Here is a 114,628-nt window from a genome sequence, read left to right as displayed (position 1 = left end):
CCCGGCCGGGGGCGACTGCCCCGGCCGGGCCGGCGGGCGGCGGATCAGGCCAGGTCGACACCCGGGTAGAGCGGGAAGCCCGCGAGCAGGTCGGCGGCGCGCTTCGCGACGCCCTCGGCGACCGCCGGGTCCAGCACGTACTGGGCCCTGGAGGGCGCGCCTGCGGCCGTGGTGGCCGGGGTGGTGGCGCGCAGCACGGTGTCGATCAGCCCGGCGATCTCGTCCATCTCGGCGGTGCCGAGGCCCCGGGTGGTGAGCGCCGGGGTGCCGATCCGCACCCCCGAGGTGTACCAGGCTCCGTTCGGGTCGCCCGGCACGGAGTTGCGGTTGGTGACGATGCCGGCGTCCAGCAGCGCGGCCTCGGCCTGGCGGCCGGTCAGGCCGTGGCCGGAGACGTCGACGAGCACGAGGTGGTTGTCGGTGCCGCCGGTGACCAGGGTGCCGCCGCGGCGCAGCAGCCCCTCGGCGAGGGCCCGCGCGTTGTCGACGACCCGCTGGGCGTAGTCCTGGAACTCGGGGCGACGGGCCTCGGCGAAGGCGACCGCCTTGGCGGCCATGACGTGCGAGAGCGGGCCGCCGAGCACCAACGGGCAGCCCCGGTCGACGTGCTCGGCGAGCTCCTCGACGCAGAGCACCATGCCGCCGCGCGGGCCGCGCAGCGACTTGTGGGTGGTGGTGGTGACGATGTGGGCGTGGGCCACCGGGTCCTCGTCGCCGGTGAACACCTTGCCGGCGACCAGGCCGGCGAAGTGGGCCATGTCGACCATCAGGGTGGCGCCGACCTCGTCGGCGATCTCGCGCATCCGGCGGAAGTCGACCCGGCGCGGGTAGGCGGAGTAGCCGGCCACCAGGATCAGCGGGCGGAACTCCCGGGCGGTGGCGCGCAGCGCGTCGTAGTCGATCAGGCCGGTGGCCGGGTCGGTGCCGTAGCTGCGCTGGTCGAACATCTTGCCGGAGATGTTGGGGCGGAAGCCGTGGGTGAGGTGGCCGCCGGTGTCCAGGGACATGCCGAGCATGCGCTGGTTGCCGAGCTCCCGGCGCAGTTCGGCCCAGTCCTCCTCGGTGAGGTCGTTGACGTTGCGGACCTGGGCACGTTCCAGGGCGGGGCTCTCGACCCGCTGGGAGAGGACGGCCCAGAACGCGGTCAGGTTGGCGTCGATGCCGGAGTGCGGCTGGACGTAGGCGTGGTCGGCGCCGAACAGGGCGCGGGCGTGCTCGGCGGCGACGGTCTCAACGGTGTCGACGTTGCGGCAGCCGGCGTAGAAGCGGCGGCCGGCGGTGCCCTCGGCGTACTTGTCGCTGAGCCAGTTGCCCATGGTGAGCAGGACGGCCGGGGAGGCGTAGTTCTCGCTGGCGATGAGCTTGAGCGAGGCGCGCTGGTCGTCGATCTCCTGACCGATGGCGGCGGCGATCCGGGGTTCGACCTCGCGGACCACGTCGAGGGCGGAGCGGAAGGCGGTGTTGGCGGCGGGGGTGGCGGCCGTGTGCGGCTGCGGGGCCATGGCGGTCTCCTGAGGGGGAGGTCGGGGGCCCAGGCGCTCGGCAACTGCTCGTGATTCGGCACGGGGCCGCTTCCCGATGGTCGATTCCATCCGTGCGCGCCAGTCGCGGCCCGCCGGAATCGTACCAACGCCGGACGGCCTGTGGCGGAGATCTCAGAATGCGGGACAGCGGCGGACATGACATACCTTTTGTCCGCTTGTGCCCGTTCTTCTGCTACGGCCGTATTGCGGCGGAATGAAGCCGTCACAATTCCCGAAACAAAGGCCGGGAAGCACTTTCCGGATGCCTTCGGAATGATTTGCGAAAGATCCTGGGTGTCCGATCTGATGGCGTTCGGCGACGCCCCCGGGAAACCCCCGGGAAGGCGTCCGTAAATGTACGCCGGTGCACCTCCACCCATGGGGCGGCACGGAATTCGGGGAGTACGCCTGTCATGGCAGTGGTCGAACACGTCGCCGTACCGGACGCGCCGCCCGCGCGGCCCGCCCCGCCGGGGCTGCTGCGGCGGATCTGCCGCGACCGCACCGGGGCCGTCGCGCTCGGCGTGGTGGTGCTCTTCCTGCTGCTCGCCCTGGCGGCCCCGCTGATCGCCGCGCTGTACGGCAGGAACCCCACCGAGCACTACGGCCAGAACGTCCCCGGCCTGCTCAGCGACGGCGGCCTGCCGATCGCGCCGAACGGCGGCATCTCCGGGGAGTTCTGGTTCGGCCTGGAGCCCGGCCTGGGCCGTGACGTGTTCACCCAGCTGCTCTACGGCATCCGCACCTCGCTGCTGATCGCCTTCGCCTCGGCCGCCGTCACCACCGCTCTCGGGGTGCTGGCCGGGGTCGCGGTGGGCTGCCTGGGCGGGATCACCGACCGGGTGTTCGGCTTCCTCTCCAACGTCCTGCTCGCGTTCCCGACCCTGCTGCTGCTGCTCGCGCTCAGCCCGGTGATCCAGTCCCGGCTGGTCGACCCGGGCGCCGCGGAGCCGGAGTGGATGCAGTTCCTGGTGCTGGTGCTGGTGTTCTCCGCGTTCGGCTGGATTCCGCTCGCCCTTTCCCTGCGGGCCAGCGTCCGGTCGCTCCGGGAAAGGGATTTCGTGCAGTCCGCGCGGGCAATGGGCGCCGGTGGATTCCACATCGTCGTCCGGGAACTCCTGCCGAACGTCCGGGCGCAGCTGCTGGTGCACGCCACCATGGCGGTGCCGGCGTTCGTCGCCTCGGAGGCGGTGCTGTCCTTCCTCGGCGTGGGCATCAACGAGCCGGTCCCGGACTGGGGCCGGATGATCTCCCGCGGCTCCGAGGTGTTCCGGGCCGACCCGACGTACATGTTCTTCCCCGGCGTCGCGCTGCTGCTCTTCGTGCTCGCCTTCAACCTGCTCGGCGACGCCGTCCGGGACGCCCTGGACCCGCGGGCCGCCCGCTGAGGCCGTCGCCGGCCGCGGTCCGACCGACCGCCTTCCTTCCGCTGTTCACCCGACAGTTCACCCGACCGCCCCGGAGACCCCGGGGCAAGGAGAGATTCGCCATGCGCTGGATCAGACCGTCCCTCGCCGTCGTCGCGACCGCCCTGCTGGCGACGTCCTGCTCGGCCGGCGCGGGCAGCACCACCTCGGCCGGCCCCGGTGCCGCGGCCGGGGACGCCTCGCCGCTGACCGCCGCGCTCGGCACCGAGAAGGAGAGCGCCGGACCGGCCCCCGCCGTCCCCGGTGCCCGCGCGGGCGGCACGGTGAACGTCTACAACACCACCGACTTCCGCCACCTCGACCCGCAGAAGGTGTACGCGGGCGCCGCCTACAACACCTCGCTGCTGTGGGGCCGCCAGCTGACCCAGTACCAGGTGGTCGACGGCAGGGCCAGGCTGGTCGGCGACCTCGCCACCGACACCGGCACCGCCAGCGACGACGGCCGCACCTGGACCTACCGGCTGAAGGAGGGCGTGACCTGGGAGGACGGCCAGCCGATCACCTCCCAGCAGGTCAAGTACGGCATCGAGCGCTCGTTCGGCAAGGGCTACGAGGTCGGCCCGCCGTACTGGCCGCAGTGGCTGACCGGCGAGGCCAGCTACGAGGACGCCCGCAAGAAGTACGCCGGCCCGCAGGACGGCGAGCTCGACGCGATCGCGACGCCGGACGACCGCACCCTGGTGTTCCACTTCCCGCAGCCGCAGGCCGACGTGCCGTACATGGCCGCGCAGTCCTCCTCCTCGCCGGTGCGCAAGGACAAGGACACCGGCACCGACTACGACCGGCTGCCGTTCGCCACCGGCCCGTACCGGATCGTCGAGCACGTCCAGAACACCCGGCTGGTGCTGGAGCGCAACCCGCACTGGAAGGCGGAGACCGACCCGGTCCGCAGCCAGTACCCGGAGAAGTTCGTCTTCACCTTCGGGAAGGAGGCGCTCAACATCAACCAGGAGATCCTCTCCGGGCGGGACGGCGGCGCGGACGCCACCACGGTGGCCACCCAGCTCTCCCCCGAGCTGTACCAGACCGTCGACACCGACCCGAAGGCCAAGGACCTCGTCGTCTCCGGACGGCAGGGTGCCTTCGTCACCTACCTCATGGTCAACAACGAGCGGGTGACCGACCCCGAGGTCCGCAAGGCCCTCAACCTCGCCTACCCGCGCCAGCAGGCCCGCCAGGTCCTCGGCGGCAGCCGGGCCGGCGAGCTCGCCAGCACCCTCAGCTCGCCCGCCCTGGTCGACTGGCAGAAGTACGACCTGAACCCGGCCAGGCCGGAGGGCGACCCGGACGCCGCGAAGGCCGTACTGGCCAAGGCCGCGCAGCCGCCCGCCCCGCTCACCTACGCGTACGCCAGTACCCCGAACGGCCAGCGGGTCGCGCAGGTGCTGGTCGACGGCTTCGCCAAGGCCGGCATCACCCTGGTGCCGAAGCCGGTCGACCCCAAGGCCCTGCTGGACGAGGCGCACCGCGCCGACTCCCCCTACGACCTGTGGGAGGAGACCAGCTCGGTCGACTGGCCGACGCCCTCCACCCTGATCCCGTTCTCCTTCGACGGACGCGCCAACAGCGACCTCAACTCCGCCCGCTACCGCAACGGCGCGGTGGACAAGGAGATCGACCGGATCAACGGGATCGGCGAGCCCCGGGCCAAGGCCAAGGAGCTGTACGCGCTGGAGCAGACGGTGATGAAGGACCAGCCGGTGCTGCCGTTCGCCTACCCGAACGTCAACCAGCTGCGCGGCTCCAACGTCGGCGGCGCGTTCGTCCACCCGATCTACGGGTCCGTCGGCCTCGCCTGGCTCTACCTGAAGGCCTGACACCCCGCACTCCCCGGTGGTCCCGCCGCCCGCCCCGCGCGGCGCGCGGCGGGACCGCCGCCCCGACGCCCACCGACCCCGGACCGGCCACCATGCTCTCCTTCGCCCTGCGGCGGATCCTCCAGGCGCTCGCCGTCCTGGCCGCGGTCTCCGCCGCCGCCTTCGCCCTCTTCTACGCCGCCCCCGCCGACCCCGCCCGCGCCGCCTGCGGCCCGCGCTGCGACACCGGTCAGGTCGCGGCGGTCCGCGCGAGCATGGGCCTGGACCAGCCGCTGCTCACCCAGTACACCGACTACCTGACCGGGATCGTGGCCGGCCGCGACGTCCAGGACGTCGACGGCTCCACCCTGCACTGCGACGCGCCCTGCCTCGGCTACTCCTACCGGCTGCACCAGCCGGTCACCGAGGCCCTGGTCGACCACCTGCCGGTGACCCTCTCGCTGGCCGCGGGCGCGCTGGCCGTCCTGGTGGTGTTCGGGCTCGGCAGCGGCTTCGTCGCCGCGCTGCGGCACGGCACCCGGACGGACCGGCTGCTCTCCGGCTTCACCCTGGTCGGCGCCAGCGTGCAGATCTACTTCCTCGGCTATGTCGCCCAGTGGGGCCTGGTCTACACCACCGGACTGCTGCCGCTGCCCTCCTACACCCCGCCGGCCACCGACCCCGCCGCCTGGGCGGGCGGCATGCTGCTCCCGTGGATCGTCCTCGGCTTCGTCAACTCGGCCGTGTTCGCCCGGCTCTCGCGCTCGCAGCTGCTGGAGACGATGGACGAGGAGTACGTGCGCACCGCCCGCGGCAAGGGCCTCGGCCGCCTCCGGGCGCACCTCAAGTACACCGCGCGCGGCGCCGCCGGACCGCTGGTGCAGCTGCTCGGCCTGGAGGCCGGCGCGCTGCTCGGCGGCGCGGTGATCACCGAGACGGTGTTCGGGCTGAACGGCGTCGGCCGGTTCGCCACCGAGGCCGTCGAGGGGCAGGACCTGCCGGCCGTGGTCGGCGCGGTGCTGCTCGCCGCCTGCTTCGTCGTGCTGTTCGTCGCGCTGGCCGATCTGGTGATCGCCTGGCTCGATCCGCGCATCCGCCTCGGCTGAACCACCCGCCGCCTCCCGCCTGGAGCCCTCCCGATGACCTCCTCCGCGACCGCGCCCACCGCCGCGCCCACCGCCGCGCCGACTGCCCCGCCGGTGCCCGCCGCCGGGCCGCCGGTGCTCAGCGTCCGCGACCTCTCCGTCAGCTTCGCCGACCCGCGCGGCGGCGCACCCGTGCACGCCGTGCGGGGCCTGTCCTTCGACCTCGCCCGGGGCGAGGTCCTCGGCCTGGTCGGCGAGTCCGGCTCCGGCAAGTCCGCCACCGGGCTCGCCGTGCTGGGCCTGCACGACCCGCGCACCACCACGGTCACCGGCTCGGTCCGGCTGGACGGGCAGGAGCTGGTCGGCGCCGGGGAGCGGGTGCTGCGACAGGTGCGCGGCGGGCGGGTGGCCCTGGTCTTCCAGGACGCGCTGACCTCGCTCAGCCCCTTCCACACCGTCGGCGCGCAGCTCGCCGAGATGTACCGGCTGCACCACCCCCGCGCGGGCCGGGCGGAGGCCGGCCGGGCCGCCGCCGCCATGCTCGACCGGGTGGGCATCCCGGCCGCCCGGACGGCCGACCACCCGCACCGCTTCTCCGGCGGCATGCGGCAGCGGGTGATGATCGCGATGGCCCTGCTGAACAATCCCGACGTGCTGATCGCCGACGAGCCCACCACCGCGCTCGACGCCCGCGTCCAGGGCCAGGTGCTCGACCTGCTGGGCGAGTTGCAGCGCGAGCACGGCACCGCCGTGCTGCTGGTCAGCCACGACCTCGGGGTGGTCGCGGGCAGCACCGACCGCACCCTCGTGCTGCGCGGCGGCCGGGAGGTGGAGACCGCGCCCACCGCGGAGCTGCTGGCTGCACCCCGGGAGCCGTACACCAGGGCCCTGGTCGGCGCCGCGCTGACGCTGGAATCGGTGCCGGGGACACCGCTGCCGACCGTCGACGACCCCTCGCCGGCGCCCCGGCCGACCGACCGCCCCGGTCCGGCGGCGTCCGGGTCCGCCTCGGCCACCGGCGGGCGGTGGCTGGTCGAGATCGAGGACCTCTCGGTGCACTTCCCCGGCCGCCGCCGCTTCCCCGGGACGCGGTCCGAGCCGGTGCGGGCCGTCGAGGGGCTCGGCCTGCGCATCGCGCCCGGCGAGACGCTCGGCCTGGTCGGCGAGTCCGGATCCGGGAAGTCCACCACCGCGCGGGTGCTGGCCGGTCTCCAGCCCGCCACCGCCGGCACCGTCCGGTACGACGGCCAGGACGCCGGCCGGCCGGACCGGGCGCTGCGGCGGCGGCTCGCCAAGGAGGTCCAGCTGGTCTTCCAGGACCCGTACGCCTCGCTCAACCCGCGCCGCACCGTCGCGCAGACCCTGGAGACCCCGCTGCGGCTGCACACCGCGCTCGGCCCCGACGAACGGCGACGGCGGTCCGCCGAACTGCTGGAGCGGGTCGGGCTGCCGGCCGACCGGCTGGACCGCTATCCGCACGAGTTCTCCGGCGGCCAGCGCCAGCGGATCGGGATCGCCCGCGCGCTCGCGGCCGAACCCCGGCTGATCATCGCCGACGAGCCGGTGTCCGCACTGGACGTGTCGGTCCAGGCGCAGGTCCTCAATCTGCTCATGGAACTGCGCGAACAGCTCGGCGTCGCCTTCCTGTTCGTCTCGCACGACCTCGCGGTGGTCCGCCACTTCTGCGACCGGGTGGCGGTGATGCACCGCGGCCGGCTGGTCGAATCCGCGGACCGCGACCGCCTGTTCGCCGCGCCGCACACCGAGTACACCCGGGAGCTGCTGGCCGCCGCGCGCTGAGCGGACCACGCTCCCGGGGCCCGCCGCCCGCGGCGGCGCGCACGACCGGCCGACAGTTCGGGTCTTCGCCTGCGCGGCCGGTACCGGGCGCGTTAGCGTGCAGCGAACGACCGCTGCGGCGGTCCGACGGGACATCTGCTCGATCCGGGAGAAACGTGTCCGAGGAAAAGCTGCTCGCCAGGATCAACCACGGCTTCGACCACCTCGACGCCGACGGGGACGGCCTGCTGACCGAGCACGACCACGTGCTGATGGGCCGGGCGGTGGCCCGTTCGCTGGGGCACGCGGAGGGTTCGTGCACCGAGGAGCGCATCGTCGACGCCTACCTGGCGATCTGGCGCGACCTGCACGTCTCCCACCTGCCGGTCGGCACCACCTCGATCGGCCGCGCGCAGTTCGTCGCCTCGACCCGCTCGCTGGCCGACGACCCGGTGGCCGCGCGGACCGTGCTCGGCGCGCTGGCCGAGGCCTTCCTCGCGATCGCCGACGTGGACGGCAGCGGAACGGTGGACGCGGGCGAGTTCTTCGTCTTCCAGCGCGGGCACTTCTCCGCCCTCTCCCGCGACGACGCCGACGAGGCGTTCCGCCGGCTGGACGTGGACGGCGACGGCGTGCTCTCGGCCGAGGAGTTCGTCGGCGGCATCATCGAGTTCTGGACCAGCCGCGAGGCCGAGGCCCCCGGACACTGGTGGGCCGGGCGTCCTCCGTACGCGGTCTGACGGGGACCCGTCCGAACCGGACCGCGGGACGCCGTCCGGCCCGCCCGGCGGGAGCCCCGCGCGCCGCCCCGCGGGAGCCCGTCGGCTCCTGCGGTCCGGGGATCCGCGCAGGTGACCGGCGGTCTCCCGGCCGACAGCGGGAGCAGGGGCGGGCACGGCGGCGGGGCGGTCCGGCGGGTAGCGTGGCGGTGCCGGCGCCCGGACGGGGCCGGACGCTGTCACGACGGGTCGGTGCGTCCCGGCCGCCCCCGGCCGGCCGGACGCCGCACCGTCGGGCCGCGCGCCAGGACCGCCCGGACCGGCCGTCGCGTCCGGCCGGACGCGGCGCGCACAGCCGCAAGGAACCATCCGCATGCCCAGCACGGCCCCCACCCCCGCTCCCCCCACCACCCGGTCCGTCCCCGCCTTCGTCGCCCGCCCGGCCCTCGCCCTCGGGACCCACACCGTGACGGCCGAGCGGATCCGGGAGGACATCCTCGACCGCAACCCCGACTACCCGGCCCGGCAGGCCCAGACCGTCCGGCTGGCGCTCGGCAACCTGCCCGGCACCCGCCGCTACTTCCGGCCGTACGAGCTGGTCTCCTCCCCCGGGCGGACCGCCGCCGAACGCAAGACCACGACCTTCGGCGACCTGCTGGCCGCCGCCGAACAGGCCGCCACCGAGGCGATGCTGACGGCGGGCGTCCGGCCCGAGCAGGTGGACTGCGTGATCGTGTCCAGCGCGACCGGCGACGCCGTGCCCGGTCTGGACGTCCACCTCCAGCAGAACCTGGGCCTGCGCCCCGACATCAGCCGGCTGCCGATGAGCCAGCTGGCCTGCGCGGGCGGCGCCCACGTCCTGCTCACGGCCCGTCGCTTCCTGGCCTGGAACCCGGCCGCCGTGGTGCTGGTGGTCGCCGCCGAGTCGCTCTCCTCGCTCTACCAGAACAGCCGCACCTCGGTGGAGGACCAGATCTACAAGGGCCTCTGGGGCGACGCGGCGGCGGCCGCCGTGGTCACGGCCGAGCAGCGCACGCCCGGGCTCGGGCTGGACCACTGCTTCGAGTACACCATCCCGCACACCACCGACCGCTACCGCAAGCTGACGGACCACCGGGGCGACCACTTCGCCTCCACCCGGGCCTCGCTCCGCTCGGTCACCGACCTGGGCCCGGCGCTGCTCGACTGGCTGGACCGGCACGGCGGACGGGAGCTGGACTTCGGCGTGCTGCACCCGGGCGGCCCGGCCATCCTGGACCGGCTCGGGACACTGCTCGACCAGGACGCCGCGTTCCTGCGGCACTCGCGGGACGTCCTCACCGAGGAGGGCAACCTGGGCGGGGCCACCGTGTTCTCCGTCCTCGCCCGCACCCATCGCACGCCTCCGCCGGCCGGCGCCCGCGGCCTGCTGCTGGGCCTCGGCCCGGGGGTGACCCTGAGCACCCTGCTGGCCACCTGGTGCGGCTGAGCCGGTGCCGGGCCGGTGCCGGGCCGGACTACCGGACCACGTCCCGGGCGGCCTTCCGGGTGGACCGCCGGGCCGAGGGCCGTCCCGACCCCCGGCTGCCGCTCACCACCAGACACACGCCGGCGACCACGACGGCCCCGCCCACCAGGGTGGGGCCGGTCAGCGGCTCGGCCAGCACCAGCCACCCCAGGAGCACGGCCACCACCGGATTCACGTACGCGTAGGTGGCCACCAGCGTCAGCGGGGCCGAACGCAGCAGCCAGGCGTACGCGGTGAAGGCGACCAGCGAACCGAACACCACCAGGAAGGCCAGCGCCAGCCAGGACCGGGTGGACACGTCGCCGGGGCGCAGACCGCGTTCCTCCCCCCGGGCCAGGCCGATCAGCAGATTGCCGAGCCCCCCGGCGAGCATCTGGTAGGCGCTGGACGCGAGGACGTTCCCAGGCATCCGGATCCGCTTGCCGGCGAAGGAGCCGAACGCCCAGGTGAGGGTGGCGCAGATGATCGCCACCACCCCGGCGGGGGCTACCGACCCGCCGATCGCGGGGGCGGAGAGCACGGCCAGGCCCACCAGTCCGAGCAGCACTCCGGCCAGTTCGGCGCGCTTGGGCCGCTCGCCCCCGGCGGCCATCAGCAGCACCATCCAGAGCGGCACGGCGGCGACCAGCAGCGCGGCCAGGCCGGACGGGACGGAGGTCTCGCCGAGCACCACGAGTCCGTTGCCGCCGGTCAGCAGCAGCAGTCCGACCAGGACCGCGGAGCCCAGCTGCCGCAGGTCCACCCGGAGTCCGTCCCGGCCGTGGCGGACGGCGACGAAGCCGGCGAGCAGCAGACCGGCGGTCAGGAAGCGGGCGGCGGCGGAGAGGAAGGACGGCATGGTCTCCACCGCGATCCGGATCGCCAGATACGTCGAGCCCCACACCACGTAGACCACCACCAGCGCCGTCCACACCCCGGCGCCGAGCCGCCCGGCCGGAGCCCCGTCGGTCTCGGCGGTGCCACCGGTGCCGCCGGTGCCGCCGGGGCCTTTCGCGAGGGCGTCGACGGGGGCGTCGGCGAGGGCCGGGCGGGCGGCCGCGGACCCGGCCGACCGGCGTTCGGCGGGAACTGTCATGGGTGTCCCCCTGGGACGGTGCTGGCAGATGTACCCGACATGACACCGCATCGGCCACCCCGCGCGCCAGTGGGTATCACCAGGCGGTCACCATCGAACACCGGTCCGCGTCCCGACCCCGGCCGTGCGGTCCCCGTCCCGCCCCGTCCGGTCCCGCCCCGCCCCGTCCTCGAGGAGTCCCCGTGCCGCCCGCCCTCCCCTTCTTCGTCTACGGCACCCTGCTCACCGGGGAGCGCAACCACGCGGTGTTCCTGGCCGGCCGCTGCGCCTCGGTACGGCCGGCGGTCCTGCCCGGCGCGGCGCTGCACGCCGGCCCCGGGTTCCCGTACGCCGTGCCGGACGCCGAGCCCGGCCGGCGGATCCTCGGCGAGCTGGTGACGATCCGCCCCGCCGCGTACCCGGAGGCGCTCGCGGCGCTGGACCGGCTGGAGGACTGCCGTCCGGACGGCGGCGGCGAGTACGTCCGCGAGCGGCTGACCGTCCGCACCGAGGACGGCGGCACCGCCCCGGCCTGGGTGTACCTGGCCGGGGCGGCCGTCGGCGCCCGGCTGCGCGCGCACCCGGCGCTGATCGCCTCCGGCGACTGGCGGCGGCGCGGCTGAGCGCCGACGGCCGGGGACGGCACCGGCCCGGACCCTCAGTCCCCGGCGAGCCCCCGGGCGACCCGGTCGCCGAGCGCCCGGTCGACGTTGCGCCAGTACTCCAGTGCCCGCCGGAGCACCGGGTCGCTCACCCCGGCTCCGAGGTGCCCGACGATGTTGGCGACCAGCCGGTCCCGCTGCCCGTCGTCCAGCACCTGCCGCACCAGGGTGCCCGCCTGGCCCCAGTCGTCGTCCTCGGCGTGCGGCGAGTACGCCTCCCGCACCATCCCGCCGGAGCTCTGCCACCCCGCCGCCGGGTCGTCGTAGGCCCTCGGGTCCGCCGCCGGCCCGCCGTAGGAGTTGGGCGCGTAGGGCGCCGCCGCCCGCGACGGGTCGAAGCGCATCGGCCCGTCCTTGGCGTAGGAGTGCACCGGGACGTGCGGCCGGTTCGGCGGCAGCTGGGCGTAGTTGGGCCCGATCCGGTACCGGTGGGTGTCGGGGTACGAGAAGATCCGGCCGAGCAGCATCTTGTCCGGCGAGACGCTGATGCCCGGCACCAGGTTGGCGGGCTCGAAGGCGGCCTGTTCGATGTGGACGAAGTAGTCCTCGGGGTTGCGGTCCAGCGTCAGCTTCCCGACCGGGATCAGCGGGTAGTCGCCGTGCGGCCAGACCTTGGTCAGGTCGAAGGGGTTGAACCGGTAGCCCGGCGCCTCGTCGAAGGGCATGACCTGCACGTACAGCGTCCACGACGGCGGGGTGCCGCCGTCGACGGCCTGCCAGAGGTCCTGGCGGTGCAGGTCGGGGTCGGTGCCCGCCAGCCGGTCGGCCTCGTCCTGGGTCAGGAAGTCGACGCCCTGGTCCGTCCTGAAGTGGTACTTCACCCAGAACCGCGCACCGTCCGCGTTGATCCACAGGTAGGTGTGCGAGCCGTAGCCGTTCATGTGCCGGTAGGACTTCGGGATGCCCCGGTCCCCCATCAGCCAGGTCACCATGTGGGCGGACTCCGGCGACAGCGTCCAGAAGTCCCACTGCATGTCGTGGTCGCGCAGGCCGTTGTCGGTACGGCGCTTCTGCGAGCGGATGAAGTCCTGGAACTTGATCGTGTCGCGGACGAAGAAGACCGGCGTGTTGTTGCCGACCAGGTCGTAGTTGCCGTCCTCGGTGTAGAACTTCAGCGCGAACCCGCGCGGGTCCCGCCAGGTGTCCGGACTGCCCTGCTCGCCCGCGACCGTCGAGAACCGCGCCAGCACCTCGGTCCGCTTCCCCGGCTGGAACAGCAGCGCCTTGGTCCAGCGGCTCACGTCCTCCGTCGTCTCGAAGGAGCCGTAGGCCCCGGCGCCCTTGGCGTGCACCACCCGTTCGGGCACCCGCTCCCGGTTGAACTGCGCCATCTTCTCGATCAGGTAGTGGTCGTGGAGCAGGATCGGGCCGTCCCGTCCCACGGTGAGCGAGTGCTCGTCGCTCGGAACCGGGATCCCGGCGTTGGAGGTCGTGCGCGGGACCGCTGAGTCGGACATGGTGTCCTCCCTTGCGTACTGGAGCCTTGCGTGCTGGAGTGCCCCCCGGCGTACTCGACTGCCCCCGGGCGGGCGGCGCATGCCACGGCCCCCGGACGACGCTATGCCCGGGCGTCCGGGGCCGCACCCTGGCCGCACCCGGGGCGAATACCGCCAGGTAGGCTGCCCACACCCCGCGTCGACGACCCCGCCCCGAGGAGCCCCCCGGTGTCCCAGCAGCCACCCCCGATCACCGTCGTCGGGATCGGGGCCGACGGCTGGCCCGGACTGGCCGCCACCGCGCGCGCCGCCCTGCGGGCCGCCGGGGCCGTGATCGGCGGCCCCCGGCAGCTGGACCTGCTGCCCGCCGACGAGGTCGGAGCCGAACGGGTGCCCTGGCCGTCCCCGCTGCGCCCGGCCGTCCCCGGCCTGCTCGCCCGGTACGCGGACCGCAGGCCGGTCGTGCTGGCCAGCGGCGACCCGATGTTCTTCGGCATCGGCCGCACCCTCGCCGAGACCGTCGGCCCCGAACGGCTGCGGATCCTGCCGCACCCCTCCTCGGTCGCCCACGCCTGCGCCCGGCTCGGCTGGCCGCTGGAGGCCACCGAGGTGGTCAGCCTGGTCGGCCGGCCCCTCGACACGCTGCGGCTCGCCCTCAACCCCGGCCGTCGGCTGCTGGTGCTCAGCGCCGGTTCCGCCACCCCCGCCGCCGTCGCCGCGCTGCTCGCCGCGCACGGCTACGGCTCGGCCCGGCTGCGGGTCCTCGAACAGCTCGGCGGGCCCGGCGAACGGCAGCTGGACGGCCCCGCCGACGGCTGGCCGCACCCGCCCGGCGACCCGCTCAACCTGGTCGCCGTCGAACTCGGCGCCGACGGCCCCCGCACCCCGGTCGTCCCCGGCCTGCCCGACGACGCGTACGAGAGCGACGGCCAGCTGACCAAGCGGCACGTGCGCGCCGCCACGCTCGCCACCCTGGCCCCCGTCCCCGGCGAACTGCTCTGGGACGTCGGCGGCGGCTCGGGCTCGATCGCGATCGAGTGGCTGCGCGCCCACCGCGACAACCGGGCCGTCACGGTCGAACGCGACCCGGTGCGGGCCGAGCGGATCGTCCGCAACGCCGCCGCCCTGGGCGTGCCCCGGCTGCGCGTGGTCACCGGCCCCGCCCCGGACGCGCTCGCCGGACTGCCCGCCCCGGACGCGGTGTTCGTCGGCGGCGGCCTCACCGCGCCCGGTCTGCTCGACACCTGCTGGGCCGCGCTGCCGCCCGGCGGCCGACTGGTCGCCAACACGGTGACCCTGGAGTCGGAGGCGCTGCTCACCACCTGGTACCGGCGGCACGGCGGCGAGCTGCTGCGGCTCGCCGTGGCGCACGCCGTCCCGGTCGGCGGCTTCACCGGCTGGCGCCAGGCGATGCCGGTCACCCAGTGGTCCGCCGTCAAGCCCGCCGCCGACACCCTCACCTCCCGGGAGAACGCCTCGTGACCGTCCACTTCGTCGGGGCCGGCCCCGGCGCCGCCGACCTGATCACCCTGCGCGGCCAGCGGATCCTGGCCCGCGCCGAGGTCTGCCTCTACGCCGGCAGCCTGGTGCCGCGCGAACTGCTCGCCGAGTGCCCGCCCGGCGCCCGGCTGGTCGACACCGCCGACCTCACCCTGGACGTGATCGTCGAGGAGATGGTCCGCGCCCACGCCGCCGGGCAGGACGTCGCCCGGCTGCACTCCGGCGACCCGTCGGTGTTCAGCGCCGTCGCCGAGCAGATGCGCCGCCTCGACGCGGCCGGCGTGCCCTACGAGGTGGTCCCGGGCGTACCGGCCTTCGCCGCCGCGGCGGCCGCTCTGAAGCGCGAGCTGACCGTGCCGACCGTCGGCCAGACCGTGATCCTCACCCGGATCGCCAAGCGCGCCACCCCGATGCCGCCGGGAGAGGACCTCGCCACCCTCGGCCGCAGCGGCGCCCTGCTCGTACTGCACCTGGCCGCCGGGTACGTGGACGACGTGGTCGAGCAGCTGCTCCCGCACTACGGGGCGGACTGCCCGGCCGCCGTGGTCGCGATGGCCAGCCGGCCGGACGAGCTGGTGCTGCGCGGCACCGTCGGGGACATCGCCGGACAGCTGAAGGCCGCCGGTGTGGTCCGCACCGCCGTGATCATCGTCGGCCGCACCCTGGCCGCCGAGCAGTTCCGCGACAGCCACCTCTACTCCGCGGACCGCGAGCGCCCGCACAAGTCCTGCGGCGCCTGATGGCACCCCCCGCCCCACCGCTCCTGGCGGCCCCGTCCGACCGCCGCCACCTGCTGATCCTCGGCGGCACCACCGAGGCCCGCGCCCTCGCCGCCGCGCTCGACGGCCGGACCGGGCTCCGGGTCACCAGCTCGCTCGCCGGGCGGGTGGCCCGGCCCAGGCTGCCCGCCGGCGAGGTGCGGATCGGGGGCTTCGGCGGCGCCGACGGCCTCGCCGCCTGGCTTCGGGCCGAGCGGGTGGACGCGGTGGTGGACGCCACCCACCCGTTCGCCGCGGTGATGTCCGGCAACGCCGCGGCGGCCGCCGCGGCGACCGGTGTCCCGCTGCTGGCGCTGCGCCGTCCCGGCTGGGCGGCGGTGCCGGGGGACGACTGGCACCGCGTCCCGTCCCTGGACGCCGCCGCCGCGCTGCTGCCCGCCCTCGGCCGGCGGGTCCTGCTCACCAGCGGCCGCCAGGGCATCGCCGCCTTCGCCCACCTCAACGGTCTGCACTTCGTGGCCCGCTCGGTCGATCCGCCCGAGCCTCCGCTGCCCGCCGCACTCGACGTGCTGCTCGACCGGGGCCCGTTCACCCTGGACGGCGAGCGGGCGGTGCTGCGCGAACACCGGATCGACGTCGTGGTCACCAAGGACAGCGGCGGCGCGGCCACCGCCCCCAAGCTCACCGCGGCCCGCGAACTCGGCCTGCCCGTCGTCGTGGTGGACCGCCCGCCGCTGCCGGCCGGGGTGCCGGTCGCGGCGAACGTCCCCGAGGCACTGGAGCGCCTGGCCGAACAGGGCCTGACCGACGGGTAATTCCCGCGCGGGACCCGCCCCCCGCTGCCAGGATGGCCGGATGACCGACGCCTACGAACTCGCCGACGCCGCCCGCACCGAACCGCCGCTGGCCGCCGGGGAACTCGCCACCCTGACCGGCTTCCTGGACTACCAGCGCGCCACCTTCGCCTGGAAGTGCGCCGGGCTGAGCACCGAACAGCTCCGCGCCCGCCCGCTGCTCCCCTCCCCGCTCTCCCTGCTCGGCCTGACCCGCCACCTGGCCGAGGTGGAGCGCGGGTGGTTCCGCAACGTCCTCGACAGCGAGGGCCACCCCGGCTTCTGGGGCGGCCGGGAGGCCGAGTTCGAGGTCGACGGGGCCGACCCGGAGGAGGCCCTCACCCGCTGGCGCGCCGAGTGCGAGCACGCCCGCGGACTCGTCTCCGCCGCCGCGTCCCTGGACGTGCTCGGCCACTACCGCGCGCCCGACGGCGAGGAGACCTCGTACTCCCTGCGCTGGATCCTCACCCACATGATCGAGGAGTACGCCCGCCACAACGGCCACGCCGACCTCCTCCGCGAGCACCTCGACGGCCGCACCGGCGAGTAGCCGGGCCCGGGAACGCCGCCGCCCGGCACCGGGGTTCCGGGGCCGGGCGGCGGCGTTGCGCGGTGGGTCCGCAGCGGGGGCGCGGTGGGTCCGCGGCCGGGGCGCGGATCAGATGTCGCGGAAGGTCTCGATCTGGGCCCCGATGGAGTTGAGGCGCTCGGCGAGGTCCTCGTAACCCCGGTTGATGACGTAGACGTTGCGGAGCACCGAGGTGCCCTTGGCGGCCAGCATCGCCAGCAGGATCACCACGGCGGGGCGCAGCGCGGGCGGGCAGACCATCTCGGCGGCGCGCCAGCGGGTGGGGCCCTGGACCAGCACCCGGTGCGGGTCCAGGAGCTTGATGTCCGCGCCGAGGCGGGTGAGTTCGGTGAGGTAGATGGCGCGGTTGTCGTACACCCAGTCGTGGATCATCGTGGTGCCGTGGGCGGCCGCGGCGATGGCGGCGAAGAACGGCACGTTGTCGATGTTGATGCCGGGGAAGGGCATCGGGTGGATGGTGTCGATCGGCGCGGTGAGCTTGGAGGGGCGCACGGTGAGGTCGACCAGCCGGGTGCGGCCGTTGTGGGCGCGGTACTCCGGGGTGCGGTCGTAGTCGAGGCCCATGCCCTCCAGCACGGCGAGCTCGATCTCCAGGAACTCGATCGGCACCCGGCGGACGGTCAGCTCGGAGGAGGTGACCACGGCGGCGGCGAGCAGGCTCATCGCCTCCACCGGGTCCTCGGCCGGGGTGTAGTCGACGTCGCAGGTGATCTCGGGGACGCCGTGCACGGTGAGGGTGGTGGTGCCGACGCCGTCGATCCGCACGCCCAGCTTCTCCAGGAAGAAGCAGAGGTCCTGGACCATGTAGTTGGGCGAGGCGTTGCGGATGACGCTGACGCCGTCGTGGCGGGCGGCGGCGAGCAGGGCGTTCTCGGTGACGGTGTCCCCGCGCTCGGTCAGCACGATCGGCCGGTCCATCGGCGTGCCGGGCTGGACCGAGGCGTGGTAGGCGCCGCCGGTGGTGGCGACCTCCAGGCCGAACCGGCGCAGCGCGGTGAGGTGCGGCTGCACGGTGCGGGTGCCGAGGTCGCAGCCGCCGGCGTAGGGGATGGCGAAGGTGTCGGCGCGGTGCATCAGCGGGCCGAGGAACATCAGCACGCTGCGGGTGCGGCGGGCGGCCTCGACGTCCATGCCGGCCAGGTCGAGCTCGGCGGGCGGGGTGAGTTCGAGGTCGCGGCCGTCGTTGGTCCAGCGGCTCCTGACGCCGATGCTGTTGAGCACCTCGAGGATCCGGTAGACCTCCTCGATCCGGGCGACGCTGCGCAGGGTGGTGCGGCCGGTGGTCAGCAGCGAGGCGCAGAGGATCGCGACGCAGGCGTTCTTGCTGCTGCGGACGTCGATCGCGCCGGAGAGGGTGGTGCCGCCGGCGACCCGCAGGTGCATCGGGCCGGAGTAGCCGAGGGAGACGATCTCGCTGTCGAGCGCTTCGCCGATGCGGGCGATCATCTCAAGGCTGACGTTCTGCTTGCCCTGCTCGATGCGGTTGACCGCGCTCTGGCTGGTGCCGAGGGCCTCGCCGAGCTGGGCCTGGGACCAGCCGCGGTGCTGACGCGCGGTACGGATGAGGGTGCCGATACGGGTGAGGTAGTCGCCTGTCACTCGCCAGACGATATCTCATGGCTGAGATAGCAACAGAACCCACCCCGGGCGTGGCGCTACTTTTGTCCGTTTCTCACCCCGTATGAGCGTCAGATCTTCACATCACGGCGAAGGTTCCGGGACGGTCCTGGGACAGAACTCTCCGGTGGAGGACGGCCCTCACGGCCCCGGCGGTTGCACGCGACCGCCGACACCCCTCCCCGCCCGGCCACCGCGGACGCCGCCGCCCGCTTCGTCCGCTCCACCCGGCGCCCCGGCTGCGGCCGGTACGAATGCCCCCACACCGGTGCGACGTACTCGACGTACTTGACGTACTCACCGCACGGGGGCACGCTGGACCGGAACACCGAGGAGGCAGCCATGTCCGCAGTCCACTTCGACAGCTACACCGAGGCGCGCGCACACCTGAAGGACCTCCTCGACGCCGCGGAGGAGGGTCGGGTGGCGACCGTCCGGCGCGACTCCGGACGTGCCGCCGTGGTGGATGTCGAACGACTGCGCCGCTACCTGGCACTGGTCTGCCCGTCGAAGACCGAAGTGGTTCCCGAGGCCGGCGGGTGGTCGGTCTTCATCCCCGGTCTGCCGGTGGCAGCCGACGGCGCGAGCTTCGACGAAGCCATAGCCGAGATGGTGCAGGCGTTGCGCGAGTACGCGGACGACTGGCAGGACCGGTTGCGCACCGCACCCAACCACCAGGAGCACTGGGGGTTGGTCCAACTGGTGTCCCTCAGCGACGACGACCAGCTCGCCGCCTGGCTGGTGGGAGCGGAGCGATGACGCGACCGCAACCCGACCGTGAGCGCCACGACCGCTTCTGCCGCACCGAGAGCTGGGACCGGGTCCGGGACGCACGCGGGCGGACCGGCACCCATCACGTCACCTATGAACTGACCCTGCGCGACGGGCGCGTCCTGCGCACCCGGATCTCGCACCCCGTGGACCGCACGGTCTACGGCCCCTCCCTGTGGAGCCACATCCTCCGCGATCAACTGGAGGTCGTCGAGGACGAGTTCTGGGACTGCGTACTACTGGGCCGGCTCCCCGACCGGGGCGAGCCCGAGCCGCCCAAGGAGTCGCTCCCCGCCGATCTGGTCTACCTGCTGATCCACCGGGTCGGTCTCGCCGAGGACGCCGTGGCCGCCCTGTCGCGCGAGGACGCGGTGGCCAGACTGCAGCAGTACTGGACCGACGGGACATGACGGCCGCAACCCCGCCGCCCCGGGCCCGTCGACGGGCCCGGGGCGGCGCTCAGGCCTCCGGGTAGCGGCGGGGGGTCCAGGTGACGTCCGGGTGCGGGGCGCGGGGGACGTGCCGGGTCTGGGAGGAGCCGATCAGCAGGATGGTGCGCATGTCGACCTCGGCCGGGTCCAGTTCGCCGAGGGGGACGGTGCGGACCCGCTCGGTGGGGCCGCCGACGTCGCGGGCCATCACCACCGGGGTCTCCGGGGCGCGGTACTCCAGCAGCAGTTCCTTGGCCCGGCCGACCTGGGTGGTGCGGGACTGCGAGCCGGGGTTGTAGAGGGCGAGCACGAGGTCCGCCCCGGCGGCGGCGCGCAGCCGGGCCGCGACCACGTCCCACGGCTTGAGGCGGTCGGAGAGCGACACCACCGCGTAGTCGTGGCCGAGCGGGGCACCGGCCCGGGAGGCGGCCGCGTGCGCGGCGGTCATCCCGGGGACGATCCGCACCGGCACCTCGCGGTAGGACTCCTCGCAGGCGACCTCCAGCACCGCGGTGGCCATCGCGAAGACGCCCGGGTCGCCGGAGGAGACCACCACGACCCGGTGGCCCCGGCGGGCCAGGTCGAGGGCGAACTCGGCGCGCTCGGACTCCACCTTGTTGTCGGAGCCGTGCCGGGTCTGCCCCGGCCGCTCCGGCACCCGGTCGAGGTAGGTGGTGTAGCCGACCAGGTCGGTCGCGGCGGCGAGGGCGCCGCGGGCCTCGGGGGTCAGCCAGAGCGGGCCGGCCGGGCCGGTGCCGACGACGGTGACACTGCCCGGGCCGCTCAGGTCGGGGGCCGCGGCCTCCAGCGGGGCGACCTTGCTGGGCAGTACGGCCACCGAGAAGTAGGGGACGGTGTCCGGGTCGACGGAGGCCAGCGGGGCGGTCCGCTCGCCGTCCATGAACGCCCGCTCGACGTACTGGGCGTCGGCCAGCCGGCCGGCCCGCTCCAGGGCGCGGCGCACGGTCGGGAAGGTGCGGCCGAGCTTCATGACGACGGCGGAGTCGGCGGCGGCCAGGCGCGCGGTCAGCTCCTCCTCGGGCAGCGTGCCGGGGATGACGGTGAGCGTCTCCTCGGCCTCGGTGAGCGGCTGGCCCAGCCGGGCCGCGGCGGCGCTGACCGAGGTCACGCCGGGCACCACCTCGGTCGGGTAGCGGTGCGCGAGGCGCTTGTGCATGTGCTGGTAGGAGCCGTAGAAGAACGGGTCCCCCTCGGCGAGCACCACCACGTCGCGGCCGGCGTCCAGGTGGGCGGCCAGGCGCTCGGCGGCCTCCTGGTAGAAGTCGTCCAGCGCGCCCCGGTAGCCGCCGGGGTGGTCGGTGGTCTCGACCGTGATCGGGTAGACCAGCTTCTCCTCGATCTGACCGCCCGTCAGGTACCGCTCGGCGATCGAGCGGGCGATCGACCGGCCGTGGCGCGCGCTGTGGTACGCCACCACGTCCGCCTTGCCGATGAGTTCGGCGGCGCGGACGGTCACCAGCGACGGGTCGCCGGGGCCGAGGCCGACACCGTAGAGCCGGCCGACGTCCCGCCGGTCGACGTGCCGCTCGGGAACTTCCTGATGGTCCGTCACTCTTCTTCGCTCGCAATCGCGTTGATCGCCGCGGCGGCCATCGCGCTGCCGCCGCGCCGCCCGCGCACCACCAGGTGCTCCAGACCGGCCGGGTGCGCCGCCAGGGCCTCCTTGGACTCGGCCGCGCCGATGAAGCCGACCGGTACGCCGATCACGGCGGCCGGGCGCGGGGCGCCGGCCTCGATCAGCTCCAGCAGGCGGAACAGCGAGGTCGGCGCGTTGCCGACGGCGACCACCGCACCCTCCAGCCGGGGCAGCCACAGCTCCATCGCGGCGGCGCTGCGGGTGTTGCCCATCGCCCGGGCCAGCTCCGGCACCGACGGGTCGGTGAGGGTGCAGATCACCTCGTTGTCGGCCGGCAGCCGCTTGCGCGTGACACCGCTGGCGACCATGTTCACGTCGCACAGGATCGGTGCCCCGGCCAGCAGGGCGGCACGAGCGGAGGCGACCGCGCCGGGCGAGTACACCAGGTCCTCGACCAGGTCGACCATGCCGCAGGCGTGGATCATCCGCACCGCGACCCGGGCGACGTCCGCGGGCAGTCCGGCCAGGTCGGCCTCGGCCCGGATGGTGGCAAAGGACTGGCGGTAGATGGACGCGCCGTCCTTCTCGTACTCGATCACGTGGTCCTCCGGGCCGCGGCGACCGCCGCGGCCATCTGCTCGTTCGTCACTTCCACGGCGGTGTCCCGCCCCTGGACGGCGTCCCGCCCCTGCGGACCGCCGGTCACCGCCACCCGGTAGCCCTCCCCGGTCGCCAGCACGTCCACCCGCCGTCCGGCGGGGTGGCCGCAGCGGCGTTCGCAGCCAGACCAGTGCACCGGCAGCAGGGCGGCGCCCGGCTGCGGGCCGGCGCCCAGGTCCGTGCTCCCGTCGAGCGCCCGCGCCGCGTCGGCCCGGACGTCGGACCGCGACTTCGCGCAGCCCGGCAGCCCGGTGCAGGCGCTCGCGCCGTCCCAGGCCGTCCCGGCCGCCGTCCGGAAGCCCGCCGCCGCGAGCGCGGGGAGCCGGTCGGCCGGGGCGCCGGGCAGCACCGCGCCGCGCCACGGGGTCAGCCGCAGCTCACCCTCGGCGGCGTCCACCAGCGCCCGCCACTGCCCGGCCGTGGCCGCGCCGAAGCGCGGACCCACGTGCAGCCCGCCCCCCGGCAGGGCTCCGAGCGGCAGGCGGGGCCCGGCCGACGGCGGCAGCGGCACCGGGCCGGGCGGCAGCAGATCGGGCAGTTCGCGCAGGTGCCAGGCCCGCAGTCCGGCGGCGCGCTGCGCGTCCAGGAACTCCCGGGCCGCGTCCAGTGCCGCCTCGACCGCCCGCCCGGCCGGCACCGGCCGCGCGGTGGCGGCCCGGCCGAGGCGCAGCAGGGCGGTGCCGGCCGGACCTGCGATCAATGTCACATCGGCGTCCAGCGCGGCGACGTCCCCTCGGCCGTCGTCCAGGGCGAACAGGAACTTTCCGGACAGGCCGGTCGCCCAGGGGCTCGCGCACAGGGCCGCGTCGAGGGCGCGCGCCCAGGCCCGTACGTCGGCGGAGCCCTCGGCGGGACCGGGGCCGGGGCCGGGCGAGGCGACGATGTTGCGGACCCGTTCATGGGTGTCGGAGGGCAGCAGGCCGGCGGCCCGCAGCCGCTCGGCGAGTTCGCCGCCGCAGTCCGAAGCCAGGCCGCGCAGCTGGACGTTGCCGCGCGAGGTGATCTCCGGCCGGCCGTCGCCGAGCGCCTCCGCCGCCTCGGCCAGCGCCAGTGCCTGACGGGCCGTCAGCACCCCCCCGGGCAGCCGGACCCGCGCCAGGGCCCCGTCGTCGGCGGTATGCAGACGAAGGGCCCCGGGGCAGGCGTCCGAACGCGCCCGGTCGGGCACGGCGGCGCCCGCCACGACGGCGTCGGGTTCGGGAGGCATGGCGGCGAGCATACCGAGGATCCGACGGGTTGCCGCCGTACCGTCGATCACACCTCCGAGCCCGTGCGCACCGGCCGGAACCTGCACTCCCCCAGGTCAGCCTCACCCCGTACGATGCTCGCGGACGGTCCCCGCGGACCGTCCGCACGCCAGCGACGGCGCAGGGGAGGAAACCGGTGCGAACCCGGTGCGGTCCCGCCACTGTGACCGCGCTTCACCGGGCCTCCGGGGAAGCGCGGGAGCCAGGAACTCCTGCCGTCCTCCACCGGCCCGGGGCGCGGACCCCGAGGAAGGCTTGAAGCCATGCGCCGCCGCATGTCCGCGCCCTCGTGGTGCTCCATGGCGATGCCCATGCTGTTGACCTTGCCCGCCGAGGCTCGCCCACTCGCCTCCGGGCGCTCGGACCCGCCGTTGACGCTCTTCGCTCCGGCGCTCCTTCCTTCGTCATTCGCTTGTCACTCATCGCTTTCAACGCCGGCGCGCCCTTCGGCTCGGGGCGGTTCCGAGGCCGGGAGGGCCTTCGCATGATTCTGCTGCTGTCGACGTCCGACACCGACCTGCTCAGCGCCCGCGCGTCCGAGGGTCCGGTCCGCTACCGGCTCGGCAACCCGGCCCGGCTCACCGCCGAGGAGCTGCCCGACCTGCTGGAGGGCACCGAACTCGTCGTGGTCCGCCTGCTCGGCGGCCGCCGCGCCTGGCAGGAGGGCCTGGACGCGCTGCTGGCCGGCCCCCGTCCGGTGATCGTGCTGACCGGCGAACAGGCCCCCGACGCCCAGCTGATGGAGCTGTCCACCGTCCCGGCCGGCATCGCCGCCGAGGCGCACGCCTACCTGGCCCACGGCGGCGCGACCAACCTGGCCGAGCTCGGCGCCTTCCTCTCCGACACCGTGCTGCTCACCGGCCACGGCTTCGCCCCGCCCGCCTCCGCCCCGGCCTGGGGCCCGCTGGAGCGCACCGCCCGCACCACCGAGGGCCCGACCGTCGCGGTGCTCTACTACCGCGCCCACCACATGAGCGGCAACACCGCCTTCGTCGAGACCCTCTGCCGCGCGATCGAGGACCAGGGCGCCCGGGCCCGCGCCTACTACTGCGCCTCGCTGCGCGGCGCCGAGCCGGAGCTGCTGGCGGCCCTCGGCGAGGCGGACGCCCTCGTCACCACCGTGCTCGCCGCCGGCGGCACCCGCCCGGCCGACGCGCAGGCCGGCGGCGACGAGGAGGCCTGGGACGCGGGCGCGCTCGCCGCCCTGGACCGGCCGATCCTCCAGGCGCTCTGCCTGACCTGGTCGCGCGCCCGCTGGGAGGAGAGCGACGACGGCCTGTCCCCGCTGGACACCGCCACCCAGATCGCCGTGCCGGAGTTCGACGGCCGGCTGATCACCGTCCCGTTCTCCTTCAAGGAGCTGGACGAGGACGGCCTCACCGTCTACGCCGCCGACGAGGAGCGCTCGGCCCGGGTCGCCGGCATCGCCGTCGCCCACGCCCGGCTGCGGCACGTCCCGGCCGCCGAGCGACGGCTCGCGCTGGTGCTGTCCGCCTACCCGACCAAGCACGCCCGGGTCGGCAACGCCGTCGGCCTGGACACCCCGGCCAGCGCGATGCGCCTGCTGGAGCGGCTGCGCGCGGAGGGCATGGACATCGGCACCGACGTACCGGGTCTGGACACCGACGACACCGACGACGGCCACGAGGGCGACGCCCTCATCCACGCGCTGATCGCGGCCGGCGGCTACGACCAGGACTGGCTCACCGAGGACCAGCTCGCCCGCAACCCGGTGCGCATCCCGGCCGCCGACTACCGCCGCTGGTACGCGACCCTGCCCGAGGGCCTGCGCGAGCAGGTCGAGGAGCACTGGGGCCCGGCCCCCGGCGAGCTGTACGTCGACCGCTCGCAGAACCCCGACGGCGACATCGTGCTGGCCGGGATCCGCTCCGGGAACCTGCTGGTGCTCATCCAGCCGCCGCGCGGCTTCGGCGAGAACCCGGTCGCGATCTACCACGACCCGGACCTCCCGCCGTCCCACCACTACCTGGCCGCCTACCGCTGGATCGCCGCGGCGCAGTCCGACGGGGGCTTCGGCGCCCACGCCGTCGTCCACCTCGGCAAGCACGGCAACCTGGAGTGGCTGCCCGGCAAGACCGCCGCGCTGTCCGCCGAGTGCGGCCCGGACGCCGTCCTCGGGGACCTGCCGCTGGTCTACCCGTTCCTGGTCAACGACCCGGGCGAGGGCACCCAGGCCAAGCGCCGCGCCCACGCCACCCTGGTCGACCATCTGGTCCCGCCGATGGCCCGCGCCGACTCCTACGGCGACATCGCCCGCCTGGAGCAGCTGCTCGACGAGCACTCCAACATCGCCGCGATGGACCCGGCCAAGCTGCCCGCGATCCGCGCCCAGATCTGGACCCTGATCCAGGCCGCGAAGCTGGACCACGACCTCGGCCTGGACGAGCGCCCGGAGGACGACGGCTTCGACGACTTCCTGCTGCACGTCGACGGCTGGCTGTGCGAGATCAAGGACGCCCAGATCCGCGACGGCCTGCACGTGCTCGGCCAGGCCCCGGCCGGCACCGACCGGGTCAACATCGTGCTCGCCATCCTGCGCGCCCGGCAGATCTGGGGCGGCGTCAGCGCCCTGCCCGGCCTGCGCGAGGCGCTCGGCCTGGACGAGGCCGCGCCCACCCTCGGCGCCACCGACGCGGCCGAGGCGCAGGCCCGGGCCCTGGTCGAGGCCATGGAGGCGGCCGACTGGGCGCCCGAGGCGGTGGAGAAGGTCGCCGCCGGGCTGCCGGAGGCCGTGCACGAGGTGCTCGCCTTCGCCGCCACCCAGGTGGTGCCCCGGCTCGCCGCGACCACCGACGAGCTGGACGCCGTGCTGCACGCGCTCCGGGGCGGCTTCGTCCCGGCCGGCCCGTCCGGCTCGCCGCTGCGCGGACTGGTCAACGTGCTGCCGACCGGCCGCAACTTCTACTCCGTCGACCCCAAGGCCGTGCCCAGCAAGCTCGCCTGGGAGACCGGCCAGGCGCTCGCCGCCTCGCTGATCGACCGCTACCGGGCCGACAACGAGGGCACCCACCCGTCCTCGGTGGGCCTGTCGCTGTGGGGCACCAGCGCGATGCGCACCGCCGGCGACGACATCGCCGAGGCCTTCGCCCTGCTCGGCGTCCGCCCGGTCTGGGACGACGCCTCGCGCCGGGTCACCGGCCTGGAGGCGATCCCGCTGGCGGAGCTGGGCCGCCCGCGCATCGACGTCACGCTGCGGATCTCGGGCTTCTTCCGGGACGCCTTCCCGCACGTGGTGGCGCTGCTGGACGACGCGGTCCGGCTGGCCGCCGCCCAGGAGGAGGCGGAGGCGGACAACTTCGTCCGCGCCCACGTCCAGGCGGACCTGGCGGTGCACGGCGACGAGCGCAAGGCCACCACCCGGGTCTTCGGCTCCCGCCCCGGCACCTACGGCGCCGGACTGCTCCAGCTGATCGACAGCCGGGACTGGCGCACCGACGCCGACCTCGCCGAGGTGTACACCGTCTGGGGCGGCTACGCGTACGGTCGCGGGTTGGACGGGCGTCCGGCCCGCGAGGAGATGGAGACCGCCTACAAGCGGATCACCGTCGCCGCGAAGAACACCGACACCCGCGAGCACGACATCGCCGACTCGGACGACTACTTCCAGTACCACGGCGGCATGGTGGCCACCGTGCGCGCGCTCACCGGCAAGGCGCCGACCGCCTACATCGGCGACTCGACCCGCCCGGAGACCGTCCGCACCCGCACCCTGACCGAGGAGGCGGCCCGGGTCTTCCGTGCCCGGGTGGTCAACCCGCGCTGGATCGAGGCGATGCGGCGGCACGGCTACAAGGGCGCCTTCGAGATGGCCGCCACGGTCGACTACCTCTTCGGGTACGACGCCACCACCGGCGTGGTGGCGGACTGGATGTACGAGAAGCTCACCCAGGAGTACGTGCTGGACCCGGTCAACCGGGAGTTCCTGGCCGGCGCCAACCCGTGGGCGCTGCACGGGATCAGCGAGCGGCTGCTGGAGGCGGCGAGCCGCGGGCTGTGGGAGCAGCCGGACCCGGCGCTGATCGAGCAGCTCCGGGCCGCGTTCCTGGAGACCGAGGGGGACCTGGAGGGCGAGGACGGCTGACCCGCGCTCGCGGGAAGGCCGCCGCGCCTTCCCGCGACGGCCGCAGCACGCACCCGCGAAGGCCGCCCCACCCTCGACCGGTACTCCGTTCGAGTGATCACGGGGCTGGTGACGGGGCCGCGCCAAGCGGACAATACGGGGCATGCCGCGCCCTCCCCTGCTCACCGGCCCCGCCGGTCCCCCCGGCCCCGCCGCCCCTGCGGCCGCCGTCGCCCGCCCCGGCCGGTCGCTCGCCCGGTACCGGCCCCGGCTGGCGGCACTGGCCGCCGGGGCGCTGCCCGTGCTCGCCTTCCCGGCCCCCGGGGTGGCGGCGCTGGCCTGGGTCGCGCTGGTCCCCGGCCTGCTGCTGATGCGGGCGGCCCCGGGCGCCCGTGAGGCGGCGGTGCGCGGCTGGTGGTTCGGCGCCGGGTTCATCCTGACCGGGATGTCCTGGCTGACCCGGTCCATCGGCCCCGGACTGCCGCTGCTCGCGGTGGTGTTCGGGGCGCTCCAGGCCGGGGTGGGCGTCGCGGTGTGGCGGCTGCTGCGGCCGACGCTGACGGTCGGGCGGGCACTGCTCGCGCCGGTGGTGGTCGCGGCGGTCTGGCTGACCACCGAGTACGCGCGCTCCTGGCACGCGCTGGGCGGTCCGTGGGCGCTGCTCGGTGCCACCCAGTGGCAGCACCCCGCCGTCCTGGCACTGGCCTCGGCGGGTGGGATCTGGCTGGTCAGCGCTGCGGTGGTGGCGGTCAACACCGCCGTGGCGGTGGCGCTCACCGCCGTCGACCCGCGGCCCAGGGCGGCGGCGGCGGTGTTCGCGGCGGCGGTGCTGGCGGCCGGGCCGCTGCTGTTCGCGCTCCGCCCGGCGCCGCCGGCCGCGCCCGCGGCGGGCGGTGCCGGGCCGGCCGAGGTGCGGATCGCCCTGGTGCAGCCGGGGATCGTGGACGAGCCGGGCGCCCGCTTCGAGGCGAGTGCCCGGGCCACCGCCGCGCTGGTCGGGCGGCCCCCGGTGGACCTGGTGGTGTGGGGCGAGTCCAGCACCACCGCCGACCTCGACCGCGATCCGGCGACGCTGGCCCGGCTGCGCGCGCTGTCCGCCGCCACCGGGGCCGAGCTGCTGGCCGGCGAGGACGCCCGGAAGTCGGACGGGCGGATCTCCAAGGACGCCGTCCTGGTGTCCCCGGACGGCGTGGTCGACCGCTACCGGAAGATCCGGCTGGTGCCGTTCGGCGAGTACATCCCGCTGCGGCCGGTGCTCGGCTGGGTGGCCGGGGTCAGCCGGGCGGCGGGCGAGAACCGGGCCCCCGGCACCGGCCAGCACCTGTTGCCGGCCGTGGACCGGTCCGGCCGCCCGCTGCCGGTGGGCACCCTGATCTGCTTCGAGTCGGCGTTCCCCGACATGGCGCGGACGGCCGCCCGGGCGGGGGCCAGGGTCCTCGTCTACCAGTCGTCGACCTCGACCTTCCAGCGCAGTTGGGCGCCCGAACAACACGTCTCGCTGGCCGCGATCCGGGCCGCCGAGACCGGTCGGCCGGTCGTCCAGGCCTCGCTCACCGGGGTGTCGGCGGCCTTCGACGCGCAGGGCCGCGAGCTGGCGCGGCTGGGCACCGACGGCACGGGCGCGCTGGTGGTGCGGCTGCCGCTGACGGCGCCGGACGCGGCCACCTGGTACGACCGGGTGGGCGACGTCGTCCCGCTGACGGCCGTGCTGGTCACGGCGGGGGCGGCCGCGGTCGCGGCGGCCGGGCGGCGCCGGGAGCGGCGCGGGGCCGGTCCGGCCCAGGGGTGATCGCCGGACACCGCGCCCCGGCCGTCAGCCCACGTCGAGGACCAGCTTGCCGCGCGCGTGCCCCGATTCGACGAGTGCCAGGGCCTCGGCGGCGTGCGCCAGCGGGTAGCGGGCGGAGATGTGCGGGTCCAGTTCCCCGGCGGCCACGAGTTCGGCCAGGGCGACCAGGGTTCCGGGGGTGGTGGACCGGGTGATGTAGCGGCCGCCCAGCTCCTGGGCGGTGGCCGGGTCGGTGGTGGTCACCAGCCGGGACCGGTCGGCCAGGGTCACCGCGGCGGCCCGGGCGTCCGCCCCGCCGACCAGGTCGAGGATGCCGTCGACGCCGTCCGGCGCGACCGCGCGGATCCGGTCCGCGACGCCCTCGCCGTACCGGACCTGCACCGCGCCCAGTGACTCGACATGGGCACGGTTGGAGTCACCGGCCGTGCCGACGACGCGGATCCCCCGGCTGCGGGCGATCTGCGCGGCGGCGCTGCCGACGCCGCCGGAGACACCGAGGATCAGCAGGGTCCGCCCGGCGCCCAGACCGATGTCGCGGACGGCGTCGTCGGCGGTCGCGGCCGCGACCGGCAGGGTGGCGGCCGCGTCGAAGCCGACCTTCGCCGGCTTCAGCGCGCTCGACCCGGCCAGCAGCAGCGTCTGTTCGGCGTAGGCGCCCGCCGCGACCAGTCCGAACACCTCGTCGCCGGGGGTGAACCCGGTGACGCCGGGACCGATCCGCTCCACCACCCCGGACGCCTCCGACCCCATCACGAAGGGCAGTGGGCGTTCCCGGCCGAGCAGGCCCCGGCGGACCTTCCAGTCCACCGGGTTCACCCCGGCCGCCCGGACGGCGACCGCCAGCTGCCCCGGTCCGGGCTCCAGTACGGGCCGGTCCAGGAACTCCTGCTTCTCCGGGCCGCCGTAGTCGACGAATCCGAACGCCTTGGCCATGCCCGCTCCACCTTCCGCTCCACGGCCCCCGCCCCAGCATGCGGGTGGGGGCCGGGGCCGGTCCGGTCCTGGTGGGCCGAACGGGGCGGACCGGCGGGACGACCCGACCGGCCGCGGGCCGCCCCGTCAGCCACCGGACCGCACCACCGGGATCCAGAGCTCGGCCTCCGCCTCCGCCGCCTCCACGAGGGCGGCGACCCGCAGGATCTCCGGGCCCGGCCGGAACTCGTACGGGTTGGACGGGAACCACTGGGTGAAGACGTCCCGCCACATCTCCTGGAGCGCCCGCGGGAACGGCCCGACCGCACGGAACACCGCCCAGGTGCCGGTCGGGACCTCCCGCACGTCGAGGCCGTCCGGCACCTCGGCGTCCGGCCCGGCCGCCACCGCGTGGTAGTAGTCGAGCGGCACGCCCTGCTCCCGGCTGTCCGAGAAGAACTCGGTGACCGCGAGGATCCCGCGCGGCTCCTGCCCCGAGAGGGCCGTGATCCGCTCCACCTCGCCCGGCCCGAGCCCCCGGACGAACTCGGCGATGGCCGGGTTGACCCCCTCGTGCACCAACGGCACCCTGGCCCGGCGCCCGACGATCCTGAACGCCGGCTTCTCGACGATCCGGTACTCCATGCTGCTGCTCCCTTCGACGACGAGCCGGAAGGACATCCGGGGCTGGGAGACGAGCACCGCGCCGCTCCGCCGGGCCTCGCCCGGGCCGACGCCGTGCATCGCCCGGAACGCCCGGGCGAACGCCTCGCCCGAGCCGTAGCCGTAGCGGACCGCGACATCGAGCAGGGTCCGCTCCCCGGCCAGCACTTCGGCCCCCGCGAGGGTCAGCCGCCGGCGCCGGAGGTACTCCGACAGCGGCATGCCGGCCAGGGCCGAGAACAGCCGCCGGAAGTGGTACTCCGAGGTGGTCGCGATCCGCGCGAGCTCGCCCGCGTCGACCGTCCCGTCGAGGTGCTCCTCGATGTACTCCATGGCCTGGTTCAGCCGGTCCAGCATCCCGTTCCGCCCCGTCCTTCCGTTCCTGTGCTCCTCACCGTAGGCAGCGGCCACCCGGCCGGACCCGACATCCCGTGCCCGCTCCGGTCGGGTGGCCCGCGACGGTGCGGTCCGTCAGATCAGGCCCTGCGCCAGCATCGCGTCCGCCACCAGCTCGAAGCCGGCGATGTTGGCGCCCAGGACGTAGTCCCCGGGACGGCCGTACTTCTCCGCCGTGGTGTGGCAGGAGTCGTGGATGCCGCGCATGATCGCGGCCAGCCGCTCCTCCGTCCGCTCGAAGGACCACGCGTCGCGGGAGGCGTTCTGCTGCATCTCCAGCGCACTGGTCGCGACGCCGCCGGCGTTGGCGGCCTTGCCCGGCCCGAAGGCCACCCCGGCCTCCTGGAACACCCGCACCGCCTCCGGCGTGGTCGGCATGTTGGCGCCCTCGGCGACCGCCCGCACCCCGCCCCGGACCAGGGCCAGCGCGTCCGGCCCGGCCAGCTCGTTCTGGGTCGCGCAGGGCAGCGCCACGTCCACCGGGACGCTCCAGACGCCGGTGCCCTCCTGGTACTTGACGTGGCTGCCGCGCCGCTCGGCGTACTCGGTGAGCCGGCCGCGGCGGACCTCCTTGACCTCCTTCAGCAGGTCGAGGTCGATGCCCTTCTCGTCCACCACGAAGCCGGTGGAGTCGGAGGCGGTGACCACGGTCGCGCCGAGCTGCCGGGCCTTCTCGATCGCGTACAGCGCGACGTTGCCGGAGCCGGAGACGGCGACCCGCAGGCCGTCCAGCTCCTCGCCCCGGGCGCGCAGCATCTCGGCGGTGAACAGCACGCAGCCGTAGCCGGTGGCCTCGGTCCTGGCCTGGGAGCCGCCCCAGCCGATCCCCTTGCCGGTCAGCACGCCCGCCTCGTAGCGGTTGGTGATCCGCTTGTACTGGCCGAACAGGTAGCCGATCTCCCGGCCGCCGACGCCGATGTCCCCGGCCGGGACGTCGGTGTGCTCGCCGAGGTGGCGGTACAGCTCGGTCATGAAGGACTGGCAGAAGCGCATGATCTCGGCGTCCGAACGGCCCTTGGGGTCGAAGTCCGAGCCGCCCTTGCCGCCGCCGATGCCCAGGCCGGTCAGCGCGTTCTTGAAGATCTGCTCGAAGCCGAGGAACTTCACGATCCCGAGGTTCACCGAGGGGTGGAACCGCAGCCCGCCCTTGTACGGGCCGAGCGCGCTGTTGAACTCCACCCGGAAACCCCGGTTGACGTGCACCCGGCCCCGGTCGTCGGTCCACGGCACCCGGAACATCACCTGCCGCTCGGGCTCCACGATCCGCTCGACGATCCGCGCCTCGACCAGCTCCGGCCGTGCCGCCAGCACCGGACCGAGCGTCTCCAGCACCTCCCGCACGGCCTGGTGGAACTCGGGCTCGCCGGCGTTGCGGCGCAGCACCTCGGCGAGCAGCGACTCGAGGGCGGGGTCCTCGGCGTGGTGGGACGCGACGGGCACAGGGGTAGCCGGCATCTTGTGAGCACCTTCCATGGGGGTGGTCGAAAGACAGGCGCTCCCCCGCCCGGGGGGAGACGCCGGCGGTCCCCTCGCCATTGAGGGCGTCACGGCGCGCAACAACACCAGCGCGGCGACTCAGGACCGCTCGCAGGCGCCAGTCTCGCACTGCTCCCCCGCGTTTGTCCGCCCCTGTCGGATCGCGGCCGACCTCGGCTTTCGGTTCGTACGCGGCGCCGACCCTCCGTACACCTCCGGCCGAGATGTTGTTCAAATTGGAACTACCTAGTACCGTCGGGAGCCGAGTCCCAGGAGAACCGGCCGTCACGGAGGTCCAGCCATGCCGCAGGTGCAGCTGCCCCAGCAGCAGAACAATTCCCCGCAGGGCGCGCGCCCCGTCGACGGTGCCCGGGTCCGGTCCCGGGTGCGGATTCCGCTGACCTTCGCGGACGAGTACCGGGCCGAGGCCGAGGTGTTCACCTTCCACGGACTGACGGACGGGGCCGAGCACCTCGCGCTGGCCCTCGGCACCGTGCCGGAGGGCGGCACACCGCTCGTCCGGCTGCACTCGGAGTGCCTGACCGGGGACGTGTTCGGCTCCGACCGCTGCGACTGCGGGCCGCAGCTGCGCGAGGCGGTCGAGCGGATCTCCGACGCGGGCGGCTACCTGCTGTACCTGCGGCAGGAGGGGCGCGGTATCGGGCTCTACAACAAGCTCGACGCCTACGCGCTCCAGGACTCCGGACTCGACACGTACGACGCCAACACGGCGCTCGGACTGCCGGAGGACGGCCGCGACTACACGGCGGCCGCGCAGATGCTCGACGCGCTCGGGGTGGACGGGATCGAGCTGCTGAGCAACAACCCCGACAAGGACGCCCAGTTGGCCGCCCTGGGTGTCACGGTCGAGCGCCGGGTGCCGACGGGTGTGCACCTGTCCGAGAGCAACGTCCGGTACCTGCGGGCGAAGGTGGAGCGGACGGGGCACTCGATCGAGCTGTCCCGGCTGGTGGGCTGAGCCGGGCGGGCCGGGGCCCGGGCCGGGCGGGCCGAGCCGGACGGGCCGCCCCGACCGGGCCGCGCGGACCGGGCCTCAGGCCGGACGGCGGGCGACGGTGCGCACGGCGCGACGGCCGGCGAAGCGGACGGCACGGGTGCCGAAACGGGCCGCCTCGGCGACGGCGGGGAGCGGGTCGTCCGCGCACAGCCAGGCGCGTTCGGTGCCCCGGCGCGGTCGCAGGCCGGCCGGCGGGCGGCCCTCGTGACGGACGGCGGAGGCCACCGCCAGCAGGTCGAGCTGGCCGACCGCGTAGCCCCGGCCCCGCTGCTCACCGGCCGGTACGGGCCGTCCGGTGAGCGACAGGTGCAGCGCCCGGACCACGTCCACCCCGTCCGCCGTCTCGAACAGCCGGAACTGCGCGCCGGTCCGGGGGTTGAAGTCCACCAGCTTGTGGCGGCCGTCCCTCGGGTCGAGCCGCCAGTCGAGGTCGGCGACACCGCAGTACCCGATCCGCCGGCAGAAACCGGCCGCGAGTTCGGCCAGCGCCGGATCGGCCACCGCCCGGGCCCTGGTGGTCACGCCGCCGCCCGGCGGCCAGGAGCGCAGCTTGACGCCGGTGAAGACCGCCAGCGGCTCCCCACCGGGGCCGCAGGTCAGATGGGTGAACCAGTCCTCGGCGCCCTCCGCCGGCAGGTACTCCTGCGCCACCACGTCGAGCGGCCCGGTGTGCTGCCCGCACCGGGCCAGCAGCTCCGCGCGGTCCCGGACCACGGTGGTGTGGCCGACCGCCGGGTGGAGCAGCCGGCTGAACGGCGCGCGGTTCTTCAGGACCAGCGGGAAGCCCAGCCGGTCGGCGGCGGCGAGCAGTCCGTCCCGGTCGGCCGGGGCGCAGGTGTCCGGGGTGGGGGTGCCGGTGGCCCGGCAGAGCGCGTGCAGCGCCGCCTTGTCGGCGAGCCGCCGGGGCAGGCCCGTCGGTACCGGCGGCAACCGGAGGTCGGCCGCGTAGTCGGCGGCGTGCTCCGCCAGCAGGACGGCGGCCTCGTCGTCGGTGGCCACCGCCACCGCCCGCCGGCCGGTGCGCCGCCGGACCTCGCGGGCGGCCTCCCCCAGGCGGGCGGCGAGTTCGGCGGCGGGTTCGCGCCCGGTGCTGGGCGCGACCAGGGCGCCGGCCAGGTAGCGGGAGAGCGCGGTAGGCGTGAACCGGTCCTCGACCATCGCGTACACCGGGACGCCGAGCCGGCCGAGCGAGCGGACGGCGCCGACCGCGCTGTGCGACTGCGGGTACCGCCCCACCTTCACCAGCAGGGCCGGGACGGTCCGGTCGAGGGCGGGGCCGGGGCCCGGGCGGCGGGTACCGATCAGTGCTGCCATACCTGCACCCACTCCACCTGGAGAGCCGCCGAGTCGGTCCCGGCGGGAGGCGATTCCAGGTAGCCGACGGCCAGGTTGACGACGAGTTCCATCGCCACGTCCGGGATCCGCGCGGGATCGCTGACCTTGAACCAGGGCGTGCCGTCCACGTACCAGGTCACCGCGTCGGGCTGCCAGTCGACGGCGAAGACGTGGAAGCCGGCGGAGAAGTCGGCCGGGCCCGCGCTCTGACCGACGTGCTGGTCGGAGCCGTCCTCCGCCCGCCAGTGCAGGTACATCTGGGCGTACTGGTCGGTGTTCGGGAACTCCGCGATGTCGAGCTCCGGCGGAGTGCCGCGGCTCTCCGCCGGGATCAGCCAGAACGCGGGGAAGAAGCCGTGCGGGTCCTTCGGGACCTTGATCGCGGCGGAGAAGTAGCCGTAGGTGAAGGTGTGGCGGGGCGGCGCGTTCCAGGAGTCGCGGCCGGTGCTGACCATGCCCGAGACCCACGGGTGGGACCGGCCGTCGGTGCCCGCCGCGGTGCGGCGCTGCGCGGTCAGGGTCAGCAGGCCGCCGCCCGCCCTGACCTGGCCCGGCTGGTACCACTGGTCCTCGCCGTTGCCGGCGTTGGTGCAGCCGTGGTCGTTCCAGTCGTAGCAGGTGGTCCACTTCGAACGGTCGAGGCCCGTGCCGGTGAAGCGGTCGTCGAAGGCCAGGTGCCACGGGGTGGCCGAGGCCGGGAGCGGCGGGGCGCCCTCGGGCAGGGCGGCCCCGGCGGCGGCCGGGCCGGACCCACCGCCGCCCGCTCGCGACGCACCGGACGCACCGGACGTGGTCGACCGTCCGCCGCCGGAGCCCGAGCAGGCGGCGACCAGCACCAGCAGGGCGACGGCGGCCGTCGTCCCGACCGCCCGCCCGGACCGGGAGCCGCGCGGGCGGGACGTACGGAGGCGGGACGTACGGAGGCGGGACGTACGCGGGCGGGACGTACGCGGGCGGGACGAACGCGGGCGGGACGCGAGGGAGCGCGAGGAGCGCGAGGAGCTCGAGGATCTCAAGGAGCGCGACCGGGGCGGCAGGACGACGAGCAGCGTGCTCACCGCCGCCAGGACCACCAGCGCCGTCCGGGCCGAGAACACCCCGCCGAGCATCAGTCCGACCGTCGTCAGTGAGGCCAGGGCGAGACTCAGCGCGAGCACCAGCACGGCCGCGGCCCAGCGGTCGGGCCCGGCGGCCCGGGCGATCGTCGGACGCCCCGACAGGGCGGCCGCACCGGGGCCGGCCAGGACGAAGGCGGCCGTGAGCGCGACCCTCGGCGGGGAGCCGGCAGGCAGCGCGGTGGCGGCGACGGCCGCCCAGCCCAGCAGGGCGGGCGCCGCCCGGCGCACCGTCGGCGACCAGGATCCCGTCACGCGCCGCCTCCCTCGGTCGGGCCCGGGCCGGCGGTCCGGGCGGAGTACTGGTAGACCACGGCGTCGCCGTCGGCGAAGACCACCCGCAGCGACGGCGAGGACGCCGCCACGGCCCGCACCCGGTCCACGGTGTCGGCGGGCAGCACGCCGGTCAGCCGGCACTCGGCGGCCTGCGCCTGGGTCAGCACCAGGTAGGACGGTCCGGTGACGGTCGGGTCGGCCAGCGCGGCGCCGACCGCGGCGGCCGGGTCGCGCACGAGCAGCAGGCGGTCCTGCGGCGTGCCCGAGGCCAGGGCCGTGCGCCCGAGTTCGTCGTAGCGCACCTCGCCGCCCGGGAGGTCGGCGGTGACCGAGACGATCCGCGAGCCGGCCGGGGCCGTGTCCGCGACGAACCGCACGGCGGCGGCCTCGCCGGGGGTGAAGCGGTTCATGGCCTCCTTGCCGTAGTAACCGAAGACCAGGCCGAAGAGCAGGGCCAGCAGCGAGAACAGGGTCAGGCCCCAGCGGGCCGGACCGGGCCCCCGGGCCGGGGCGGGCGCGGCCGCGCCGGGAGCGGTCCCGACGGCAGCGGGGGCGGCCGGCGGGGTCCCGGCCGGGATGAGCACCGTGGCGGCGAGCATCGCCGCGGCCGGAAGGGCGAACAGATAGGCCCGGAAGACCATTTCACCGCCGTAGCTGTTCGCCAGCAACAGCGGGACCGGCGCGGCCAGCAGCAGCGGCAGGCTGGTCCGCCGCACCCAGCGGTGGCGCACCAGGGCGGCCACCGCCAGCAGCAGCACGGCGGCGGTCAGTCCCCGGTCCACCCAGGAGGCGAACACCTGTGCCTCGGCCGGGCGGGCGAGCCGTTGCAGGCCGGGCAGCGCGTTGTTGTCCGGCGAGGCCAGGGCGGCCACCAGGTCGCCGAGGTTCTTCGAGAGGTAGGGGCGGGCGACGGTGGAGTCCCAGGCGAAGGTCAGGGCGACGGCGGCGGCCAGGACGGGGAGCACCACGCGCCGGTTGCGCCGCGGGAGCGCGAGCATCACCAGCGCGCTGATCAGCATCAGCGGGGTGAGCTGGTGGGAGCAGACGATGGCGGCGGTCAGCACCAGGACCAGCGCGAAGGGCAGCGGGCGCCAGCCGCCGCGCCGGGGCAGATCGGTGCTCCAGGTCACCGCGCGGGCGCCGCCGACCGCCGGCAGCCCCTCCCCCGACGCCCCCGCCCGTCCCCGCTCCCCCGTCGCGCCCGCCGCCCCCGGTGGTCCTTGCGGCCCGGAGCCGTCCGCCCCGGGGCCGTCCGCCGGCGGCCGTCCGGCCGCCAGCCGTCGCAGGACCAGCGCGAGCACGGCGAGGAAGAGCAGGTAGGAGAACGCCTGCGGGGAGAAGTAGTCCTGGCCCACCCAGGAGGCGCTGTAGTAGATCCACACCCCGCCCCAGACCAGCCGACCGTTCGTGGTGACGGTGCGCAGGACCAGCAGCAGCGGCCCGAGCAGCAGCACGTTGGCCAGCACCGGGTACCAGGCCGCGTAGCCGAGGGCCGAGTGCAGGCCGGTGGCGCGCAGGAACAGCACGTTGAGCTGGAAGAAGCCCGGCCACTGGTTGTAGGCGTCGAGCGCGCCCGCGTCGGGGACGGCGCCGTCGTGGCGGAGCATCGCGTCGACGACCACGACGTGCTTCCACGCCCAGGCGTAGCGCAGTTCCGGGTAGAGCAGGGTGGGGGTGGCGTGCAGGAAGGCGATCAGGGCGAGCACGTAGCCGGGCGCCCAGCGCCGCCGGGCGCCGCGCTCGGCGAGCACGGCGGTGAAGCCGGCGGTCAGCAGCGCGAGGCCGGCCCAGTAGAGCACCGGCAGGGCCCCGACCAGTCCGAGCGCGCCCATGTGGTCGGTCCTGGTCCGGGGCAGGGCCAGCAGCCAGAGCAGGACGGCGGCCGGCAGGGCGCACCGGGCGAAGAGCGCGAGCGGGCCGAGGCCGGCGAGGAACCCGGCGGGACGGCGGACTCGCCGGGCCGGGTGTCCGCGGGCACGGCCCGGTCCGGCGGAGTCCGGGGGGCGTGCCCCGGCCAGTTGGTCAACCATCGGAAGGACCGCCCACCGGGCTGCCGACGGCCGCGCGCAGCCGCCGGTAGCCCCGCCAGTACCGGGTGTAGAGGCTCTCCGGGACGGGGCCGGTGCGGGCGCTCCGCCCGGCCACCCAGTCGGCGAAGACACGCTCGGGGGTGTCGCGCCGGACCATCAGCCGGCCGAGCCGCAGCACGTGGTCGGTGGCGGAGCTGAACCTGTTCTCGACGGCGGTGGCCGAGGTCCACCCGGCCTCGGCGACCCGGCGGCGGACGGCGGCGCTGGAGTAGCCGTGCGGGTAGGCGAAGGCCGTGACCTCGTGGCCGAGCGCGTCCTCCAGCCGGTGCTTGCAGCCGGCGACCTCCTCGGTGCACCGCCGGGGGCGGAGGGTGTCCAGCTGGGCGTGGGTGACGGAGTGGCCGCCGATCTCGACGCCCGTCGCGTCCAGGGCGGCGACCTGGCGCCAGTTCAGCATGTCGGCGGGCGGGAACAGGCTGCCGGTGGGGCGGCCGCCGGGCGGGTGGACGGCGCCGACGGTGAGGTAGAGGGTGGCGGGCAGTCCGCGTTCCTCCAGCAGCGGGGCGACCGTCCAGTAGAAGTCGGCGAAGCCGTCGTCGAAGGTGAGGACGGCCGCCCGGGGCGGGAGCGGGGGGCCGCCGCGCACGGCGGCGACCAGCCTCCGCAGCGGGACGACCGAGCGGCCCTCGGCGATCCGGTCCAGCTGGCGGCGGAAGACCTCCGGGGTCACCGTCCACGGGGCGATCCAGTTCGGGGGGTGGTCGGACACCGAGTGGTAGAGGAAGACCGGTACCGGGGTCATGGCCGGGTCCCCGCTCCGGTGTCGGGCGCCACGGTCGCGGTCGCCGTGCCGGGCGCGTCCGTGCCGGTGGCGTCCGTCCCGGTGGTGTCCGTCCCGGTGGCGCCCGGGCCGGGCGGCCGGCCGATCCTGCCGGTGGCGTACCCGGCGGCGGCCAGGCAGGCCCCGGCCCCGAGCGCCCCGGCCGCCCGCAGCCGTCCGTGCCGCACCGCGCGGAGCACGGCGACCGGCAGGGTGCGGCGCAGGTAGCGCCGCTCGCTGGAGAGCGCGGACCGGGTGCCGACGTGCCGGGCGACCACGGCCTTGGAGCGGCCCTCGGCGTAGCAGCGGGAGCTGAAGTAGCGCCAGCCGGTGCGGGCCGGCGGCACGTGCTGGCGGACCACCGCGGTGGGCTGGTGGCGCAGGACGCCCCCGGGGTTCAGCGCGGTGAGCCGGACGCAGAGTTCGGTCTCCTCGCAGCCGAACGGGCTGGTGCCGATCCGGCCGAGGTCGCCCCGGAAGCCTCCGGCGGCGACCACCGCGGCCCGCCGGAACGACATGTTGGCGCCGATGAAGTTGCGCACGGCGCCCGCGTCCTCGGGCGCGCCGGGGTAGGAGCAGCCGACCACCCAGTCGTACTCGGGCGGGAACCAGCCGGGTCGGCCGGTCTCCCACCAGGAGTCGACCCGGCCGCCGACGCCCAGCACCGCCGGGTCGCGGTAGCCGTCGAGCAGGGCCTCGGTCCAGTCGGGGGCGGCCACCGCGTCGTCGTCGAGGAAGGCCAGCAGTTCGCCCCGGGCCACCCGCACTCCGGTGTTGCGGGCGCCGGAGACGCCCGGCGGCTCGGTGCTCTCGACCACCCGCAGCTCCGGGCGGGCGGCCAGCCGGGCGGTCAGCGCCGGGCAGTGGTCGACCACGACCACCGTCTCGTCGGGCCGGCGCCGCTGTGCGGCCAGGGAGTCGAGGGCGGCGGTGAGGTCGTCCCACCGGTCGAGGGTGTAGCTGCAGACCACGACCGAGAGGGTGGTGGCCGGTGCCTCCGCCCGCCGGGTGCTGCTCGCGGTCTCGGTCTCGGGTCGCCGGGTGTTCATCGCGGTCTCCGGTGGGTGGACGGCAGCCAGCGCGGAAGCGCTGCCAGCAGGGGAAGGGCGAGGGCGGTGGGGGCGATCAGCCAGGCGGCGCCGACGCCCGCCAGGCCGTACGCGGGGAGCAGGACGGCGGCGAGCGCGACGACCAGCGCCGCGTACACGACCTGGAGGCCGATCATCCAGCGCAGGGCGCGGCGGGCCCGGGCGACGTCGGTGGCCAGGCTCAGCACGACGGTGGGCAGCGCGGAGAGCGCCATCAGCCGCAGCGCGGTGGTGCCGTGCTCGGCGTAGCCGGGGCCGAAGAGCCGCAGCAGCCACGGCGCGCCGGCCACGATCACGACCACGGCGGAGAGCACGATCAGCCCGGTGTGCCGCAGCATCCGGCGGGCGTGCTCGGCGAGCCGTTCCGGCTCCCTGGCGGCCTCGACGACCAGGGAACTGCCCATGCTGTAGGCGGCCATGTAGAGGCTGTCGGCGATCACCCAGGCGAGCGCGTAGTAGGCGGCCCGCTCGGCGCCGAGGGCGGCCAGGACCATCAGCGGGACGACGCTGCACGCGGTGATCCCGGCCAGGTTGCCGAGGTAGTCGGCGACGGCGTAGCGGCCGATCCGCGGGTGCGGCGGCGGGGTGGTGACGGACAGCCGCTCGTGCGCCGGAACGGCCCGGCGGAACAGCACCACGTTGGTCACCAGCACCGTCAGCAGCAGGGCCGCGGCCCAGGAGAGCAGGATCCCGGTGCCGACGGCGAGCGCGGCACAGACCGCCAGGGCCCCGGCCTTGACGAGCGCGAAGCAGGCGTTCTCGCCGACCACCAGGCCGGCCCGGCGCAGTCCGGTGAGGGCGCCGTCCTGGAGCACGAAGATCGAGTAGCCGGCCGTCACGACGACGAAGGAGACCGCCAGCAGCGGTTCCCGCAGGTAGCCGAGGCTCGGGGAGATCCGGGGGATCAGCAGCAGGAAGCCGACCGCGGCGAGGGCGCCGGTGACCGCGCTCACCGCGTAGCAGCGCAGCACCAGCCGCCGGGTGCCCCGGCCGGCGACCGGGACGAAGCGCACCAGGACGCCGTTGAGGTTGAACCGGCCGACCGCGGAGAGCAGCCCGGCGGCGGACACCGCGGCGGTGCTCAGGCCGACCGCCTCGGCGCTGTACCAACGGGTGGCGAACAGCCAGAACACCGCGCCGAGGGCGGCCGCGAGCACGGAGCTGAGCAGCAGCAGGTGTCCGTTGCGGACCAGGGCGTCGGCGGGCCGGACGGCGCGCAGCGCCCGGGCGGCGCGGTCGGTTCCGGCGGCCCGGGCGGCGCGGGCGCGGGCGGCCAGCAGGGTCCGGTAGGAGCACTGGCAGGGCAGCGGCCGCGGGCAGGAGCAGGCGCGGTCGGCGACCGTGCGGGGTGCGGGGAGCAGCATCACGACCGGCTCCCCGCCCGGAACCGGCGGTCCTGTGCCCGGCCGACCAGGTATCCGGCCGGGCCGAGGAGGAGGCCGCGCAGTTCGATCCGGCCGAGCCGGGCCAGCGCCGGGTCGGTCCGGGGGTCCGCCGCGCCGTCGCTGTGGGCCGGCGCGACGGAGGCGGTGGGGGTCACGGTGGGGGCGGCGGGGGTCACGGTGGGGGCGGTGGCGCGCCGCAGGGCGTACCGGGTCCCGGCCGGGACCCGGCGCAGCAGGTCGGCGAGCAGCGCGGGACGGTGGACCACGGCCGCGGTGAGGTAGCCGCCGAGGCCGATGCCGAAACCCCGGATCTGGGCCTCGAGTTCGGTCCGGGTGCGGCGGTGGCGGTGCCAGACGACGGCCTCCGGCCGGTAGGCCAGGGTGTGTCCGGCGGCCAGGACGCCGAGGAAGGCGAGCAGGTCCTCGCCGCCGCGGGTCGGCGTGCCGGCACCGGTGGCCGGGTCGAAGCCGCCGAGCCGGCGCAGCGTCGCGGTCCGGAAGGCCATGTTGGCGCCGGTGCCGAAGCGGCCGGCGGCGAACGGGAAGAGCGGGTCGGCGGCGTCGGCCCGCCGGGACCAGTCGCGCGGGGCGAAGCCCTTGCCGAAGCCGCAGTAGCGTTCGAAGAGCGCCTGGGCCTCGGTGTCGAGTTCGGCGGGCACCACCAGGCCGGTGACGCAGGCGATCCGGGGGTCCGCGCGGAAGGCGGCGGCGAGCGCGCCCGCCCAGCCGGGGTCGGCCAGGGTGTCGTCGTCGGTGAAGGCGACGATCTCGCCGTGGGCGGCCGCGAGGCCCCGGTTGCGGGCCCGGGCCAGACCGGGCACGGGCTCCCGCAGGTAGCGCAGCCGGCCGGGGGCGAGGCCGCGGACCAGTCGTTCGGTGCTGTCGTCCTCGGGGGCGTTGTCGACGACCAGGATCTCGGTGGCGGGGTGGTCGGTGCGCAGCAGGGCGCGGAGGCTGTCGCCGAGCAGGGTGGTCCGGCCGCGGGTGCAGACCACGACGGTGACCGTCGGCGGGGTGCGGTCGACGGGGGCGGGGGCGGAAGCGGGGGCAGAGGCGGAGGCGGGGGCGGGGGCCGGGTCCGCACCGGGGCCGAACCGCCGTTCGGCGGCGGCGACGAGACGTTCGCGAAGGGCGTCCGGACCACCGTCCGCCGCCCCGTCCGCCGCCCCGTCCGGGCCGAGGGCGACCAGGCCCAGCGGCCGACCGGCCCGGCGGACCAGGGCCACCGCGGACGGCACCGACCGGTCCGGCCCCCGGGCGGGCCCCGACCGGCCGGGGGCCCAGGGCCCGCCGGGCCGGTCGAGGTCGAGGTCCATCACCCGGGCGGGCACCGGCAGGGCCGGCGTCGGCGCGGGGACCGGCGGGGCGGCCGCCGGCCGGACGGCGGTCACGACGCGCCTCCGTCGTTCCACCCGCGCTGGCGCCAGACGCTGACCGCGTAGCCGAACGGCCCGACCAGCATGCCGCCGAGTTCGCGGCGCCCGAGCCGCAGTTGGGCGAGCTCCCGGTCGGCCGGGGCGCCGCGGGCCCGGTCGCGGCGGACCCGCTGCCACCGCCGCAGCCCGCCGGGGAGGTGGCGGGCCAGGTCGAGCAGCACGCCGGGGCGCCGGGTGACCGCGGCCGTGAGGTAGGCACCGAAGCCGACGCCGAAGTTGAACACCTGCCGCCCGAGCGCGCCGGTGGTCCGCGGGTGGCGGTGCCAGACGATGGCATCGGGCTGGTAGGCGACGGTGTGGCCGGTGTCGAGGGTCTGGAAGAAGGCGAGCAGTTCCTCCCCGCCGCGGGCGGGGGTGCCGGCACCGGTCGCCGGGTCGAAGCCGCCGAAGCCGCGGACGACCGCCGTCCGGAAGGCCATGTTGGCGCCGGAGCCGAAGCGGCCGACGGAGAAGCGGACGAGCGGGTCGTCCGGCCGTTGGCGCAGCGACCAGTCCCGGGCGGCGAAGCCCCGCGAGTAACCGCCGTACTGCTCCAGCGCGGCCTGCGCGGGGGTGTCGAGTTCGGCCGGCAGGACCAGCCCGGTGACGCAGGCTATCCGGTCGTCGGCGCGGAAGGTCCGGGCGATCGCCTCGACCCAGCCGGTGTCGATGATCAGGTCGTCGTCGGCGAACGCCACCACCTCGCCGCGGGCCGCGGCCAGGCCGCGGTTGCGGGCCCGGGCCAGCCCGGGCACGGGTTCGCGCAGGTACCGGACGCGGTCGCGGTAGTGCGCGGCGACGAGGCGTTCGGTGGCGTCGTCGCGCGGAGCGTTGTCGACGACCAGGACCTCGGTGTGCGGATAGCCGGTCCGCAGCAGGGAGTCCAGGCAGCTCCGCAGTGACTCGGTCCGGTCGCGGGTGCAGATGACCACGCTGACCGTGACCGGGCCCGCGGGCACCCGGGCGCGCCCGACCCGACTCGGGCGCGCCGCGGGTGTCGCGGTGGACAGGGCGGGAACGGGGAGTTCCCGGTGGGCGGCGTCGACCAGCGCCCGGCGCAGCGCGACGGTGTCGCCGGCTGTTCCGGTGGCCGTGACCAGGCCGAGCGGGTGCCCGTGCAGCCGGACCAACGCCAACACGCGGCCGACCGGGTCGTCGGCCCCGGACCCGCCGGGCGAGCGCAGCCCGCTCGGCTCGTCCAGGTCCAGGTCGACCACCCGGACGGGGGTGTAGAGCGAGTCGCGGGCGGCGGGACGCGGGCAGGCTGCATCGGTGCGCCGGTCGGAGCCTTTCATCGTTGCTCCTCCGCGGGGACGGTCGCCGAGGGCCGGGCGCCGGGACGCTCGGTGATCAGGGTCCTCAGCACCCGGCGGCCGTCGGCGACGGCGTGGAGGTGGGAGCGACCGCTGCGGCGGGGGAGTTCCAGGCTCGGCACCTCGGCGATCCGCAGTCCGGAGCGCAGCGCGTGCGCGATCATCTCGGCCTCGATCTCGAAGCCGGTGGACCGCAGGTCGAGCGCGTCCAGGAAGGAGCGGCGGAAGGCGCAGTAGCCGTAGCACAGGTCGGTGAGGCGCGCGTCGTACAGGCGGTTGGCGACGGCGAGCAGGGCGCGGTTGCCCATCGAGCGGACCCGGGTGAGGTCCAGCGATCCGCCGCCGCCGATGCAGCGCGATCCTTTGACGAAGTCGTAGCCGTGGTCGAGGAAGTGCAGGAAGTGCGGGATCTCGCCGGGCCACATGGAGCCGTCGGCGTCGATCATGACGATGTACTCGCCGGTGGCGGCGGCGAAGCCGGTGCGCAGGGCGTTGCCCTTGCCGGGTCCCCGCTGGGCGACGCTGCGCACGGTCGGCAGGCAGTGCCGGGCCATCGGGACGGTCGCGTCGCTGGAGGAGCCGTCCACCAGGATGACCTCGTCGACGCAGCGCGGGATCTGTTCGAAGACCCAGGGGATGTTGCGGGCCTCGTTGCGGGCGGGGACGACCAGACTGACGGTCCGGCGGGTGACGACGACGTCCCCGGCCCGGCGCATCGGCCGGGGGTGGGCGGGGTCGTGCTCGGTGCCGCGGTCGGTGGCCCGGCGCAGCGGGTGGCCGTCGTGACCGTCGGGGCGGGCGGGGCCGTCGGGACGGGCGGGGCGGGCGGAGCCGTCGTGGCGGTCGGGGCGGGCGCTCGGGGGCGCGGTGGTGCTCATCGAAAGCCGGCCTCTCGGCGAAGAGGTGGTGGGCCTGGCGCCGGACGGACCGATGGACGGCGGGGGCGGCGCGGCCCCTGGCTGTGACGGGCGCGCCCGGCGCGGAGGCGCGGCGCGGCCCGGTGGAACGGGGCGGGCCCGTACGTGCGGAGCACGCGGGGCTCGGAGCCCGGGAAAGCCCCGAGGGGGCTGGTCGACGGACCGTGGGACGTCGGGGGACCGCCGGGAACCGGGCGGCCGAAGGGGGTGCGCACCGCTGGTCCCGGGCGCCGGGGAAGCGCCGGTCCGTCGTACTGGCGGGGATCCCGCACGGGCGGTGCGGGGACTGCCAGGACCTCATCGTGCGCTCGGTCGCCTCACCGCGTCAAGGGTGATTTGTCCGTTTTTGGGACTAATCTCCGTGCGTCACCGCGTGCCCCCGGACCGCGACCGGGCGGCCCTGCGGCTCCTCGGCGATCCGCCGGGCGATCTCGGCCGGCCGCACCGGCCGCCCGAAGTGCCAGCCCTGCGCCCAGTCGCAGCCGATGACGCGCAGTCGCTCGGCGTCCCGGCGGGTCTCCACGCCCTCGGCGGTGACGGTCAGCCCGAGGGCGTGCGCCATCGACACCAGACCGCTGACGATCCGCCAGCCGGTCTCCTCGTCCTTGGCCGGGTCGTGCAGGTCGCCGACGAAGGACCCGGCGATCTTCAGTCCGGAGACCGGGAGGTCGCGCAGGTAGGCGAGGTTGGACCAGCCGGTGCCGAAGTCGTCGACGGCGAGCGAGACGCCCTGCTCGACCAGGCCGTGCAGGGTGCGCAGCGCCTCGTCCTCCGGACCGACCACGGTGGACTCGGTGATCTCCAGCTGAAGCCGGGCCGGGTCCAGCCCGGTGCTGTCGAGGATCCGGTTGAGGTCGCCGACCAGGGCGGCGCTGCGGGCCTGGCGGACCGCCAGGTTGACGTTGAGCTGCGGCGCGGCGTCGCCGAACCGCCGGATCCAGTCGGCGGCCTGACCGCAGGCCTGCTCCAGCACCCAGCGGCCGAGCGGCATGATCAGCCCGGTCTCCTCCGCGGTGGTGACGAACTCGTCCGGCCCGAGCACCCCGAGCTGAGGGTGGCGCCAGCGCACCAGCGCCTCGACGGCGGCGAGCCGGCCGTCGGCCAGCGCGTACAGCGGCTGGTAGTCGATGAAGAACTCGCCCCGGTCCAGCGCGGCGGGCATCCGCACCGACACCGCGTAGCGGGACACGGCGCGGGCGTTCTCCTTGGGGTCGAAGAGCGTCCAGCGGCCCCGGCCTGCCTCCTTGGCCCGGTAGAGCGTCAGGTCCGCGGCCCGGACGGCGGCGCCGGGGGTGGTGGTGGAGACCCGGCGCTCCAGCACGCCGACGCTGGCGCCGACGGCGAGCTTGTGGTCACCGATCAGCACCGGCCCGGCCAGCGCCTTGAGCACGGTCTTCGCGGCGGCGACGGCCTCCTGCTCGCCGCGGCTGTTCTCCAGCAGGACCACGAACTCGTCGCCACCGAGTCGGGCCACCAGGTGGCCGAGCGGGCTGAGCGCGGCCTTCAGCCGGGCCGCGACGGCGGACAGCAGCTGGTCCCCGGTGTCGTGGCCGAGGCTGTCGTTGACCACCTTGAAGCCGTCGAGGTCGACGTAGCAGAGTCCGAACCGGGCGCCCGGGTCCGGGTCCTCGAAGAGCTTCTCCAGCCGTTCGAAGAACGCGGCCCGGTTGGGCAGCCCGGTGAGCGGGTCGTGGGTGGCCTGGTGGCGCAGCCGCTCCTGGAGCCGGTAGCGGTCGGTGACGTCCTCCAGCATCGCGACCTGGTACTGCGGGACGCCGTCGTCGTCGCGGATCAGCGAGACCGTCAGGTGGGTCCAGACCACCTCGCCGTCCTGCCGGTAGTACGGCTTGTCGAACTGGAAGTACTCGCGCTTGCCGCTGACCAGTTCCTCGTAGACGTCCCAGACGTTGTCGCCGTCCTCGGGGTGGACGAGGTCGCCGACCCGGCGGCCGATCATGTCCTCCGGGCCGGCCCCGAACAGCTCCTGGAGAGCCTTGTTGACGGCCAGGATGTTGCCGTCGGTGTCGCCGATGCCGATGCCGATCGCGGCGCTCTCGAACAGCGCCCGGAACCGCGCCTCGGACGCCCGCAGCGCCCGCTCGGCCTCCTTCTGGGCGACGTCGGCGGCGGTGCGGATGGCCTCCTGCTCGCGCAGGGTGCGCTCGCGCAGGGCGGCCGCCCAGCCGGCCGCGAACGCGCCGCACAGGGCCGGCCCCCGGCCGTCGGCGGACGGCTGCCGCTGGAGCAGCTCCAGCGCGCGGGCCAGCACGATCGGGTCGGTGAACTGGGCCTCGACGAGCTGCGCGCCGGCCTCGGCGGCCAGGTGCGGCTCGAAGGGCTCGTCCAGCTGGGCGCGGCGGAGCAGCCCGGCGGTCCCGGACACCAGCCGGTCGAGCAGGCCGGGGTGGACCGCCGTGCCGTGGTCACCGGAGAGCAGCCGCGCCCAGTCCTCGGGGAACCGTTCGGCGCCGCTGCCCGGTTCCGGTGCACCGGTCACGGGCGGAACCCCACACCCGCCACCCCGGTCATCCGCTCCGGGTGTTCCCCGACGGCCTCCGGCTGGTCCGGGCGCCACTGCGGCAGGTAGACGACGCCGGGCTCGACGATGTCGAAGCCGGCGAACATCCCGGTGATCTGCTCGACGGTGCGCATCGTCAGCGGCGTGGGCGTCATCCGGTAGAGCCGCTGGTGGTCCTCGGCCTGGTCGGGACGGCCCTCCAGGGAGGCGTGCGAGAGCACCAGGGCGCTGCCCGGCGGGAGGGCGTCGCGGATGACCGCGATCAGCTTCCACGGGTCGTCCGCGTCCTGGACGAAGTGCATGACGGCGACCAGCAGGACGGCCACCGGCTCACCGGCCGCGAGCAGGGCGGTCACCTCGGGGCGGGACATCAGGTCGTCGACGTCGCGGACGTCGGCCTGGACGACGACGCTGCCCGGGTCGTCCTCGAGCAGCAGCCGGCTGTGGGCGACGGCGACCGGGTCGCGGTCGATGTAGACGACCCGGGACTCCGGACGGACCGCGCGGGCGATCTCGTGCACGGCGCCGAAGGTGGGGATGCCGGAGCCGATGTCCAGGAAGCGGCTGATGCCGCGTTCGGCGGTGAACTGGACGGCGCGGCGCAGGAAGGCCCGGTTGGAGCGCATGATCTGCGGCAGCTCCGGCCACAGGGCGATCGCCTTGCGGGCCATCTCCCGGTCCACCTCGAAGTTGTGCGAGCCTCCGAGGTAGTAGTCGTAGACCCGGGCGGCGTTCGGTTTGTCCAGGTCCGTGCCCTCCGGTACCCAGTTCGGTCGCCGCATCCTCGGGACTCCTTCGTTCCGGTTCCGATGAATCAGTCGTCTGCCGTGATGGCTGAGACTGATGAGACTACAAGCACACAAGATCCTCCCTTGCACGTCGAACGCGTGCAAGCGGAGTGACGCGGTCCTTTCCAGGACCCCGGGCGCACCCGCGGGCGGCGCCCGACGACCTGCGGGCGGCGCCCGGAGCGCCGAGAATGGACCCGATGGCCGGACGCATCGAGGACTACGCCCTGATCGGCGACCTGCAGACCGCCGCCCTGGTCGGCCGGGACGGCGCCGTCGACTGGCTCTGCCTGCCCCGGTTCGACTCCCCCAGCTGCTTCGCCGCCCTGCTCGGCGACGGGCGGCACGGCGCCTGGCGGCTCGCACCCGCCGGCGCCGGCGGGTGCACCACCCGCCGCTACCGGCCGGACAGCCTCGTCCTCGACAGCGAGTGGCACACCCCCGAGGGCCGGGTCCGGATCACCGACTTCATGCCGCAGCGCGGCACGGACCGACGGCACCCGCCGCGGCTGGTCCGGATCGTCGAGGGACTCGAGGGCGCCGTCCCGGTCCGCGGCGAACTGCGGCTGCGGTTCAACTACGGGCGGATCGACCCGTGGGTGCGCCGCACCGCCCACCACCGGGTCGCCGTCGCCGGCCCCGACTCCGCCTGGCTGCGCGTCCCGCCCGGGGTGCACACCTACGGCACCGACGGCACCACCGTCTCCGAGGTCACCGTCACCCCGGGCCTGCGCGTCCCGTTCGTGCTCACCTGGCAGCCCTCGCACCTGCGCGCCGCCCCCGGCACCGACCCGGACGCCGAGCTGCTCACGACCGTCGACGCCTGGCGGCGCTGGGCGGCGGGCTGCCGCTACGACGGCGAGTGGCGGGCCGCCGTGCTCCGCTCGCTGATCACCCTCAAGGCGCTCGCCTACGCGCCCACCGGCGGCATCGTCGCCGCCGCCACCGCCTCGCTGCCCGAGCACATCGGCGGCCCGCGCAACTGGGACTACCGGTTCTGCTGGCTGCGGGACTCCTCGATGACGCTCTCCGCGCTGCTGCGCGGCGGCTTCCGCGAGGAGGCCGCCGCCTGGCGCCACTGGCTGCTGCGCGCCATCGCCGGCGACCCCCGCGACCTCCAGGCCCTCTACGGGGTGGCCGGCGAGCGCGTCGTCACCGAGACCGTCGCCGACTGGCTGCCCGGCTACCTCGGCTCGCGCCCGGTCCGGTTCGGCAACGCCGCCGTCGGGCAGCTCCAGCTCGACGTCCACGGCGAGGTGGTCGACACCCTGCATCTGGCGCTGCTGGCCGGCATCCCGATGGAGCGGCACGTCTGGACGCTGCTGCGGGCGCTGATGGGCCACCTCGAACAGCACTGGCGCGAGCCCGACGAGGGCCTGTGGGAAGTGCGCGGCGCGCGACGCCACTTCGTCCACTCCAAGGTGATGTGCTGGGTCGCCGCCGACCGGGCGGTGCGGCTCGCCGAGGCCACCGGACTGCCCGCGCCGACCGACCGCTGGCGGGCCATGCGGGACGCGGTGCACGCCGACGTCTGCGCCCACGGCTACGACCGGCGCCGGGGCGTGTTCGTCCAGCACTACGGCGGGCACGGGCTGGACGCGGCCACGCTGTTCGTGGTCAAGAGCGGTTTCCTGCCGCCCGACGACCCGCGAGTGGTGCGCACCGTCGACGCCGTGCGGGACGGCCTGGACCACGGCGGGCTGGTCCGCCGCTACCGTCCGGCGCCCGGCACCGACGGACTGCCCGGCGGCGAGGGCGCGTTCCTCGCCTGCTCGTTCTGGCTCGCGGACGCGCTCGCCGCGACCGGGCGGCGCGACGAGGCGCGCGAACTGTTCGCCCGGGTGGTCGGCCTGGCCAACGACCTGGGCCTGCTCTCGGAGCAGTGGGACCCTCGCGCCCGGCGCCAACTCGGCAACACCCCGCAGGCGTTCAGTCACGTGGCACTGGTGAACACCGCCTTCGCGCTGGCCGAACCCGGAGGGTGGCCGGCGCGGGCGGTCGGCACGGTGCCCGGCGGAGGCGCGGGACCGGGCGGAGACCCGGCACCGTGACGGGCCGGGCCGGGCACCCTGCCGGAGCGGGCCCGGCCGGGACTACAGTGCCCCCGTGGACCCCAACCACTACCGCTTCCGCGGCGTGTGGCGGCTGGCCGCCCCGCCGACGGCGGTCTTCGCGGCGCTCGCCGACGTCCCCGGCTACCCGCGCTGGTGGCCGGAGATCCGCTCCGTCCGGGAGACCGGGCCGGACCGGGGCGAGGTCCTGGTCCGGGCGCTGCTCCCCTACCGGCTGGTGATCGGGCTGACCCCGGTGCGCCGGGACCGCGCCGCCGGGGTCCTGGAGGCGGCCATGGACGGCGACCTCACCGGCTGGTCCCGCTGGACGGTCGCGGCGGACGGCACGGGCGGCAGCCTGGTCCTGTTCGAGGAGGACACCCGCCCGGCCAAGCCGCTGCTGCGTCTGCTGGCGCTGCCCGCCCGGCCGCTGTTCCGGGCCAACCACGCGGTGATGATGCGGCGCGGGAGGCGCGGCCTGGCGGCCCACCTCGGCGCCCGTCCGCCCGGCGGGCCCGCCGGCCGTCCCACCGGCCCCACGGGCTGAACCCGACGCGTCGAAATACCCCGATTCACCCGTTCGCACCGGCCCTGACCTGCGAGGACAGTCCTTCACCAGATGTTTGCGCGGCGCCCCCGCATGGTCCGTAGCAGACTGGGCAGGGTAGTCCGGGCCGCACCCGTGCCCCGAGGATGGTGAGTCCGGTGATACCCCTCCGACCGTCCGCTCCGCCCGACCGGCAGAGCGCTGGACCTCCCGCCGACTCGGTGACCCCGCTCACCGAGTCGGCCGCCCGCAGCCACATGACGGGCGTCTGCTTCAAGATCGGCCCGCCCAGGCTGGTCGGCGTCGAGCTCGAGTGGTTCGTCCACGACGACCGATGTCCCGACGAACCGGTCCCCCCGGAACGACTGCACAGCGCACTGGACGCACTGCCGCTCGGCGGCCCCGACGGGACGTGGCTCCCCTCAGGCGCCCGCCTCACCCTCGAACCCGGCGGTCAGGTAGAGCTCAGCTCCCCGCCCGCCGACAGCCTCACCGGCTGCGTCGCCGACACCCGGCGCGACCTCGCCGCCCTGCGGAACGCCTTCGCCGCCCAGGGCCTGCGCCTCACCGGCACCGGCACCGACCCGCTGGCCCGCCCCCGCCGGATGGTGCTGGACCACCCGCGCTACCTCGCGATGGAGCACCACTTCGACTCGGCCGGGCCCTGGGGCCGGATCATGATGACCGGCACCGCCTCGCTCCAGGTCTGCCTGGACGCCGGGGCGGAGAGCGGCCCGCAGGCGCTGGACCGCCGCTGGCACCTCGCCCACCGGCTCGGCCCGGTGCTGGTCGCCGCCTTCGCCAACTCGCCGCTGCTGGACGGCCGCCCCACCGGGCACCGGTCCACCCGGCAGACCGTCTGGTCCCGGATGGACCCCTCCCGCACCCTGGCCCCCGCGCCCGACCACGGCGACCCGCGCGAGGCCTGGACCCGGTACGTGCTGGACGCCCAGGTGCTCTGCGTGCGCCGCCGCGACGGCCTGCCGTGGACCGCGCCCAGCGGACTGACCTTCCTCGACTGGCTGCGCGGCGGCGGCGAACGGCCGCCCACCCTGGCCGACCTCGACTACCACCGCACCACGCTGTTCCCACCGGTCCGCCCGCGCGGCCACCTGGAACTGCGGATGATCGACGCCCAGCCCGGGGACGGGTGGATCGTCCCCGCCGCCCTGGTCACCGCACTGCTGGACGACCCGGTCGCCGCGGACACCGCGCTCGCCGCCCTGGAGCCACTGGAGCCGCCACCGGGCGCCGCCGGTCCGCGCGCGCCGCGCAGCGACGTCTGGCGCCGCGCCGCCGCCCTGGCGACGGCCGACCCCGAGCTGCGCCGCGCCGCCCTCACCTGCTTCGCCGCCGCCGACGCCGCGCTGGGCCGCCTGCCCGGCGCCGAACGGCTGCGCGCCACCGTCGCCGCGTTCGCCGAGCGCTACCCCGCGCGCGGCCGCTGCCCGGCCGACGACCAGTTGGACGCCCTGCGCTCCGGCACCCGACGCACTCCGCCCGAGGAGGCCACACCATGATCGACGACACCCGCGCCGACCGCGGTGCCCGGGAGACCCGCCCGCCCGGGGCACGCCCGCCGGGGACCCCTGCGCCGGAAGCCCTGTCGCCCGAGGCGCTGTCACCCGAGGCGCTGCGCGAGACCATCGCCGCCGAACTGCTGGCCGCCCGCGCCCGCACCGCCGCGCTCACCGACTGCGTCGAGGACCACGACCTCACCGCCCAGCACTCCCCGCTGATGTCGCCGCTGGTCTGGGACCTCGCCCACATCGGCAACCAGGAGGAGCTCTGGCTGCTGCGCAACATCGGCGGCCGCGACCCGATGCACCCCGAGATCGACCCGCTCTACGACGCCTTCGAGCACCCCCGCTCGGAGCGCCCAACGCTGCCGCTGCTGCCGCCCGGGGAGGCCCGCGCCTACGCCGGCGAGGTGCGCGGCCGGGTGCTCGACCTGCTCGCCGCCAGCCCCCTGGAGGGCGCGCCGCTGCTCGACGCCGGGTTCGCCTTCGGCATGATCGCCCAGCACGAGCAGCAGCACGACGAAACGATGCTGATCACCCATCAGCTGCGCAAGGGCGAACCCGCGCTGGCCGCTCCCCCGCCCCCGCCCGCCCCCGCCGACGCGGCCGCGCTGCCCGCCGAGGTGCTCGTCCCGGCCGGCCCGTTCACCATGGGCACCGACACCGAGCCCTGGGCACTGGACAACGAACGCCCGGCCCACCGCGTCGACCTGCCCGCCTACCGGCTGGACACCACCCCGGTCACCAACGGCGCCTACCTGCGGTTCGTCGAGGACGGCGGCTACGACGAGCCGCACTGGTGGACCCCCGAGGGCTGGGCGCACCGGCGGAGCGCCGACCTGACCGCGCCGCTGTTCTGGCGCCGCGAGGACGGCCAGTGGCAACGCCGACGGTTCGGGGTGCTGGAACCCGTCCCGCTGGACGAACCGGTGCTGCACGTCAGCTGGTACGAGGCGGACGCCTACGCCCGGTGGGCCGGACGCCGGCTGCCGACCGAGGCGGAGTGGGAGAAGGCCGCCCGGCACGACCCGGCCACCGGCCGCTCGCGCCGCTACCCGTGGGGCGACGGCACCCCCGGCCCCGAGCACGCCAACCTGGGCCAGCGGCATCTGCGCCCGGCCCCGGCCGGCAGCTACCCCGAGGGCCAGTCTCCTTACGGGGCAAGGCAGTTGATGGGCGACGTGTGGGAGTGGACGGCCAGCGACTTCCGGCCGTACCCGGGCTTCCGGGCCTGGCCGTACCGGGAGTACTCGGAGGTGTTCTTCGGTCCCGAGTACAAGGTGCTGCGCGGCGGCTGCTTCGCGGTGGCGCCGGTCGCCTGCCGGGGCACCTTCCGCAACTGGGACTACCCGGTCCGGCGGCAGATCTTCGCCGGGTTCCGCACCGCCGCCGACGTCACGGACACGGCGGACGGCCCCGCCCCCTCCCCCGCCCGGGAGGCCGGCTGATGTGCCGCCACCTCGCCTACGTCGGCGAGCCGGTGTCGCCCCGGGCCCTGCTGGTGGAGCCGCCGTTCGGCCTCCACCGGCAGTCCTGGGCCCCGCGCCTCCAGCAGTACGGCACCGTCAACGTGGACGGCTTCGGCCTCGGCTGGTACGCGGACGGCGACGAGGTGCCCGCCCGCTACCGGCGGGCCGGGCCGATCTGGGCCGACACCTCCTTCGGCGACCTCGCCCGGGTCCTGCGCACCCGGGCACTGCTGGCGGCGGTCCGCTCGGCCACCGAGGGCTGCGCGGCCGGCGAGGAGGCCGCCGCGCCGTTCGCCGCCGGGCGCTGGCTGTTCAGCCACAACGGGGCGCTGACCGGCTGGCCGGAGGGGACCGGCGCACTGGCCGCGCTGCTGCCGCCGGCCGAACTGCTCGGCCTGGTGGCCCGCACCGACTCGGCCCTGCTGTGGGCGCTCGCCGTGCACCGGCTGCGCGCCGGCGCCGGACTCGGCGAAGCGCTGGCCGGCACGGTCGCGGACGCGGCCGCGCACACCGCCGGCCGGATGAACCTGCTGCTCACCGACGGCCGGGAGATCGCCGCCACCGCCTGGGGCGACACCCTGCACCACCGGACCGTGCCCGGCCTCGGGGTGCTGGTGGCCTCCGAGCCCTCCGACGACCACCCCGACTGGGCCACCGTGCCGGACCGGTCGCTGCTGCTGGCCGGGCCGGACGGGGTGACCGTCAAGCCGCTCTGAGCGCCACGCCTCCGGTCAACATCTTCACTTCCTGAACAGAGGATCCGCCTGTCATGAGCACCTTTGATCTCACCCGGCTGCTGCCCGCCGACCACTTCAGCACGGCGCTGCGGCACGACGTCCAGTCCGGCCTGACCGCCGAGCCCAAGACGCTGCCGCCCAAGTGGTTCTACGACGCGCGCGGCAGCGAGCTGTTCGAGGAGATCACCCGGCTGCCCGAGTACTACCCGACCCGCGCCGAGCGGGCCATCCTCACCGCCCGGGCCGGCGAGATCGCCGCCGCCACCCGGGCCCGCACCCTGGTCGAGCTCGGCTCGGGCTCCTCCGAGAAGACCCGGCTGCTCCTGGACGCGCTGCGCGACCTCGGCACACTGGGGACGTACGTGCCGGTGGACGTCAGCGAGAGCGCGCTGACCTCGGCCGGGGAGGCCCTCGCCGAGGAGTACCCGGGTCTCGCGGTGCACGGCGTACTGGCCGACTTCACCGCCCGGCTCGACCTGCCGCCGGCCGGCGGCCCCCGGCTGGTCGCCTTCCTCGGCGGCACCCTCGGCAACCTGCTGCCGCCCGAGCGGGCCGCCTTCCTGCGCGGGCTGCGGGAGGCGCTCGACCCCGGTGACTTCCTGCTGCTCGGCACCGACCTGGTCAAGGACCCGGCGGTGCTGGTCGCCGCCTACGACGACGCGGCCGGGGTGACCGCGGAGTTCAACCGGAACGTGCTCAACGTGCTGAACCGCGAGCTGTCCGCCGACTTCGAGCCGGACTCCTTCGCGCACGTGGCGCTCTGGGACCCGGAGCGGGAGTGGATCGAGATGCGGCTGCGCTCGCTCGCCGACCAGACCGTGAAGATCCCGGCGCTGGACCTGCCGGTGCACTTCGAGGAGGGCGAGGAACTGCGCACCGAGGTGTCGGCGAAGTTCCGCCGGGAGCGGGTGGCCGAGGAGCTGGCGGCGGCCGGGCTGCGGCTCTCGGCCTGGTGGACGGACGAGCGGGGCCGGTTCGGCCTGTCGCTGGCCCACCCGGCCTGAGCGGGTTCCGGGCGACGGACGGATCCGGTATTTGATTTTTCACCTTACGAATCATTGAAGGGACTTGGGCGGCATCCCACGTACAACACTTGAACATTGAGGGGTTACGATCTCGGCTACCAAGCTCAGCGTTGAGTACCAGGAGTCAAGATCGTGAGCGTCACCCAGCAGTCCGTGGAGCCCTCGGGGCCCTCGGGGGCCTCGGGGGCGGAGCCCGCGCCGGCACCGTCCGGCCGGCTCGGCTTCGTCGTCTTCATCACCGCCGCCGCGGCCCTCGGCGGCTTCCTGTTCGGCTACGACAGCTCCGTGATCAACGGCGCGGTCTCCGGCATCCAGGAGAAGTTCGGCGTCGGCGACGGTGTGACCGGCCTGATCGTCTCCTCGGCGCTGCTGGGCTCGGCCGTCGGCGCCGCCCTGGCCGGCCGGTTCGCCGACCGCTACGGCCGGATCACCGTGATGAAGGCCGGGGCGCTGCTGTTCGCGGTCAGCGCGATCGGCTCGATGCTGCCGTTCTCCGCCTGGGACCTCGCCTTCTGGCGGGTCCTCGGCGGAGCGGCCATCGGCATCGCCTCGGTGATCGCCCCGACCTACATCGCCGAGGTCGCGCCGACCAAGTACCGGGGCCGGCTCGCCTCCTTCCAGCAGGCCGCGATCGTGCTCGGGATCGCGATCTCGCAGCTGGTCAACTGGCTGCTGGCGGACGCCGCCGGCGGCGACACCCGCGGCGAGCTGCTCGGCCTGGAGGCCTGGCAGTGGATGCTCGGCATCTGCGTCGTGCCGGCCGCCGTCTACTTCGCGCTGGCCTCGACCATCCCCGAGTCGCCGCGCTTCCTGATCGCCGCCGACCGCCTCGACGAGGCCCGCGCCGTGCTCGCCGACATCGAGGGCCGGGACTCCGACACCGAGGCCCGGATCACCGAGATCCGCGGCCTGATCGACTCCGACCACCGGCCGCGCTTCCGCGACCTGCTCGGCGGCCGCTTCGGCCTGCTGCCGATCGTCTGGGTCGGCATCGGCCTGTCGGTGTTCCAGCAGCTCGTCGGCATCAACGTGATCTTCTACTACTCGTCGATCCTCTGGCAGTCCGTCGGCATCGACCAGTCCAACTCGCTGCTGATCAGCTTCATCGGCTCGGTCATCAACATCCTCGGCACCGTGATCGCGATCCTGCTGGTCGACCGGATCGGCCGCAAGCCGCTCGCCCTGATCGGCTCGGCCGGCATGGCCGTCGCCCTGGGCGCCTGCGCCTGGGCGTTCTCCTCCGCCACCGGCAGCGGGGACGACGTCACCCTGCCCGACCTCCAGGGCACCGTGGCGCTGATCGCCGCCAACGCCTTCGTGCTGTTCTTCGCGCTGTCCTGGGGCGTGGTGGTCTGGGTGATGCTCGGCGAGATGTTCCCCAACCGGATCCGCGCCGCCGCACTCTCGGTGGCCGCCTCCGCGCAGTGGATCGCCAACTGGGCGATCACCGTCTCGTTCCCGGCGCTCTCGCGCTGGAGCCTGTCGGCGACCTACCTCGCGTACGCGGTGTTCGCGGCGCTGTCGATCGTCTTCGTGGCGAGGTTCATGAAGGAGACCAAGGGCGTCCGCCTGGAGGACATGGGCTGAGGCCCCTGTTCGAGGTGCCCCTCGGCCCCCGCACCCTAGCGCGAGAGCGCCGGGGTCGGGGGCCGAATCGTTCACTCTCTGCGGCGGGCCGGGCACCTCCGGTTTCCTGTCCGGCAGGAGGGATGTCCTTGATCTTCGACCGGCTACGCACCCGCAGCACCCGCGGCGACCGAACGGACCGCGCCGACCGGACCGACCGCGGCCCGCGCCGCGCCGGCGCCGCACCCGTCGGCGCCTGCCCGTACTCGCACGGCCACGTCCACGGCCACCTGGTGCCGGAGGAACCCCCGGGCCCGGCCGCCGCTCCCCCGGACACGGCCGCCGCTCCCCCGGAGACCGCCGACGACCACTTCACCGACCCCCGGCAGGCGGCCGACTTCGTCCGGCAGTTCCACCGCGAGCAACCCGCCGCCGGCGACGCCGCCGCCCGGGTCCGCGCCGTGCTCGACGAGATCGACCGCACCGGCACCTACGAGCACACCCCCGCCGAACTCGCCCACGGCGCCCGGCTCGCCTGGCGCAACGCCGCCCGCTGCATCGGCCGGCTGTACTGGCGCAGCCTGGTGGTGCGCGACCTGCGCCACCTCTCCTCCGCCGACGACATCGCCGCCGAGTGCTTCGAGCACCTGCGCACCGCCACCAACGAGGGCCGGATCCGCCCCGTGGTCTCGGTGTTCGCCCCCGACCGGCCGGGCCGTCCGGCCGCCCGGATCGTCAACCAGCAGCTGATCCGCTACGCCGGGCACCCCGCCCCGGACGGCGGCTGGACCGGCGACCCGGCCGGCGCGCAGCTCGCCGCCCGGGCCCGCGACCTCGGCTGGAAGTGCGGCGAGGAGCCGTTCGAGGTGCTGCCGCTGCTGGTCCAGGAGCGGCCCGGCGAGCGGCCCGAGTGGTACGAACTGCCGGAGGACACCACCCTGGAGGTCCGGCTCTCGCACCCGGAGCACCCGTGGTTCGCCGAGCTCGGCCTGCGCTGGTACGCGGTGCCGGCGATCAGTGACATGACGCTGGAGATCGGCGGTGTCCGCTACCCGACCGCGCCGTTCAACGGCTGGTACATGGGCACCGAGATCGGTGCCCGGAACCTGGCCGACGCCGACCGCTACGCGATGCTGGCCACCGTCGCCGAACGGCTCGGCCTGGACACCTCCCACGAGCGCACCCTCTGGCGGGACCGCGCGCTGGTGGAGCTGAACGTCGCGGTGCTGCACTCGTTCCAGGAGGCCGGGGTGACCATGGCCGACCACCACACCGAGTCGGAGCGGTTCCTCAAGCACATCGCGCAGGAGAAGCGGCTCGGCCGGCCGACGCCCGCGGACTGGAGCTGGATCGTGCCGCCGGTCTCCGGCGGGCTGACGCCCGTCTACCACCGGTACTACGACCCGGTGGACCCCGAGCTGCGACCGGCGTTCGTGGCGCGCGAGCCCTGGTGAGGGCCCGGTCCGAGGTCCTGCGTCAGCCGTTCGAAGCGCAGCGCCAGCCCGTCGAGCAGCGCCTCCAGCCCGGTCTCGAAGGCGCCCTCGTCCACGGCCGCCCGGTGCTCGGCCAGCCGGTGCGCCTCGCCGAGGTGGGGGTAGTCGGCCGCGTCGTACAGCCCGGCGTCCTCCGGGAAGCCGGCCGCGAAGGAGGCCAGCGCCGAGCCGGTGACGAAGTAGCGCATCAGCGCGCCGATCCTGGTCGCCTGCCCGCGCGGCCAGCCGGCCTCGACCAGGCAGCCGAACACGGCGTCGGCCAGCCGCAGCGCGTTCGGCCGGCGCCCGGGGCCCTGGGCCAGCACCGGGACGATGTTGGGGTGGGCGGCGAGCGCGGCCCGGTAGGAGCGGGCCCAGTCCCGCAGCGCCTCCGGCCAGGGCGCACCGGCGCCGAACATCGACAGGTCGACTTCCCCGATCACCCCGTCCACCACCGCGTCCAGCAGTTCGTCCTTGGTGGCGAAGTGGTTGTAGAGGGACGGCCCGCTCACCGAGAGCTCGCCGGCCAGGCGGCGGGTGGAGAGCGCGGCCAGGCCCTCCTCGTCGACCAGCCGCAGCGCGGCGGCGACGATGCGCTCGCGGTTGAGCAGGGGGGTGCGCGGGCGGGGCATCGGCGCGGCTCCTCCGGTGGACGGGTCGGGTGCGGTCGGGCGGTGCGGGCGGGCGGGCGGTGCGGGTGTGAGGGCGGTGCGGGCGGTGCGGGCGGGTGTGCGGTCCAGCCGTCCGGCCGGTGCGTCCGGTCGGGTGGGCTCGGTGCGGGACGGGCCCGATTCTGGCAGGTCCCCCTTCCCAGGAGGCCCGGCCCGGGGCTACAGTCCCGGTAAAACTTGCAGCGCTAGTTTAACCGGATGGGTCGCTCGCCATGGATCTTGAGCTCTCCGAGGAACAGGCCGCCGTCCGCGACCTCGCGGCCTCCTTCACGGACCGCGAGATCGCCCCGCACGCCGCCGCCTGGGACCGCGCCGAATCGGTGGACCGCGCGATCGTCGGCCGCCTCGGCAAGCTCGGCTTCCTCGGGCTGACCCTCCCCGAGGAGTACGGCGGCAGCGGCGGCGACCACCTCGCCTACTGCCTCGTCCTGGAGGAGCTGGGCCGCGGCGACTCCGCCGTGCGCGGCATCGTCTCCGTCTCGCTCGGCCTGGTCGCCAAGTCGGTCAACGCCTTCGGCACCGAGGAGCAGAAGCGGCACTGGCTGCCCCGGCTCACCTCCGGCGAGGCGCTCGGCTGCTTCGCCCTCACCGAACCCGGCACCGGCTCCGACGCCGCCAACCTCACCACCCGGGCCGTCCGCGACGGCGACGGCCACTGGCTGCTGAGCGGCGCCAAGACCTTCATCACCAACGGCACCTGGGCCGACGTCGCCCTCGTCTTCGCCCGCACCGGCGAACCCGGCCACCGCGGCATCACCGCCTTCCTCGTCCCCACCGGACTGCCCGGCTTCGAGCGCACCGAGATCCACGGCAAGCTCGGCCTGCGCGGCCAGGCCACCGCCGCACTCTCCTTCGACGGCGTCCGGGTGCCCGACAGCGCCCGGCTCGGCGAGGTCGGCAAGGGCTTCACCGTCGCGATGGCCGCCCTCGCCAAGGGCCGGATGTCCGTCGCCGCCGGCTGCGTCGGCATCGCCCGGGCCTGCCTGGACGCCGCCGTCCGGTACGCCGGCGAGCGCGAGCAGTTCGGCGCGCCGATCGCCTCGCACCAGCTGGTGCAGCAGCTGCTCGCCGGGATCGCCGTGGACGTCGAGGCCGCCCGGCTGCTCACCTGGAAGGTCGCCGACCACATCGACCGCGGCCTGCCGTTCGCCACCGAGTCCTCCGTCGCCAAGCTCTTCGCGAGCGAGGCGGCGGTGCGGGCCGCCAACAACGCGCTCCAGGTGTTCGGCGGCTACGGCTTCATCGACGAGTACCCCGTCGGCAAGTACCTGCGCGACGCGCGGGTGATGACCCTCTACGAGGGCACCAGCCAGATCCACCAGTTGCTCATCGGGCGCGCGCTCACCGGCGTCAACGCCTTCTGACCCGCCACCGGGGCACCCCTCCCGGCCGGCACCCCGCCACCCTCACCCCTCTCCCAGAAGGAGATCCGACGCCGTGCGTCCCGTCTACTTCGCCGCCGCCCGCCGCACACCCATCGGCCGGCTGCGCGGAGCGCTCGCCCACGTCCGCCCCGACGACCTCTCGGCCACCGTGCTGCGCGCCCTGCTCGCCGACCTGCCCGCCCTCGACCCGGCCCGGATCGACGACGTCTACTGGGGCGCCGCCAACCAGGCCGGCGAGGACAACCGCAACGCGGCCCGGATGGCCGTCCTGCTCGCCGGGCTGCCCGACAGCGTGCCCGGCGCCACCGTGAACCGGCTCTGCGCCTCCGGCCTGGAGGCCGTCACCATGGCCGCCCGGGCGATCGGCTCAGGCGAGGCGGACGTGGTGCTGGCCGGCGGCTGCGAGTCGATGACCCGTGCCCCCTTCGTCCTGCCCCGCCCCGACGAGGCGCTGCCGCACCGGATCGAGACCTTCGACACCCGGCTCGGCTGGCGGCTCACCAACCCGCGGATGGCCGAACTGCACGGCGTGCTCTCGATGGGCGAGACCGCCGAGGAGGTGGCCGGCCGGTACGGCATCACCCGGGAGCGGCAGGACGCCTTCGCGCTGCGCAGCCACCAGCTGGCCGCCGCCGCGCGCAAGGACGGCCGGTTCGACGCCGAGCTGGTCCCGGTCGAGCGGGCCGACGGGGTGACCGTCGACCAGGACGAGTCGATCCGCGAGGACACCAGCCTGGAGAAGCTCGCCCGGCTCAAGCCCGCCTTCCGCCCCGACGGCACGGTGACGGCGGGCAACGCCTCACCGATGAACGACGGCGCCGCCGGTCTGGTCCTGGTCAGCGAGGAGGCGCTCGGCGACCTCGGACTGGAGCCGCTCGGCCGGTACGTGGCCGGCGCCTCGGCGGGCGTGCACCCGGACGTGATGGGCATCGGCCCGGTCCCGGCCACCCGCAAGGTGCTCGCCCGGGCCGGCTGGTCGCTGGCGGACCTCGCGGAGGCCGAGCTGAACGAGGCGTTCGCGGCACAGGTGCTGGCCTCCGTCGACCAGCTGGGCATCGACCCCGAGCTGGTCAACCCGACCGGCGGCGCGATCGCGCTCGGCCACCCGCTCGGCGGCTCCGGCGCCCGGATCCTCACCACCCTGCTGCACCGGATGCGCCGTACCGGCGGCCGCCGCGGCCTGGCCACGATGTGCGTGGGCGTCGGCCAGGGCACCGCGGTGCTGGTCGAGTCCGCCTGACGGCTTCCGTCCTCTCCCTCTCCACTCCCGACTTTCCGAGGAGCAGCACCATGACGCGTTTCGCAGGCAAGGTCGCCGTCGTCACCGGCGGCGCGCAGGGCATCGGCGCCGCGACGGCGCGCCTGCTGGCCGAGGAGGGCGCGACGGTGGCCGTCGTCGACCTCTCGGCCGAACGGGCGACCGGCACCGCCGAGGCGATCACCGCCAAGGGCGGCACGGCGCGGGCGTACGGCTGCGACGTGGCCGACTACGACGCCGTGGAGGCGGTGTTCGCCCGGATCGCCGAGGACCTCGGCGGTCTGCACATCCTGGTCAACAACGCCGGCATCACCCGGGACAACCTGTTCTTCAAGATGCCCAAGGCCGACTGGGACGCCGTACTGACGGTCAACCTGACCAGCGCCTACAACTGCAGCCACGTGGCGCAGAAGTACATGGTCGCGCAGAAGTGGGGCAAGATCGTCTCGCTCAGCTCGCGCTCCGCGCTGGGCAACCGCGGCCAGGCCAACTACGCCGCCGCCAAGGCCGGGATCCAGGGCCTGACCGCGACGCTCGCGATCGAGCTGGGTCCGTTCAACATCAATGTGAACGCCGTCGCCCCCGGCTACATCGCCACCCCGATGACCGCCGCGACGGCCGAGCGGGTCGGTTCCACCGCCGAGGACCACCAGACCGAGGTGGCCGCGCGCACGCCGCTGCGGCGGGTCGGGCAGCCGGAGGAGGTCGCCTCGGTGGTCGCCTTCCTGGCGAGCGAGGAGGCGTCCTACGTCAGCGGCCAGACGCTGTACGTCAACGGCGGGGCGCGCTGACACGGAAGGTCGTCTGACGGATCATCAGAAGACCGTCCCTGGTGCTGGGTTACCTTCACCTGGGACGGTCTTGACCTTTTCCCGTGGCCGAAGACGACCATGCCGACAGTATGAAATGACTATGGCATGATCATGCGGCAGTCGATGGGATGGCCCAACCGACCCGACCGACCCCGGTCGGGCCCACGTCCCAAGGAGTCCCATGGGCAGCCCCCGCACCCTCCGCCGCGCCCTGGCTCTGCTCGCCGTCGGGGCCACCGCCCTCACGGCCGGCACCGTCTCCACCGGCTCCGTCGTCGCCGGCGCCACCACGGCGGGCGCACCGACCGCCGCCGGCGTCCACGTCCGGCCCGCCTCGGCCGGCCACGTCAACGCCCTCGGCCGCACCGCGCCGCTGTCCACCTCGGACTGTGTCAGCCAGCTCGGCATCCACTGCTACTCCCCGCTCCAGTACCGCGAGGCCTACAACCTGAACTCCCTCTACAAGGAGGGCGTCACCGGCAAGGGCCGCACCATCGTCATCGTCGACTCCTTCGGTTCGCCGACCATCCAGCACGACCTGGAGGTCTTCGACAAGCAGTGGGGCATCCCGGACACCCAGGTCGAGATCATGAAGTGGGGCAACGTCCCGCCCTTCGACCCGACCAACCCCGACCACACCGGCTGGGCCGGCGAGTCCACCCTCGACGTCGAGTACGCGCACGCCGTCGCCCCGGACGCCCACATCATCCTGGTCGAGACCGGCGTCGCCGAGACCGAGGGCACCGTCGGCCTGCCCGAGATGATGGACGCCGAGCAGGCGCTCATCCGCTCCGGCCGCGCCGACGTCATCTCGCAGAGCTTCGGCGCCACCGAGAACACCTTCCCCGGCTACGACAAGGGCGACTTCAAGTCGCTCACCGACCTGCGCTACGCCTTCAAGGAGGCCGCCGCGCACGACGTCACGGTGCTCGCCTCCTCGGGCGACAACGGCGCCACCGACGCCAAGGAGAACGGCTCGGACCTGTACCCGTACAAGGTCAACTCCTGGCCGTCCTCGGACCCGCTGGTCACCTCCATCGGCGGCACCCAGATGACCCTGGACGACGCGGGCAAGCGCACCGCGCCGGACAAGGTCTGGCACGACGCGTACGGCGCGGGCGGCGGCGGCGTCTCCGGCATCTTCGACCGGCCGCTGTACCAGACCGGCGTCGCCAGGGTCACCGGCAACCACCGCGGCACCCCGGACATCAGCATGAGCGCGGCCGTCGACGGCGGCGCCTGGACCTACGAGTCCTACGACCCCACCCGGGCCGGCTGGCACCTCACCGGCGGCACCAGTGAGGCCGCGCCGATCTTCTCCGGCGTCGTCGCCCTCGCCGACCAGCTCGCCGGGCACCGCCTCGGCCAGCTGAACTGGCGCATGTACGGCCTCAACCTGCTCCCGAACCAGTGGAGCGGCATCAGCGACGTGACCACCGGCGACAACTCCTGGGACACCGTGACCGGCTACCAGGCCGCCAAGGGCTACGACCTCGCCAGCGGCCTCGGCACCATCGACGCCGGCCGCTTCGTCCACGCCCTCGCGGGGCGGTAGGACGGCGGAGGTGCGGCCGTCCGCCGGAAGGCGGGCGGCCGCACCGTCATGTCAGGCCGACCGCGCGAACTCGACGAAGGAACGCCAGGCGGTCGGGGAGAAGGCGAGCCGGGGCCCGGACTTGTCCTTGGAGTCACGCACCAGGACCTCGTCCGTCATGTCGGCGACCTCGATGCAGTCGCCGCCCTCGTTGCCGCTGTAGCTGCTCTTGAACCACACCAGATCGCCGCTCATCGCTCTCCCAGCATCTTCTCGATCAAGGACAGGGAATCGTGCGGAGAGTGCGCCTGTGCCCTGAGAGTGCCGTATCGCGCATTCAGGAGACGGACCTGCTCCGCATCCGTGACGAGCCTAGCGCTCGACTGCGCCTCGATATAGCCGGTCTGCGGACGCCCCTTGGGAGTGATCAGCTTGAACGAACCTTCAACGCTCGCGTTCTCGGCGCGATCCATCGGCATGATCTGAAGCGTCATCCCCCGGGTGTTGCCGATCTCCAGAAACCTTTCGAGCTGCCCTCGGTGAATCTCCGGCCCGCCAAGCCTCCGGTGCAGCACTCCCTCGTCGACCACCCAGCTGAAGACCGCGCGAGGCCACCGGGCCAGGATCTCCTGTCGCGCCATCCGGGCCGCCACCCGGATCTCGACCGTCTCCTCCGCCAGCACCGGCTGTCGCATCCGGAAGAGCGCCCGGGCGTAGTCCTCCGTCTGGAGCAGCCCCGGCGCCAGGTAGGAACTCCAGTCGTGGAGTTCAACAGCCTCTGCCTCAAGTCCGGCATAGTTCCGGAACCACTCCGGATGCCGCACTCGCGCCTTCGCCTTCGCCTTCTCGATGTCGTCCGCGGCCGCGATCAGCAGCCCTCTCGCGTCCAACACCCGCTCCGACGACTCCAGCAGCTCCCGCTGCGGCGTCCGCTTTCCCTGCTCCACCGCGCCGATCAGGCTCTCGGTGTAGCCGACCTCCTTCGCGAACTGCTTCTGCGTCAGCCCCGCCTGCTCCCGCAGGAGCTTGATCTGCTGGCCGATCGCGTGCAGGAAGTCCGAGACCTCCGACAGGTCCTCGTCCAACTGCGGCCTCGCATCGCCGCTCTCGCCGCCGCCCCGAACCTCGGTCATCCCGGCCTCCCCCGCTCGTCGCACGCTCCGCACATGAGCGGACACCCACCGTGCCCGCCGGACGCACCGTCAGCGTAGGCCGAGCGAGGGACGATTCACCCCGATCCCCGAAATCCCTTTCGACACCCCCGGGGCCGAACGCTCTCGCCGCCCCACCCCGCCAGATCGAGCAGACTCCCCCAACTCCCTTGCGGCACAAGCTGTTCGAACGAACCCGATCACCGCCACCACACCACCTGCCCCAGGCGCACAGCGGGCCACAACCCCCACCCCGCACTCCTCCCCCACCCCCGCACGCCGGGCGCGCACCACCGCACTCCGCGTCCACAGCCAGCGGCGACGACCCGCCCTTCCGGCCGCCCGAGCGTCAACGCCGTGCCACAGTGGCCGGGTCAGGTCACGAAATCACCGCCCGCCGTTCCGAGAATCAGTCACGAGGGGGCGATCGGCATCTCGAATCCGATCGCCGCGACAGCGAAGAAGGAAATACCGATACAGGGCGCCACGACATGCGGCCGAGCGAGGACGAACGTGTTCCGACCATCCGGCCCACCGCGGTGGTCACGGTGGCGTCACCACGCCACCGCGCCGGGCGCGGGAAGTCGACCGGTCCGACTTCCCGCGCCGCGCAGCGATCGGCGGCTGCCGGCCGGGGCTGCTGCGGCAAGCCCTCGGAGGTTCGCACCCTCCTCGACACGGCGATGAATCCGCACAGGGGCTGTATCCGCCGATCGGCGGGTACAGCCCCTGTGAACCCGACACCGAGGTCGAACAGGTGAGCACTGGTCGCGCGAGGAGGACTACCGGACCCGGTGCCGCCGTCGGGAAACCGTCTCGGGTCGATCACGACCCACGGCGCGACCCTAGTGCAGGGTCGGAAGCAGGTTGTAGCAGAAGTCGTAACCGCCGACCCTCGAACTGATGACGTTCCACATCCGCGTGCCCGTCTCGGGGCCCACAACACCGTCGGCGTTGATCAGGTGGTGGAACTGGAACTCCTCGACACCGACCTTGGTGTTGGGACCGAAGATGCCGTCGATCGTCACCATCTGGCCGGCCGTTCCCGTCTCGTACAGCTTGACCGCGAGCTGGACGCACTTCACGGCATCGCCCTGCGATCCGTATCGCACGTAGGACGCACCGGGCCTGGCCTCGGCGGTTCCGCCGAGCATCCCGACAGCGGCCGCCGTCAGGGCTATCGTTGCGATCGTCCGCGCGCCCTTGATCGTCATTCTGTTTCTCCTTGAATGGGTCGAGAGTTCAGGGACAGGAGAGAGTTCGGGACCCGACGGCCCGAGGCTCCGGCCTCCGCCCAATGATCTTGGTTCGATGCCGTAAGGATCACTGATGGCTTGAGGGCAATACAACTCTGCCGCCGTGCCCAACGGGCCACCGGACCGTCTCACCCCGCCTGACCTGGGCTTTGAGACAGTGCGACCGGCAGAAGTTGAGACGCCCCCGCAGCTCTTCCGCCCAGCACAGCCCCCGGGCGAACGGGAATCCGCATGCGGTGTCCGTCCGACCGTGCTGGGATCAATCGCTATGAACGATCATTTTCCCGATGAAGCAGACTTGATGGACAGGATGGAACAGAACCTGGCGGAGCACGCCTGTCACCTTCATCGGAGCATGGGCGGGGCGACCGTCACGGAGACCGGGGACCTCTTCGTCGCGGACAGCGGCCTGGACGACGACACCTTCAACATCGTTGCCTCGGCCCGATTCACCGCCACCGATGCCGCCGCACGGATCGCCGGGACCGTCCGGGCCCTGGCGCCCACCGGTCGTCCCTTCTCCTGGTGGGTGGGGCCCGCCTCGACGCCGACGGACCTCAGCGCTCGACTGACGGCCGCCGGGCTGCCGGCCTCCGAGGAGGAGGCCGGCATGTGGGCCGACCTCGGCAGCACGGTGCCGCCGCCCACCGCCCGGGGCCTGGACATCCGGAAGGTGACCACACCCGAACAGCTCGACGACTACGCCACGGTCCTCGCCGCGAACTGGGACCCGCCCGCGTCCACCGTCCGCCGCTTCTTCGCCCGGGCCGCTCCCCGGGCGCTGGCCGAGCAGTGCCCGGCGCAGTACCTGGTCGGCTACGTGGACGACCGTCCGGTCTGCTCCGCCGAGGTGTTCCAGCACGCGGGAGTCGCCGGCATCTACAACATCTCGACCCTGGCCACCCACCGCCGCCGCGGCTACGGCGGCGCCATCACCCTCGCGGCACTCGACGCGGCCCGCGCCCGCGAACTCCGCATCGCGGTCCTGCAAGCATCGGCCGACGGCGAGCCCGTCTACCGCCGCCTGGGATTCCGCTCCTGCGGCCGGTTCACCGAACACGCCGTCAGCCCCTGAGTCACGGCGCTCGTCCGCGAGCCCTCCCGTCGGCCCCGCGCCGGAGTGGGAAGTCGGACCGGCCGACTTCCCGCTCCGGCGACCGGGCAGTCGGTCAGTCCGTCGTCGTGGCGGCGAGCACCGCCAGGTGGCGGCCGTCCGGGGAGACGGTCAGGACGCCCAGGTCCCAGACCACGCGGTGGAACCACGGGGTGGCCGCGCCGAAGCGGTACCAGGTGCAGGCCCGGACGCTGGCCTCCACCTCGCTCGGCGGGGCGTCCGCCGGGGCTCCGGCGAGGGCGGCGAGGGAGCGCCAGGCGTGGAGCCGGCCGTAGGCGCCGTAGCAGGCCGAGTCGTAGGCACCGCCCGTGGAGGACGCGGCGAACAGCAGTTGCCAGACTTCGGCCGGCTCGACCGCGACCACTCCGAACGCGGTCCTCGCACCGGGCTTCGGGAGCTCGCCCAGCTCGCTCAGGCAGTCCAGGCCGAGCCTGACGAGAGCGGCGGGCACAGCCTCGGCGTCCAGCGGCTCCGCGAGAGCGAACGTCCGGGCCTCGACGCGGCCCTCCGGTTCCTCCGGGTGGTCGGCCCAGTTCGCCACCGCCGACGCCATCGCTCGGGCCGTGGCGTCGGTCGTCGTCTCCACCGCCGCCACCGGCGCGGCATCGAGCCGGGGTGCCGGGTGGCGCTCCTCCGGGTCCGGGTAGGGCAACCCGCAGCTGCTGCCGTCGACCGACCAGGCCGGCAGCTCGGGCTCCCGCTCAGGCTCCGCCGCTACCAGCGGCAACGCGCCCAACGGGTGGTCGCGCCAGTGCGGGGAGGTCGCCCACGAGGCGATCCCCGGGGTCTCCGCCACCGGGACTCCCCGGAGCACCAGCTCCTGGAGCAGGCAGGCGCGCAACTCCTCCGAAGCGGCGGCCCCCTCCTCGTACACCACGGCGAGGTCGGCCGGCCGTTGGGAGGAGGCCAGCAGCGAGGCCACGTAGCGGTCGAACTCCGGATCGTCCGGCCTGCCCTCCACGAGCAGCCGCAGCAGCTCGTCGACGTGCCCGGGACCGCGTGTCACCGCCAGCAGGCGTACCAGCCGGTCGAAGAGCTCGTCGAACACCGCCGGTACGGCGGAGCCGGCCGACGTCGGGCGGTACCGCTGCGCCAGTCCGATGCCGAGGTCCGCCACGAAGGCCGCCCCGCCGCGCTCGAGACGACGGCGGGCCAGCCGCTCCAGCGTCCGGGCGTTCCGGTCGGTCATCGGCGTCGTCAGGAGCTTCGGCAGGTTGTCGTCCACGGCGGACGAGCCTATAGAGGGCTTCTGTGCGTCAGGGTGCGGAGGTTCGGGCACTGGAGATCGCCCGGGCCTCCCAGGGGGCGAGGTCGTCGTCGAAGAGGCGGGACTCCGCCCAGGTGCCCTCGCCGGGCAGCGGGACGCGGAGCCGCACCCAGCGGCGCGAGGACGAGAACTCCACGTCGATCTCGCCGGCCAGGACAGTCCGGAGGAACTCCAGCACCAGGCACGCCGGAACCCAGTCGAAGACGTACCCGTCGCAGATGACCCGGCAGGAGTCGAGGCCGTCGGCCACCATGACGACGAAGGACTGGCCGGTGGCCGCCTCCAGGTAGAGGTCGACGCAACCCGGGGCGACCGGGGCCGCCTCCACCGACTCGAAGAGGCCCGACGCCTCGACGGCCGCGACGAACTCCGGGACGTCCGCCTTCGGCCAGCGTTCACCGGAGCGACGCGAGTAGTCGAGGGAGCGACGGTTCTCCCGCCACGTCGACCAGAAGCCCACCCCGGTCAGGCGGGGTCGGAGGCAGGGGCGGCGGCGGGCGCGGCGAGGGTGGCGAGGTGGCGTTCGGCGGCACGGAGTTTGCGGCCGCCGGGGCCCGGGAGGTGGGCACGCAGTTCGATGATGTCCGGGGCGATGCGGAGGGCCTCGGTGCGGTCCGGGATCGCCCGCCAGCAGGCTTCGGCGTTGGTCGCCGCGTGCTGGGTCTCCGGGTGCTCGGGGCCCTCGCTGCGGAGCAGGGTCAGGGCGACCTCGCGGTAGATGCCGGCCGCCTCGGCCGTGCGACCGGCGAGCCGGGACACGTGGGCGCGGACCTGACGGACCTGGAGGACCGTTGCGGAGACCGGGCCGTGCTCGGCGATCGCCTCCAGTTCGAGGGCGAAGGCCAGGTCGGTGGCGGCGGCGTGGTCACCGGCGTCGGCGCTGCGGACGATACGGCCGATCACCTCGCGGTAGTCGGCGCGGGGCTCGGAGAGGTCCGGGGCGGGGGCGGCGTCCGTCGGGGCGGGGGCGGGCTCGCTCACTGCGGCCTCGGCGGGTTCGGCGGCCTCGGCGGCCTCAGCGGCCTCGGCGGGGGAATCGGCGTTCGTCGGCTCCGCGTCCACCGGCTCGGCGTCGGTGGGCTCCGGCTCCTCGACGGCCACCGGCTCGGGCACGGCTTCGGGCTCGGGCACGATCACAGCCTCGGGCTCGGGCTCGGGCACGGGCACGATCACGGCCTCGGGCTCCGGGACCGGCGGCTGCCAGGCGCCCTGCTTGCGCAGGTCGACCGGGTTGGACGCGGGCGGCGGGGTGGGCGGTACACCGGGCTTGAGCAGGTTCACGGGGCCGTCGGCGGACGGCGCCGGAGCCGGGGTGGCCCAGGCGGCCGCGGCCGGCTTGTCCAGGGTGACGGCCGGACGGGGCGCCGGCACCGCGTCCTGCGGGACGGCGGCGTCCCGGGGCGACTCGCCCCAGGGCCGGTCCTCCCAGGTGACCTCGTCCGGCGCGGCCGGGCGGGGCAGGACGGCGGCCGGGCTCGGCCCCTCGTACGGGGGGAAGTCGGCCGGCGCGCCCTCGCCGCGCCGCGCGGTGTTGCGGAAGACCGGGCGGTCCGGGGCGTGCGTGCTGACCACGATCACGTCCGGGCGGAGCACCGAGTAGACCTGCTGACGCAGCTGTTCCGGTGCGAGGACGGCCTCGCCGCCCGGGCGGCCGCCGTGCAGGGCCTCGATCAGGGCGCGGGTGAAGGTGCCGATCTGGTCCGGGTCGGGGCTGACCACCGCCCACAGCGGCAGCCCCTCGCTGAACGGCGCCGGGTCGCCCTGGAGAAGCGACCAGGCGTTCTGATCGGCGCTCAGGTCGGCCACGACCAGGGTCTGCCACTCGGCCGGCCGGTGCCGCAGCTCGCCGGCGATCGACTGCCAGGCGAGGCCGTCCTGACGGATGCTGCCGGGCTTGGAGTCGCGCAGGGTGAGGTGGAGCTGTCCGCCGCGCTTGTCGGCGAGCAGGTGGCCGCCGAGGTGGACGAGCAGCGGTCCGGGGTGGCGGGCGGCGGCCCGCAGGTGGGCGAGCACGGTGTGCGGGTCGCTGGCGCCGGGCAGGTGCACGGCGTCGACCGTGTCGGCGGCCAGCAGCACCTGCGGGGAGACGGCGGCGAGCATCGCGGACAGCACCGGCGCCTGGGCGGGTCCGCCGCGGCCCCAGGTGCGGCGGCCGGAGGTGCCGTAACCGCCCTCGACGACCAGGATCCGGCCGCGCGGGCCGCTGCCCAGGGCGCCGCCGATGCCGGGAAGGCCGTGCGCGGGGGTGGCGCCGGGGACGGCGAACGGCAGCGGCGTCGCGCCGGCCGGGGCCGGGACGACGGGCGCGCCGCCCATGGCGGGCATGCCGGTGACGGTCCATCCGGTGGACGGCGCGGGCGGTCCGGCCACCGGGCCCGGGGCGGGCTGCGGAGCGGGAGCGGGCTGCGGGGCCGGGGGCTCGTAGAGCGCGGCCGGGCCGGGCGGGTGCTCCTCGTACGCGTTGCGCGCGGACCTCGGCGGTACGGCGTCCTGGGGGCCGGGTCCGGCGTCCGTCAGGGGGTCGGAACCTCCGGGGACCGCCGTAGTCTCCGCCATTTCCAGGTCACCGCCCCGCCCCGCCGCTGAGCGGCGTTCTGCTGCCTCGTACCCCGCTGTGGCGCCTGTCACCACACCATGGGCGCCACCCTACGAGATCGGGTGACGCCGGAGCCAGGCCGGGTGGGTGAACGGGACCCAGCGACGGGACCCCGCAGGCCGGGGCAGGCCCCGGAGCGGGAAGTCGACCGGGCCGACTTCCCGCTCCACGCCCGGTCCATGCTGCGGCAACGTCAGCAGAACTCGCCCATCCGGTCGGCCACCACGAAGTCCGCCCCGCAGTCCGTGCAGCGCGCGCCCCCGAAGAGGTAGGTCAACGCGGTGGCGACGGCGCGCTGACCGTCGCCGAGGGCGAGGCTGTGGAGGCGCCGGCCGATGCCGTGCAGGTCGCCGGGGTCCGCGGGCCGCAGAGGGGCCTTCTCGACGTCGTCGTGCAGGGCGTAGTCGCCGCTCGTGGAGAAGTAGCCGTATTCACCCATGGCGATGAACAGGTCCGCCTCGCACCGAGGACAGGAGGTCTGGTACTCCTCGTGCACGAGTCCGCAGGCCAGCTCCTCGCCCCAGACCGGTACACCTTCGAAGGCCAGCACGGCTTCGAGCAGGTAGATGTAGTCGGTGCGGTCGGGAGCCGTCCGCAGGTGCTCGTTCGCCATCCGCAGCAGGGCGGAGATGTCCTGGGCGTTCTTCGCACGGACGTCGCCGACCTCGTTCAGCTGGTCCGCCCCCGCCACGATCCCGGCTGCCAGGTGCAGGGCGTTCAGCTGCTCCTTCGTGTCGGCACCGGTGGCGGCGATCGCCGTCAGCCGGGGGAGCGCCGCGAAGCTGGCCGAGTAGACACTGCCCTGATGGCAGAGGGCCGACCAGAGGTCGTTCCAGCACGCGTCGCTCGGATCCGCTTCGATCCGGTCCAGCAGAGCGGGTATGTCTTCCGCGGAGCCATAGGCATGGCTGAGTTGCGACCAGTCCGTCATGGGGGGAATCCCATCAGACCGGTATGACAGCCGGCCGTTCCCTGCGGTCCGACCACCCGCCGGACGCGCCGCGCCCCGCTCGGCGGGAGGGCCGGGCGGGGCGCGGTGGTGGTGGCGGTGCTGACGGTCCGCCGGGTCAGGAGCCGGCCAGGAGGTCGCGGAGGAGGGCGATGGTGTCGGAGTCGAGTTCGCGGCCGGTCCGGCGGCTGAGTGCGTCGAGGCGGTTGACGGCGCGCAGCAGCTGGTCCCGGGCGCCAGCCGAGGCGTAGGCGTAGAACAGGTCGCGGTGCAGGAGTTCGACGTCCGGGGCGACGGCGAGGCCGCGGAAGACGGCGGCCTCGGCGCTGCGGTGGTCGCCGTACTGGAGGCGGCGGGCGGCGAGTTCGTGGGCGGTGTCGACGATCGCGGCGATCATGTCCTGCCGTTCGGCCTCGGCCCAGCCGTAGGAGGCGGGCGGAGCCTCCGCGAACGGGGCGCCGCGGACCAGGGCGAGGGCGTGGGCGAGGGCCGCGTCGGCGGTGGCGCTGGTGCTGCGCATGCCGCGCCGGTAGAGGCTGCGGAACTCGTCCCAGTCGCAGGTGACGGCCGGGGCGAAGGTGCAGCCCTCGGCCTGGCCGGTGACCAGCAGGGGACGGCCGTCCGAGGTGGTGCCCAGCCAGGCCGTCAGGTCGGCGAGCTTGTCGGACAGCGGGTTCCGGGCGTCGGCGGCGGTGGGGTGCGGGTCGAGGTGGGCCGCCCCCGGGTGCAGGTCGTGGTCGAGGGCGGCGTGGTCGGCGCCGGGGCGCAGGGCCAGGTAGGCGGCGAGTTCGGTGAGCCGGGCGATCGCGCCGGGTTCGGCGGTGCCGCCGGTGCCGGCGACGTCGACCGGTCCGAGCAGGCGGATCCGGGGGGCGTTGCGGACGGCGTGCGCCTCCGGCGAGCGGAGGATGGCCAGCAGGTCGTCGCTGTCGCTGCGCCCGGAGGCGGTCCGGACCAGCGCGGTGGCGGCCGGGCCGGGCTCGGGCCTGGTGGGGACGCGCGGGTCGGCGCCGGTGGGTGCGGGGGCCGGGTCGTGCGTCGGTACGGGCTCGGGGGCGGGTTCCCGGACGGGCTCGGGCACCGGGTCGGGGGTGACGGGCGCGGGACCGGCGGGCGCGGGGGTGACGGACGTCGCGAACGGGTCCGCGACCACCGGGGCGACCGGGCCCACCGGCTGCACCTGGCCGATCGGCGGCACCTGAGCCACCGGGGCCACCGGCTGGACCGGCACGACGGCCGTCGGCAGTCCGAGGTTCTGGGTGGTCTCGTCGCCCTGGTAGCCGTCGGCCCCTTCGACGCCTTCGGATCCGCCGTCACCGCCGGCCTCCGGCCCCGCGGGCGGCGCGGTCGGGGAGACGGCCGGGAGGTCCGCCGCCGGGAAGGCGGCGGCCGGTCCGGCGGGGACGACGGCGACCGCCGGTGCCACCGGGACCGGCCCGGTGGCGGCGCCGGCCTGCCGGCCGAGCCCGTTGACGAGGTGCCGGGGGGCGGGCAGCGCGGCCGGTCCGACGGGCCCCGGTACCGGCGCCGCCGGGTCGGTGCCCGCGAACGGGCTCGCACCGGTGCCGATCACCCGTGCCAGCAGCCGCGGTCCGGCGGCGGCCCGGCCGCCGCCGGTGTCGTCGTCCGCGTCGTCCCCGGAGTCCGGGTCGCCCAGGGCGGCGTCCAGCGCGGCGAGCGAGAAACCGCCCGCCGGGCCGTCCGACCCGGGGCCCGACGCCGCGCCGACGCCCGCGAGCACCGGGACGGGCGCCGGGAGGTCGGCGGGCTCCAGCTCGTCGCCGTCCAGGGTCCAGGCGGGGGCGGGGTGCTGGGTGCCGTCGTCGGCGGCCCGGAGCAGCTCGGTGACCTGCTCGTACTGGCCGGTGGTCAGGCGCTGGAGCTCCAGGGTGACGTGCAGGCCCGGAATGGTGGCCTGGCCGGTGGCCGGGAGGGTCCAGCGGGCGACCGGGCCGGTGCCGCGCTCGGGCGCGCGGGTGACCACGGCGACGCAGGTGCGCGGGCGGGCGTCGAGCAGCCGGCCGAGTTCGGCCGGGATGCCGCCGCCGGGCTGGTGGCCGCAGAGCACGATCTCGGGGACCCAGGACTCGTCGGCCAGGCCCCGGCTGCGGGCGTCCCGGGGGCTCGCGGACTCGGCCGCCACCAGGGTGGCCCGGGCCTTGGCGGTGCGCGGGCCGAGCGCGGCGAGCGCGGCCTCCAGGGTGGTGTGGCGGTGGACCCGCTCCGCGGCCGGTCCGCTGATCGGGATCTCCTCGGCGAGGTCCACCAGGTGCAGGTGGAGCCGGTCCGCGAGCGGGCTGTGGGCGAGTTCCAGGGCCAGGGTGCGCAGGACGTCGCGGGCGTCGTCCGGGTGGCCGGAGAGGTGGAGCAGCCGGACCGTCTCCAGGTCGGCGAGCACGATCGAGCCGTCCGCGGCCGAACCCAGGGTGACCAGGGCCGGGTAGGGGGCGGCGGTCTTGCGGGCCTGGGCCGGCGAGAGCAGGCCCTCGGAGTCGGCGGCGCACCACCAGATGTCGGGCGTGTGGGCGGCGCGGAACGGCGCGATGGGGGCGGCGGGGCCGGAGAGGTGGAGTTCGATCGTGCGGCCGGGGGTGATCCGGGCGGCGACGATCGCGGGCAGCCGCTTGCCGCCGCGCACGGTGTTGCGGGCCATGCTGCGCAGGGCGCGGTCGAGCAGGTGCAGTCCGGCGTCGTCCTGACGGGCCTTCAGTTCGGCCTCGAAGGCGGCGGCCGGGGCGCTGGGCATGGCGATGCGGTGCCGGGGGCGGCGGGCGCGCAGCTGGCCGCCGCGCTTGCGGGCGACGGCGCCGACCATGATCGCGGCGAGCAGCACGCCGACGGTGGAGGCGGCGAGGGCGACGCCGTAGTCGTCGTCCGCCTGCTCGGCGTGGGCGGCCGGGGCCTGGGCGTCGGCCTTCGGCGCGGGCGTCCCCGCCGGGGCCGGGGCCTGCGCGGAGGGCTGCGCGGGTGCCGGGGCCTGGGCGGGCGGCTGCGCCGGGGCGGGGGTCTGCGCGGCGGGGGCCGAGGGCGCCTGGGTGTTCGGCGCGGGCGGCGGCGGGGTCGGCGCGGGGGCCGGTGCCTGCTCGGGCGCCGGAGCGGGTGCGGGCGCGGGGGCAGGGGCGGGGGCACCGGGAAGGCTGAGCACCATCCCCGGCACCACCACGTCCGGGTCGGTGAGCCGCTCGCCGTCGGGCGCCTGGACGCCCCGGTTCGCCTCGAACAGCTTCGGCCAGGCCTCCGCGTCGCCCAGCTCCCGCTGGGCGATCGCCGACAGGCTCTCGCCGGACTTCACGGTGACGGTGCCGCCCTGGGCCGCGCCGCCGGCCGGGCCGGTCTGCGGCGTCCCCGCCGGAGCGGGGGCGGGGGCGCCGGCCCCGGGGGTCGCTCCGTCGGGCTTGGCGTCGGCCGGCATGACGAGCTTCCAGCCCGGCTGGATCGGCCGGTCCGCGTCGAAGCGGATCCCCGAGTCGTCCATCACCCGGCCGTCGTTGAGCTTGGCGATCTCCGTCCAGCGATCGCCGGAGCCGAGTTGGCGCTCGGCGATGGACCACAGGCTGTCGGCCGGGCGGCTGTCCCGGACGGTGTAGCCGGCCTGCGGGTCGGCGGCGGGCGTCACGGCCGGCGCCTGCGCGGCGGCCTGCTGGACGCCCGACGCCACCTGCGCGGTGACGACGGCCGGAGCGTGCTCGGCGGTGGCTGCGAAGGCCGAACCGGCCACCGGCACCAGGGCGATGACCGCGCCGACCAGTCCGGCCGCGGCCCGCTGGCTCCAGCCGAAGGCCGGGAGCCGCCGGGCCACCCGGCCGCGCAACTGCGCCGGGATCTCCAGCAGGACGGAGAGCGCGAAACACGCCCAGCCGACCCAGCCGACCACCACCAGCAGCCAGAGGAACAGCCGCCCGTCGTCGGGGCTGGTCAGCATCGCGCCGATGCCGTCGGGCGCGAGTTCGCCCATGCCGGCCACCGCCCGGGTGCCGTACAGCAGCAGGGCGGGCACGCCGACCATCAGGACGAGCAGGGTGATCAGGGCCGCGATCGCGGCGAGTACGGCGCCGCCCCGGCCGGGCCGACGGCCGCCGCCCGCCCGGTGGGACGGCAGCGGCGCCGGCCGTCGGCCGGACGCGGGGGTGGCGTTCGCTCCCCGGGCCGGACGCCCGGCACGGGTCTGCTCCTTGGCGCGTGGCGCGGCCATCAGGCGTTCTCCGCTTCCTTGACTCCGTGGACGAGGGTGGCGCTCCCCTTGCCCGTGATCTTCCGTGTGGCCAACTCGCCCAGCATCACCGGGCGGAACTCGGCCTGCACGGTGATGGTGACGGTGGTGTCGTCCGGGGAGAACTCCACCTGATAGGTGTGCAGGCCGTACAGCGCGAGGTAGTCGTTGGCCGCGGCCTCGACGTAGACCCGCGCCCGGAGCTTGTACCCCTCGCCCCGCAACAGGGCCGCCTCGTCCAGCTGCTGGCCGGCCATCCGGGCGGCCTCCTGGGCGTAGGCGTCGACCCGCTCGGCGACCCGGAGCTTGCCGCCGGCATCGACGACCAGCGCGATGACCAGCACCACGAAGGCCGCGCAGATGGCGACGAAGACCGACAGCGCGCCGTGGTCCGAGCGGCCGCCGGGCCGGGGCCGGAACGGCCGCACCGTGCCTGCGCGTGCCATCGCCTTCCCTCCCCACCGGCTCCGCCGCCCTCCCCCGGGCGCCCTCCGCTTGCGTCTCCCCCGCCCGACGGTTCTCCAATCCCCGTCCGGCAGCCTCGTCGTCACAGCCCCATCACCGTCCGCCCCACGACCCGACACACTCTCGATCCACTCGGTCCACTCGCCGCGCCCGGCCCGCTCGCCGGTCCCGGTCCCCCGACCGGCGCCGCCCCGTCGCAGCGCACCCGGCCCTCACGCGCCCCGGTACCGGTCGACCACCGAGACGAACCAGCCGGTGAGCGTCTTCGGCAGGACGTTCGGTCCGCCGAGCAGGTCCGCCAGGTAGACCTCGCAGGTCACCGTCACCTCGACCGTCTCCCAGACGACGCCCTGGTTGCTGCGTTTGCCGTGCTTGACCGTGACGCTGCTCTTCCCGCAGTACACGCCCTGCTGCCGCATGGCGTCCGCGGCCGCCTTCTTCGCGGCGGCGTCCATCGCGACGGTGCCGCCCCGCTCCAGCGACGCCGTGCGGGCCGCCGACCGGGCCGCCGCCTCGACGGTGCCGCCCGCCGTCTGCACCCGGCCCGCGGCGACCGCGACCAGGATCAGCGCGACCACGGCGGGTGCGACGATCGCCGCCTCGATCGCCGCGCTGCCGCCGTCCCGCCCCCGCCCGGAGCGGACGGCGCGGCCGGCCAGGAAGCCGTGCCACCACCCGCCGTGCCCCGGACCGCCGTCCTCCGGCACGCCGCGCCCCGTCCGGCCCGCGGGGTGCACGGGCCGGACGGAGCGCGCCGAGGGCCACCGGCGGGCCGCCCCGTTCACGGCCGGACCACCGGCGCGACGAAGCGCTCGCGCGGGGCCTGCGCGAACTGGGTGACGGTCGGCGGGGTGATGAACGGGACGATGACCGGGGCCTTCACCTCGACGGTGACCTTGATCAGCACCGGGGTGCTGCCGTCGGTGACCACCCGGTGGTCCGTGTCGCCCTGCCGGTCCAGGAAGTCCTCGGCCTGGCGGCGGGCCGCCCGGTCCTTCTGCTCGTCGGTCCGGTTCCCCTGCGTCCGCCCCGCGTCGACGCCCTCGCGGGCAGCCGTCAGGGCGAGTTGGCGGTGGTACCACCACATCCCGGTCTGCACGACGGTCAGCACCAGGATCAGGACGACCGGGAAGACGATGGCCAGGCTCAGGCTCATCGCTCCCCGGTCGGAACGGCGGGGACGACGACGGTGGATCACGGCGTGGCGCCACCGTCGTACTTCGGGTCCTGGTTGACCTTGTCGACGACCTTCTTCTTGAGGCCGTACAGGGCGGCCACCACCATGCCCGCGACGGCCACCAGGGCGATGATGGCGAGCGCCAGCTCGATGCTGATCGCGCCCTTGTCCCCGCGCGCCCGGGCGGCCTTGGCACGGCCCATCCGGAAGTGGAAGAGCGCCATCCCGAACTGGATGGGCAGCAGGAACGCCCCCATCACCAGGACGGTCAACTGTTCGAGTCGGTTCTTCATGAACTGCTCCAGGGGTGAGGTGTGGTGGCGGAGGCGCTGACCTCCGCGACGGGGTGGGTCAGTTGAGCATCTTGTACAGCGCCGGGAAGACGATCAGGACGGTCATCAGCAGGGTCAGCGCGGACCCCGGCGCGACCATCCGCTCGCTGTCGGAGTTGGCCCGGGCGAGGTCCTCCGCCAGGAGCTCGCCCCGCAGACCCTTGGCCCGGGCCCGCAGGGTGTCGTAGACGGCGGCGCCGTCGGTACCGGAGATCCGCATGATGTCGGCCAGGTCCTGGAGCGGGGTCAGGCCCAACTCCTCGGCCAGCGCGTCCAGTCCGGCCCACGGCGGCAACCGGTCGGTGGCCGCCCGCTCCAGCGCGTCCCGGATCCGGCGGAACACCGTGCCGCGCCCGACGGCGGCGGCCCGGCGCAGCGCCTCGGCCGGGCCGAGATCGGCGGCCCGCTCCATCGCCACCAGCTCCAGATAGGCGGCGATGCCGTGCAGGTACTCGACCCGGGCCTCCTTGGCCTCCCCCCGCACGATCACGTCCGGCAGGAACCAGAGCAGCCCGGCCAGCAGCGGCCCGACCACCAGCGGGAGCGTGAACGGCAGGTTCAGGTCGACCACGAGTGCCGCCACCACCAGGTACGGCGGCAGCACCAGGCCGAGCAGCGCGAAGAGCAGCTTGTGCGCCATGAACCGGGCCGGGGTGCGGCCGATCAGGGCGAGTTCGCGCTGCGGGATCCGGACCCCGCGCAGGTGGACCGAGCGCTCGCCGATCCGGTCGAACCAGCGCGGCCGCTCGTCCGGGTCCGGGGTGCGGTCGGCCGGGGTGCGGTGCAGCCGGTCCAGCGCCTGCCCCAGATCGGGCGGCGCGGGCCGGAGTTCGGCGATCAGCATGGCGAGGCCACCGGCCGCCACGGCGCCCGCCAGCACGGACCACGGGGAGATCATCGGGCCTCCCCGAGCATCCGGACGGCACCCTCGGCCCCGTCGGCCCGGGCCGGACCGGCCGCGCCCTCCGGGGCGTCGTCGTCCCGTCGCCGCCGCGACCGGACGGTCCGGCTGCGCCGGTCGGCCTCCAGCAGCCGCGGCACCGGCGGGTACGAGGCCAGCGCGCGCATCCAGGCGATCACCGCCACGAACAGCGCGCAGACCACGCCGAGCACCATCTGACCGAGCACCGAGCTGTAGGGGGCGGTGTACTCGGTGTTGAACGAGCCCACCGTGACGACCAGCAGGATGATGCCGACCAGCCAGCGGATGGTGGTGCGGTGCTTGGCCCGGTCGGCCTCGATGACGCGCCGCTGACGGACCTCCTCGCGGACCGATTCGGCCATGTCGGCCAGCGTCCGGGCGAGGCCCGGGCCGCTGTCCCCGGAGCGCAGGACCAGGGCGGCGAGCACCTTGTCCGACGTGGCGTCGGCCAGGCTGTCGGCGAACAGCCGCAGCGCCTCCTCCGGCCGCCAGCGGGCCTGCAGCCGGGCGGCCAGCTCGCCGACCTCGGCCTCGATCGCGGCGGGCGCGGTGCGGCGGCTGGTGACGATCGCCTGATTGAGGCCGACGCCGAGCAGCAGCACGTCGGCGACCCGCTGGGTCCACTCCGAGAGCGCCTCCAGCCGTTCGATCCGGTCGGTGTCCGAACGGGTGGCCTCGAACAGCCAGGGCAGGCCGAACACCGCGAGCGGCACCAGCAGCACCGTCAGCGGGATCCCGGTGAACAGCCAGCCGAGCGGTGCCCCGATCAGCGCGAGCGGCAGCTGGATCCGGCGCTGCCGGGCCTTGCGTTCCGAGGCCGTACCGGGCGCGCCGTACCAGAACACGTGCAGCCGGGAGGCCAGCGGGTTGAACGGCTCGGGCGCGCCCTCCTCCACCGGGTCGCTGCCGCGCGCCCAGGCCACCAGGGCGACCAGGCCCGCCGCGACCGCGAGGCCGCAGAGCACGAAGAGCGGCATCACCGGGCACCACCGCCGATCCGCAGCTGGAGCGGCTCGGCCCAGCTGCCGTAGCGGGAGCCGAGCAGCGCCGCGTCGAAGCCGGCCCGGCGCAGGTCGTCCAGGCACTGCGGCGGGGTGTGCGGGACGGCACGCGGCTCGCCGAGTTCGGGGCGCGGCCCGAACACGGTGTTCAGCGCGGGCCGGCCGCTCTCGCCGAGGCCCGCGACCTCCAGCACGTGCGAGACGAAACGGTGCCGACGGCCGCCGACGTGCGTCTCGTCGACCATCGAGACGTGCACGATGAAGTCCACGGCGTTGGCGGTGAGCCGGTAGGCGAGCGCGTCGGTCATGTGCGAGCCGTACTCCAGGCAGAGTTCGGCGATGCGGTCGACGACCATGTGCGGGCCGCGCGCGTGCAGGGTGCACATCGAGCCGCCCTCGCCGTTGGTCATGACCCGCAGCATCGGGACGACCTCGCCGGAGCGGACCTCGCCGACGATGATCCGGGAGAGGGTCATCCGCAGCGCCGCCGGGATGAGGTCGCCGATGCTCAGCTCGCCCGCCGAACGGCCTTCCACCCGTTCGCCGTTGCCCTCCCGGGCCTCCATCGGGACGACCTGGCGCAGATGGCCGAGGGTGTGCAGCCAGAGCTCGAACTCCGACTCCAGGGTGCCGACCCGCTCGTCCGGCGGGATCTCGGCGGCCATCGCGCGCAGCAGGCTGGTCTTGCCGACGCCCTGGGTGCCGGTGATCATCACGTTCTTCCGGGCCCGGATGGCCGAGGCCAGGAAGGCCGCGAGGGTGTTGTCCACGGCGCCGAGCCGGACCATCTCGGGCAGGGTCGCCGAGGCCACCCGGTGCCGGCGGATGGCGACGTACGGGCGCGGGGTGACCTCGGTGAGGGCCTGGAGGCGCATTCCGCCCTCCAGGCGCAGGGCGAGCGTCGGACTGGCGGTGGACAGCGAGCGTTCACCGCCGCCGTGCTGGCGGGCCAGGTCCTGGAGCAGTTCGACGAGTTCGGCATCGCTGTCGGCCACCGGCGGGACCTGGCGCAGCGGCTGGTGCACCCGGGAGACCCAGACGTCGTCGCAGCCGTTGACCAGGATGTTCTCGATGTCCGGATCGTCCAGGTAGGGCTGGAGCCGGCCGGCCCGGAACAGCAGGTCGAAGACGGCCTCGGCGAGGGCGCGGTCCTGGTCCCGGGTCGGCGGGATGCCGTGGGTCTGGGCGTAGGCGTCGGACCAGCGGGCGACGGCCTCCTCGATCAGCGCGCGGCCGCGCTGGCGACGGGTGGCCCGGTCCGGCTCGGTACCGGAGCCCGAGGTCAGTCGGCTGATCTGCTGGTGCAGTTCGGCCGCTACCTGGCGCTTCAGCTCGCGCGCGACCGCGGGGTCGACGGCGGGCCGGGTGCCCGCGCCGCGCCGGTCGAGCGAGGGCAGGGCGGAGGGGACGGCGGTGGGCGCGGCGGCGGGGGCCGGAACGGCGGCCGCGGGTGCTCCCGCCGTCCGCCCCGGGGCCGCCGGGCCGGGGGCTGTCGGGCCGGGGGCTGTCGGGCCGGGGGCTGTCGGGCCGGGGGCGACCCGGCCGGTGGTCATCGGCCCGACCGGGCCGGGCAGTGGCGTCGACCAGGGCAGCGCGGCCGGGTCGGTCGCGGGCTGCTGGTGCAGCGGACTACCGCGCACGGAGCACCTCCCCGTCGACGGTCTGGTCCCGGACCTCGGGCGCGGGCGCGACGGGCCCCGGTTCCGGGTACGGCTGGACTCCCGGGTACTGGGCTCCCGGGTACTCGGCCCCCGGGTGCACCGGGCCGGCGTGCCCGGGGAACGGCGCCGGGGCGGCCGGCTGCGGCGCGAGCCCGGCGAGCGGCGCCACCGGGCCGGTGGTGATCACGGGCGGCACCGGTCCGTACGGCTGCTGCTCGTACGGTTGTTGCTCGTACGTCGGCTCGTACGTCGGCTCGTACGTCTGCTGGTACGCCTGCTGCTCGTAGGACTGCTGTTGCACATAGGACTGCTGGTACGTCTGCTGCTCGTAGGACTGCCGCTCGTAGGACTGCTGCTGGTGGGGCTGCTGGTACGTCGGCGCGGGCTGCGGGACTGCGTCCGCCGCCGCGACCGGCCCGGCAGCCGTCCCCGGCGCGAGCTGCGCCGGCTGCACGGGCCCCGCCGCCGCAGGGGCGAGCCGCTGGCGCCGCCGCCGGACCGTCGACTGGATCTCGTCCGCCGCCGACCGCGCCGTGCGCATCAGCTCCGAGCGGACGAACCGCCGGTCGGTGACGTCCCCGCCGTCCGACAGCACCTGGGCGGTGCGCCGCGCGTACGGCAACAGGCCCAGCACGGGCAGACCGAACTCCTTGGACACCTCGGCCCCCGAGTACGGCCCCTCCGCGATCAGCAGCAGGCCCAGCGCGTCGGCGCCGGTACCGGCCGTGGCGAGGTCCTCGGCCAGCGTGGCCAGCCGGGGCCGGGCCGCGCTCAGCCCGCGCAGGGTGGTGCGGACGGCCGCCGCCACCACGTCGGCCCGGCGGGCCAGCACCGCGCTGGTGCCGGTGGCGCCGGAGCGGCCGAGGTCGAGGACGACGTCGTAGCCCTGCGCCTCCAGCCCGTGCAGCACCTCCATCAGCGGCTCCCAGGTGTAGGCGAGGCCGGGAGCCTGGGTGGGGTCGGTCAGGCCGGGCAGCAGGAGGCGTTCGGCGCCGCCGTCCGGGGAGAGGTCGATCAGCTGCTCCCAGAGGGCCTGACCGAGCAGGCCCCGGCGGTCGGCCACGGCGAGGTTGCGCAGTCCGTAGACCGCCTCGACCCGGCCCTCCAGGGCTCCGGCCAGGACGGCGCCGCCGTCCGGGTCGCACTCGACCAGCAGGACGCGGCGGCCGGGCTGCAGCGGCCAGGCCAGCATCAGCGCCAGCGCGGTCGTGGTGGCGCCGGGTGCCCCCGGGGCGCCGACCACCGCGATCACGGCCATCTCAGTTCCCACCCGCCCCGGTCGGCGTGCCCGGGGCCGCGGGGCGTCCGGAGGCCGGCGCACCGGCGGCGGGAGTTCCGGCGGCCGGGGTTCCGGCGGACGCCCCGGAGACGGCGGCCGGCGCGGCCGCGCCGCTCGTCGGCACACCGGCGGCGGGGGTGCCCGTGGTGCCGGGGGCCGGCGTGCCCGGGGCGGCCGCACCCGGTGAGGCGGCGGCGGGGCGCGGGGCCAGCACCACCTGGATCCGCCCGGTGGCCACCCAGCTCGCCAGCCGGGCGGCGTCCGCCTCGTTGACGACGACGTCGAACACCTGGCCGCCGTCGGAGTCCCCCCGGCCGACCGTGTAGACGGTGGCGCCGAGCGTCTCCGGCTTCCCCCCGTCCGAGGTGTACACCACGATCACCGGAAGGCCCGGCTGGAGCCGGGTCGCCGGGAGCTGGGTGCGCCGGGCCGCGACGCCGACCAGCAGCTGCCCCGGGTTCAGCACCAGCGACTGCGCGAGGTCCGACCTGGTGAGCAACCCGCCCCGGTGGAGGTCCGTGGTGGCCCGCATGCCGATCGCCTTGGCCCGGTCGGCCGCGTCCAGCGGCTTGAGCGCCGGATCGCTCGCGATCCGCACGGTCACCAGGTCGCCCTCGGTCAGCGTCTGCCCCCACGGCACGTCACGGGCCAGCGCCAGCACGGTGATCCGCTGGCCGGTGCTGTTGTAGAGCACCGCGCCGCCCAGCCCGCCGGCGGCTATCAGCGCCACCGCCATGGCCAGCACGGCGGGCCGCCTGCGCCGGGCGCCGAGCGCCCGTCCGGGGGTGCGCGGGGCACCGCGCCCCTGTTCCGGCACTGCCACGGGCGCGGGCGCGGTGCTGCTCGCGGTCGCCGTGGCGGACGTGCCGGAGCCGGATGCGGCAAAGGTACGGTTCTCCACCGGGCTTCGGCCTTCCTCGGGTCGTTCGTCGGTCGTTGCTGGGGTGGCGGCCGGCCGCCGCCTGCGGTTCTGTGCCGCCTAGTTGAGGACCTGCACCTCGGCCACCGGGAACTGGAGCCGCACGCTGGTCTCCAGGTCGATCGGCGCCACCGTCTGGTTGCCGCCGGTGATCGTGACGTCGCCGACCCAGTGCACGGTCAGGGTGCCGTAGAACAGACCCGCCTTACGGGTGCCCGAGCCGGTCGTGAAGACGTGGCCGCAGGTCGGGGACGGGCTGGAGCCGTACTTCGGCTCGTACGGGGTGCCGGCACCCACGCACTTCTTCACCGTCTCCTTGTTCGGGTCCAGCTGGTCGCCGAGGCTCCACTCCAGGCTCTTCAGCCGGGGGGTGACGGTCACCGCGATGACGTTGCCCCGCGCGGTCTTCGCCGCCGGGGGCTGCGGGTTGGCGAGCCAGAACCAGACCGGTACGCCGACCACGGAGGTGCCCTCGGGGGCGATGCCGGGCACCGGGTCCGGGAAGACGATCTCCTCGGCGGCGTCGTGGGCCAGCGCGACCGGGTTGTCCGGCGGCGGCCCGGCGGGCGGCTGGGCGAAGAACTCCGCCGGACCGGGGCTGAGCGAGCCGTCGCCCTGGACGCAGGTTGGGTTGTAGACGCCGCCGTCCTCGGGCTTGTGACCCCTCCAGACCGGATCGTCGGCCGGGGGCGGCGGGCTGGCGAGCCGGTAGTAGCAGCCCGTCGCGGCACTGAACCAGCCCAACGCGGGGTCGCTGCACGCGAAGTCCCGGCCGTTGTAGCTGCAGACCTGCGGCCCGCTGCCGGTCCCGCCGCCCCCACCACCACCGCCACCGCCCGTGGGCGGCTTGGTGGTGGTCTCGCTCGTCCCGGTGCAGATCACGTTCACATGACAGCGGGTCGCACCCCCGGTGGGAGTGGAATCCGCGACGGCGGTGCCCGTCGGGGCCATCAGTAATCCGGCGAACAGCGGCGCGCCGATCACCCATCGTCGTACCGGCTTCAGCATGTGCGTCCCACCTCCCGCTTGAACTCGTGGATCAGCCAACGCGTTCGGAACTGTCGTAGCGAAACGGTCGCCACATACCGGGTGAGCCGGTCGGGCGGGTCCATGACCGCGCGGGTCGCGGCGTCCGCCTGGTGCCACCCGGACACGTCCAGGCAGTCCTCGATCACGGCGGTGTTCGGATCGGCCGTGATGTCGACGGACTTCACCACCGGGGAATTCTTCGGACTGCCGGTCATCACCAGTTTGGCGTCATGCAGTTGTTTGAGATTGACCAGCGCGTCGGTCAGTACCTGTCCGGACGCGAAGGTGCCGAATCCCGAACCGTCCGAGTCCGGCTGCCCGTAGGCCTCGACCTGGGCGTTCCACCAGTCCTGATAGGTCCTCACCGCATCGCGCCCGGCGGCGCCTTCGACCCCGTCGGTCGGCGCGTTCCCGACGTTTGCCGAACCACCCGAAGGGGTTACCGGAGTCACGCCCGCAACCGTGGGCGCGTTCGTCCCCAGCCGATCGGCGGACCCCCCGGCCCCGCTGCTGGAACAGCCGCTCAGCAGCAACGCCAGAATCACCCCACCGATCCCAACCGCCCCAGGGCGCAACACATTTCCGCGCTGCCGCATCGCCCCACCTCGTCGCAGCCGGCCCCGTGTGTGGTCCGGGGCCGCCAGAAGAATTCCGCAGTCCCGCTGGTGTTGCCTCGCGAGCATCGATTCTTCGCCAAACCGAGCCTTCACGGCAACACCTGGGGCCTCCTGACCTTACGCGGAAGGAGGATCCGTCGGGGCACTTTCCCGCCACAGAAGAGCCAACAGTTCTTCGGAAAGCGACAATCCGGCCAATGCACCCCGAATCGCGGCCCGATTGCGCATCAGCAGGCGCCCGCCCTCCGGCGGTACGAGCAGGCGCACACCCGGCGCCTCGCCCTGGCGCGGGGGCGCACCGGCACCGTCCCCCTCGTGCGGGGCGCCGCCGTCGAGCAGCGCGCCGACGGCCGGCTGCAGGTCGTGCGGGCCGACGGCGGCGGGCGCTCCCGGGACGCCCTGCCGGAGCACGGTGGCGAGCGACCGGCTGAACGACCCGGGCCCGCCGGGGAGGACGGCCTCCCGGCCCCGTCTGCCCGGGATCCCCCGGCCGGGCGCGTGCCGGCCGATCCGGCCCCAGAGCGGGACCCGGGGGTAGCTGAGCAGCTCACCGGCGCCGTCCTCGCCGCCGCCGCGTTCCAGCGCCGCCCAGGTGTCCTTGTCGGCCACCGCGTCGACCAGCAGCAGCGCCTCCTCCTGGTCGCCGTGCACCATCGCGCTGACCACCCAGTCCCAGGCCAGCCCGCGCCGGTAGGCGTTGTCGGCGGTCGAGCCCGCGGTGACCAGGGCGAGCCGGCGGCCGCGCGGGTCGGCCACCAACTGGCCAACCAGGCAGACCAGCAGCCAGCGGCCCGGGCGGGCGGCCGCCTCCCGGACGGCGGTCAGCATGGCGTTGGCGTCCGCATCCGGCTCCACCACGGTGACCCGGGTGTCGGCCGCGCCCGCGTCGAAGCACATCCCGGGCAGCACCTCGGCCAGTTCCCGGGCGCCCTCGGCCGCCCGGCCCGAACCGCCGAACGCGCGGTCCGGCCCGCCGTCCGCGCCGATCACCACGAGATCGATCCCGCTTGCCACCCGCACCGCCCCCTCCTGCCCGGCCCCGGTACCCCGGGACCGCCGAACCGTTCCGTTCCGCCACCCGCTCCGGGCTCCGGGCTCCGAGCCCCGGGCCTCGCGGCACACCCGGTGCGCCTCGGTGCCACCGCCGGGCAGGCTATCGCCCCGTGCCGTCGGTGTCGGGCCTCCGGGCACCGTCTTCTCGACGCGTCCGGGACCGCCCGCCCCCGGTCACCCTCCGCGCCCGCTCCGTCAGCTCTCCGTCAGCTCGCCCCGGCCCGCCGTCCGGGTCCGGACGGCGCGGCCCCAAAGCCCTGTCGCCCAGGGACCATGGGCCCTGTCGGCCCACGCCCGGCGGAGGGACGATCGGACGCATGGACCGTGACGACGCGCTGGACGACGAACCGGAGGAACTCGGCACCGAGGCGTGCCTCCGCCTGCTCAGCACCGTGCCCGTCGGACGCGTGGTGTACACCGAGCACGCGCTCCCGGCCGTGCTGCCGGTCTCCTTCGAGGTCGTCCCGGACGGGCGCCTGCTGCTCGCCGTGCGCCGGGACAGCGCCACCGCGCGCGGGCTGGACGGCACCGTCGTCGCCTTCCAGGCCGACCGGATGGACCCGCTCACCCGGAGCGGCTGGAGCGTGCTGGTCCACGGCCGGGCGGACATCCTGCGCGACCCGGAGCAGATCCTCCGCGCGCTGCGCTCCGGGCTGCGGCCCTGGACCGACGAGCCCGACCCGATGTTCGTCGCGGTGGCGCCCGAGCTGATCAGCGGCCGTCGGCTGTCCTCGTCCGGCCACACCGTCCCGCAGTCCTGAGCCCGACCCGGGTCCGACCGCGCCCGACCGCACCCGACTGTTCGAAGGGGCGTGACCGCCCCGGGCGGGTGCTTCCGGCGGACCCCTGACAGGTGACCGGCGAGTAGGCATACTCTGCGGAGTTCGCACCACCGCACCGCGACCGCTGTCGCACCGCCCGCCCTCAGGAGCGCTCCGTGACGATCTTCGCCTCCCTCGCCGAGCTGACCGCCGCCGTCGGCACCGAGCTGGGGACCAGCCAGTGGCACACCGTCGACCAGGCGCGGATCGACCTGTTCGCCGAGGCCACCGGCGACCACCAGTGGATCCACGTCGACCCCGAGCGGGCGAAGGAGAGCCAGTTCGGCTCGACCATCGCGCACGGCTACCTGACGATGTCGATGATCCCGGTGCTGGCCAAGGAGTGCTACGGCGTCGAGGGCGTCCGGATGGCGCTGAACTACGGCTCGGAGAAGGTCCGCTTCCCCGCCCCGGTGCCGGTCGGGACGGCGATCCGGGCCACCGCCGAACTCGTCTCGGCCACCGAGGTGTCCGGCGGGGTGCAGGCCGTGGTCCGGTTCACCATCACCAGCGCGGAGAGCGCCAAGCCGCACTGCGTGGCCGAGACGATCACCCGTTTCTACGCCTGATCACCGGGGAAGGCCCCTGGTCGGCGGACGGCGGCCGCCGCTCGCCGGGTCCGGAGGGCCGAGCACGAGTAACCTCCGACGAGATGGTTGTCGTACCGAACCGGTGTCCCCGCCGACGGTGCGCGCCCCGGCATGCCAGGTATCCGTCGCCGTCCTTGGAGGTGCCGTGCCCCGCCCAGCCGCCCCGTGGTACTCCCGCGTCCCCGGCCTGTCCCCGACCCTCATCACGCCCCCCGGCCGGACCGGACCGTCCGGTCCCGGCGCGCTGTCCGGCCTGACCGGACTGCCCCGGGCGGCCTGGCACCGGGTCCGGACGGACGCCTTCGGCGCCGAGCCGCGGGGCGAACGGCTGGCCCGGATCCACCGCTCCCCGCAGTTCGCCGACGGCGCCTTCCGCAACCCGGTGCCGACCCGGCGGCTGGTCTACGAGCGCAGCCCGCTGGAGATCACCCGCGCCCAGCTGGCGGCCGACCGGGTCCGCCGGGTACCGGCCGCCGCCGTGCCGCTGCACCGGCTGCTGCCGGTCGACCTCGCCGAACCGCCCGCCTCGGGCCTGCGGCTCACCTGGCTCGGCCACGCCACCGTGCTCGCCGAGATCGGCGGCCGCCGGGTGCTGTTCGACCCGGTCTGGGGCGAACGCTGCTCCCCCTTCGCCTGGACCGGCCCCAAACGGCTCCATCCGGTGCCGCTGCCGCTGTCCGAACTCGACGGGGTGGACGTCGTGGTCGTCTCCCACGACCACTACGACCACCTCGACATGGGGACCGTCCGGGCCCTGATCGGCACCGGCGCGACCTTCGCCGTGCCGCTCGGGGTCGGGGCGCACCTGGAGTACTGGGGCGTGCCGGCCGACCGGATCGTCGAACTCGACTGGTGGGAGTCGGCCGAGGTGGCGGGCCTGACCCTGACCGCCACCCCCGCCCGGCACTACTGCAGCCGCGGTCCGCGCACCAGCCCGCTCTTCCTGTGGGCCTCCTGGGTGGTGGCGGGCGGCGGCCGCACCGTGTTCCACAGCGGGGACACCGGCTACTTCGCCGGCTTCGCCGAGATCGGCCGCCGACTGGGCCCGTTCGACGCGACGATGGTGCAGGTCGGCGCCTACAGCGACTTCTGGCCCGAGGTGCACATGACGCCCGAGGAGGGCGTCCGGGCGCATCTGGACCTCGGCGGCGAGGTACTGCTGCCGATCCACTGGTGCACCTTCAACCTCGCCCCGCATCCGTGGGAGGAGCCCGCCGAGCGGGTGGTCGCCGCCGCGCGGGCCCAGGGCGCCCGGCTGGTGGTGCCGCGCCCCGGCAAGCCCTTCGAACCGGTCGAGCCGCCCGCGCTGCGGCGCTGGTGGCGGGCGGTGGCCGCGCCGCCCGGGGACGGGGACGGCACGCCACTGGTGGTGCCGGACGGATCGGCGGACCCGACGGCCGCCGCGGATGCCGCGGCCGCCGCAGCTGCGACGGGGCCGGCGGCACGGGGTGCCGGGCCGGCGGGCACCGGACCGGCGGGAACGAACGGGTCCCGCCCCACGGTGACGGCCGAGGACGACGGCGTCCCGGTCTGAGCGGGTCCGGCGGCCGCGTCCGGCCGGGCGGCGCGTGGACGTGCCGGCGCGCGGACGTGCCGGCGCGCGGACGTGCCGGGTGGTGCGCTCGCGTGCCCGGACGGACTCCTAGCCCGCGGTGCGCCGCCCGCCCGCGGCCCCGCCCGCCGCGCCGGCCTCATCGGCCCGGCGGCGGATCAGCCGCCAGCCCGCCTGCTGCACCAGCAGGGTGAGCACCCCGGCCAGCACGATGCCCGCCATGTTCAGCAGCAACTGCAGGCTGGACCCCCAGAACTGACGGAAGTCCCCGTACCCGAGCGCGACGGCCGCGTTGGCGGCGGCCGGCACCGTGGTCACCGAGATCGCCACCCCGACCATCATCCCCGCCTTGGCCGAGGTGACCGAGAGCAGCCCGGCGATGCCCGCCAGGAAGGCCACCACGAACGAGGTGGCGTCCGGCTGCCAGATGAACGAGGTGTTGGGGCGGGCGCCGTCGAACTCCTCCAGGGTGAACAGGCCCAGGCCGTCCATCAGCAGGGTGAACACGACCGTCAGTGCCATCGCCACGGCGAAGCCCGTCATCAGCGCGTTCAGCGAGCGCAGCGCGGGCCGGGACCGCCGCTGCACCAGTGCGACGCAGAGCCCGGCCAGCGGACCGAACTCCGGCCCCACCGCCATCGCCCCGACCACCAGGATCGCGCTGTCCAGGACGGCACCGCAGGCCGCCAGCATGGTCGCGACGGCGAGGAAGGCCAGGAAGACCCAGGTGAGGGTGGACTCCTCGTGGGTGATCTCGGAGACCGACTCCCACACCAGGGCGTCGGCGCCCTCACCGGGTGCGAGCCGTTCGGCCTCGTCGGCGGCCTTCGAGAGGGTCAGCTCGATCTCCTGGACGTCGATCGCGCCGCGCTCGGTCAGACCGGTCTCCCGGAGGCCCGCCAGCACTTCGTCCGCCGACTCCCGGGCGACGTCGCACAGCACCACGTCCCCGGACGGACGGACGGCCGCGTCGGGCAGCAGCACCACGTGGGTGACGCCGACGCAGTCGTCCAGACAGCTCAGCACGGGATCCCGGAGGTCGGCGGGGACGATCAGACGCAGGTGCAGCACAGGTGCTCCGGTGGCGGGCGACGGGTGGCGGTCCCGCACACCCTAGGCGGCCCGGGCGAACACCCACGTCGGGGCCCTCCGCCGGGCACCACCGGCACCCGGACACGGCGCTGGGCCGCGGTGCTGGGCCCGCCCGGCCCGGCGGCCCGCAGCGCCGCCGGTGCCCCGTCGGCGGGCGCGGGCTCAGTCGCCCGCCAACACGTCGCGCAGCGCCCGGGCCTCCTTCACCAGCCGGGCGGCGCCGGGCCGCGCCGCGGTGGCGGTCACCTCCTCCACCGGGCCGCGTGCCCGCGAGCGGCGCGCGGCGTCGGTGGCGACCGCGAGCACGTCGGCGGTGCCCCGCAGCGCCTCGCCCCCGAGCAGCGTGGGCAGGACGGGGGCCAGCACCGACCAGGCGGTGGCGCAGGCCCCGGTGTCGGCGGCGGTGCCCAGGGCCTGGGCGAGGCGGTTCGGCTTCACCGTCCCGAGCGCGAGGAGCTCGCCCAGCTCGCGCCCGAGCAGGGCGGCGTCCAGGTCGCCCCGGGCGGCCAGCACCAGCAGCGCGTCCACGGCGGCGGTGCGGTCCTCCGGGAACCGCGCGCCGAGGCAGTAGGCCAGTGCCAGGTGCAGCGCCAGCCCGGCCGGCCCGCCCGCCTCGGCGAGCACGACCAGCATCCGGGCGACACCGCGCCGCTCCCGGTCGGCGGAATCGGCGAACCGGTCCAGCCATCGGGCCGCCAGCTCCTCCCGGTGGTGCGGGAGCATCGCGGCCCAGTGCTCGGTGGGCTCCCAGAGCCACTCGTCCTGCTTGCGGACCCGGGCCACGCTGGGCTCGGTGCCCTCCAGCAGCGCCCGGAACTCCGGGCCGAGCCGCTCGCCCGCGGGCCCGGCCGGTCCGGCGCTGCCGGGCTGGGCGACCGCGAGCCGCTTCAGGGCCTCCCACCAGCGGTCCCAGTACCGCAGCGGGCGCAGCGACGCCGGGGCCGGGGCGAACAGCACCCGCTCCGAGCTCTGGGCCGGCAGACCGCCCCCGCGCAACCAGGCCGCCAGCCACCGCCCGGCGGGCGAGGTCAGCCGGTCGGCGGCCGCCAGCACCTGCGGGTCAGCCGTCGGGGCGACCCGCAGCAGCGCCGCGTTCAGGTCGGCCGGAGCGACCGCCGCGCCGGCGGCCTCGTAGGCGGCGATCCGGCCGACCAGCGCGGTCGCGGCGATCGCGCCGGTGGCGTCGGTCGGCGTGGCGAGCAGCAACGGCAGCGGGTCGGCCGCGACCCGCTCGGCCGCCTCGGAGATCCGGGCGGCCAGCACCGTGCCGTACACGGTGTTGTGCTCGCCGCGCAGCGGGTGCCGGCCCTTGTTCCGGAAGACGTGTCCGAGCCGGTACGGGTCCACCTGGCCGGCCACCACGGCGGCGAGGTAGTGCGCGTCGGCCGGGCCGCAGTCCTGCCACCGGCCGACGTTCTGCCACGGGTGGGCCCGCAGCACCGGTTCCAGTGCCTCGGCCAGCGCCGGGCGGTCACGGTGGGCGTGCCGGACCAGGCCGTCCAGGACGCGTTCGAGGACGGCGACGCCGGGCCGGCCCGCGGCCAGCAGCACGGCCAGCTCCTCGGCGACCTCCGCCGGGGTGGCGAGCGGCTCCCCGAGCGGGGCCGGCTCGGGGACCGGCGGGAGCAGTTCGTCCCAGGCGGTGTCCTCCTCCCCCGAGCCGCCGAGGACGGCGCCGAACAGCGCGCCCGCCCGGGCGTGGTGGACGGGGTTCAGCGTCCCGGCGGCGAGGCGCAGCTCCGGCAGCACGGCCTCGCCGGCGGTCTTCAGGCGGCGGGCGACCAGGTTGAGCGCCCGTTCCTGGAGGGCGCTGTCGGGGTGGCCGAACGCCTCGGCGGCGGCCAGCGCGACCGGGCCGGAGCGCTCCGGCGCGCTCCGCGCGGCCTGTTCAAGCCAGGCGAGCTGGGCGCGCACCAGCTTCTTCTCGGCCCGGAACAGCACCACCGCGGAAGCCTCGGTGACCAGCTCCGGTTCGACCAGCCCGGCCCCGTCCAGCCCGGCGAGCACCTGCTGGGCGTGCCCGGCCACCGCCGGGAGCCCGTCGAGCAGCGCCATCAGGTCGCGGACCCGGGCCGCGTACTCCTGCGGCGTGGGCGCGAGCGTGGTCAGCACGCCCAGGAAGGCCCGCTGGTCGGCGGCCCGGCCGCCGCGCACCAGCCGGCCCAGGCAGAGGTCGATCAGCTCCGCCCGGCCGAACAGGCCCTCCTCGGCCAGCCCGGCGATCGCCGCCGGCCAGTTGTCCCCGGGCCGGGTGCCGAGCCCGGCGTCGAGCGTCCAGGCGACGTCCTCCAGCTCGAACACCCGGGGCAGCAGGACCGGGGTGAAGGTGTCGACCCGCAACCGCTCCAGCAGGGTGGTGGCGCTGCCGCGCGGACTGTTCTCCCGCCCGGCGCCCGACCGCAGCCACTCGGCGACGAACTCGTCGGAGGCCGGCACCGCGCAGCCGGTGCGCCGCACCACCCGCTCGATCAGCGGGAAGAGGTCCCAGCTGAAGCCGGAGCCGCGCTTGGCGGCGAGCCGGCCCACCACCTCGACCTGCCACTCCTCCGGCTGGGCCTCGACCACCTCGGCCAGGGCGGGGTGGCGGGCCCAGGAACGGCCGGTGAAGTCCCGGGAGCCGATCCAGGCGGCCGCGCCGGCCGGGCCGGGGTGGCAGCCGGCGCCGGCCACCAGCAGCGCGCACATCCGCTGGTTGGCCGGCTTCGTCCACTCGCCGCGGTTGGCCCGGCGCAGTTCCCTGAGCGCCGGGACGCAGGAGCGCCGCTCGGCGGGCCCGAGCGCGGCGAGCAGCTTCGGCAGCCGATCGGGCCGGCCCTCCCGGATCTCCGTCAGCAGGGCCTCCACGGCGGCGGAGTCCGCGGTCGCCGTCGTACTGGCGCTCGTGCGCGTGCTCGTGCTCGTGCCGGGCCTCGTGCTCGTGGTCGTGCCGCTCATCGTGTCCCCTCCCGGACTCCGCCGTCCTGTCCCCGCGTCTGCGTCCGCGTGTGGATCCCGCTCCCGGCCCCCGCCCCGGCCTGCGCCTCGCGGACCATGCCGACCGCCAGCACGTGCTTGCACGGCCCGCGCCCGCCCCGGTACTTCGCCCACCAGAGGCAGGTGCAGCCGACCGCGCCCGCCGCCTCCGTCCGCACCCGCTGGACGTGGTCGTCCACCGTGACGACCGCCGTCGCGCCGCCCTCCTCCAGCCGGACGGCGCCGGCGGCGACCAGTGCGCGGGCGGCCTTCAGCCGGGGGTTGGCCGACTCCGCCCGCCCGGACTCGTACGGGAGCCGGCGGTGGAAGTACGCGGCCTCGGCCACGTCGTAGCCGATCTGCCCGGCGGTGCCGAGCCTGGTCAGCGCGGCCCGCACCCGGGCCGGGGCGAGACCGGCCTGCTCGGCGAGCTCGGCGACCTCGATCCTCGGCTCCCAGGCGAGCAGCGTCGCGACCAGGTCGGCGTCCGGCTCGGCGGTGCCGGTGGCCAGCGCCCCGAGGACACCGCCCTCGCCGCTGAAGCCCCGGGACGGGTCCGGCGAGAGGGTGAGGGTGAGCCGCATCCCGGGCAGCTCGACCTCCCAGGCGGAGGCCGTCGGACCGTCACCGACGGCCGACGGGCCGTAGATCCGCAGTGCCCTGGCGTGCCGCAGCACCCGCTGCAGGGCGGCCAGCCGCTCCGGGCCCGGCAGGCAGACCGCGCCGGCCACCGGCCTGGTGGTCGGCCGCAGCGTCCGCCCGGCGAGGACCACCCACTGGACCGTCCTGGCCCCGGCCCGGCCGCCGCGGGGCAGCGAACGGAGGAAGCGGACCGCCTCGGCGGCCGGCAGCTCGGCCCGCAGGTCGAATCCGGCGGCGGTCACCTGGGTCTCGGCGAAGCCGCGCAGCCAGCGCTCGGGCAGCGGGACCTTCTTCTCGACGACCGGCCCGTCGAAGGTGGTGACCTCCAGGGCGTCCGGGCCGACGGCGAGGTGCAGCGGCTCGGCCGGAGCGATCCGGGTGAGTGCTTCTCGCAACGGATTGTTGACGTCGACGTTGGTGGTGCCGTGGCCGATCGCGTCGCCGTCCAGACCGGCGGCGAGCACGTCCAGGCGGGCGTAGACGCCGCAGCAGCCGGAGAAGGACTCGAACCGGAGCCGGTCGCCGTTGGCGGTGACCACCGGGTCCAGCGAGGCGCGCAGCTGAGGCTGGTAGTACCGGGCGGCGGCGACGTCCGCCACGGCGAGCAGCGCGGCGGCGGCCGGGGCCGGCTCGGCCAGGAAACCCGCGAAGAACCGCGGGTGGGCGGCGTCCCCCAGCGGGGTGGCGCCGCCGGACGTCTCCAGGGCGAGGCTCCGGCCGGCCGCGCCGTCGACGACGGCGGACGGGCGCAGATAGGCGTACGCGTGTGCGGATTGCGACATGCCCGTGACGCTAGGTCGAGGCACTGACAATCGGCCGTCCCGGCTCCGGCGGCAGCCCGCCCGGCCGGCCGCCGCGGCACTGTCCGCCCTCCGTCGGAATCCGGACAATGGAACACGTTCTAGCAAGCGTGTTCGCCCGGACGGGTTACCCACGTCACATCGGCGGGGCACCCCGGTCTGCCACTATGGGCCAGTGACAGAGCTGACCGAACAGGACAGACGGGCGATCGACACGGTCGGACCGTTCGCCGATCTGCTGCGGATCGAGCCCCTCGACGAGAACACGTTCCGCGGCCGCTGCCACGCCGGGGCGCCGATGCGCGCGTTCGGCGGCCAGGTCGCCGCGCAGGCCCTGGTGGCGGCCGGGCGGACGATCGGGGCGGACCGCTCGGTGCACTCGCTGCACGGCTACTTCCTGATGCCCGGCGACCCGGGCCGCCCGATCGAGTACCGGGTGGACCGGGTCCGCCAGGGCTCCTCCTACGCCACCCGGCGGGTGACGGCGGTCCAGCGGGGAGAGACCGTCTTCACCCTCTCGGCGTCCTTCAAGCGCCCCGAGCCGGCCGCCGACCGGCACCGCGAGATCCCCGCGCTGCCCGGCCCCGAGGAACTGCCGGACGCCTTCGCGCACTGGGACGACGAGGCCCGGGCGGCACTGGCCGCCAGCGGCTTCGGCGCCCTGGAGCTGCGCTTCGTCCCACCGGACGCGCCGGGCGTGCCGCCGGCCGTGCCCGGCATGCCGCAGCAGTTCGTCTGGCTGCGCGCCGGCTCCCCGCTGCCCGCCGACGACCCGCTGCTGCACGTCTGCGCCCTCACCTACCTCTCGGACCTCACCCTGGCCTCCACCGCCGGGCTGCACGTCCAGCCGAACTTCTTCCAGCGCACCGAGCCGCCCCGGCTGCTGATGGCCTCGCTGGACCACGCGATGTGGTTCCACCGGCCGTTCCGGGCCGACGAATGGCTGCTGTTCGCCCAGCGCAGCCCGTCCTCCTCGGACGGCCGGGGTCTGGCGCTGGGCGAGTTCTACGACCGAGGGGGGCGACTGGTGGCCTCCGCCGTCCAGGAGGCGCTGATCCGCGAACGCCTCGTCGCGCCCCGCTGACCACCCGGTCCGCCCGCCCGCTCCGCCCGGCCCGCCGCGCCGCGCCCGCCGTCCGCCGCCCCACCCGCACTCGGTGACCGGGGGGCGAACGGCGGGCGGCCGGTCGGCGTCATATTCCTGAGCGGCCCCGGCCCGTATCATGGTGCGGGTGACCAAGGTTGACCTGTCACCACGGCCGGTGGAGGCGATGTCTCCGCGTCAGCTCGAACGCCGCGAAAGCCTGATCGCGGCGGCGCTCGCCCTGGTGAACGAGATCGGCGTCGAGCGGCTGCAGATGAAGCAGGTCTGCGAGCGGTCCGGAGTCGCCCTGGGGACGGCGTACCGCTACTTCTCCTCCAAGGACCACCTGCTGGCGGCGGCGATCGCCGACTGGCACCGGCTGCTGCTGGCCGACCTGGTGGCGGAGCTGCGCGGACCGCGCGCCGGCCTGGGCGCCACGGACCGGGTGGCGCGGTTCGTCCGCGGCGGCATGCGCGCCTACCAGCGGCAGCCCGAGCTGGCCAGACTGCGGGTGGCCGTCGCCGCCTCCACCGACCCCTTCGCCAGCGAGGCGCTCCAGGGCATGGCCCGGGCCGACAGCACGGCGCTCCAGGCGGTGATGGCCGACGAAGTGCCGGCCGCGGCCAGTGACCTGGTGCGGCACATCGTCGGCCACGCCTGGCAGGGCGAGCTGACGGCCTGGGTGACCGGCCGCACCACGCTGGGCGACGCCCGGCGGCGGCTGGAGGACGTGGTGCGGCTGGTGCTGAACCCGTACGAAACGCCCCGCCCGGCCCCGTACGAGGTCACGTCCACGGCCTGAGGCCCCACGCGGGCGCGGGCCGGTCCGGGCAGGTCCGGCCGGCCCGCTCCCCGGCGTGCCCGCGCGGCGGGGCGGCGCGGGGGGGGGCAGGGCGGCGCGGGGGGCGGGGCGGCCCCGGGTGGTGGAGCGACGGGCTTGACCTTCACACCGGTGTGAACTCCTAGCGTGCGGAGCGGGCCGGCCGTCCGGTCCCAACCCCCTCCGTCCCGCACGACCCGCCCAGGAGCACCGCCATGACCACCCGCCCTGCCGCACCGCTCTCCTCCCCCGCCACCGCGTCCGCCTCCCCCGCCGCACCGCTCGCCCGGACCGTCCTGGGCAGCGGCCCCGGACTACTGCTCGCCCACGGCGCGGGCGGCAGCGCACACGACAACTGGGGCCCGCTGCTCGACGACCTCGCCACCCGCCGCACGGTCGTCGCCCCCGACTTCCCCGGCTCCGGCGACAGCCCCGCCGAACCGGGCGGGCTCTCCCTCGACGACCTGGCCGACCGCCTGGTGGCCGCCGCCGACGCGGAGGGCCTGGACGCCTTCGACCTGGCCGGCTACTCGCTCGGCGCCGCCGTGGCCGTCCGGGCCGTGACCCGCCACCCCGGGCGGGTCCGCTCACTGCTGCTGCTCGCCGGGGTGGCCGGCGGCTCGCAGCGGTTCCGGCTGCTCGCCGACCAGGCATCCGCCCTCGCCGGGCACCCCGAACTGATGGCCAACCAGCTGCTGACCGTGGTGTTCGGCCGGACCTGGGTGGACGCGCTGCCCGCCGGACAGCTCGCCGGGCTGCGCACCGCCCTGGCCGCCGCGCCGCTCCCGGCCGGCTTCCACGCCCAGTTCGACCTGGCCGCCCGGGCCGACGTCCGCGCCGAGCTGGCCAGGGTCGGCGTCCCGACCCTGGTCGTCAGCACCACCGAGGACGGGCTGGTGCCGCCGGAGCAGCACCGCGCCCTGGCCGAGGGCATCCCCGGGGCCCGGCTGGTCGAGCTGACGGCCGGCCACCTGCCGATGGTCGAGCGGCTGCCCGAGCTGCGGGAGCTGCTGCTCGGATTCCTGGCCGAGCAGCCCGCCGGCCCGGTCGCCGGCTGACCGCCGCCCCGCCCGCGCGGGAACACCCGGCCGGACGGCGGCGTTCGCCCGGTCATGCGCATCGGAGAACTCGCCCGCCTGACCGGGGTGTCCACCCGCCTGCTGCGGTACTACGAGGAGCAGGGCCTGCTGCGGCCCACCCGCTCGGCCGGCGGCTACCGCGAGTACGGCGAGGGCGACACCGTCCGGGTGCGGCAGATCCGGGGCCTGCTGGCGGCGGGCCTGCCCACCCGGGTGATCGCCGGGATCCTCCCCTGCGCCAGCGGGCCGGCCCCCGCCCTGGAGTCCTGCCCCGACCTGCTCGCCACCCTCCGCGGCGAACTCGCCGAACTGGACGCGCGGATCGGCGAGCTGACCCGCAGCCGGAACGCGCTGGCCGGCTACCTGGACACCGCCGGACCCGCGTCCCCGCAGCCGGCCCTCCCGCTCCCCGCCGCGGCCTGAACCCGGCGACGCCCCCGCCGCCGCCCGCCGCGACTGACGACCCCTCAGCTCCCCGCCTCCCGGCGCGCCGTCCCGACTCTCCGGACGGGAACTGGACATAGTACGACATGTATCCCTTTCAGATCATGTCGCCGACGCATGCCGTCGGCCCGCCAGTAAGCCGCGAGAGGTACCCCCATGACCAGTCAACCCACCGGGCCGCCGGACGAACCGGCCGCCACCCTCCCCGTCGACCGGGTGGTCTTCGGGATCGGCGCGGTCGCGGTGCTCGGGGTCGTCGCCTGGGGCATCTTCGCCGAGGACTCCCTCGGCCGGACCTCCAGCACCGCCCTCGGCTGGGTCCTGCACAACTTCGGCTGGCTCTTCGTCGTCGCCGCCGACGTCTTCCTCGCCCTCACCGTGCTGCTCGCGTTCAGCCGCTTCGGACGGATCCGGCTCGGCCGGGACGACGACGAACCGGAGTTCTCCACCCTCGCCTGGGTGGCCATGATGTTCAGCGCGGGCATGGGCATCGGGCTGATGTTCTACGGCGTCGGCGAGCCGCTCCAGCTCTTCGCCGCCCCGCAGCCCGGCTCCGGCCTCGAACCGCAGTCGGCGGCCGCCGCCCAGCAGGCCCTGGAGTTCTCCCTCTTCCACTGGACCCTGCACCCGTGGGCGATCTACGCGGTCGGCGGCCTCGCGCTCGCCTACACCACCTTCCGCAAGGGCCGCGGCAACCGGATCTCCGCCGCGTTCGTCCCCCTGATCGGCGAGCGCGGCGCCGACGGCTGGCCGGGCCGGGCGATCGACCTGCTCGCCGTCTTCGCCACCGTGTTCGGCTCGGCCACCAGCCTCGGCCTCGGCGCCCTCCAGGTGGCCGACGGCCTCGGCTACGTCTCCGACGTCAGCAACACCGAGCGCACCCAGCTGGTGATCATCGCCTCGCTGAGCGCCGCCTTCGTCCTCTCCGCCTTCTCCGGCGTGCACAAGGGCGTGAAGTGGCTCTCCACCGCCAATGTGGTGCTGGCCTCGCTGATCATGCTCTTCGTCTTCGTGGTCGGCCCCACCGTGTTCGTCCTGGACGCGATCCCCTCCAGCGTCGGCGGCTACCTCTCCGACCTGCTCGCGATGTCCACCCAGACCGGTGCCTTCACGGACGAGAGCTGGCTCGGCAGCTGGACCATCTTCTACTGGGCCTGGTGGCTGTCCTGGGCCCCTTTCGTCGGCACCTTCATCGCCCGCATCTCGCGCGGCCGCACCGTGCGGGAGTTCCTGCTCGGTGTCCTGCTGGTGCCCAGCGGGGCCACCGTGATCTGGTTCTGCGTCATGGGCGGCACCGCGATCCGGCTCGACAGCACCGGCGCCGCCGATCTCGTCGAGACCATCCCGCAGGGCGCCGAGGCCTCGCTCTTCGAAATGCTGCGCTCGCTCCCCGGCGGCACGGTGACCAGTGTGATCGCGGTCCTGCTGGTGATGACCTTCTTCATCACCAGCGCCGACTCGGCCTCGCTCGTCCTCGGCTCGCTCTCCAGCCGCGGCTCGCTCCACCCGCGCACCTGGCTGGTGGTGGTGTGGGGCGTGCTGATGGGCGGGGTCGCGGCCGCACTGCTGCTGGCCGGCGGGCTCACCGCGCTGCAGAACGCCACCATCCTGGTCGCGCTGCCGTTCGTCGGGGTGATGCTGCTGCTGTGCGTCGCGCTGGTGAAGGAGCTGCGGACCGACCCCGCCGCCGGACAGTCCCGCTTCCACCCCGCCCACGGCCTGCGGGACGCCGTCCGGGTCGCCGTCGGCGAGGCCATGGCCGCCGCCCGCAACGGGAACCGGCGCCCCCCGAACGGGTGAACCCCGCCTCCCCGGGGTGGGCCGCCGCCCACCCCGGGGCACGGGCGTGACCTGCGGCGTTGCCATGGCCGCCCAAGCCGACGCCCACCCCCCACCCGGACTTCACCCGCACGTAGCGATCGTTAACACCGCCCTGGAAACCTCCCTGCCATGAACGCCATCCCTCCGGCGACCTCCCAGGACCCGCGCTTCCCCATGCCCAAGCGCCACCGACGCGTCCTGGCCAGCTCCGCCGTCCTCGCTTCCGTCGCCCTGGGCATCCTCGGTGTCGGTGCCACCGTCGAGACCGTCCAGCACGGCACCGTCGCCACCGCCACGGCGACCGTCCGGAAGTAGCCCCACCGCACACCGGTACCGGCGCGCACCGGCGCCGCCGCACAACAGCACCACGGCCCACCACCGCCCGCCCGCCTCGCTGCGGCGCGGGCTTTCCCGTGCCCGCTCCCACGCCCGGGGCGAGCGGGGGGCCGGACGGGCCGGGGCGGGCGTCACGGGGCAGGGCAGGACGTCGCGGGGCGCGGCAGGGCAGGACGTCGCGGGGCAGGGCGGACGACCGCGGCGGCAGGATCGGGGACCGGGCCGGGTCAGGTCGGGAAGGCCCGCCACCACCGACGACCGGCGAACCGGCGAGGACATCCCGCGAACAGCCGCCGGGCCGACGCGGATCAGACCGGCTGACCGGCCCGGGGCGCAGCGGGGGCGGGGATCACGGGAGCGGGGTCCGGCCGGGAGTGGCGGCCGGTGCCCGGGGCGGGGAGCAGGTCGGGGGCCGGCGCGTAGCGCGCCGCGGGGGCCCGGAGCAGCCAGCCCGGGGGGCGGGTGCCGCGCGGGGCGGGGGTGATCAGGCCCATCCGGTGGAGCAGGTCGAGCGCGTCGCGGCGGAGCGCGGTGCGGTCGGCGAGGTAGTCGCGGCGCCAGCCGGCCGGCAGGCCGTACTCGTCGGCGATGTCGCCGAGCACGCCGTCTATCAGCGCGTCGGGGACCGGCACGTCGGTGCCCGCGGTCTCGCCCGGCAGCGGCCGGACCTCCTCGACCAGGCGCTCGACCAGCAGCAGGGCCGCCTGGGCGGCCGTGTCGGCGCCGGGCAGGGCGAGGTCGGTGAGCTCCTCCGCCGGGTCGAGCAGGGCGACGCCCTCGGCCCGCTGCTCCGCCTCCAGGCCGAGGAAGTCGGCGAGCGCCGCCGGGCCGGTGCGGCCGTGGTCGCGCAGCCAGGCGCGCTGGTCCTCGGGCAGGTCGGCGGCGAGCACGGCCGGGGTCTCGGCCAGGCGGCGGCGGACCGCGGTGCCCGGCTCGGCCTCGGCGGCGCGGCGGATGAGGTCGGTGGCGTCGTCGGCGAGCGCGGGCGGGCCGACCGGGACGGCGCGGGCGAGTTCCCGGTCGACCGTCAGCACCGTGGGACCGGCGGCGGCCGGGTCGGCGAGGGCCGCGGCGGGGAGGTCGGTGAGCACCTGCCAGTCGGCGAGCACGGCGAGCGCCATCGCGAGCTCGGCCCGGTCCGCCGACCGCGCGGCCGGGCCGGGCCCGGGGCGGACGGCGTCCATCGCGGCGAGCAGGCCGTCCAGCGGGAGTCGCTCGGGGGCGTCGACCAGCAGGGCCAGCGCGAGGGCGAGCTGCGCGTAGCCGCCGGGGGTGAACGGGGCACCGGTGGCGGGGTGTTCGAGGCGACGGGTGGCACCGGGACCGAGTCCCGCCTTGTGCAGACGGGCGTGCCAGGGACCGACCACCAGGCGGTAGCCGAGCAGGGTGTCGAAGCGCTCGGCGAGCCAGTCGCGGTGACGGCGGATCAGCGGGAAGCCGTCGGCGTGCGGCCCGGAGGCGGTCACCAGCGGGTGGGCGACGAGCAGCCGGGCGGCTATCCGGCGTTCGGCGGCGGTGGTCGCGGCGGAACGATCCTGCGGGACGGTACCGGTACTCCGCGAGCGTTCGGGCTTGCGGTGACGGCCGGGCGTGCCCGGCTTGGCACCTGAGAGGACGACGGGCAGCGCGGCGGCGTCCCGGCGGGCGCGGCGCAGACCACCGGCCGGGCGCGGTTCGCGGGCGCGCAGCGGTGCGGGGATGTGCGCGGTGGGACCGTGCCACCAGCTGACCTCGGCGGTCGGCGGCCCTGCGGCGAACGGGTCGGCGGCGGCCGGGTCGACGGCGGACGGTCCGGCCGGGGCGCCGAAGTGGCGCGCCGGGTAGAGGCCGAGGGAGGCGGCGCAGAGGTCGTCGGCGGTACCGGGCTCGGCCTCGGCGAACCAACGAGCGAGCCGCAGCAACCCGGGGTCGGGCGATAGCCCGGCGGCGGACGGGGAGCCGGAGCCGCCGACCGGCGCGGCGTCCTGCGGGGCGTCCTGCGGGGCGTCAGCTCCGGTGCCGGGGGCGACCCGGGAGCCGGATCCGCGTATGACGACGACGGCGGTGGTGGTGCCCCGCCCCGCCCCGCCCGCGCGCCCGTCCGACCTGCCACCGGCCGTCCGCGCGGCGCCGGTCGCGTACTCCTGCTGCTCCATGTCGGGGACCAGACTAGACGGTGGGGGCGGCCCATGCTGGCAGCCGCCCGGGTCCCGACGACATCCGGCCGAACGGCGGCCGGACCGCGACCGGAGGGCCACCGGGGTCCGGACGGGCACCGGACCCGCGTCCCACGGGGGACACGTCACCCCGGTTGCACGGCCGGACCTACGCACCGGTAACAATCTCATCCACGCCCCCTGCCGGTCGCCCGCGGCGCCCGGCAGGATGGTGACCGGCACGGGCGCGCCCGCTCCCCTGCCCGCCGCTCCACCCGCCCCGTCCGCTCCCCCACCGCCCGGAGGACACCGCCGCATGAGCATCCGTACGACCACCCGCGCCGTTCTCGGCGGCCGGCTGCGCTCCGCCGGCGGCCTGCTCACCGGCTACGCCGCCACCTCCGCGGCCCACCTGGGGGCGCTGCTCACCGGGACGCCCGCGCTGCGGCACGCCACCAAGCCCGCGCTGATGCCGCTGCTCGCCGCGCACAGCGTCACCCGGGCCACCGAGGCGGGCCGGCGCGCGCCGAAGCTGCTCGCGCCGGCGCTGCTGCTGAGCGCGGGCGGGGACGTGCTGCTCCAGCTCGGCGACGACACCGCGTTCCTGGCCGGAATGGGATCGTTCGCGGCGGCGCACGTCTGTTACGTGACGATGTTCGTCGGCCAGGGCGCGCTGACCGACCGGCGGCGGACGATGGTGGTCGCGGCGGCGTACGCGACGGCCTGGGTGACGATGGTGGGCCGGCTCTGGCCCGATCTCGGGGACCTGCGGGCGCCGGTGGCCGGCTACAGCCTGCTGCTCGCCTCGACGGCGGTCGCCTCGGCCGGGCTCGGGGCGCGGGGCGGCCTCGGCGGGGCGCTGTTCCTGCTCTCGGACACGCTGATCGCCACCAAGCTGGCGAAGTGGCGGGAGCTGCCGGGGCACGATTTCTGGATCATGGCCACGTACCTCCTGGCGCAGTACCTGCTGGCGAGCGGTGCGCTGCGGGCCGCCGAGGAGCGGGAGGCGGGGGCCGACGGTCCGGCGGCGGCCGGGGCGCCGACCGCCGCCGGCGCGGGCGCGGGCGCGGCCCCGGCCTGGGCGTGACCGCTACCCGGGCCGGGGCCATGGCCGCGCCCGTGTCCGTGTCCGTGTCCGTGTCCACCGAATTCGCGACCACCGAATTCGCGGCCGCCACACCCTGACGAACACCGGGCACGCCGCTCACCGCCCGAACGCGCCCGGGTGCCGTCGGACGCCCCGTCCGACGGCACCCGGCTTTGCAAAGTGTTCGTGGACTTTGCAAAGTGCACTTTGCAAAGTCGACGGACACCCGGGCAGGCCGCCCCAGGAGAAACGTTCCACCCCACGAAACCAGGGCCGACCGCACGCACGAAGGTGCCGTCGGACGCTGCGTCCGACGGCACCCCAGCACCGCAAAGCGGGACGTGGACTTTGCAAAGTGCACTTTGCAAAGTCCACGAACACCCGCCACCCGCCCAGGTGCGGCCCGCACGCCACCGGCCGCACCAGCAGGCCGCACGCCGGAGGCAATGCCGAACGGCCCGCACCAGCAGAAACGTCCCGTCAGGCGGACCCGGCGCCGGCCGACCGCCGACGCAGCAGCCAGAAGCCGCCGATCCCGCCCACCACCAGCAGCGCGCCGCCCGCGAGTTCCGCGGGGTCGGCAGCCACCGAACCGCCCAGACCGGTCTTCACCGCACCGTGCGGGGCGACCTGCTGACTGCCGGCACCGGACTGGCCGAGCGAGCCCGCCCACTCGCCGGCCGCCTCGCTCCAGCCGCCCAGGCCCGAGGGCGCGGAGGAGCCGCCGGTGGACACCGAGACCGTGGTCACCGTGACATTGGTGGTGAAGGCGCCGCCGTCCGGGCAGCTGCCGTCGATCTTGTTCTCGCCGCTGTTCTTGCTCGCCAGCCGGGCGGAGCCGGTGTGCTTGCCGTCGGAGCCGAGCGTGAGGGTGGCCGGGCCGCCCTCGAAGGCCGGCGAGTTGGCGGTGATGGTCTTGGCGTTGGGCTTGTCGGACTTCTCGCAGGCGACCGTGACCGTCACGGTCTGGCCCGGTGCGGCCTGGGACGGGCTGACCGAGGCCGCGCCGTCCTTGGCCAGCGCGAGGGGGGCCGTCAGGCCGGTCAGCACCGTCGCGCCGATCAGGGCGGCGGCGGCCGTACGCGTGGGGCGCATACCGGAACCTCCGGGTTCTCTCGGGCACAGCCGGGGACTCCGAAGTCCACGTGATCGAACAACTGCACCCGGTCACTCACCGACGGTAGGCACACCCTCCGCACCCGGCCACCGCTCTGGCCCGTTCGAGCGAGAGCCGGCCACCGTCGGTGACCGGCCCCCAAGAGGAAGCGGAATCAGAGGTCGAGGTCGACGACCACCGGGGCGTGGTCCGAGGTGCCCTTGCCCTTGCGCGCCTCGCGGTCGACATAGCTGTCGGTGACGGCGTCCACGAAGGGCTTGTTGGCGTAGGTGAGGTCGATCCGCATGCCCCGGTTCTTCGGGAAGGCGAGCTGGCGGTAGTCCCAGTAGGTGTAGGGGCGGTCGTACTTGAGCGGGCGGGGCAGCACGTCGTGCAGGCCGGCCGCGTCCAGGGCGGCGAGGGCGGCGCGCTCGGCGGGGGTGACGTGGGTGAGGCCCTCGAAGGCGGCCAGGTCGAAGACGTCCTCGTCGGTCGGGGCGATGTTGAAGTCACCGAGGACGGCGAACGGGCGCTCACCGGCGGCGTCGTCCAGCGAGGCCACCCGCAGCGCCTCCAGCCACTCCAGCTTGTAGCGGTAGTGGGCGTGGTCGACCTCGCGCCCGTTCGGCACGTAGACGGACCAGACCCGGACCGGGCCGCAGGTGGCGGCGATCGCACGCGGCTCGACGTCGGGCAGCAGTGCGTCGTCGGCGAGGTAGCCGGGCTGCCCGGGCAGGTCGCGCACGACCTCGTCGAGACCGATCCGGGAGAGGATCGCCACGCCGTTCCACCGGCCGTTGCCGTGCGCGGCCGTCTCGTAGCCGAGCTCGCGGACGGGCTCGTACGGGAAGGCGTCGGCGGCGCACTTCAGCTCCTGGAGGCAGAGCACGTCCGGCTTGGCGCTCTCCAGCCATTCGAGGAGCTTGGGCAGCCGCGCGGTGACGGAGTTGATGTTCCAGGTGGCGATGCGGACGGTCACGGCGGGCGGCCTTCCCGGTGGTTCGGTACGGACGGGGTGGGCGCCCCGGTCGCCCGGACGACGCCCACCCCGAATCTACCGAACGGCACCGACAAACCGGTCCGGCCTCACGGCTCGGGCCGGCCCACCACTCGGTCCGGTCTCGTAGCTCGGGCCGGCCTCACGGCTCGGGCCGCCTCACGGCTCGGGCCGGACCACCGCCGCCGAGCCGCCGCCGCGGCGCACCGGTTCGGCGGCGGCGACCCAGCGGCCGTCCGGCAGCCGCTCGACACCGGTCGCCGCACCGATCTCCGGCGTACTGGCGAACACATGCCCGAGCGCCTCCAGTCGCGCCCGTTCGGGCAGCGCGAGGAAGCCGGGCTCGGCCTGGGTGGCGGCCGTGTTGCGCTGGCTGGCGCGCGGCGCGGCGATCGCCTGCTCCAGGCTCAGCCCCCGGTCGAGTCGGCCGAGCAGCACCTGGAGGGTGGTGGTGATGATCGTCGCCCCGCCGGGCGAACCGGCCGCCAGCACGGGCTCGCCGTCGCGCAGCACGATGGTCGGCGAGAGCGAGGAACGCGGCCGCTTGCCCGGGCCGGGCAGGTTGGGGTCGGGCACGCCCGGCACCAGCGGGGTGAAGTTGAAGTCGGTCAGCTCGTTGTTGAGCAGGAAGCCGCGGCCGGGGACCGTGATGCCGCTGCCGCCGGTCTGCTCCAGGGTCAGCGTGTAGGAGACGACGTTGCCCCAGCGGTCGGCCACGGTGAGGTGACTGGTGCTCAGCCCCTCGTAGGGCTCGGCGGCCGGCGCGGGCCCGGCGGTCGCGCAGGCGGCGGGGTGGCGCGGGTCGCCGGGCGCGATCGGGCTGGTCAGAGCGCGGTCGGGGCTGATCAGGCAGGCCCGGGAGGCGGCGTACCGGGCGGAGAGCAGCTCCTTGACCGGGACGTCGTTGAACGCCGGGTCGCCCACCCAGCGGTTGCGGTCCGCGAAGGAGAGCCGCGAGGCCTCCAGGAAGTGGTGGTAGTACTGCGTGGTGTCGTAGTCGGCGAGCTCGCCGTCCTCCAGGATGCCGAGCGCCTCGCCGACGGTGGTGCCGCCGGAGCTGGACGGGGCGATCGAGTAGAGGTCGTAGTCCCGGTAGGCGACGTGGGTCGGCTGCTGGCGGCGGACCCGGTAGTCGGCGAGGTCGGTGGCGTCCACCTTGCCGGGGCGGGCGACCCGGCCGGAGGCCGGATCGACCGGCGGGTGCTGGACGGTGCGGACGATGTCGGCGGCGATCCCGCCCCGGTACAGGGCCTCGGTGCCCTCCTGGCCGAGCTGCCGGTAGGTGGCGGCGAGGTCGGGGTTGCGGAAGGTGGAGCCGACCGCCGGGAGCGCTCCGCCGGGCAGGAACAGCTTGGCGGTGTCGGGGAAGTCCTTGAACCGGGCCTGGTTGAGCGCGGTCTGGTCCTGGAAGGTCTGGTCGACGGTGAAGCCGCGCTCGGCGATCCGCCGGGCGGGTTCGAGCGCCTCGGCGAAGCTGCGGCGGCCCCAGAGTCCGACGGCGGTCTCCCAGGTGGCCGGGGAGCCGGGCACGCCGACCGACAGGCCGCTGGTGACGGCGTCGGCGAAGGGCAGCGGCTGGCCGTTCTCCAGGAACAGCGAGGTGTCGGCGGTCCGGGAGGCGGTCTCCCGGCCGTCGATGGTGTGGACCCGGCCGGTGGCGTGGTCGTAGTAGACGAAGTACCCGCCGCCGCCGATGCCGGCCGAGTACGGCTCGGTGACACCGAGCGCCGCGGCCACCGCGACCGCCGCGTCCACGGCGTTGCCGCCCTTGCGCAGCACCTCGATCCCGGCCGCCGTGGCATCGGCGTCCACACTGGCGACCGCACCGCCCCGGCCGACCGCCTCGGGCACCTTCGCGGGCGGCGCCGCGGCCCCGGCCGGCCCGGCGGCGACCGTGCAGACCAGGGCGGTGGCGAGCAGTAACGGCGGTGCGATCCGGACCAGAGCTCTCATGCGGACTCCTCCTGAATGGACGTCAACTCCGTTGTTTCACAACAGCCATGACCCCGACAACAGGGCCACGGTGCTACCAACGGGTAGTTGACACGGGGCGCCGGGCCACCCGACCTCCCGCCCGGGCGGTGATCACCTTTCGGGTTCGAACAGATCGGAGAGATGAAGAGACGAAGAGATGAAGAAGCATGACCGCCGCAGGCACGCCGATGGTCTGCGGCCCCGGCACGGACGGCCGCAACCGCTGGAAGTCGGCCGGCTGACACACCGTCCCGGAACGCCTCCGGGGCAGGAAGTCGGCCGGACCGACTTCCTGCCCCGGAGGCGTTCCGCGGTACGACCCGCTACGGCACCGCGCGTTCCACCCGGCGGCGCTTGATGGTGCGGAAGCGGCGGGCGACCTGGCGGGCGAGGTCGGCGGCGCCGACCAGGCCGGCCTCGTTGCCGAGGGCGGCGTGCACGATGGTCGACTCGGGGCGGAAGCCGCGGCCGGTGAGGGTACGGCGGAAGGTGTCGCGGGCGGGGGCGAGGAGGAGGTCGCCGGCCTCGGAGACGCCGCCGCCGATGACGAAGCGGCCCGGGTCGAGGGCGGCCGCCAGGTTGGCGATGCCGACGCCCAGCCAGGTGCCCACGTCGTAGAGCAGTTCGGTGGCGGTCGGGTCGCCGGCCCGGGCGGCCTCGGTGACCAGGGGGCCGGTGATGCCCTCGACGGTGCCGCCGGCGCGGGCCAGCAGCGCCTGGACCACCGGGGACTCCTCGGCGACCAGTTCGCGGGCGTCCCGCACCAGTGCGTTGCCGGAGGAGTACTGCTCCCAGCAGCCCCGGTTGCCGCACGGGCAGCGGTGGCCGCCGGGCACCACCTGCATGTGCCCGAACTCGCCCGCCAGCCCGTACTTGCCCCGGTCCACGTAGCCGTCGCGGACGACGGCGCCGCCGATGCCGGTGCCCAGGGTGAGCATCACCATGTGCTCCTCGCCCCGGCCGGCGCCGAAACGCCACTCGGCCCAGGCGGCGGCGTTGGCGTCGTTCTCGACCACGACCGGGAAGCGCAGCCGGGAGCTGAGCGCCTCCCGGAGCGGTTCGCCGCGCCAGTTGAGGTGCGGGGCGAAGAGCACGGTGGAGCGTTCGGCGTCGACCCAGCCGGCCGCGCCGATGCCGACCGCGTGGACGTCGTGCCGGTCGGCGAGTTCCAGCACCAGTTCGACGATGACGTCCTCGACCACCTTGGCGCTCTTGGACTTGTCGGGCGTGTCGGTGCGCAGCTTCTCCAGCACCTTGCCCTCGCCGTCGACCACACCCGCGACCACCTTGGTGCCGCCGATGTCCACGCCGATGGTCGGCAGCCGGAGCAGGCCGGCCGGAAGGGCCCGGCGGCGGCGCTCGGCGCGCGGCCCGAGGCCGAGCAGGGTGGGCAGGACCGGCGGTCGGTTGCCGCCGTGGGGGCTGGTCACGGCTGGGGACGCTCCTCTGCGGGGTCGACGGGACCGGTGGAACCAGTGGGACCAGTGGAACCAGTGGGATCGGCGGGATCGGCGGGACTGGCCGGACCGTTCGTGGGCCGGCCCAGCTCGTGCGACAGCTCGGCCAGGTCGGAGCCGCCCGCCATTTCGAGGGTGAGCTGTTCCAGGCCGATCTCCGCCCGCGCGTGGCTGCCCGCCGTGCGACCGCGCTTCAGCAGGGTGAAGTGGTCGCCGACCAGGTAGGCGTGGTGCGGGTTGTGGGTGATCAGGACGACGCCGAGTCCGGCGTCCCGGGCGGCGGTGACGTACTTGAGCACCACCCCGGACTGCTTGACGCCGAGCGCGGCGGTCGGCTCGTCCAGGACGAGCACCTTGGCGCCGAAGTGCACGGCGCGGGCGATGGCCACGCACTGGCGCTGGCCGCCGGACAGGGTGCCGATCGGGCGGTCCACGTCGGGCAGGTCGATGCCCATGTCCGCGAGCGCCCGGCGGGTGGTGGCGCGCATGCCGTCGGCGTCGATCCGCAGGCCGCCCCAGCGCTTGTACCCCTGTTCGGAGCCGAGGAAGAAGTTGCGCCAGACGGGCATCAGCGGGACGACGGCGAGGTCCTGGTAGACGGTGGCGATGCCCCGGTCCAGGGCCTGGCGCGGGGAGTCGAGGCGGACCTCCTCGCCGGCCACCGTGAAGGTGCCTTCGTCGTGCCGGTGCAGCCCCGCGATGATCTTGATCAGGGTGGACTTGCCGGCGCCGTTGTCGCCGAGCACACAGCTGATCTCGCCGGACCGCAGGGTCAGCGAGACGTCCTCCAGGGCCCGCACGGTGCCGTAGGTCTTCCCGACCCCGGTGAGGGAGAGCAGCTCGGTCATCGGGGTCCCCGTTCGGCGCGGCGCTTGACCCAGGTGTTCAGCAGGGCGGCCAGCAGCAGCATCGCGCCCAGGAAGAACTTGAACCAGTCGGGGTTCCACTGGGCGTAGATGATGCCCTTGCTGGCCATGCCGAAGATCAGCGCGCCCAGCGCGGAGCCGACCACCGAGCCGTAGCCGCCGGTGATCAGACAGCCGCCGATGACGGCCGCGACGATGTAGATGAGTTCGTTGCCGACGCCCTCGCCGGACTGCACGGTGTCGAAGGAGAACAGCAGGTGCTGGCCGAGCACCCAGGCGCCGAAGCCGACGAACAGGTAGAGCACCGTCTTCGTCCGGGCGACCGGGACGCCGACCGCCCGGGCCGCGGCCGCGTCGCCGCCGACCGCGAAGACCCAGTTGCCGAAGCGGGTGCGCAGCAGCACCCAGCTGCCGGCCAGCAGCAGGCCGAGCCACCACCAGACGGTGGCCTTGATCGTCAGCCCGCCGACGGTCACCTCGGAGGCGAACAGCCAGCGGCAGGAGGCGAAGCCCTCCATGTCGGAGATCGGCTTGGTGGAGACGGTGCCCGAGACCAGCTTGGTGACGCCGAGGTTGGCGCCGGTCAGCATCAGGAAGGTGCCGAGGGTGACGATGAAGCTCGGCAGCTTGGTGCGGGAGAGCATCCACCCGTTGAACAGGCCGACCGTCAGCGTGACGGCCAGCGAGACCAGCACGCCCACCCAGGTCACCGCGGTGAGCTGGTAGGAGACCATCGACGAGGTCAGCGCGGCGGTGGTGACCAGGACGCCGGCGGACAGGTCGAACTCGCCGCCGATCATCAGCAGCGAGACCGGTACGGCCATGATCCCGATGGTGGAGGCCGCGTACAGCACGGTGCCGAGCGAGGAGACCCGCAGGAAGGGCTCGGCGACGGCGGCGAAGACCAGGAAGACCGCGACGGCGGCGATCAGTGCGCCGAGCTCGGGCCGGCCGGCCAGGCGGCGCAGCGCGGCCGGGCGCTCGCGGCCCTGGACGAGGACGTCCGAGGAACTCACCTGGTCCCCCTCGCCACGTACTCGGCGAGGGCGTCCGCGTCGTCCTTGGTGAGGATCTGCGGGCCGGTGGCGACCGGCTTGCCGCCGCCGAGCATGTCCAGGTTGGAGCGGTAGAGCCAGAGCAGGTCGACGCCCTCGTAGCCCTGGAGGTAGGGCTGCTGGTCGACCGCGAAGCCGACGGTGCCCGCCTTGAGGCCGGAGACGACCTGGGTGCCCAGGTCGAAGGTGTCCAGCTCGACCTGGCGGTGGGCGTCCTGGATCGCCTGGAGTCCGGTGGCGGCCATCGGGCCGGAGAGGGTGAGCACGGTGTCGATCGCCGGGTCGGCCTGGAGCTTGGCGGAGACCGCCGCGCGGGCGTCGGGCATGTTGACGCCGTCGACGTACAGCACCTGGAAGGCGCCGCCGGCGGTGCCCCGGGCGCCGCCGCAGCGCTGTTCCTGGCCGACGTTGCCCTGCTCGTGGATGACGCAGAGGACGTTCTTGCGGCCGCGGGCGGCCAGCTCGGTCCCGGCGGCCTGGCCGGCGGTGCTCTCGTCCTGGCCGATGTGGGTCAGGGCGCCGAACCGGGCCGAGAACTCCTGACCGGAGTTGATCGTGATGACCGGGATGCCGGCGGCCTTGGCCTTGCCGAGCACGTCGGCCATCGCCTCGCCCTTGGCGAGGGTGACCAGCAGGCCGTCGACCTTCTGGTCGATGGCGGCCTGGACGAGCTGGACCTGGTTCTGGGTCTGCGCGTCGTTGGAGTACAGGAAGGTGATGTTGTCCTTGGCGGCGGCCTGCTCGGCGCCCTTGCGCACGGTGTCCCAGAAGGCGTCGCCGGCCCCGGCGTGGGTCACCATGGCGACCTTCCAGCGCGGGGTGGTGACGGCGGTGCCGGCACCGGCGGCGGCCTTGGCGCGGGCCTCCTCGGCGCGTCTGCCTCCGGTGCTGCTGCAGCCGGCGACGGCGACCGTCAGGGCCAGGACGGCCAGCGTCGCGGCGACGGGCCGGAGCCGGCGGACGGGAATCGTGCGGGTTGTGCTCATCCCCATAGTCTCGCCTCCCGGCGGACGGGCGTTCGCACCGCCTCGCCCGGCGGGCCGATCCGTCCGGACGGTATCGTGCCCTGCGGGGGGATTCCTGGGAGTCCGCTGGACGCGGGGTCCGGGCAGAGCCTGCCAGGGTGGCAGACTGGGGCGGACCCGAAAAGGGAGCTTCACGGAAACGTGATGTTCCTCTCAGGTTCCGCACAGATTCGGACGGCAACCGATCCCCCGTTACGGGCCGTCTGATGCCATTGAGGTGGCGTTCCGGGCGAGTGGGGCCCGGGCGGCTTCGAACCCGGATACGAGAAACATTCATGCAACTGACAGGTACGCCGTTCTTCGTCTGCACGGTCGTTCTCGTGCCGATCTCCATCGCCGTGGCGATGTGGGCCTGGGCCCGGGTCAAGGGACCCGAGCCCGTGCGCGTCCTGTCCAGGCTCGCCATGATCGTCTTCTGTCAGGCCACCGCGGTGGTCATGGTCTTCGTGATGGTCAACAACGCCAACCTGATCTACGGCAGCTGGGACGACCTGCTCGGGACCGGCAAGCACGTCCGCGCGGTGCCGGTCGTGCCGCCCGCCGACCCGGCCGCGGGGGCCGGTCAGAGCGGCTCCCCGACCCCGGGCGCGCCCGCCCCGGCGGGCGACGCGGCGCACCCGCCGGCCAACAAGGTCCAGCAGGCCTTCCGCGGCGTCGACGACCCGAAGGTGCCGAACGACGTCCAGAAGACCGACCTCAAGGGCCAGCTGTCCGGCGTCGACGGCGAGGTGCTGGTCTGGCTGCCGCCGCAGTACAACGACCCCGCGTACAAGGACAAGAAGTTCCCGGTGGTCGAGCTGATTCCCGGCTTCCCCGGCTCCTCCTCCACCTGGTACGGCACGCTCAAGGTCTCCGAGCAGCTCAAGCCGCTGATGCAGCAGGGCAAGGTGGCCCCGTTCATCCTGGTCTCGCCGCGCACCCTGCTGCTGGGCAACCGCACCGACGCCGGCTGCACCGACGTGCCGGGCAAGGTGAACGCGGACACCTGGCTCACCCGGGACGTGCCGCAGATGGTCCTGGACAACTTCCGGGCCGACCCCTCCGCCGACCGCTGGGCGATCGCGGGCTACTCGGCCGGCGCCCACTGCGCCACCAAGCTCTCGCTGGCCCACCCCAACCGCTACCGGGCCGGCGTCAGCCTCTCCGGCTACAACGACCCGGCGAAGGAGCCGGACTCGCTGGTCGGCAAGGACGCGAAGCTGCGCGACGCCAACAACCCGGTGAGCATCGTGAAGGCCGCGCCGCAGCCGCCGAAGGTCTCGCTGTACATCTCCGGCAACAAGGGCGACGGCTTCGAGGACGGCCAGGCCGTCGCCGGCGCCGCCAAGGCGCCGACCACCGTCCAGGTGGTCGAGACCACCGGGCCGCACACCAGCGACGTGTGGAAGGACATGGTGCCGGGCGTGTTCGAGTGGCTGACCGGCATCATCCCGGCCCACTGACGGACTGCCCGCGGTACGGCGGCGGGGGGGGGGGGGCGGCCGGCCCGGGCGCCGGGGCGGCCCGCGGGGCGCCCCGCCGGGGGGCTGGGGGGCGGGCACACCACCCCCACCCACCCCCCCCCCCCCGCG

The 114,628-nt window shown here is 75.0% G+C and carries 93 protein-coding genes and 2 riboswitches; of the genes, 40 read left to right on the top strand and 53 right to left on the bottom strand.

Annotated elements, in window-relative coordinates; genetic code table 11:
- Positions 1 to 44: 44 nt before the first annotated feature.
- The gene (locus tag ACIPYS_RS17635) at positions 45 to 1,502 is read right to left on the bottom strand and encodes a glycine hydroxymethyltransferase (protein WP_093859476.1); all 1,458 of its coding nucleotides are present in this window, start codon (positions 1,500 to 1,502) and stop codon (positions 45 to 47) included.
- A gap of 20 nt (positions 1,503 to 1,522) precedes the next feature.
- A riboswitch (ZMP/ZTP riboswitch) is annotated at positions 1,523 to 1,619 on the bottom strand.
- A gap of 317 nt (positions 1,620 to 1,936) precedes the next feature.
- Between ACIPYS_RS17635 and ACIPYS_RS17630 the strand changes: the two genes are divergently transcribed.
- The 6 genes from ACIPYS_RS17630 (at position 1,937) to ACIPYS_RS17605 (ending at position 9,797) form a co-directional block, all read left to right on the top strand.
- Positions 1,937 to 2,911, top strand: a complete 975-nt coding sequence (locus ACIPYS_RS17630; RefSeq protein ID WP_093859477.1) for an ABC transporter permease — start codon at positions 1,937 to 1,939, stop codon at positions 2,909 to 2,911.
- Positions 2,912 to 3,012: 101 nt separating this feature from the next.
- Positions 3,013 to 4,767 carry an ABC transporter substrate-binding protein gene (locus ACIPYS_RS17625; RefSeq protein WP_093859478.1) on the top strand — a complete coding sequence of 585 codons (1,755 nt, stop codon included), beginning with the start codon at positions 3,013 to 3,015 and terminating at the stop codon, positions 4,765 to 4,767.
- A 92-nt stretch (positions 4,768 to 4,859) separates the two neighbouring features.
- Complete coding sequence (locus ACIPYS_RS17620) at positions 4,860 to 5,852, top strand: ABC transporter permease (protein WP_093859479.1); 993 nt, start codon at positions 4,860 to 4,862, stop codon at positions 5,850 to 5,852.
- Between the two features lie 33 nt (positions 5,853 to 5,885).
- Positions 5,886 to 7,631 carry a dipeptide ABC transporter ATP-binding protein gene (locus ACIPYS_RS17615; RefSeq protein ID WP_400747074.1) on the top strand — a complete coding sequence of 582 codons (1,746 nt, stop codon included), beginning with the start codon at positions 5,886 to 5,888 and terminating at the stop codon, positions 7,629 to 7,631.
- Between the two features lie 155 nt (positions 7,632 to 7,786).
- On the top strand, positions 7,787 to 8,350 hold the full coding sequence (locus ACIPYS_RS17610) for an EF-hand domain-containing protein (protein ID WP_400747072.1): 564 nt from the start codon (positions 7,787 to 7,789) through the stop codon (positions 8,348 to 8,350).
- A 352-nt stretch (positions 8,351 to 8,702) separates the two neighbouring features.
- Entirely contained in the window at positions 8,703 to 9,797 is a 1,095-nt protein-coding gene (locus ACIPYS_RS17605) for a PhlD (RefSeq protein ID WP_400747070.1), read from the top strand.
- A 28-nt stretch (positions 9,798 to 9,825) separates the two neighbouring features.
- On the opposite strand, the gene ACIPYS_RS17600 is transcribed toward ACIPYS_RS17605, so the two are convergent.
- Positions 9,826 to 10,911: an EamA family transporter gene (locus ACIPYS_RS17600; RefSeq protein ID WP_400747068.1), complete on the bottom strand. Its 1,086-nt coding sequence runs from the start codon at positions 10,909 to 10,911 to the stop codon at positions 9,826 to 9,828.
- 182 nt (positions 10,912 to 11,093) lie between these two features.
- Between ACIPYS_RS17600 and ACIPYS_RS17595 the strand changes: the two genes are divergently transcribed.
- Complete coding sequence (locus ACIPYS_RS17595) at positions 11,094 to 11,513, top strand: gamma-glutamylcyclotransferase family protein (RefSeq protein WP_093859484.1); 420 nt, start codon at positions 11,094 to 11,096, stop codon at positions 11,511 to 11,513.
- Between the two features lie 35 nt (positions 11,514 to 11,548).
- Here the strand turns inward: ACIPYS_RS17595 and ACIPYS_RS17590 are convergent, their stop codons facing one another.
- The gene (locus ACIPYS_RS17590; RefSeq protein ID WP_400747065.1) at positions 11,549 to 13,009 is read right to left on the bottom strand and encodes a catalase; all 1,461 of its coding nucleotides are present in this window, start codon (positions 13,007 to 13,009) and stop codon (positions 11,549 to 11,551) included.
- A 207-nt stretch (positions 13,010 to 13,216) separates the two neighbouring features.
- Between ACIPYS_RS17590 and cbiE the strand changes: the two genes are divergently transcribed.
- From cbiE to ACIPYS_RS17570, 4 genes are read left to right on the top strand one after another with little or no spacing between them, the layout of a single operon-like run.
- Positions 13,217 to 14,470, top strand: a complete 1,254-nt coding sequence (gene cbiE / locus ACIPYS_RS17585) for a precorrin-6y C5,15-methyltransferase (decarboxylating) subunit CbiE (RefSeq protein WP_093859486.1) — start codon at positions 13,217 to 13,219, stop codon at positions 14,468 to 14,470.
- Positions 14,467 to 15,228, top strand: coding sequence for a precorrin-4 C(11)-methyltransferase (gene cobM / locus ACIPYS_RS17580; RefSeq protein WP_400747063.1), 762 nt, complete (start codon positions 14,467 to 14,469; stop codon positions 15,226 to 15,228). The genes cbiE and cobM overlap by 4 nt, the downstream gene beginning before the upstream one ends.
- Positions 15,228 to 16,022 carry a cobalt-precorrin-6A reductase gene (locus tag ACIPYS_RS17575; RefSeq protein WP_400747061.1) on the top strand — a complete coding sequence of 265 codons (795 nt, stop codon included), beginning with the start codon at positions 15,228 to 15,230 and terminating at the stop codon, positions 16,020 to 16,022. Before cobM ends, ACIPYS_RS17575 begins: the two co-directional genes overlap by 1 nt.
- A gap of 40 nt (positions 16,023 to 16,062) precedes the next feature.
- Positions 16,063 to 16,590, top strand: a complete 528-nt coding sequence (locus tag ACIPYS_RS17570; protein ID WP_093859489.1) for a DinB family protein — start codon at positions 16,063 to 16,065, stop codon at positions 16,588 to 16,590.
- A 108-nt stretch (positions 16,591 to 16,698) separates the two neighbouring features.
- Here the strand turns inward: ACIPYS_RS17570 and ACIPYS_RS17565 are convergent, their stop codons facing one another.
- Positions 16,699 to 18,228, bottom strand: coding sequence for a UDP-N-acetylglucosamine 1-carboxyvinyltransferase (locus ACIPYS_RS17565; RefSeq protein ID WP_093859490.1), 1,530 nt, complete (start codon positions 18,226 to 18,228; stop codon positions 16,699 to 16,701).
- 360 nt (positions 18,229 to 18,588) lie between these two features.
- Here ACIPYS_RS17565 and ACIPYS_RS17560 point away from each other — a divergent pair, with 360 nt between their 5' ends.
- Together ACIPYS_RS17560 and ACIPYS_RS17555 are read left to right on the top strand one after the other, a co-directional pair.
- Complete coding sequence (locus ACIPYS_RS17560) at positions 18,589 to 19,005, top strand: prevent-host-death protein (RefSeq protein ID WP_400747058.1); 417 nt, start codon at positions 18,589 to 18,591, stop codon at positions 19,003 to 19,005.
- Positions 19,002 to 19,427, top strand: coding sequence for a cytotoxic translational repressor of toxin-antitoxin stability system (locus ACIPYS_RS17555; protein ID WP_400747056.1), 426 nt, complete (start codon positions 19,002 to 19,004; stop codon positions 19,425 to 19,427). The genes ACIPYS_RS17560 and ACIPYS_RS17555 overlap by 4 nt, the downstream gene beginning before the upstream one ends.
- A gap of 49 nt (positions 19,428 to 19,476) precedes the next feature.
- Here the strand turns inward: ACIPYS_RS17555 and ACIPYS_RS17550 are convergent, their stop codons facing one another.
- From ACIPYS_RS17550 to ACIPYS_RS17540, 3 genes are read right to left on the bottom strand one after another with little or no spacing between them, the layout of a single operon-like run.
- Positions 19,477 to 21,021: a precorrin-2 C(20)-methyltransferase gene (locus ACIPYS_RS17550; RefSeq protein ID WP_400747054.1), complete on the bottom strand. Its 1,545-nt coding sequence runs from the start codon at positions 21,019 to 21,021 to the stop codon at positions 19,477 to 19,479.
- On the bottom strand, positions 21,018 to 21,644 hold the full coding sequence (locus ACIPYS_RS17545) for a precorrin-8X methylmutase (RefSeq protein WP_093859492.1): 627 nt from the start codon (positions 21,642 to 21,644) through the stop codon (positions 21,018 to 21,020). The genes ACIPYS_RS17550 and ACIPYS_RS17545 overlap by 4 nt, the downstream gene beginning before the upstream one ends.
- Complete coding sequence (locus tag ACIPYS_RS17540) at positions 21,641 to 22,912, bottom strand: hypothetical protein (RefSeq protein WP_400747051.1); 1,272 nt, start codon at positions 22,910 to 22,912, stop codon at positions 21,641 to 21,643. The genes ACIPYS_RS17545 and ACIPYS_RS17540 overlap by 4 nt, the downstream gene beginning before the upstream one ends.
- 166 nt (positions 22,913 to 23,078) lie before the next feature.
- A riboswitch (cobalamin riboswitch) is annotated at positions 23,079 to 23,164 on the top strand.
- A gap of 272 nt (positions 23,165 to 23,436) precedes the next feature.
- Here ACIPYS_RS17540 and cobN point away from each other — a divergent pair.
- Entirely contained in the window at positions 23,437 to 27,054 is a 3,618-nt protein-coding gene (cobN, locus tag ACIPYS_RS17535; protein ID WP_400747049.1) for a cobaltochelatase subunit CobN, read from the top strand.
- A 142-nt stretch (positions 27,055 to 27,196) separates the two neighbouring features.
- Positions 27,197 to 28,822: an apolipoprotein N-acyltransferase gene (gene lnt, locus ACIPYS_RS17530; RefSeq protein ID WP_400747047.1), complete on the top strand. Its 1,626-nt coding sequence runs from the start codon at positions 27,197 to 27,199 to the stop codon at positions 28,820 to 28,822.
- Between the two features lie 24 nt (positions 28,823 to 28,846).
- Here the strand turns inward: lnt and ACIPYS_RS17525 are convergent, their stop codons facing one another.
- From ACIPYS_RS17525 to gdhA, 3 genes are all read right to left on the bottom strand, one after another.
- Entirely contained in the window at positions 28,847 to 29,755 is a 909-nt protein-coding gene (locus ACIPYS_RS17525; RefSeq protein ID WP_093859495.1) for an NADP-dependent oxidoreductase, read from the bottom strand.
- A gap of 126 nt (positions 29,756 to 29,881) precedes the next feature.
- Positions 29,882 to 30,754, bottom strand: a complete 873-nt coding sequence (locus tag ACIPYS_RS17520) for a GyrI-like domain-containing protein (RefSeq protein WP_400747044.1) — start codon at positions 30,752 to 30,754, stop codon at positions 29,882 to 29,884.
- A gap of 114 nt (positions 30,755 to 30,868) precedes the next feature.
- Positions 30,869 to 32,248 (bottom strand): NADP-specific glutamate dehydrogenase, encoded by a 1,380-nt coding sequence (gene gdhA / locus ACIPYS_RS17515; RefSeq protein WP_093859497.1) that lies wholly within the window; start codon positions 32,246 to 32,248, stop codon positions 30,869 to 30,871.
- 322 nt (positions 32,249 to 32,570) lie between these two features.
- Between gdhA and ribA the strand changes: the two genes are divergently transcribed.
- On the top strand, positions 32,571 to 33,248 hold the full coding sequence (gene ribA / locus ACIPYS_RS17510; RefSeq protein ID WP_400747042.1) for a GTP cyclohydrolase II: 678 nt from the start codon (positions 32,571 to 32,573) through the stop codon (positions 33,246 to 33,248).
- A gap of 75 nt (positions 33,249 to 33,323) precedes the next feature.
- Here ribA and ACIPYS_RS17505 read toward each other — a convergent pair whose 3' ends face one another.
- The 11 genes from ACIPYS_RS17505 to ACIPYS_RS17455 all read right to left on the bottom strand — a co-directional run bounded on the left by ACIPYS_RS17505 (position 33,324) and on the right by ACIPYS_RS17455 (position 48,281).
- Positions 33,324 to 34,601, bottom strand: a complete 1,278-nt coding sequence (locus tag ACIPYS_RS17505) for an ATP-grasp domain-containing protein (RefSeq protein WP_400747041.1) — start codon at positions 34,599 to 34,601, stop codon at positions 33,324 to 33,326.
- Positions 34,589 to 35,992 (bottom strand): family 16 glycosylhydrolase, encoded by a 1,404-nt coding sequence (locus ACIPYS_RS17500; RefSeq protein WP_400747039.1) that lies wholly within the window; start codon positions 35,990 to 35,992, stop codon positions 34,589 to 34,591. The genes ACIPYS_RS17505 and ACIPYS_RS17500 overlap by 13 nt, the downstream gene beginning before the upstream one ends.
- Complete coding sequence (locus ACIPYS_RS17495) at positions 35,989 to 38,043, bottom strand: glycosyltransferase (RefSeq protein WP_400747038.1); 2,055 nt, start codon at positions 38,041 to 38,043, stop codon at positions 35,989 to 35,991. The genes ACIPYS_RS17500 and ACIPYS_RS17495 overlap by 4 nt, the downstream gene beginning before the upstream one ends.
- The gene (locus ACIPYS_RS17490) at positions 38,036 to 38,845 is read right to left on the bottom strand and encodes a polysaccharide deacetylase family protein (RefSeq protein WP_400747036.1); all 810 of its coding nucleotides are present in this window, start codon (positions 38,843 to 38,845) and stop codon (positions 38,036 to 38,038) included. The genes ACIPYS_RS17495 and ACIPYS_RS17490 overlap by 8 nt, the downstream gene beginning before the upstream one ends.
- The gene (locus ACIPYS_RS17485; RefSeq protein WP_400747034.1) at positions 38,842 to 39,912 is read right to left on the bottom strand and encodes a glycosyltransferase family 2 protein; all 1,071 of its coding nucleotides are present in this window, start codon (positions 39,910 to 39,912) and stop codon (positions 38,842 to 38,844) included. The genes ACIPYS_RS17490 and ACIPYS_RS17485 overlap by 4 nt, the downstream gene beginning before the upstream one ends.
- The gene (locus ACIPYS_RS17480; protein WP_400747032.1) at positions 39,909 to 41,315 is read right to left on the bottom strand and encodes a lipopolysaccharide biosynthesis protein; all 1,407 of its coding nucleotides are present in this window, start codon (positions 41,313 to 41,315) and stop codon (positions 39,909 to 39,911) included. Before ACIPYS_RS17480 ends, ACIPYS_RS17485 begins: the two co-directional genes overlap by 4 nt.
- Complete coding sequence (locus ACIPYS_RS17475; protein ID WP_400747030.1) at positions 41,315 to 42,727, bottom strand: glycosyltransferase family 2 protein; 1,413 nt, start codon at positions 42,725 to 42,727, stop codon at positions 41,315 to 41,317. Before ACIPYS_RS17475 ends, ACIPYS_RS17480 begins: the two co-directional genes overlap by 1 nt.
- A complete protein-coding gene (locus ACIPYS_RS17470) occupies positions 42,724 to 44,046 on the bottom strand; it encodes a glycosyltransferase family 2 protein (protein ID WP_093859505.1) in 1,323 nt (440 codons plus the stop codon). Before ACIPYS_RS17470 ends, ACIPYS_RS17475 begins: the two co-directional genes overlap by 4 nt.
- On the bottom strand, positions 44,043 to 44,942 hold the full coding sequence (locus ACIPYS_RS17465) for a glycosyltransferase family 2 protein (protein ID WP_231978427.1): 900 nt from the start codon (positions 44,940 to 44,942) through the stop codon (positions 44,043 to 44,045). Before ACIPYS_RS17465 ends, ACIPYS_RS17470 begins: the two co-directional genes overlap by 4 nt.
- 391 nt (positions 44,943 to 45,333) lie before the next feature.
- Positions 45,334 to 47,478 carry a bifunctional diguanylate cyclase/phosphodiesterase gene (locus tag ACIPYS_RS17460; RefSeq protein WP_093859506.1) on the bottom strand — a complete coding sequence of 715 codons (2,145 nt, stop codon included), beginning with the start codon at positions 47,476 to 47,478 and terminating at the stop codon, positions 45,334 to 45,336.
- Positions 47,475 to 48,281, bottom strand: a complete 807-nt coding sequence (locus ACIPYS_RS17455; protein ID WP_400747027.1) for an SAM-dependent methyltransferase — start codon at positions 48,279 to 48,281, stop codon at positions 47,475 to 47,477. The genes ACIPYS_RS17460 and ACIPYS_RS17455 overlap by 4 nt, the downstream gene beginning before the upstream one ends.
- Before the next feature lie 206 nt (positions 48,282 to 48,487).
- Between ACIPYS_RS17455 and ACIPYS_RS17450 the strand changes: the two genes are divergently transcribed.
- The 8 genes from ACIPYS_RS17450 (at position 48,488) to ACIPYS_RS17415 (ending at position 58,656) form a co-directional block, all read left to right on the top strand.
- On the top strand, positions 48,488 to 50,338 hold the full coding sequence (locus tag ACIPYS_RS17450) for a glycoside hydrolase family 15 protein (protein WP_400747025.1): 1,851 nt from the start codon (positions 48,488 to 48,490) through the stop codon (positions 50,336 to 50,338).
- Between the two features lie 55 nt (positions 50,339 to 50,393).
- On the top strand, positions 50,394 to 50,885 hold the full coding sequence (locus ACIPYS_RS17445; RefSeq protein ID WP_093859508.1) for an SRPBCC family protein: 492 nt from the start codon (positions 50,394 to 50,396) through the stop codon (positions 50,883 to 50,885).
- Between the two features lie 221 nt (positions 50,886 to 51,106).
- Positions 51,107 to 52,405 carry an ergothioneine biosynthesis glutamate--cysteine ligase EgtA gene (gene egtA / locus ACIPYS_RS17440; protein WP_353653546.1) on the top strand — a complete coding sequence of 433 codons (1,299 nt, stop codon included), beginning with the start codon at positions 51,107 to 51,109 and terminating at the stop codon, positions 52,403 to 52,405.
- Positions 52,402 to 53,853, top strand: a complete 1,452-nt coding sequence (gene egtB / locus ACIPYS_RS17435; RefSeq protein WP_400747022.1) for an ergothioneine biosynthesis protein EgtB — start codon at positions 52,402 to 52,404, stop codon at positions 53,851 to 53,853. Before egtA ends, egtB begins: the two co-directional genes overlap by 4 nt.
- Complete coding sequence (gene egtC, locus ACIPYS_RS17430; protein WP_400747020.1) at positions 53,853 to 54,590, top strand: ergothioneine biosynthesis protein EgtC; 738 nt, start codon at positions 53,853 to 53,855, stop codon at positions 54,588 to 54,590. The genes egtB and egtC overlap by 1 nt, the downstream gene beginning before the upstream one ends.
- A gap of 53 nt (positions 54,591 to 54,643) precedes the next feature.
- Positions 54,644 to 55,615 carry an L-histidine N(alpha)-methyltransferase gene (gene egtD, locus ACIPYS_RS17425; protein ID WP_093859512.1) on the top strand — a complete coding sequence of 324 codons (972 nt, stop codon included), beginning with the start codon at positions 54,644 to 54,646 and terminating at the stop codon, positions 55,613 to 55,615.
- Between the two features lie 153 nt (positions 55,616 to 55,768).
- Positions 55,769 to 57,223: a sugar porter family MFS transporter gene (locus ACIPYS_RS17420; RefSeq protein ID WP_400747018.1), complete on the top strand. Its 1,455-nt coding sequence runs from the start codon at positions 55,769 to 55,771 to the stop codon at positions 57,221 to 57,223.
- A 122-nt stretch (positions 57,224 to 57,345) separates the two neighbouring features.
- Positions 57,346 to 58,656: a nitric oxide synthase oxygenase gene (locus tag ACIPYS_RS17415; protein ID WP_400747016.1), complete on the top strand. Its 1,311-nt coding sequence runs from the start codon at positions 57,346 to 57,348 to the stop codon at positions 58,654 to 58,656.
- On the opposite strand, the gene ACIPYS_RS17410 is transcribed toward ACIPYS_RS17415, so the two are convergent.
- Positions 58,599 to 59,306, bottom strand: coding sequence for a TetR/AcrR family transcriptional regulator (locus tag ACIPYS_RS17410; protein ID WP_093859514.1), 708 nt, complete (start codon positions 59,304 to 59,306; stop codon positions 58,599 to 58,601). The genes ACIPYS_RS17415 and ACIPYS_RS17410 overlap by 58 nt on opposite strands.
- 251 nt (positions 59,307 to 59,557) lie before the next feature.
- On the opposite strand from ACIPYS_RS17410, the gene ACIPYS_RS17405 reads away from it, so the two are divergent.
- From ACIPYS_RS17405 to ACIPYS_RS17390, 4 genes are all read left to right on the top strand, one after another.
- Positions 59,558 to 60,709, top strand: coding sequence for an acyl-CoA dehydrogenase family protein (locus ACIPYS_RS17405; RefSeq protein WP_400747013.1), 1,152 nt, complete (start codon positions 59,558 to 59,560; stop codon positions 60,707 to 60,709).
- Between the two features lie 73 nt (positions 60,710 to 60,782).
- Complete coding sequence (locus ACIPYS_RS17400) at positions 60,783 to 61,970, top strand: thiolase family protein (RefSeq protein ID WP_093859516.1); 1,188 nt, start codon at positions 60,783 to 60,785, stop codon at positions 61,968 to 61,970.
- Between the two features lie 50 nt (positions 61,971 to 62,020).
- Positions 62,021 to 62,779 carry a beta-ketoacyl-ACP reductase gene (locus tag ACIPYS_RS17395; protein ID WP_400747011.1) on the top strand — a complete coding sequence of 253 codons (759 nt, stop codon included), beginning with the start codon at positions 62,021 to 62,023 and terminating at the stop codon, positions 62,777 to 62,779.
- Between the two features lie 202 nt (positions 62,780 to 62,981).
- On the top strand, positions 62,982 to 64,355 hold the full coding sequence (locus tag ACIPYS_RS17390; protein ID WP_093859518.1) for a S8 family serine peptidase: 1,374 nt from the start codon (positions 62,982 to 62,984) through the stop codon (positions 64,353 to 64,355).
- Positions 64,356 to 64,406: 51 nt separating this feature from the next.
- Here the strand turns inward: ACIPYS_RS17390 and ACIPYS_RS17385 are convergent, their stop codons facing one another.
- From ACIPYS_RS17385 to ACIPYS_RS17375, 3 genes are all read right to left on the bottom strand, one after another.
- The gene (locus tag ACIPYS_RS17385; protein WP_400747008.1) at positions 64,407 to 64,589 is read right to left on the bottom strand and encodes a DUF397 domain-containing protein; all 183 of its coding nucleotides are present in this window, start codon (positions 64,587 to 64,589) and stop codon (positions 64,407 to 64,409) included.
- The gene (locus tag ACIPYS_RS17380) at positions 64,586 to 65,467 is read right to left on the bottom strand and encodes a Scr1 family TA system antitoxin-like transcriptional regulator (protein ID WP_400747006.1); all 882 of its coding nucleotides are present in this window, start codon (positions 65,465 to 65,467) and stop codon (positions 64,586 to 64,588) included. The genes ACIPYS_RS17385 and ACIPYS_RS17380 overlap by 4 nt, the downstream gene beginning before the upstream one ends.
- An 863-nt stretch (positions 65,468 to 66,330) precedes the next feature.
- Positions 66,331 to 66,699, bottom strand: coding sequence for a peptidoglycan-binding protein (locus ACIPYS_RS17375; RefSeq protein ID WP_400747004.1), 369 nt, complete (start codon positions 66,697 to 66,699; stop codon positions 66,331 to 66,333).
- A gap of 352 nt (positions 66,700 to 67,051) precedes the next feature.
- On the opposite strand from ACIPYS_RS17375, the gene ACIPYS_RS17370 reads away from it, so the two are divergent.
- On the top strand, positions 67,052 to 67,816 hold the full coding sequence (locus ACIPYS_RS17370) for a GNAT family N-acetyltransferase (RefSeq protein ID WP_400747248.1): 765 nt from the start codon (positions 67,052 to 67,054) through the stop codon (positions 67,814 to 67,816).
- A gap of 94 nt (positions 67,817 to 67,910) precedes the next feature.
- Here ACIPYS_RS17370 and ACIPYS_RS17365 read toward each other — a convergent pair whose 3' ends face one another.
- From ACIPYS_RS17365 to ACIPYS_RS17285, 17 genes are all read right to left on the bottom strand, one after another.
- Complete coding sequence (locus tag ACIPYS_RS17365) at positions 67,911 to 69,080, bottom strand: DUF6183 family protein (protein ID WP_400747002.1); 1,170 nt, start codon at positions 69,078 to 69,080, stop codon at positions 67,911 to 67,913.
- 31 nt (positions 69,081 to 69,111) lie between these two features.
- Positions 69,112 to 69,582 carry a hypothetical protein gene (locus ACIPYS_RS17360; protein WP_400747000.1) on the bottom strand — a complete coding sequence of 157 codons (471 nt, stop codon included), beginning with the start codon at positions 69,580 to 69,582 and terminating at the stop codon, positions 69,112 to 69,114.
- A gap of 5 nt (positions 69,583 to 69,587) precedes the next feature.
- Positions 69,588 to 71,678 carry a hypothetical protein gene (locus tag ACIPYS_RS17355; RefSeq protein WP_400746998.1) on the bottom strand — a complete coding sequence of 697 codons (2,091 nt, stop codon included), beginning with the start codon at positions 71,676 to 71,678 and terminating at the stop codon, positions 69,588 to 69,590.
- A 233-nt stretch (positions 71,679 to 71,911) separates the two neighbouring features.
- A complete protein-coding gene (locus ACIPYS_RS17350; RefSeq protein WP_400746996.1) occupies positions 71,912 to 72,649 on the bottom strand; it encodes a hypothetical protein in 738 nt (245 codons plus the stop codon).
- A 136-nt stretch (positions 72,650 to 72,785) separates the two neighbouring features.
- Complete coding sequence (locus ACIPYS_RS17345; RefSeq protein WP_400746994.1) at positions 72,786 to 76,859, bottom strand: LysM peptidoglycan-binding domain-containing protein; 4,074 nt, start codon at positions 76,857 to 76,859, stop codon at positions 72,786 to 72,788.
- The gene (locus ACIPYS_RS17340) at positions 76,859 to 77,323 is read right to left on the bottom strand and encodes a hypothetical protein (protein WP_093859527.1); all 465 of its coding nucleotides are present in this window, start codon (positions 77,321 to 77,323) and stop codon (positions 76,859 to 76,861) included. The genes ACIPYS_RS17345 and ACIPYS_RS17340 overlap by 1 nt, the downstream gene beginning before the upstream one ends.
- 231 nt (positions 77,324 to 77,554) lie before the next feature.
- On the bottom strand, positions 77,555 to 78,049 hold the full coding sequence (locus ACIPYS_RS17335; protein WP_400746992.1) for a TadE/TadG family type IV pilus assembly protein: 495 nt from the start codon (positions 78,047 to 78,049) through the stop codon (positions 77,555 to 77,557).
- A 74-nt stretch (positions 78,050 to 78,123) separates the two neighbouring features.
- Positions 78,124 to 78,498, bottom strand: coding sequence for a TadE/TadG family type IV pilus assembly protein (locus tag ACIPYS_RS17330; protein WP_093859528.1), 375 nt, complete (start codon positions 78,496 to 78,498; stop codon positions 78,124 to 78,126).
- 38 nt (positions 78,499 to 78,536) lie between these two features.
- A complete protein-coding gene (locus ACIPYS_RS17325) occupies positions 78,537 to 78,812 on the bottom strand; it encodes a hypothetical protein (protein WP_093859529.1) in 276 nt (91 codons plus the stop codon).
- 58 nt (positions 78,813 to 78,870) lie between these two features.
- The gene (locus ACIPYS_RS17320; RefSeq protein ID WP_093859530.1) at positions 78,871 to 79,749 is read right to left on the bottom strand and encodes a type II secretion system F family protein; all 879 of its coding nucleotides are present in this window, start codon (positions 79,747 to 79,749) and stop codon (positions 78,871 to 78,873) included.
- Positions 79,746 to 80,750, bottom strand: coding sequence for a type II secretion system F family protein (locus ACIPYS_RS17315; RefSeq protein ID WP_093859531.1), 1,005 nt, complete (start codon positions 80,748 to 80,750; stop codon positions 79,746 to 79,748). Before ACIPYS_RS17315 ends, ACIPYS_RS17320 begins: the two co-directional genes overlap by 4 nt.
- The gene (locus ACIPYS_RS17310; protein WP_400746990.1) at positions 80,750 to 82,414 is read right to left on the bottom strand and encodes a CpaF family protein; all 1,665 of its coding nucleotides are present in this window, start codon (positions 82,412 to 82,414) and stop codon (positions 80,750 to 80,752) included. Before ACIPYS_RS17310 ends, ACIPYS_RS17315 begins: the two co-directional genes overlap by 1 nt.
- Entirely contained in the window at positions 82,404 to 83,693 is a 1,290-nt protein-coding gene (locus ACIPYS_RS17305; protein WP_400746988.1) for a hypothetical protein, read from the bottom strand. The genes ACIPYS_RS17310 and ACIPYS_RS17305 overlap by 11 nt, the downstream gene beginning before the upstream one ends.
- Before the next feature lies 1 nt (position 83,694).
- Positions 83,695 to 84,615, bottom strand: a complete 921-nt coding sequence (locus tag ACIPYS_RS17300; RefSeq protein ID WP_400746986.1) for an SAF domain-containing protein — start codon at positions 84,613 to 84,615, stop codon at positions 83,695 to 83,697.
- Between the two features lie 78 nt (positions 84,616 to 84,693).
- The gene (locus ACIPYS_RS17295) at positions 84,694 to 85,641 is read right to left on the bottom strand and encodes a hypothetical protein (RefSeq protein WP_400746984.1); all 948 of its coding nucleotides are present in this window, start codon (positions 85,639 to 85,641) and stop codon (positions 84,694 to 84,696) included.
- A complete protein-coding gene (locus tag ACIPYS_RS17290) occupies positions 85,635 to 86,207 on the bottom strand; it encodes a hypothetical protein (protein ID WP_400746982.1) in 573 nt (190 codons plus the stop codon). The genes ACIPYS_RS17295 and ACIPYS_RS17290 overlap by 7 nt, the downstream gene beginning before the upstream one ends.
- A 189-nt stretch (positions 86,208 to 86,396) precedes the next feature.
- Complete coding sequence (locus tag ACIPYS_RS17285; RefSeq protein ID WP_400746980.1) at positions 86,397 to 87,299, bottom strand: hypothetical protein; 903 nt, start codon at positions 87,297 to 87,299, stop codon at positions 86,397 to 86,399.
- 350 nt (positions 87,300 to 87,649) lie between these two features.
- Between ACIPYS_RS17285 and ACIPYS_RS17280 the strand changes: the two genes are divergently transcribed.
- The 3 genes from ACIPYS_RS17280 (at position 87,650) to ACIPYS_RS17270 (ending at position 90,277) form a co-directional block, all read left to right on the top strand.
- Positions 87,650 to 88,093, top strand: coding sequence for a pyridoxamine 5'-phosphate oxidase family protein (locus ACIPYS_RS17280; protein WP_093859536.1), 444 nt, complete (start codon positions 87,650 to 87,652; stop codon positions 88,091 to 88,093).
- A gap of 176 nt (positions 88,094 to 88,269) precedes the next feature.
- The gene (locus ACIPYS_RS17275) at positions 88,270 to 88,722 is read left to right on the top strand and encodes a MaoC family dehydratase (protein WP_093859537.1); all 453 of its coding nucleotides are present in this window, start codon (positions 88,270 to 88,272) and stop codon (positions 88,720 to 88,722) included.
- Positions 88,723 to 88,987: 265 nt separating this feature from the next.
- A complete protein-coding gene (locus ACIPYS_RS17270; RefSeq protein WP_400747246.1) occupies positions 88,988 to 90,277 on the top strand; it encodes an MBL fold metallo-hydrolase in 1,290 nt (429 codons plus the stop codon).
- A gap of 108 nt (positions 90,278 to 90,385) precedes the next feature.
- Here ACIPYS_RS17270 and ACIPYS_RS17265 read toward each other — a convergent pair whose 3' ends face one another.
- The 3 genes from ACIPYS_RS17265 to ACIPYS_RS17255 form a co-directional block, all read right to left on the bottom strand.
- On the bottom strand, positions 90,386 to 91,366 hold the full coding sequence (locus ACIPYS_RS17265; protein WP_400746977.1) for a DUF389 domain-containing protein: 981 nt from the start codon (positions 91,364 to 91,366) through the stop codon (positions 90,386 to 90,388).
- 183 nt (positions 91,367 to 91,549) lie between these two features.
- Positions 91,550 to 94,321 (bottom strand): DUF6493 family protein, encoded by a 2,772-nt coding sequence (locus tag ACIPYS_RS17260; protein ID WP_400746975.1) that lies wholly within the window; start codon positions 94,319 to 94,321, stop codon positions 91,550 to 91,552.
- A complete protein-coding gene (locus tag ACIPYS_RS17255) occupies positions 94,318 to 95,763 on the bottom strand; it encodes an SWIM zinc finger family protein (protein ID WP_400746973.1) in 1,446 nt (481 codons plus the stop codon). Before ACIPYS_RS17255 ends, ACIPYS_RS17260 begins: the two co-directional genes overlap by 4 nt.
- Positions 95,764 to 95,956: 193 nt before the next feature.
- On the opposite strand from ACIPYS_RS17255, the gene ACIPYS_RS17250 reads away from it, so the two are divergent.
- The 6 genes from ACIPYS_RS17250 (at position 95,957) to ACIPYS_RS17225 (ending at position 101,344) form a co-directional block, all read left to right on the top strand.
- The gene (locus ACIPYS_RS17250) at positions 95,957 to 96,865 is read left to right on the top strand and encodes an acyl-CoA thioesterase (protein WP_400746971.1); all 909 of its coding nucleotides are present in this window, start codon (positions 95,957 to 95,959) and stop codon (positions 96,863 to 96,865) included.
- Positions 96,866 to 97,013: 148 nt separating this feature from the next.
- Positions 97,014 to 97,667: a TetR/AcrR family transcriptional regulator gene (locus tag ACIPYS_RS17245; RefSeq protein ID WP_045943995.1), complete on the top strand. Its 654-nt coding sequence runs from the start codon at positions 97,014 to 97,016 to the stop codon at positions 97,665 to 97,667.
- A gap of 233 nt (positions 97,668 to 97,900) precedes the next feature.
- Positions 97,901 to 98,743 (top strand): alpha/beta fold hydrolase, encoded by an 843-nt coding sequence (locus ACIPYS_RS17240; RefSeq protein ID WP_400746968.1) that lies wholly within the window; start codon positions 97,901 to 97,903, stop codon positions 98,741 to 98,743.
- 54 nt (positions 98,744 to 98,797) lie between these two features.
- On the top strand, positions 98,798 to 99,187 hold the full coding sequence (locus ACIPYS_RS17235; RefSeq protein WP_400746966.1) for a MerR family transcriptional regulator: 390 nt from the start codon (positions 98,798 to 98,800) through the stop codon (positions 99,185 to 99,187).
- A gap of 177 nt (positions 99,188 to 99,364) precedes the next feature.
- Positions 99,365 to 101,008, top strand: a complete 1,644-nt coding sequence (locus ACIPYS_RS17230) for a BCCT family transporter (protein WP_400746964.1) — start codon at positions 99,365 to 99,367, stop codon at positions 101,006 to 101,008.
- Positions 101,009 to 101,158: 150 nt separating this feature from the next.
- The gene (locus ACIPYS_RS17225; protein WP_030392070.1) at positions 101,159 to 101,344 is read left to right on the top strand and encodes a hypothetical protein; all 186 of its coding nucleotides are present in this window, start codon (positions 101,159 to 101,161) and stop codon (positions 101,342 to 101,344) included.
- Between the two features lie 329 nt (positions 101,345 to 101,673).
- Here ACIPYS_RS17225 and ACIPYS_RS17220 read toward each other — a convergent pair whose 3' ends face one another.
- Positions 101,674 to 103,500 (bottom strand): DUF2398 family protein, encoded by a 1,827-nt coding sequence (locus ACIPYS_RS17220; RefSeq protein ID WP_400746962.1) that lies wholly within the window; start codon positions 103,498 to 103,500, stop codon positions 101,674 to 101,676.
- A 316-nt stretch (positions 103,501 to 103,816) separates the two neighbouring features.
- Between ACIPYS_RS17220 and ACIPYS_RS17215 the strand changes: the two genes are divergently transcribed.
- The gene (locus tag ACIPYS_RS17215) at positions 103,817 to 104,587 is read left to right on the top strand and encodes a lysoplasmalogenase (RefSeq protein ID WP_400746960.1); all 771 of its coding nucleotides are present in this window, start codon (positions 103,817 to 103,819) and stop codon (positions 104,585 to 104,587) included.
- Between the two features lie 480 nt (positions 104,588 to 105,067).
- Here ACIPYS_RS17215 and ACIPYS_RS17210 read toward each other — a convergent pair whose 3' ends face one another.
- From ACIPYS_RS17210 to ACIPYS_RS17180, 7 genes are all read right to left on the bottom strand, one after another.
- Positions 105,068 to 105,682 (bottom strand): hypothetical protein, encoded by a 615-nt coding sequence (locus ACIPYS_RS17210; RefSeq protein ID WP_093859548.1) that lies wholly within the window; start codon positions 105,680 to 105,682, stop codon positions 105,068 to 105,070.
- Positions 105,683 to 105,858: 176 nt separating this feature from the next.
- Complete coding sequence (locus tag ACIPYS_RS17205; protein ID WP_093859549.1) at positions 105,859 to 106,662, bottom strand: exodeoxyribonuclease III; 804 nt, start codon at positions 106,660 to 106,662, stop codon at positions 105,859 to 105,861.
- A 177-nt stretch (positions 106,663 to 106,839) separates the two neighbouring features.
- On the bottom strand, positions 106,840 to 108,633 hold the full coding sequence (ggt, locus tag ACIPYS_RS17200) for a gamma-glutamyltransferase (protein WP_400746957.1): 1,794 nt from the start codon (positions 108,631 to 108,633) through the stop codon (positions 106,840 to 106,842).
- A gap of 344 nt (positions 108,634 to 108,977) precedes the next feature.
- Positions 108,978 to 110,084, bottom strand: a complete 1,107-nt coding sequence (locus ACIPYS_RS17195) for an ROK family glucokinase (protein ID WP_093859551.1) — start codon at positions 110,082 to 110,084, stop codon at positions 108,978 to 108,980.
- Positions 110,081 to 110,959, bottom strand: a complete 879-nt coding sequence (locus tag ACIPYS_RS17190; protein WP_400746954.1) for an ATP-binding cassette domain-containing protein — start codon at positions 110,957 to 110,959, stop codon at positions 110,081 to 110,083. The genes ACIPYS_RS17195 and ACIPYS_RS17190 overlap by 4 nt, the downstream gene beginning before the upstream one ends.
- Positions 110,956 to 111,993 carry an ABC transporter permease gene (locus ACIPYS_RS17185; RefSeq protein WP_093859553.1) on the bottom strand — a complete coding sequence of 346 codons (1,038 nt, stop codon included), beginning with the start codon at positions 111,991 to 111,993 and terminating at the stop codon, positions 110,956 to 110,958. The genes ACIPYS_RS17190 and ACIPYS_RS17185 overlap by 4 nt, the downstream gene beginning before the upstream one ends.
- Positions 111,990 to 113,018, bottom strand: coding sequence for a substrate-binding domain-containing protein (locus ACIPYS_RS17180; RefSeq protein ID WP_093864744.1), 1,029 nt, complete (start codon positions 113,016 to 113,018; stop codon positions 111,990 to 111,992). The genes ACIPYS_RS17185 and ACIPYS_RS17180 overlap by 4 nt, the downstream gene beginning before the upstream one ends.
- A 314-nt stretch (positions 113,019 to 113,332) precedes the next feature.
- Here ACIPYS_RS17180 and ACIPYS_RS17175 point away from each other — a divergent pair, with 314 nt between their 5' ends.
- On the top strand, positions 113,333 to 114,499 hold the full coding sequence (locus tag ACIPYS_RS17175; RefSeq protein WP_093859554.1) for an esterase family protein: 1,167 nt from the start codon (positions 113,333 to 113,335) through the stop codon (positions 114,497 to 114,499).
- Positions 114,500 to 114,628: the final 129 nt, after the last annotated feature.

Origin of the sequence: Kitasatospora sp. NPDC089913 (assembly GCF_044748625.1) — a bacterium.
In the GTDB taxonomy this organism is placed as follows: Bacteria; Actinomycetota; Actinomycetes; order Streptomycetales; family Streptomycetaceae; genus Kitasatospora.
This window is presented reverse-complemented; position numbering and strand designations above follow the sequence as displayed.

Coding starts and splice junctions, on each gene's coding strand:
- ACIPYS_RS17635 (WP_093859476.1), bottom strand. CDS start 1,502: ATGGCCCCGCAGCCGCACACGGCCGCCACCCCCGCCGCCAACACCGCC.
- ACIPYS_RS17630 (WP_093859477.1), top strand. CDS start 1,937: ATGGCAGTGGTCGAACACGTCGCCGTACCGGACGCGCCGCCCGCGCGG.
- ACIPYS_RS17625 (WP_093859478.1), top strand. CDS start 3,013: ATGCGCTGGATCAGACCGTCCCTCGCCGTCGTCGCGACCGCCCTGCTG.
- ACIPYS_RS17620 (WP_093859479.1), top strand. CDS start 4,860: ATGCTCTCCTTCGCCCTGCGGCGGATCCTCCAGGCGCTCGCCGTCCTG.
- ACIPYS_RS17615 (WP_400747074.1), top strand. CDS start 5,886: ATGACCTCCTCCGCGACCGCGCCCACCGCCGCGCCCACCGCCGCGCCG.
- ACIPYS_RS17605 (WP_400747070.1), top strand. CDS start 8,703: ATGCCCAGCACGGCCCCCACCCCCGCTCCCCCCACCACCCGGTCCGTC.
- ACIPYS_RS17600 (WP_400747068.1), bottom strand. CDS start 10,911: ATGACAGTTCCCGCCGAACGCCGGTCGGCCGGGTCCGCGGCCGCCCGC.
- ACIPYS_RS17590 (WP_400747065.1), bottom strand. CDS start 13,009: ATGTCCGACTCAGCGGTCCCGCGCACGACCTCCAACGCCGGGATCCCG.
- ACIPYS_RS17575 (WP_400747061.1), top strand. CDS start 15,228: ATGGCACCCCCCGCCCCACCGCTCCTGGCGGCCCCGTCCGACCGCCGC.
- ACIPYS_RS17570 (WP_093859489.1), top strand. CDS start 16,063: ATGACCGACGCCTACGAACTCGCCGACGCCGCCCGCACCGAACCGCCG.
- ACIPYS_RS17560 (WP_400747058.1), top strand. CDS start 18,589: ATGTCCGCAGTCCACTTCGACAGCTACACCGAGGCGCGCGCACACCTG.
- ACIPYS_RS17555 (WP_400747056.1), top strand. CDS start 19,002: ATGACGCGACCGCAACCCGACCGTGAGCGCCACGACCGCTTCTGCCGC.
- ACIPYS_RS17540 (WP_400747051.1), bottom strand. CDS start 22,912: ATGCCTCCCGAACCCGACGCCGTCGTGGCGGGCGCCGCCGTGCCCGAC.
- cobN (WP_400747049.1), top strand. CDS start 23,437: ATGATTCTGCTGCTGTCGACGTCCGACACCGACCTGCTCAGCGCCCGC.
- lnt (WP_400747047.1), top strand. CDS start 27,197: ATGCCGCGCCCTCCCCTGCTCACCGGCCCCGCCGGTCCCCCCGGCCCC.
- ACIPYS_RS17525 (WP_093859495.1), bottom strand. CDS start 29,755: ATGGCCAAGGCGTTCGGATTCGTCGACTACGGCGGCCCGGAGAAGCAG.
- ACIPYS_RS17520 (WP_400747044.1), bottom strand. CDS start 30,754: ATGCTGGACCGGCTGAACCAGGCCATGGAGTACATCGAGGAGCACCTC.
- gdhA (WP_093859497.1), bottom strand. CDS start 32,248: ATGCCGGCTACCCCTGTGCCCGTCGCGTCCCACCACGCCGAGGACCCC.
- ribA (WP_400747042.1), top strand. CDS start 32,571: ATGCCGCAGGTGCAGCTGCCCCAGCAGCAGAACAATTCCCCGCAGGGC.
- ACIPYS_RS17505 (WP_400747041.1), bottom strand. CDS start 34,601: ATGGCAGCACTGATCGGTACCCGCCGCCCGGGCCCCGGCCCCGCCCTC.
- ACIPYS_RS17495 (WP_400747038.1), bottom strand. CDS start 38,043: ATGGTTGACCAACTGGCCGGGGCACGCCCCCCGGACTCCGCCGGACCG.
- ACIPYS_RS17490 (WP_400747036.1), bottom strand. CDS start 38,845: ATGACCCCGGTACCGGTCTTCCTCTACCACTCGGTGTCCGACCACCCC.
- ACIPYS_RS17485 (WP_400747034.1), bottom strand. CDS start 39,912: ATGAACACCCGGCGACCCGAGACCGAGACCGCGAGCAGCACCCGGCGG.
- ACIPYS_RS17480 (WP_400747032.1), bottom strand. CDS start 41,315: ATGCTGCTCCCCGCACCCCGCACGGTCGCCGACCGCGCCTGCTCCTGC.
- ACIPYS_RS17470 (WP_093859505.1), bottom strand. CDS start 44,046: ATGAAAGGCTCCGACCGGCGCACCGATGCAGCCTGCCCGCGTCCCGCC.
- ACIPYS_RS17465 (WP_231978427.1), bottom strand. CDS start 44,942: ATGAGCACCACCGCGCCCCCGAGCGCCCGCCCCGACCGCCACGACGGC.
- ACIPYS_RS17455 (WP_400747027.1), bottom strand. CDS start 48,281: ATGCGGCGACCGAACTGGGTACCGGAGGGCACGGACCTGGACAAACCG.
- ACIPYS_RS17450 (WP_400747025.1), top strand. CDS start 48,488: ATGGCCGGACGCATCGAGGACTACGCCCTGATCGGCGACCTGCAGACC.
- egtB (WP_400747022.1), top strand. CDS start 52,402: ATGATCGACGACACCCGCGCCGACCGCGGTGCCCGGGAGACCCGCCCG.
- egtC (WP_400747020.1), top strand. CDS start 53,853: ATGTGCCGCCACCTCGCCTACGTCGGCGAGCCGGTGTCGCCCCGGGCC.
- egtD (WP_093859512.1), top strand. CDS start 54,644: ATGAGCACCTTTGATCTCACCCGGCTGCTGCCCGCCGACCACTTCAGC.
- ACIPYS_RS17415 (WP_400747016.1), top strand. CDS start 57,346: ATGTCCTTGATCTTCGACCGGCTACGCACCCGCAGCACCCGCGGCGAC.
- ACIPYS_RS17410 (WP_093859514.1), bottom strand. CDS start 59,306: ATGCCCCGCCCGCGCACCCCCCTGCTCAACCGCGAGCGCATCGTCGCC.
- ACIPYS_RS17405 (WP_400747013.1), top strand. CDS start 59,558: ATGGATCTTGAGCTCTCCGAGGAACAGGCCGCCGTCCGCGACCTCGCG.
- ACIPYS_RS17395 (WP_400747011.1), top strand. CDS start 62,021: ATGACGCGTTTCGCAGGCAAGGTCGCCGTCGTCACCGGCGGCGCGCAG.
- ACIPYS_RS17390 (WP_093859518.1), top strand. CDS start 62,982: ATGGGCAGCCCCCGCACCCTCCGCCGCGCCCTGGCTCTGCTCGCCGTC.
- ACIPYS_RS17385 (WP_400747008.1), bottom strand. CDS start 64,589: ATGAGCGGCGATCTGGTGTGGTTCAAGAGCAGCTACAGCGGCAACGAG.
- ACIPYS_RS17380 (WP_400747006.1), bottom strand. CDS start 65,467: ATGACCGAGGTTCGGGGCGGCGGCGAGAGCGGCGATGCGAGGCCGCAG.
- ACIPYS_RS17375 (WP_400747004.1), bottom strand. CDS start 66,699: ATGACGATCAAGGGCGCGCGGACGATCGCAACGATAGCCCTGACGGCG.
- ACIPYS_RS17370 (WP_400747248.1), top strand. CDS start 67,052: ATGGAACAGAACCTGGCGGAGCACGCCTGTCACCTTCATCGGAGCATG.
- ACIPYS_RS17355 (WP_400746998.1), bottom strand. CDS start 71,678: ATGGCGGAGACTACGGCGGTCCCCGGAGGTTCCGACCCCCTGACGGAC.
- ACIPYS_RS17350 (WP_400746996.1), bottom strand. CDS start 72,649: ATGACGGACTGGTCGCAACTCAGCCATGCCTATGGCTCCGCGGAAGAC.
- ACIPYS_RS17345 (WP_400746994.1), bottom strand. CDS start 76,859: ATGGCCGCGCCACGCGCCAAGGAGCAGACCCGTGCCGGGCGTCCGGCC.
- ACIPYS_RS17340 (WP_093859527.1), bottom strand. CDS start 77,323: ATGGCACGCGCAGGCACGGTGCGGCCGTTCCGGCCCCGGCCCGGCGGC.
- ACIPYS_RS17330 (WP_093859528.1), bottom strand. CDS start 78,498: ATGAGCCTGAGCCTGGCCATCGTCTTCCCGGTCGTCCTGATCCTGGTG.
- ACIPYS_RS17325 (WP_093859529.1), bottom strand. CDS start 78,812: ATGAAGAACCGACTCGAACAGTTGACCGTCCTGGTGATGGGGGCGTTC.
- ACIPYS_RS17320 (WP_093859530.1), bottom strand. CDS start 79,749: ATGATCTCCCCGTGGTCCGTGCTGGCGGGCGCCGTGGCGGCCGGTGGC.
- ACIPYS_RS17315 (WP_093859531.1), bottom strand. CDS start 80,750: ATGCCGCTCTTCGTGCTCTGCGGCCTCGCGGTCGCGGCGGGCCTGGTC.
- ACIPYS_RS17305 (WP_400746988.1), bottom strand. CDS start 83,693: ATGGCCGTGATCGCGGTGGTCGGCGCCCCGGGGGCACCCGGCGCCACC.
- ACIPYS_RS17295 (WP_400746984.1), bottom strand. CDS start 85,641: ATGCTGAAGCCGGTACGACGATGGGTGATCGGCGCGCCGCTGTTCGCC.
- ACIPYS_RS17280 (WP_093859536.1), top strand. CDS start 87,650: ATGGACCGTGACGACGCGCTGGACGACGAACCGGAGGAACTCGGCACC.
- ACIPYS_RS17260 (WP_400746975.1), bottom strand. CDS start 94,321: ATGAGCGGCACGACCACGAGCACGAGGCCCGGCACGAGCACGAGCACG.
- ACIPYS_RS17255 (WP_400746973.1), bottom strand. CDS start 95,763: ATGTCGCAATCCGCACACGCGTACGCCTATCTGCGCCCGTCCGCCGTC.
- ACIPYS_RS17240 (WP_400746968.1), top strand. CDS start 97,901: ATGACCACCCGCCCTGCCGCACCGCTCTCCTCCCCCGCCACCGCGTCC.
- ACIPYS_RS17235 (WP_400746966.1), top strand. CDS start 98,798: ATGCGCATCGGAGAACTCGCCCGCCTGACCGGGGTGTCCACCCGCCTG.
- ACIPYS_RS17230 (WP_400746964.1), top strand. CDS start 99,365: ATGACCAGTCAACCCACCGGGCCGCCGGACGAACCGGCCGCCACCCTC.
- ACIPYS_RS17225 (WP_030392070.1), top strand. CDS start 101,159: ATGAACGCCATCCCTCCGGCGACCTCCCAGGACCCGCGCTTCCCCATG.
- ACIPYS_RS17220 (WP_400746962.1), bottom strand. CDS start 103,500: ATGGAGCAGCAGGAGTACGCGACCGGCGCCGCGCGGACGGCCGGTGGC.
- ACIPYS_RS17215 (WP_400746960.1), top strand. CDS start 103,817: ATGAGCATCCGTACGACCACCCGCGCCGTTCTCGGCGGCCGGCTGCGC.
- ACIPYS_RS17210 (WP_093859548.1), bottom strand. CDS start 105,682: ATGCGCCCCACGCGTACGGCCGCCGCCGCCCTGATCGGCGCGACGGTG.
- ggt (WP_400746957.1), bottom strand. CDS start 108,633: ATGAGAGCTCTGGTCCGGATCGCACCGCCGTTACTGCTCGCCACCGCC.
- ACIPYS_RS17190 (WP_400746954.1), bottom strand. CDS start 110,959: ATGACCGAGCTGCTCTCCCTCACCGGGGTCGGGAAGACCTACGGCACC.
- ACIPYS_RS17180 (WP_093864744.1), bottom strand. CDS start 113,018: ATGAGCACAACCCGCACGATTCCCGTCCGCCGGCTCCGGCCCGTCGCC.
- ACIPYS_RS17175 (WP_093859554.1), top strand. CDS start 113,333: ATGCAACTGACAGGTACGCCGTTCTTCGTCTGCACGGTCGTTCTCGTG.